At 63.0% G+C, this 115,343-nt stretch carries 102 protein-coding genes, 1 tRNA gene and 1 pseudogene (1 of these 104 cut by a window edge); 65 read left to right on the top strand and 39 right to left on the bottom strand.

Translation table 11 applies throughout. The features are described 5' to 3' along the window. Together JQ558_RS11285 and JQ558_RS11280 are read right to left on the bottom strand one after the other, a co-directional pair. On the bottom strand, positions 1–277 hold the start of the coding sequence (locus JQ558_RS11285; RefSeq protein WP_212293671.1) for an SDR family NAD(P)-dependent oxidoreductase. 560 nt of this gene lie to the left of the window's left edge; 277 of the gene's 837 nt are visible here — the first part of the coding sequence; the start codon lies at positions 275–277; its stop codon lies off the left edge, out of view. A 33-nt stretch (positions 278–310) separates the two neighbouring features. Further along, positions 311–1,567 (bottom strand): serine hydrolase, encoded by a 1,257-nt coding sequence (locus tag JQ558_RS11280; RefSeq protein ID WP_212293670.1) that lies wholly within the window; start codon positions 1,565–1,567, stop codon positions 311–313. A 182-nt stretch (positions 1,568–1,749) separates the two neighbouring features. Between JQ558_RS11280 and JQ558_RS11275 the strand changes: the two genes are divergently transcribed. From JQ558_RS11275 to JQ558_RS11260, 4 genes are all read left to right on the top strand, one after another. Further along, the gene (locus JQ558_RS11275) at positions 1,750–2,727 is read left to right on the top strand and encodes a sensor histidine kinase (protein WP_212207084.1); all 978 of its coding nucleotides are present in this window, start codon (positions 1,750–1,752) and stop codon (positions 2,725–2,727) included. A gap of 181 nt (positions 2,728–2,908) precedes the next feature. Further along, positions 2,909–4,738, top strand: a complete 1,830-nt coding sequence (locus JQ558_RS11270; RefSeq protein ID WP_212293669.1) for a bifunctional diguanylate cyclase/phosphodiesterase — start codon at positions 2,909–2,911, stop codon at positions 4,736–4,738. A gap of 199 nt (positions 4,739–4,937) precedes the next feature. Next, positions 4,938–8,045, top strand: coding sequence for an EAL domain-containing protein (locus JQ558_RS11265; RefSeq protein ID WP_212293668.1), 3,108 nt, complete (start codon positions 4,938–4,940; stop codon positions 8,043–8,045). Positions 8,046–8,049: 4 nt separating this feature from the next. Beyond that, positions 8,050–8,268, top strand: coding sequence for a hypothetical protein (locus JQ558_RS11260; protein WP_212293667.1), 219 nt, complete (start codon positions 8,050–8,052; stop codon positions 8,266–8,268). 63 nt (positions 8,269–8,331) lie between these two features. Here the strand turns inward: JQ558_RS11260 and JQ558_RS11255 are convergent, their stop codons facing one another. Then, complete coding sequence (locus JQ558_RS11255; protein ID WP_212293666.1) at positions 8,332–8,778, bottom strand: hypothetical protein; 447 nt, start codon at positions 8,776–8,778, stop codon at positions 8,332–8,334. 100 nt (positions 8,779–8,878) lie between these two features. Beyond that, positions 8,879–9,958 carry an LLM class flavin-dependent oxidoreductase gene (locus tag JQ558_RS11250; protein ID WP_212293665.1) on the bottom strand — a complete coding sequence of 360 codons (1,080 nt, stop codon included), beginning with the start codon at positions 9,956–9,958 and terminating at the stop codon, positions 8,879–8,881. Between the two features lie 232 nt (positions 9,959–10,190). Here JQ558_RS11250 and JQ558_RS11245 point away from each other — a divergent pair, with 232 nt between their 5' ends. Continuing rightward, the gene (locus JQ558_RS11245; RefSeq protein ID WP_212293664.1) at positions 10,191–10,595 is read left to right on the top strand and encodes a YccF domain-containing protein; all 405 of its coding nucleotides are present in this window, start codon (positions 10,191–10,193) and stop codon (positions 10,593–10,595) included. A gap of 39 nt (positions 10,596–10,634) precedes the next feature. Here the strand turns inward: JQ558_RS11245 and JQ558_RS11240 are convergent, their stop codons facing one another. The 3 genes from JQ558_RS11240 to JQ558_RS11230 all read right to left on the bottom strand — a co-directional run bounded on the left by JQ558_RS11240 (position 10,635) and on the right by JQ558_RS11230 (position 12,937). Further along, the gene (locus JQ558_RS11240; RefSeq protein WP_192736345.1) at positions 10,635–11,108 is read right to left on the bottom strand and encodes a universal stress protein; all 474 of its coding nucleotides are present in this window, start codon (positions 11,106–11,108) and stop codon (positions 10,635–10,637) included. Between the two features lie 336 nt (positions 11,109–11,444). Then, positions 11,445–12,212, bottom strand: a complete 768-nt coding sequence (locus tag JQ558_RS11235) for a hypothetical protein (protein ID WP_212207077.1) — start codon at positions 12,210–12,212, stop codon at positions 11,445–11,447. A 266-nt stretch (positions 12,213–12,478) separates the two neighbouring features. Then, positions 12,479–12,937, bottom strand: coding sequence for a hypothetical protein (locus JQ558_RS11230; protein ID WP_212293663.1), 459 nt, complete (start codon positions 12,935–12,937; stop codon positions 12,479–12,481). Between the two features lie 419 nt (positions 12,938–13,356). Between JQ558_RS11230 and JQ558_RS11225 the strand changes: the two genes are divergently transcribed. The 3 genes from JQ558_RS11225 (at position 13,357) to JQ558_RS11215 (ending at position 15,715) form a co-directional block, all read left to right on the top strand. Then, positions 13,357–14,985: a tetratricopeptide repeat protein gene (locus tag JQ558_RS11225; protein WP_212207076.1), complete on the top strand. Its 1,629-nt coding sequence runs from the start codon at positions 13,357–13,359 to the stop codon at positions 14,983–14,985. Between the two features lie 216 nt (positions 14,986–15,201). After that, positions 15,202–15,278, top strand: a tRNA-Arg gene (locus JQ558_RS11220). 62 nt (positions 15,279–15,340) lie between these two features. Next, on the top strand, positions 15,341–15,715 hold the full coding sequence (locus tag JQ558_RS11215) for a hypothetical protein (protein WP_212293662.1): 375 nt from the start codon (positions 15,341–15,343) through the stop codon (positions 15,713–15,715). A 6-nt stretch (positions 15,716–15,721) separates the two neighbouring features. On the opposite strand, the gene JQ558_RS11210 is transcribed toward JQ558_RS11215, so the two are convergent. Next, complete coding sequence (locus JQ558_RS11210; RefSeq protein WP_212207175.1) at positions 15,722–16,354, bottom strand: aspartate/glutamate racemase family protein; 633 nt, start codon at positions 16,352–16,354, stop codon at positions 15,722–15,724. On the opposite strand from JQ558_RS11210, the gene JQ558_RS11205 reads away from it, so the two are divergent. Beyond that, positions 16,347–16,487, top strand: a complete 141-nt coding sequence (locus JQ558_RS11205; RefSeq protein WP_212293661.1) for a hypothetical protein — start codon at positions 16,347–16,349, stop codon at positions 16,485–16,487. The two genes, JQ558_RS11210 and JQ558_RS11205, sit on opposite strands and share 8 nt — an antisense overlap. Before the next feature lie 36 nt (positions 16,488–16,523). Here JQ558_RS11205 and JQ558_RS11200 read toward each other — a convergent pair whose 3' ends face one another. From JQ558_RS11200 to JQ558_RS11150, 11 genes are all read right to left on the bottom strand, one after another. Beyond that, on the bottom strand, positions 16,524–16,958 hold the full coding sequence (locus JQ558_RS11200) for an aminoacyl-tRNA deacylase (protein ID WP_312014722.1): 435 nt from the start codon (positions 16,956–16,958) through the stop codon (positions 16,524–16,526). A 178-nt stretch (positions 16,959–17,136) separates the two neighbouring features. Next, on the bottom strand, positions 17,137–18,663 hold the full coding sequence (bchE, locus tag JQ558_RS11195; RefSeq protein ID WP_212293660.1) for a magnesium-protoporphyrin IX monomethyl ester anaerobic oxidative cyclase: 1,527 nt from the start codon (positions 18,661–18,663) through the stop codon (positions 17,137–17,139). A gap of 89 nt (positions 18,664–18,752) precedes the next feature. Further along, entirely contained in the window at positions 18,753–19,502 is a 750-nt protein-coding gene (locus JQ558_RS11190; protein WP_212293659.1) for a di-trans,poly-cis-decaprenylcistransferase, read from the bottom strand. Between the two features lie 34 nt (positions 19,503–19,536). Then, entirely contained in the window at positions 19,537–19,917 is a 381-nt protein-coding gene (locus tag JQ558_RS11185; RefSeq protein WP_212293658.1) for a transcriptional regulator, read from the bottom strand. Beyond that, entirely contained in the window at positions 19,904–20,521 is a 618-nt protein-coding gene (locus JQ558_RS11180) for a hypothetical protein (RefSeq protein ID WP_212293657.1), read from the bottom strand. The genes JQ558_RS11185 and JQ558_RS11180 overlap by 14 nt, the downstream gene beginning before the upstream one ends. A gap of 129 nt (positions 20,522–20,650) precedes the next feature. Further along, complete coding sequence (locus tag JQ558_RS11175; protein WP_212293656.1) at positions 20,651–21,010, bottom strand: DUF1428 domain-containing protein; 360 nt, start codon at positions 21,008–21,010, stop codon at positions 20,651–20,653. A 58-nt stretch (positions 21,011–21,068) separates the two neighbouring features. Continuing rightward, a complete protein-coding gene (locus tag JQ558_RS11170; RefSeq protein ID WP_212293655.1) occupies positions 21,069–21,806 on the bottom strand; it encodes a DUF899 domain-containing protein in 738 nt (245 codons plus the stop codon). A 22-nt stretch (positions 21,807–21,828) separates the two neighbouring features. Then, positions 21,829–22,206 carry an SRPBCC domain-containing protein gene (locus JQ558_RS11165; RefSeq protein WP_312014980.1) on the bottom strand — a complete coding sequence of 126 codons (378 nt, stop codon included), beginning with the start codon at positions 22,204–22,206 and terminating at the stop codon, positions 21,829–21,831. Beyond that, entirely contained in the window at positions 22,173–22,640 is a 468-nt protein-coding gene (locus JQ558_RS11160; protein ID WP_212293654.1) for a helix-turn-helix transcriptional regulator, read from the bottom strand. Before JQ558_RS11160 ends, JQ558_RS11165 begins: the two co-directional genes overlap by 34 nt. A gap of 58 nt (positions 22,641–22,698) precedes the next feature. After that, positions 22,699–22,956 (bottom strand): DUF3551 domain-containing protein, encoded by a 258-nt coding sequence (locus tag JQ558_RS11155; RefSeq protein ID WP_212293653.1) that lies wholly within the window; start codon positions 22,954–22,956, stop codon positions 22,699–22,701. A gap of 92 nt (positions 22,957–23,048) precedes the next feature. Next, entirely contained in the window at positions 23,049–24,026 is a 978-nt protein-coding gene (locus JQ558_RS11150) for a tripartite tricarboxylate transporter substrate binding protein (RefSeq protein ID WP_212293652.1), read from the bottom strand. Between the two features lie 134 nt (positions 24,027–24,160). Here JQ558_RS11150 and JQ558_RS11145 point away from each other — a divergent pair, with 134 nt between their 5' ends. Beyond that, positions 24,161–24,580: a VOC family protein gene (locus JQ558_RS11145; RefSeq protein ID WP_212293651.1), complete on the top strand. Its 420-nt coding sequence runs from the start codon at positions 24,161–24,163 to the stop codon at positions 24,578–24,580. 197 nt (positions 24,581–24,777) lie between these two features. Beyond that, positions 24,778–26,358, top strand: coding sequence for an AMP-binding protein (locus JQ558_RS11140; RefSeq protein ID WP_212293650.1), 1,581 nt, complete (start codon positions 24,778–24,780; stop codon positions 26,356–26,358). Positions 26,359–26,460: 102 nt separating this feature from the next. Here the strand turns inward: JQ558_RS11140 and JQ558_RS11135 are convergent, their stop codons facing one another. Then, positions 26,461–27,558 carry an HD-GYP domain-containing protein gene (locus tag JQ558_RS11135; RefSeq protein WP_212275757.1) on the bottom strand — a complete coding sequence of 366 codons (1,098 nt, stop codon included), beginning with the start codon at positions 27,556–27,558 and terminating at the stop codon, positions 26,461–26,463. A gap of 914 nt (positions 27,559–28,472) precedes the next feature. Here JQ558_RS11135 and JQ558_RS11130 point away from each other — a divergent pair. Both JQ558_RS11130 and JQ558_RS11125 read left to right on the top strand, forming a co-directional pair. Continuing rightward, positions 28,473–29,261: an MOSC domain-containing protein gene (locus JQ558_RS11130; protein WP_212293649.1), complete on the top strand. Its 789-nt coding sequence runs from the start codon at positions 28,473–28,475 to the stop codon at positions 29,259–29,261. Positions 29,262–29,408: 147 nt separating this feature from the next. Continuing rightward, complete coding sequence (locus JQ558_RS11125; RefSeq protein ID WP_212293648.1) at positions 29,409–29,960, top strand: alpha/beta fold hydrolase; 552 nt, start codon at positions 29,409–29,411, stop codon at positions 29,958–29,960. A gap of 242 nt (positions 29,961–30,202) precedes the next feature. On the opposite strand, the gene JQ558_RS11120 is transcribed toward JQ558_RS11125, so the two are convergent. The 4 genes from JQ558_RS11120 to JQ558_RS11105 all read right to left on the bottom strand — a co-directional run bounded on the left by JQ558_RS11120 (position 30,203) and on the right by JQ558_RS11105 (position 33,964). Continuing rightward, a complete protein-coding gene (locus tag JQ558_RS11120) occupies positions 30,203–30,736 on the bottom strand; it encodes an REP-associated tyrosine transposase (protein ID WP_212293647.1) in 534 nt (177 codons plus the stop codon). A gap of 193 nt (positions 30,737–30,929) precedes the next feature. Continuing rightward, complete coding sequence (locus JQ558_RS11115) at positions 30,930–33,236, bottom strand: molybdopterin cofactor-binding domain-containing protein (RefSeq protein WP_212293646.1); 2,307 nt, start codon at positions 33,234–33,236, stop codon at positions 30,930–30,932. After that, positions 33,233–33,724 (bottom strand): (2Fe-2S)-binding protein, encoded by a 492-nt coding sequence (locus tag JQ558_RS11110; RefSeq protein WP_212293645.1) that lies wholly within the window; start codon positions 33,722–33,724, stop codon positions 33,233–33,235. Before JQ558_RS11110 ends, JQ558_RS11115 begins: the two co-directional genes overlap by 4 nt. A gap of 81 nt (positions 33,725–33,805) precedes the next feature. Beyond that, positions 33,806–33,964 carry a hypothetical protein gene (locus tag JQ558_RS11105; RefSeq protein WP_212293644.1) on the bottom strand — a complete coding sequence of 53 codons (159 nt, stop codon included), beginning with the start codon at positions 33,962–33,964 and terminating at the stop codon, positions 33,806–33,808. Positions 33,965–34,037: 73 nt separating this feature from the next. Here JQ558_RS11105 and JQ558_RS11100 point away from each other — a divergent pair, with 73 nt between their 5' ends. The 3 genes from JQ558_RS11100 (at position 34,038) to JQ558_RS11090 (ending at position 35,911) form a co-directional block, all read left to right on the top strand. After that, positions 34,038–34,826 (top strand): alpha/beta fold hydrolase, encoded by a 789-nt coding sequence (locus JQ558_RS11100; RefSeq protein WP_212293643.1) that lies wholly within the window; start codon positions 34,038–34,040, stop codon positions 34,824–34,826. Next, complete coding sequence (locus JQ558_RS11095) at positions 34,823–35,167, top strand: hypothetical protein (RefSeq protein WP_212293642.1); 345 nt, start codon at positions 34,823–34,825, stop codon at positions 35,165–35,167. Before JQ558_RS11100 ends, JQ558_RS11095 begins: the two co-directional genes overlap by 4 nt. 72 nt (positions 35,168–35,239) lie before the next feature. Further along, entirely contained in the window at positions 35,240–35,911 is a 672-nt protein-coding gene (locus tag JQ558_RS11090; RefSeq protein ID WP_212293641.1) for a dienelactone hydrolase family protein, read from the top strand. 190 nt (positions 35,912–36,101) lie between these two features. Here the strand turns inward: JQ558_RS11090 and JQ558_RS11085 are convergent, their stop codons facing one another. The 4 genes from JQ558_RS11085 to JQ558_RS11070 form a co-directional block, all read right to left on the bottom strand. Further along, positions 36,102–37,109 (bottom strand): tripartite tricarboxylate transporter substrate binding protein, encoded by a 1,008-nt coding sequence (locus JQ558_RS11085; protein ID WP_212293640.1) that lies wholly within the window; start codon positions 37,107–37,109, stop codon positions 36,102–36,104. Between the two features lie 183 nt (positions 37,110–37,292). After that, positions 37,293–38,039, bottom strand: a complete 747-nt coding sequence (locus tag JQ558_RS11080) for a polysaccharide biosynthesis/export family protein (RefSeq protein WP_312014897.1) — start codon at positions 38,037–38,039, stop codon at positions 37,293–37,295. A gap of 185 nt (positions 38,040–38,224) precedes the next feature. Beyond that, positions 38,225–38,884: a peptide-methionine (S)-S-oxide reductase MsrA gene (gene msrA / locus JQ558_RS11075; protein ID WP_212293639.1), complete on the bottom strand. Its 660-nt coding sequence runs from the start codon at positions 38,882–38,884 to the stop codon at positions 38,225–38,227. 151 nt (positions 38,885–39,035) lie between these two features. Beyond that, positions 39,036–39,353, bottom strand: a complete 318-nt coding sequence (locus JQ558_RS11070) for a hypothetical protein (protein WP_212209919.1) — start codon at positions 39,351–39,353, stop codon at positions 39,036–39,038. Between the two features lie 346 nt (positions 39,354–39,699). Here JQ558_RS11070 and rpsT point away from each other — a divergent pair, with 346 nt between their 5' ends. The 12 genes from rpsT to JQ558_RS11010 all read left to right on the top strand — a co-directional run bounded on the left by rpsT (position 39,700) and on the right by JQ558_RS11010 (position 56,949). After that, positions 39,700–39,966 (top strand): 30S ribosomal protein S20, encoded by a 267-nt coding sequence (gene rpsT, locus JQ558_RS11065; protein WP_212209920.1) that lies wholly within the window; start codon positions 39,700–39,702, stop codon positions 39,964–39,966. Between the two features lie 1,242 nt (positions 39,967–41,208). Next, positions 41,209–42,639: a chromosomal replication initiator protein DnaA gene (gene dnaA, locus JQ558_RS11060; RefSeq protein WP_212275776.1), complete on the top strand. Its 1,431-nt coding sequence runs from the start codon at positions 41,209–41,211 to the stop codon at positions 42,637–42,639. A gap of 355 nt (positions 42,640–42,994) precedes the next feature. After that, positions 42,995–44,113, top strand: coding sequence for a DNA polymerase III subunit beta (gene dnaN / locus JQ558_RS11055; RefSeq protein WP_192736315.1), 1,119 nt, complete (start codon positions 42,995–42,997; stop codon positions 44,111–44,113). A gap of 51 nt (positions 44,114–44,164) precedes the next feature. Then, complete coding sequence (locus JQ558_RS11050) at positions 44,165–44,452, top strand: GIY-YIG nuclease family protein (RefSeq protein WP_212209923.1); 288 nt, start codon at positions 44,165–44,167, stop codon at positions 44,450–44,452. 46 nt (positions 44,453–44,498) lie between these two features. Beyond that, positions 44,499–45,638, top strand: coding sequence for a DNA replication/repair protein RecF (gene recF / locus JQ558_RS11045; protein ID WP_212275778.1), 1,140 nt, complete (start codon positions 44,499–44,501; stop codon positions 45,636–45,638). Between the two features lie 117 nt (positions 45,639–45,755). Beyond that, positions 45,756–47,963 (top strand): hypothetical protein, encoded by a 2,208-nt coding sequence (locus JQ558_RS11040; protein ID WP_212293638.1) that lies wholly within the window; start codon positions 45,756–45,758, stop codon positions 47,961–47,963. A 334-nt stretch (positions 47,964–48,297) separates the two neighbouring features. Further along, on the top strand, positions 48,298–50,733 hold the full coding sequence (gyrB, locus tag JQ558_RS11035; RefSeq protein WP_212275782.1) for a DNA topoisomerase (ATP-hydrolyzing) subunit B: 2,436 nt from the start codon (positions 48,298–48,300) through the stop codon (positions 50,731–50,733). A gap of 14 nt (positions 50,734–50,747) precedes the next feature. Beyond that, positions 50,748–52,046 (top strand): UDP-N-acetylglucosamine 1-carboxyvinyltransferase, encoded by a 1,299-nt coding sequence (gene murA, locus JQ558_RS11030; protein ID WP_212209933.1) that lies wholly within the window; start codon positions 50,748–50,750, stop codon positions 52,044–52,046. Positions 52,047–52,157: 111 nt separating this feature from the next. After that, complete coding sequence (locus tag JQ558_RS11025) at positions 52,158–53,561, top strand: MATE family efflux transporter (protein WP_212275785.1); 1,404 nt, start codon at positions 52,158–52,160, stop codon at positions 53,559–53,561. Beyond that, complete coding sequence (locus JQ558_RS11020; protein ID WP_212293637.1) at positions 53,558–54,025, top strand: DUF2867 domain-containing protein; 468 nt, start codon at positions 53,558–53,560, stop codon at positions 54,023–54,025. The genes JQ558_RS11025 and JQ558_RS11020 overlap by 4 nt, the downstream gene beginning before the upstream one ends. 170 nt (positions 54,026–54,195) lie before the next feature. Next, positions 54,196–55,524 carry an SMI1/KNR4 family protein gene (locus JQ558_RS11015; RefSeq protein ID WP_212293636.1) on the top strand — a complete coding sequence of 443 codons (1,329 nt, stop codon included), beginning with the start codon at positions 54,196–54,198 and terminating at the stop codon, positions 55,522–55,524. 99 nt (positions 55,525–55,623) lie between these two features. Further along, a complete protein-coding gene (locus tag JQ558_RS11010; protein ID WP_212293635.1) occupies positions 55,624–56,949 on the top strand; it encodes an SMI1/KNR4 family protein in 1,326 nt (441 codons plus the stop codon). A gap of 22 nt (positions 56,950–56,971) precedes the next feature. Here JQ558_RS11010 and JQ558_RS11005 read toward each other — a convergent pair. Continuing rightward, positions 56,972–58,128, bottom strand: a pseudogene (locus JQ558_RS11005) (FUSC family protein). A gap of 132 nt (positions 58,129–58,260) precedes the next feature. Between JQ558_RS11005 and JQ558_RS11000 the strand changes: the two are divergent. The 6 genes from JQ558_RS11000 (at position 58,261) to JQ558_RS10975 (ending at position 66,336) form a co-directional block, all read left to right on the top strand. Further along, positions 58,261–59,631, top strand: coding sequence for an MmgE/PrpD family protein (locus JQ558_RS11000; RefSeq protein ID WP_212209942.1), 1,371 nt, complete (start codon positions 58,261–58,263; stop codon positions 59,629–59,631). Between the two features lie 432 nt (positions 59,632–60,063). Beyond that, the gene (locus tag JQ558_RS10995) at positions 60,064–60,981 is read left to right on the top strand and encodes a pirin family protein (protein ID WP_212209943.1); all 918 of its coding nucleotides are present in this window, start codon (positions 60,064–60,066) and stop codon (positions 60,979–60,981) included. 72 nt (positions 60,982–61,053) lie between these two features. Next, complete coding sequence (locus JQ558_RS10990) at positions 61,054–61,968, top strand: phosphoribosylaminoimidazolesuccinocarboxamide synthase (protein WP_212293634.1); 915 nt, start codon at positions 61,054–61,056, stop codon at positions 61,966–61,968. A gap of 190 nt (positions 61,969–62,158) precedes the next feature. Next, positions 62,159–62,998: a crotonase/enoyl-CoA hydratase family protein gene (locus tag JQ558_RS10985; protein ID WP_212293633.1), complete on the top strand. Its 840-nt coding sequence runs from the start codon at positions 62,159–62,161 to the stop codon at positions 62,996–62,998. A gap of 59 nt (positions 62,999–63,057) precedes the next feature. Continuing rightward, positions 63,058–65,259 carry an SLC26A/SulP transporter family protein gene (locus JQ558_RS10980; RefSeq protein WP_212293632.1) on the top strand — a complete coding sequence of 734 codons (2,202 nt, stop codon included), beginning with the start codon at positions 63,058–63,060 and terminating at the stop codon, positions 65,257–65,259. A gap of 42 nt (positions 65,260–65,301) precedes the next feature. Beyond that, positions 65,302–66,336 (top strand): alpha/beta fold hydrolase, encoded by a 1,035-nt coding sequence (locus JQ558_RS10975; RefSeq protein ID WP_212293631.1) that lies wholly within the window; start codon positions 65,302–65,304, stop codon positions 66,334–66,336. Positions 66,337–66,516: 180 nt separating this feature from the next. Here the strand turns inward: JQ558_RS10975 and JQ558_RS10970 are convergent, their stop codons facing one another. Next, positions 66,517–68,010 (bottom strand): NAD-dependent succinate-semialdehyde dehydrogenase, encoded by a 1,494-nt coding sequence (locus JQ558_RS10970; protein ID WP_212293630.1) that lies wholly within the window; start codon positions 68,008–68,010, stop codon positions 66,517–66,519. A gap of 119 nt (positions 68,011–68,129) precedes the next feature. Then, positions 68,130–68,450: a hypothetical protein gene (locus JQ558_RS10965; RefSeq protein WP_212293629.1), complete on the bottom strand. Its 321-nt coding sequence runs from the start codon at positions 68,448–68,450 to the stop codon at positions 68,130–68,132. A gap of 327 nt (positions 68,451–68,777) precedes the next feature. Between JQ558_RS10965 and JQ558_RS10960 the strand changes: the two genes are divergently transcribed. After that, entirely contained in the window at positions 68,778–69,971 is a 1,194-nt protein-coding gene (locus JQ558_RS10960; protein WP_212275806.1) for a serine hydrolase, read from the top strand. Between the two features lie 186 nt (positions 69,972–70,157). Beyond that, on the top strand, positions 70,158–71,852 hold the full coding sequence (locus JQ558_RS10955) for an AMP-binding protein (protein ID WP_212293628.1): 1,695 nt from the start codon (positions 70,158–70,160) through the stop codon (positions 71,850–71,852). 194 nt (positions 71,853–72,046) lie between these two features. Here the strand turns inward: JQ558_RS10955 and JQ558_RS10950 are convergent, their stop codons facing one another. The 4 genes from JQ558_RS10950 to JQ558_RS10935 all read right to left on the bottom strand — a co-directional run bounded on the left by JQ558_RS10950 (position 72,047) and on the right by JQ558_RS10935 (position 78,118). Continuing rightward, entirely contained in the window at positions 72,047–74,143 is a 2,097-nt protein-coding gene (locus JQ558_RS10950) for a tetratricopeptide repeat protein (protein ID WP_212293627.1), read from the bottom strand. A 909-nt stretch (positions 74,144–75,052) separates the two neighbouring features. Further along, positions 75,053–76,054 (bottom strand): adenosine kinase, encoded by a 1,002-nt coding sequence (locus JQ558_RS10945; RefSeq protein WP_212293626.1) that lies wholly within the window; start codon positions 76,052–76,054, stop codon positions 75,053–75,055. Positions 76,055–76,217: 163 nt separating this feature from the next. Beyond that, positions 76,218–77,288, bottom strand: coding sequence for a HAMP domain-containing sensor histidine kinase (locus tag JQ558_RS10940; protein WP_212293725.1), 1,071 nt, complete (start codon positions 77,286–77,288; stop codon positions 76,218–76,220). A gap of 41 nt (positions 77,289–77,329) precedes the next feature. After that, positions 77,330–78,118, bottom strand: a complete 789-nt coding sequence (locus JQ558_RS10935) for an alpha/beta fold hydrolase (protein WP_212293625.1) — start codon at positions 78,116–78,118, stop codon at positions 77,330–77,332. Between the two features lie 342 nt (positions 78,119–78,460). Here JQ558_RS10935 and JQ558_RS10930 point away from each other — a divergent pair, with 342 nt between their 5' ends. From JQ558_RS10930 to JQ558_RS10850, 17 genes are all read left to right on the top strand, one after another. Beyond that, positions 78,461–80,296, top strand: coding sequence for a cation:proton antiporter (locus tag JQ558_RS10930; protein WP_212209969.1), 1,836 nt, complete (start codon positions 78,461–78,463; stop codon positions 80,294–80,296). 47 nt (positions 80,297–80,343) lie between these two features. Further along, entirely contained in the window at positions 80,344–81,903 is a 1,560-nt protein-coding gene (gene murJ / locus JQ558_RS10925) for a murein biosynthesis integral membrane protein MurJ (RefSeq protein WP_212293624.1), read from the top strand. Between the two features lie 53 nt (positions 81,904–81,956). Then, the gene (trpS, locus tag JQ558_RS10920) at positions 81,957–83,009 is read left to right on the top strand and encodes a tryptophan--tRNA ligase (protein WP_212293623.1); all 1,053 of its coding nucleotides are present in this window, start codon (positions 81,957–81,959) and stop codon (positions 83,007–83,009) included. A gap of 93 nt (positions 83,010–83,102) precedes the next feature. Then, complete coding sequence (locus JQ558_RS10915; protein ID WP_192736286.1) at positions 83,103–83,597, top strand: universal stress protein; 495 nt, start codon at positions 83,103–83,105, stop codon at positions 83,595–83,597. A 200-nt stretch (positions 83,598–83,797) separates the two neighbouring features. Further along, the gene (locus tag JQ558_RS10910) at positions 83,798–84,367 is read left to right on the top strand and encodes a NifU family protein (protein WP_212209975.1); all 570 of its coding nucleotides are present in this window, start codon (positions 83,798–83,800) and stop codon (positions 84,365–84,367) included. Positions 84,368–84,511: 144 nt separating this feature from the next. Further along, the gene (tsaB, locus tag JQ558_RS10905) at positions 84,512–85,207 is read left to right on the top strand and encodes a tRNA (adenosine(37)-N6)-threonylcarbamoyltransferase complex dimerization subunit type 1 TsaB (RefSeq protein WP_212293622.1); all 696 of its coding nucleotides are present in this window, start codon (positions 84,512–84,514) and stop codon (positions 85,205–85,207) included. Next, entirely contained in the window at positions 85,207–85,710 is a 504-nt protein-coding gene (gene rimI / locus JQ558_RS10900; protein WP_212293621.1) for a ribosomal protein S18-alanine N-acetyltransferase, read from the top strand. The genes tsaB and rimI overlap by 1 nt, the downstream gene beginning before the upstream one ends. Before the next feature lie 50 nt (positions 85,711–85,760). Next, complete coding sequence (locus JQ558_RS10895) at positions 85,761–86,210, top strand: Fur family transcriptional regulator (protein WP_212209981.1); 450 nt, start codon at positions 85,761–85,763, stop codon at positions 86,208–86,210. Between the two features lie 5 nt (positions 86,211–86,215). Continuing rightward, positions 86,216–86,884, top strand: coding sequence for an HAD family hydrolase (locus JQ558_RS10890; protein WP_212293620.1), 669 nt, complete (start codon positions 86,216–86,218; stop codon positions 86,882–86,884). Positions 86,885–87,061: 177 nt separating this feature from the next. Beyond that, positions 87,062–88,480 (top strand): tRNA (N6-isopentenyl adenosine(37)-C2)-methylthiotransferase MiaB, encoded by a 1,419-nt coding sequence (gene miaB, locus JQ558_RS10885; protein ID WP_249142426.1) that lies wholly within the window; start codon positions 87,062–87,064, stop codon positions 88,478–88,480. A gap of 4 nt (positions 88,481–88,484) precedes the next feature. Continuing rightward, entirely contained in the window at positions 88,485–89,540 is a 1,056-nt protein-coding gene (locus JQ558_RS10880; protein WP_212209984.1) for a PhoH family protein, read from the top strand. 83 nt (positions 89,541–89,623) lie between these two features. After that, the gene (ybeY, locus tag JQ558_RS10875; protein WP_249142425.1) at positions 89,624–90,148 is read left to right on the top strand and encodes an rRNA maturation RNase YbeY; all 525 of its coding nucleotides are present in this window, start codon (positions 89,624–89,626) and stop codon (positions 90,146–90,148) included. A 1-nt stretch (position 90,149) separates the two neighbouring features. Continuing rightward, a complete protein-coding gene (locus tag JQ558_RS10870; protein ID WP_249119655.1) occupies positions 90,150–91,265 on the top strand; it encodes a hemolysin family protein in 1,116 nt (371 codons plus the stop codon). After that, complete coding sequence (lnt, locus tag JQ558_RS10865; RefSeq protein WP_212293618.1) at positions 91,262–92,872, top strand: apolipoprotein N-acyltransferase; 1,611 nt, start codon at positions 91,262–91,264, stop codon at positions 92,870–92,872. The genes JQ558_RS10870 and lnt overlap by 4 nt, the downstream gene beginning before the upstream one ends. Before the next feature lie 246 nt (positions 92,873–93,118). Continuing rightward, positions 93,119–93,535: a helix-turn-helix domain-containing protein gene (locus JQ558_RS10860; protein ID WP_212209992.1), complete on the top strand. Its 417-nt coding sequence runs from the start codon at positions 93,119–93,121 to the stop codon at positions 93,533–93,535. A gap of 119 nt (positions 93,536–93,654) precedes the next feature. Then, the gene (locus tag JQ558_RS10855; protein WP_212293617.1) at positions 93,655–94,788 is read left to right on the top strand and encodes a M20 family metallopeptidase; all 1,134 of its coding nucleotides are present in this window, start codon (positions 93,655–93,657) and stop codon (positions 94,786–94,788) included. Next, positions 94,785–95,531, top strand: coding sequence for a tRNA (guanine(46)-N(7))-methyltransferase TrmB (locus tag JQ558_RS10850; RefSeq protein WP_212293616.1), 747 nt, complete (start codon positions 94,785–94,787; stop codon positions 95,529–95,531). The genes JQ558_RS10855 and JQ558_RS10850 overlap by 4 nt, the downstream gene beginning before the upstream one ends. Before the next feature lie 194 nt (positions 95,532–95,725). Here JQ558_RS10850 and JQ558_RS10845 read toward each other — a convergent pair whose 3' ends face one another. Next, the gene (locus tag JQ558_RS10845; RefSeq protein WP_212209995.1) at positions 95,726–96,808 is read right to left on the bottom strand and encodes a DUF2336 domain-containing protein; all 1,083 of its coding nucleotides are present in this window, start codon (positions 96,806–96,808) and stop codon (positions 95,726–95,728) included. Between the two features lie 336 nt (positions 96,809–97,144). Here JQ558_RS10845 and rimP point away from each other — a divergent pair, with 336 nt between their 5' ends. The 9 genes from rimP to JQ558_RS10800 all read left to right on the top strand — a co-directional run bounded on the left by rimP (position 97,145) and on the right by JQ558_RS10800 (position 108,382). Next, positions 97,145–97,921: a ribosome maturation factor RimP gene (rimP, locus tag JQ558_RS10840; protein ID WP_212209996.1), complete on the top strand. Its 777-nt coding sequence runs from the start codon at positions 97,145–97,147 to the stop codon at positions 97,919–97,921. Positions 97,922–97,924: 3 nt separating this feature from the next. After that, positions 97,925–99,538 carry a transcription termination factor NusA gene (nusA, locus tag JQ558_RS10835; protein ID WP_192736271.1) on the top strand — a complete coding sequence of 538 codons (1,614 nt, stop codon included), beginning with the start codon at positions 97,925–97,927 and terminating at the stop codon, positions 99,536–99,538. A gap of 15 nt (positions 99,539–99,553) precedes the next feature. After that, a complete protein-coding gene (locus JQ558_RS10830) occupies positions 99,554–100,234 on the top strand; it encodes an RNA-binding protein (RefSeq protein WP_212209997.1) in 681 nt (226 codons plus the stop codon). A gap of 63 nt (positions 100,235–100,297) precedes the next feature. Continuing rightward, a complete protein-coding gene (gene infB, locus JQ558_RS10825) occupies positions 100,298–102,943 on the top strand; it encodes a translation initiation factor IF-2 (protein WP_212209998.1) in 2,646 nt (881 codons plus the stop codon). Positions 102,944–103,127: 184 nt separating this feature from the next. Next, entirely contained in the window at positions 103,128–103,541 is a 414-nt protein-coding gene (gene rbfA, locus JQ558_RS10820) for a 30S ribosome-binding factor RbfA (RefSeq protein WP_211995415.1), read from the top strand. Then, positions 103,541–104,680, top strand: coding sequence for a tRNA pseudouridine(55) synthase TruB (gene truB / locus JQ558_RS10815; RefSeq protein WP_212210000.1), 1,140 nt, complete (start codon positions 103,541–103,543; stop codon positions 104,678–104,680). The genes rbfA and truB overlap by 1 nt, the downstream gene beginning before the upstream one ends. A gap of 2 nt (positions 104,681–104,682) precedes the next feature. Further along, entirely contained in the window at positions 104,683–104,952 is a 270-nt protein-coding gene (rpsO, locus tag JQ558_RS10810) for a 30S ribosomal protein S15 (RefSeq protein WP_074272228.1), read from the top strand. A 316-nt stretch (positions 104,953–105,268) separates the two neighbouring features. Next, positions 105,269–107,428 (top strand): polyribonucleotide nucleotidyltransferase, encoded by a 2,160-nt coding sequence (gene pnp, locus JQ558_RS10805; RefSeq protein ID WP_212276790.1) that lies wholly within the window; start codon positions 105,269–105,271, stop codon positions 107,426–107,428. Between the two features lie 201 nt (positions 107,429–107,629). Beyond that, the gene (locus tag JQ558_RS10800; protein WP_212276791.1) at positions 107,630–108,382 is read left to right on the top strand and encodes a superoxide dismutase; all 753 of its coding nucleotides are present in this window, start codon (positions 107,630–107,632) and stop codon (positions 108,380–108,382) included. A gap of 84 nt (positions 108,383–108,466) precedes the next feature. On the opposite strand, the gene katG is transcribed toward JQ558_RS10800, so the two are convergent. Continuing rightward, positions 108,467–110,608, bottom strand: coding sequence for a catalase/peroxidase HPI (gene katG / locus JQ558_RS10795; RefSeq protein WP_212210003.1), 2,142 nt, complete (start codon positions 110,606–110,608; stop codon positions 108,467–108,469). Positions 110,609–110,710: 102 nt separating this feature from the next. On the opposite strand from katG, the gene JQ558_RS10790 reads away from it, so the two are divergent. After that, a complete protein-coding gene (locus tag JQ558_RS10790) occupies positions 110,711–111,649 on the top strand; it encodes a LysR substrate-binding domain-containing protein (RefSeq protein ID WP_212293615.1) in 939 nt (312 codons plus the stop codon). A gap of 273 nt (positions 111,650–111,922) precedes the next feature. After that, positions 111,923–112,519, top strand: a complete 597-nt coding sequence (locus JQ558_RS10785) for a glutathione S-transferase family protein (RefSeq protein WP_212210005.1) — start codon at positions 111,923–111,925, stop codon at positions 112,517–112,519. Positions 112,520–112,630: 111 nt separating this feature from the next. On the opposite strand, the gene fabB is transcribed toward JQ558_RS10785, so the two are convergent. Further along, the gene (fabB, locus tag JQ558_RS10780; protein ID WP_212210006.1) at positions 112,631–113,854 is read right to left on the bottom strand and encodes a beta-ketoacyl-ACP synthase I; all 1,224 of its coding nucleotides are present in this window, start codon (positions 113,852–113,854) and stop codon (positions 112,631–112,633) included. A 79-nt stretch (positions 113,855–113,933) separates the two neighbouring features. Continuing rightward, positions 113,934–114,461 carry a 3-hydroxyacyl-[acyl-carrier-protein] dehydratase FabA gene (gene fabA, locus JQ558_RS10775; protein WP_192736260.1) on the bottom strand — a complete coding sequence of 176 codons (528 nt, stop codon included), beginning with the start codon at positions 114,459–114,461 and terminating at the stop codon, positions 113,934–113,936. 383 nt (positions 114,462–114,844) lie between these two features. Here fabA and irrA point away from each other — a divergent pair, with 383 nt between their 5' ends. Further along, entirely contained in the window at positions 114,845–115,300 is a 456-nt protein-coding gene (irrA, locus tag JQ558_RS10770; RefSeq protein WP_283813786.1) for an iron response transcriptional regulator IrrA, read from the top strand. Positions 115,301–115,343 lie beyond the last annotated feature (43 nt).

Genomic DNA, 115,343 nt, shown 5'->3' with positions numbered 1-115,343 from the left:
GGGCCGGGCCGCCGGCGTTGTTGAACAGGCAATCGATCCTGCCGAACTTTTCCACGCAAAGCGCGATCAGCGCCTTCATCTGCTCCTCGACCGTGACATCGGTCTGACGAAAGATGCAGGCAGCGCCGAGTTTTTTGGCCAGCGCCTCGCCCTCCGGCGCGCGGCGTCCGGCGATGACGATCTTCGCGCCTTCGGCGACGAAAATTTCCGCGGTATGCAGCCCGATGCCGCTGGTCGCGCCGGTGATCACCGCGACCTTGCCGTCCAGCCGTCCCATTTCACTTATCCCCTTTGCGAAACCTGAGAAATCCTAGTTGATGATCGCGGACTGGACCATGGTCCGGAACTGATTGCGCAGCATGATCCGCGCGCCGTCATCGACCTGCACCATGTAAATCGCGATCAACTGTTCCTTGGGATCGATCCAGAACAGCGTGCCGGCGTTGCCGGCCCAGCCATATTCCCCGAGCGAGCCCGGCAAGGCGGCGTCGCCTACGCTGGTGCGAACCTCGAAGCCAAGACCAAAACCCAGCCCCGGCGGCCGGCCCGGCCGCGCCAGGGTATGATCCGCCGTCATGAAATCGACGGTCTTGTTGCCGAGCAGGCGCTTGCCGGCGAATTCGCCGCTATCGGCGAGCATGATCGCAAAGCGCAGGTAGTCGTCCATCGTGCTGGTGAGGCCGGCGCCGCCGGACTCGAAACGGGGCTTTTGCGCCACGTCGAAGCGCGGCGTCATCGGCGGCGATTCGGGCATTTGCCAGGGCTGAGCGGCGCGATTGAGCTTGTCTGATGGCACAGAGAAGCCGGTGTCGGTCATGCCGAGCGGCGTCAGAATGCGCTCGTTCAGGAATTCGCCCAGTGTCTTTCCCGAGACGACTTCGACCACGCGCCCCAGCACGTCGGTCGACACCCCGTATTCCCAGCGCTCGCCGGGGGAGAACCGCAGCGGCAGCTTCGCTAGTTTCGCGACAAACTCTTCATTGCTGGCATCACGGCCGCCGATCCTGGCCTCGATATAGGCCGCGTTGATCAATGATTTGCCGCGCGCGCCGTAGATCAGCCCGGAGGTGTGCCGCAACAGGTCCTGCACCGTCATCTCGCGGGCGGGATCGGTCAATTGCAGCACCGCCTTGCCGTTCTCGGTGGTCTCATTGCCCACCTTCATGCGGCCGATTTCCGGAATGAATTTCGAGACGGGATCGCTGACCTGCATCTTTCCCTCCTCGACCAGCATCATGGCCGCGACCGAGACGATCGGCTTGGTCATGGAATAGATGCGGAAGATCGAGTCCGGCCGCATCGGGTCTTTCGCAGCGCGGTCGCGGAAACCCATGGTCTTGTGCCAGGCGATCTTGCCGCGCCGCGCCACCAGCATCACGGCGCCCGGCACCAGCCCGGTTTCGACGTGTTTCTGGGTCACCGCCTCGATGCGTGCCAGCTGGCTGGAGGACAAGCCGACGTCTTCGGGCGTCACGGCCATAGGGAGCACCGGGTCCGCCCAACCGTTCCCGCTAGCCGCAAGGACAAAGAGAGCCGATGCGCCGAACGCGCGAATGAGACGGTTCATCCATTCCTCCCGTTTTTGTTGATGCCAATATTCCCGCCCGCCGGGAACAACGCAAGCGAGCTTATCGCGCTGACATCGCCACGGCAGAAGCGCCTTATCGTTGCCGGCGGGCTCGAAATCCCCGGTTTCCGTCAGGGTCGGCCTTATTTTGGATTCGCTGATCACGTGAAGTGACAACACCGATGACGAAATTGATCGACGAGTTCAGGCACGGCTGGCAGGGAATTTCCCAGCCCTCACTGCTATTCAGCACCGGCTTTGCGGTCTGTTGCCTGGTTTTGGCGACCCTGGCGCGGTGGGGACTGGCCCAGATCCGTCCCGACGTATTCTTCACGCCGTATTTTCCGGCGGTGTTCTTTGCCACCGCCTTTGGCGGATTCCGGATCGGGATCGCAACGGCGCTCGCCGGCGGCGCGCTTGGCGTCGCCGTCAATTTCAGCGACGCCGTAACCGATTCCGCCCGCCTGGCGCTGCTGCTGATTTTCTGGGCGGTGTGCGGCATCACGATATGGGGTGTCGAGCACTACCGGACCATCGTCGCGCAACAGCGGCAGATCGCCAAGCGCCTGATCGAGGAAGAAGAATATCGCAAGCTGATCGTCGAAGAGCTGCAGCACCGGCTGAAGAACAAGACATCGACGATCCACGCCGTTCTGCACCAGGTCTTGCACGAAGAACCGCAGGCCTGGAGCAGCATCGATCACCGGATCCGCGCGCTGTCGGCAACCGACGATCTGATCGCACGGATCGATGGCAGCGGCTGTGATATCAAGGACTTGCTGCGCTCCGAACTCGGGCCTTACGGCCATGTCCGGTTCAACCTGAATGGCGATCCGCTATTCCTTCCGGCCAAGTTGGCGGTCAGCCTGGCGCTGATCTTCCACGAATTGGCCACCAATGCCGGGAAGTACGGCGCGTTTTCCGCTGCGAATGGCATGCTGCAGGTGTCGTGGACGGTGTCGGACGACAAACTCAATGTGGCATGGCTCAAGATCACCTGGGACGAAACCGAGGGGCCCGCGGTCGAAAAAATCGGAGCGCCGGGCTTCGGCACCAAGCTGTTGCAATCGGCACTGCGCTCGTTCGACGGCAAGACCGAAGTCAGTTTCCTGAAGACCGGCGTTCACTGCACGATGCAGTGTCGCATCCCCGCGAGCTGAACGCGGCTGCACAACCTAAAGGCACAATTCGCAATTACTGCAAGCAGCCGAAGCCCGAATTGAGATTCTGTTAATGACGATTGCGGCCGTAACGTCCGAAAGCGCCAACTTGTAGGAGTGTCGCGGTTTTTCACAGTTCCACTTAACCAAAATTAGAAGGGACTTTGCCAAGCTCCGCGGCATGCATAGTCCCTATAAACATGACCTTCAGGCGGCCGCGACCGAGGCCGGTAATGAAGGCGCTTTTGATACCGAATTGAGCATTCTGCGGGATATCCTCAGATTGCTTCCGACAGCCGTGACGGTTCAGGACGAGCAAGGCGAGTTCCTGCTGGTGAACGACGCCGCCGCGACGTTATTGCAGATGGCCGCGGCAGCGCCTGCGCCCTCGCAATTGAGCGATCGCCAGGAGACCTGCCTCGAGTTGCTCCGCAGCGGCCACGCGGCCACACTGGAAGAGGCCGTGACATCAGGTCCGGCCAAGCACGTATTTCTCACCTCACACCGGCCGATCCAGATCGCCGGACGTAATTTGCTTCTCTCGAATTCCGCCGATATCACCGATCAGAAGGCGTTCGAGGACGCGCTGTTCCGCTCGGCCTATTATGACGAACTAACGGGGTTGCCGACCCGGCGGGTGATCGAACACCGCGTCAACACGCTGCTCACGCGCGACAGCGCCCAAGGTCCCTTACAAGTTCATTTGCAACAAGGCCATTTTCAGCAAGATAATGTCCACGGCCACTTCGCGCTCGCGTTTCTCGACGTCGATAATTTCAAGCACATCAACGACTATTACGGTCACGCGATCGGCGACGCCTTGCTGGTCGAAATGGCCAAGCGGCTGGGCATGGATTTGCGCGAATCCGACATCCTGTCGCGGATCAGCGGCGACGAGTTCATGCTGCTGCTCAATCCGGTCCAGAGCGAGAGCGAAGTCGCTGAATACATCCATTTCATCCTGCAACGGCTGAAGGCGCCGTTCTTCATCGACGAATCGGAGATATTCGCCTCGACGTCGATCGGCGTCAGCCTTTATCCCGAGCACGGCAAGACCTACGACGCGCTGCGACAGAATGCCGATATCGCGATGTACCGCGTCAAGAACGGCAGCAAAGGCGGGGCAGCGTTCTTCGACTCCAGCATGGAGCGCGAGGCGCTGGCGCGGATGAAGGTCGAACAATCGCTGCGGCTGGCTATTCTGGAAAAGCGCTTTTGCTGCGCGTTCCAGACCAAGGTCGATATCCGCAGCAAGGCGGTCACGGGCATCGAGGCGCTGGTGCGGCTCAGGGACGATGAGGGCGTGATTCAGGCTCCCGGCACCTTCATCAACCTCGCCGTCGAACTGGGGTTGATCGACGAACTGACCCACCTGGTGCTGGCGGAGATCGTCAAGTCGATCGACCTGATCAACGAGACCTTCGGTCCCGATACCACGATCAGCATCAACGTCGCGGCCAAGCAGGCCGGCAATCCCGAATTCATGCGGCCGTTCGCGCAGGCGCTGGAGGCCACCGGATTTCCGAAGCGCTTCATGATCGAGGTGACCGAAGACGCTTTTGTCACCAAGACGCATTTCCAGGATGAAATCCTGCCGATCTTCCGCAAACTCGGCGTCGGCATCTCGATCGACGATTTCGGCATCGGCTATTCCTCGCTGTCGGCGCTGGCCGACATCACCGCCGACGAAATCAAGATCGATCGTTCCTTCATTACCGACATCCATCTGCGGCCGCGCAGCCAGGGCATTTTGCGGGCGATCGAATCGCTGAGCGAAGCGCTCGGCATGACCGTGATCGCCGAAGGCCTCGAAACCTTCGAAGAACTGGCCTATCTGCAGGCCGCGACCAAGATCCGCTATGCGCAGGGCTATTACTTCTCCAAGCCGATCTTCCTGGAAGACCTCAGGCCGGCGGCACCGCTCGCCAGCGAAACGCGCGCCAGCCTGTCGAGCCGCCCGGCTCAGGAAACCCGCCCGGCGTTTTCCCGCGCCAGCGGCTATCGCCGCTGAGCCAGCCTGCGCCAGTGTCCGCCCAACCCCGCTGGTTGCATCATAAGATAGACACCACCATGCGCTGCGTGCGGCCAGCCATGCGCGTAGCGCTGCCGTAAAACGGCATTCAGGGGCGCGATTAAACCTTAGGTAACCGGATTTCCTAACGGCTTATGACATGAGCGCATCGTATGAAGTTCCCCGGGGAGAAGGGGGAATGCGCGTTCTGTTTCGCGACCTGAATAGCATGGTGTCCCGAGCTGCGGCGGCCAGCCGGCGTCTCGGCACGACGATCCGTGGTCCGGTGCTGTGGCTGACCGTTTGCGGGGCGCTGCTGGTTACGGCGATTTTCGCCGGCACGATCATGATGGTCGCGGAATTTCGCGAGCGCGCGCTGGCCAACAGCGAACGCGAACTGCAAAACACCGTCCTGCTGCTCACCCGTCACTTCGACCAGCAATTCGAGGACTCCGACACCATCGCAGCCGACGTGATCGTCCGGCTGCGGATTCCCGGCATCGCTTCACCGCAGGCGTTCAGGGAATTGATTTCGAGTTCGGAATCCCACGAAATCCTCCGATCCAAAGCCGGTGTCCTGTCCTATCTTGGCGACATTTCGATCTATGACGCTGACGGCAACATCATCAATTGGTCGCGACCGTTACCGACGCCGGCCCTTAACATCTCCGAACGCGCCTACTTCCAGTCCTTTAAATTCAATCCGCAATCACCTTCGATCCAGACCGAGGGGCTTCGCAGCCTTATCAGCGGCAGTCTGAACACGGTCGTCGCCCATCGGCTGACCGGCGAAGATGGTGTCTTTCTCGGCGTGATGACGCGGCGCATCGATCCTTCCAACTACGTGAAGTTCTTTGCTTCCGTCGCGATCGGAGCGGACGCCGCCGTTTCGATGTTTCACACCGACGGCACCCTGCTGGCCCGACATCCGCGCGCCGAACACCTGGTCGGACAGAAATTCAGATCGGCGCCGCTGCTGCAGCGCGTCCTGACGCAGGGCGGTCAGCAGACGCTGCGCGTCAAAAGCCCGATCGACAACAGGGACCGGCTGGGGTCTGCGGCCCAGCTGAGCCGCTTCCCGATCATCGTCGTCGCAACCAATTCGATAACCGCCGCGCTTGCCGATTGGGAGGCCCAGACCAGGTTCCTGGTCAGCGCCGCCATACTGGCGGCATCGACGATCGCGTTGATCCTGTTCCTCATCATCCGGCAGATGACCCGGCAAAGCAGGGAGGCGCAGCAACGGCTGGAATCGGAACGGCACCGGCTCGACACAGCGCTCAACAACATGATCCAGGGCCTGGTGATGTACGACGCGTCCGCGCGCATCGTCACCGTCAACCAGCGCTACATCGACATGTTCAACGTGTCGCCGGACATCGTAAAGCCCGGCTGCCATTTCTCCGACCTGATCCAGCACCGCAAGGACAAGGAAGCGTTTAGCGGCGACGTCAAGGAATTCTGTTCCGGCGTTTTGCGCAATATTGCCCAGGGCCGGATCGATCAGAGCATGATGCTTTGCCCGGACGGGCGAAGCTTCCTGGCCGTCAGCCGGCCGCTGGCGCATGGCTGCTGGATCGCCACCATCGAAGACGTCACGGAGCGGCGCAAACTCGAGCAGGAACGCGACCGCAACCATGCTTTCCTGAGCCAGATCATCGATCACATCCCCTCGCAGATCACCGTGAAGGGCGCCAAGGATCGCCGCTACCTGCTGGCCAACCGCGTGGCCGAGACTCAATTCGGCATTTCCCGCGACAGCATCATCGGCAAAACCGCCTTCGACGTATTTCCGCAAGCGTCCGCCGAGATCGTCACGGCCGACGACGACAAGGCGCTGCGATCCGCCGACGGCCTGTTCAAGGACGAGCATCTCTGGGAAACCCAGGCGATGGGCCGTCGCTACATTACCTCCAGACGGCTCGGCATTCGCAATCAGGCCGGCGAGCCCAGCTACATCGTCCATGTCGTCGAGGATGTTACCGAGCGGCGTCGCGCCGATGAAAAGATCGCCCATCTTGCGCATTACGACGCGCTGACCGACCTGCCGAACCGGGTACTGTTCCGCGAACAGATCGAGCGCGAGTTGCAGAAGGCCGTCGGCGGCGAACAATTCGCACTGCTCTATATCGATATCGACGAATTCAAGGGCATCAACGACTCGCTTGGGCATCATGTCGGCGACGAACTGTTGAAGGCCGTCGCGTCCCGTATCAAGGAGTGCCTCAAGCCGACCGATCTGATTGCGCGGCTCGGCGGCGACGAATTCGCCGTGATCCAGACCGCGGTCGGCGACCGCGACGACGTCATCGAATTCGTGACGCGGATCCAGGAGGCGATCCGGCAGCCGCATCACTGCCTCGGCCATTACCTCTCGACCGACGCCAGCATCGGCATCGCGCGGGCGCCGCAGGACGGCACCGATCTCGACCAGCTGATCAAGAACGCCGATCTGGCGATGTACGGCGCCAAGGCCGGAGGCCGCCGCACCCATCGTTTCTTCGAACCGGTCATGGATGCCCGCGCCAAGGCGCGGCTGACCATGGAGCAGGACCTGCGGCAGGCAATGGTCGATGGCGGTTTCGAAATTCACTATCAGCCGCTGCTCGACCTCGGCAGCAACGACGTGGCGGGCTGCGAGGCGCTGCTGCGCTGGCGCCACCCCGAGCGCGGCATGGTTTCGCCGGCGGAATTCATCCCGCTGGCGGAAGATATCGGCCTGATCAACGAGCTCGGCGATTGGGTGCTGCAGACGGCGTGCATGGAGGCCGCAGGCTGGCCATCTCATGTGCGGCTGGCCGTCAACGTTTCGCCGGTCCAGTTGAGATCCCAGACGCTGGCGCTGCGGATCATGGGGGCGCTTGCTTCCTCCCGCCTGCCGCCGGACCGGCTGGAGATCGAAATCACCGAAGCCGTGTTGATCCATGACGATGAGGCCGCGCTGGCGATCCTGCATCAGCTCCGCGCCATCGGCGTGCGCATCGCGCTCGACGATTTCGGCACCGGCTTCTCCTCGCTGAGCTATCTGAAGCGCTTCCCGTTCGACAAGATCAAGATCGACCGCTGCTTCGTCAGCGACATCGAGGTCGACGGCTCGGAGACGATCGTGCAGGCGGTAGTGAACATTGCGACTTCGCGCAACATGATCACGACCGCCGAGGGCGTCGAAACCGAGCAGCAGAAGGCCTTGCTGAAACGGCTCGGCTGCACCCAGATGCAGGGCTATCTGTTCAGTGCCCCCAAGCCGGCTGCCGAGGTGCGGCGGTTGATTGGCGTTGGCAGCGAAGCCGCGCTCGCGTCGGCCTGACCCGATGTCTACCGGCGCGACCCTACGCGGCCAGGCAGCCCCGATTGTTCTCGGCGAGGATGGGGCGGATCATCCGGCCGAAACGCTCGGCCTCCTCGTCGTACAACTAGCCGGACAGGCAGAACGAATGGCAGCCAGCATCGATGAATTGCTGCAGCGTATCCGCGCATTGCGCGGGATTGCCGACGACGGCGATGCCGGGGGTATCGACAACAAGGCGTAGAGGGGCGCCGCCTACCTGCGATGTCACGATCGTTCCCTCATCGGATCGGTTTCGTAAACGGATTCATGCAATGCAAAAAATGCGCGGGCCGATCGGATCGCCATCCTTGTCGACCTCAAACAACCCCCATGAGAAATTCTGCAGCTCCTCCTCAGTAAACATCGGATCTTCCAACAGGTAACAAAGCTGGAATAGAAACTCCGATTGCACACCACGCACTATGTTGACGAGTTCTTTTGCCGAGACTCCTTTCTCAAGGCACGTCTTTAATGCGTGGGCGACAGGGGCATAAGACCCATCATGATCTCGCTCCGCGGCCTGTCTCCAGCGCTGTATCCACTCCTCATCGCCAGTGCGAACGACCTGGCTCCAGGCCTGTCTCAGAAACAGGAACCGTTGAAGCTGGGGAATTCCCTCATCAAGCTGGGACCTCGCCCAGGACTCTGGCGCCTTGGCGCCATATTTCGCAAATAGCGCTGTCAATTCTTTCAGATTGTCCGGGGTGTACATTTGTTTGCCTCGTTGGGCGCAAGTAGGGCTTGAGCTTCATCACGAGCCAAAATGCGTCTGACGCGCGATGATCTATTGGAAGAACCGCAGAACCTCACTATCACGCAGCCAGGCGGCCCCGATTGCTCTCGGCGAGGATGGGGCGGATCATCCGGCCGAAACGCTCGGCCTCCTCGTCGTGCAAATAGCCGGACAGGCAGAACGAATGGCAGCCAGCATCGATGAATTGCTGCAGCGTATCCGCGCATTGCGCGGGATTGCCGACGACGGCGATGCCGGCACCCGGGCGAACCTTGGTGATGCCGGTCCATAGATGCGGCAGCAACAGGTCGCCATGTTCGCGGGCAAGCTGCTGCACGCGCAGGTTCGCCTCTGACTTATTGTAGAGCGTCTTCATCTCCTGCTTCTGCCGTTCGGTGGCATGACGCACCAGTTGATCCGCGGCCTCCCAGGCGTCCGCTTCGTTTTCACGGCAGATCACCTGCAGCCGCATGCCGAAGCCGATGTCGTTCTCGCGGTCATGGGCGCGGGCCATCTGCCTGATCTCGGCGATATTGCCGGCGATCCGCTCCGGCAGATCGCCCCAGAACAGATGCACATCGGAATGTTTCGCCGACAATTCCCAGGCCTGGCGCGAGCCGCCGCCGAGATAGAATTTTGGAAATGGCTGCTGCAGCGGACGCGGCCTGATATGCGCGCCCGACAGTTTGTGGAACTTGCCTTCGAACGTCACCGGGCCGCGCGTGGTCCATAGCGCCTTGAGGATCGAGACCTCTTCCTCCATCAGCGCGTAGCGCTCCTCCTTGGCGTAACGCACGCCCTCGCCTTCGACCTCGCTCTCGTTCTGGCCCGCAATCAAATTGATGCAGATGCGCCCGCCCGACATCTGGTCGAAGGTCGAGATCATCTTGGCCAGCAGCACCGGATTGATGTAGCCGGGCCTTGCTGCAATCAGCGGCTTGATCGTCGATGAGCGCGCCGCCATGAACGCGCCCGTGATCCACGCCTCCCAGCACACCGAGCCCACCGGGATCAGCAGATACTCGAACCCGGCCGCTTCCGCCGCCTGCACCACGCGATCACAGAGTTCGGGGGAACCTGTGACCTGCGCCTCCATCAGCCCATAGGCCGTGGTGTCGCCATGCGTGGGCAGATACCAGCCGAATTCGAGCGGACGCATCGACGCTTCTCCCTGCAAACGCCGGTCTATCCGGCTCGTGTTGCGCAACAGTCTAGAGCATGATCCGGAAAAGTGGGCACCGGTTTTTCCGAAAAGATCATGCTCAAACAAAAAGATAGCTCCCAAGCGCATGCCGCAATCGGGTTCCGGACGACGTATCGTGACTTGAATCAATTCAGCTGATGGCTTTTTTGATACCCATGACATCAACGGCACGCTAAAGATGGCACCCATGTCACCGGTCTCACTCCTTCTGAATATTGTCTGGATCGTGCTTGGCGGCGCGTGGATGGCATTCGGCTGGCTGGTGGCCGCCGTGATCATGGCCATCACCATCATCGGCCTGCCCTGGGCACGGGCGGCGTTCAATATCGCGGCCTACACGCTGTTTCCGTTCGGGTTCAGGGCGGTGTCGCGCGACCTCTATACCGGGGAGGAGGATATCGGCACCGGACCGCTCGGCGTCGTCGGCAACATCATCTGGCTGGTGCTGGCGGGATGGTGGCTGGCGCTCGGGCATGTCATCACGGCGGTCGTGCTGGCCGTGACCATCATCGGCATTCCCTTCGCCTGGGCACACCTCAAACTGGCCGGCATCGCCCTATGGCCGATCGGCAAGATCATCGTTCCGGCGTAACGATCTCTCCGATCGATCCGGCGCGGTGCAAGCCTAATCCTAAGCCGCGGTCTCGGCCGGCGGCTTCAGCCGCTCGAATTCGTCGTCGCTGATCTCGGTCTGGGCGACCAGCACGCTGCAGCGCAGCCGCTTGACCAGATAGCTGCCGACGGAACCGAACCAGCGCGCCAGCGGCCCTTGCGGACGATGCCCGACGACCACGAGATGCGCGCCGATTTCCTCGGCTACTTCCGCGATCTTTTGCCCGGCATCTCCCACCTCCAGCCGCGAGGTCGGCGTAAAGCCCACCGCCTTCAGCCGCTCCGTGCCTTCGGCCAGGATCGCCTTGTAGTCTTCGGTTTGCAGCTCGATCGGAATGGTAAGCCCGGCCTCCGGCGTCATGATCGAGGAAACCTCGACAACCGCCAGCAGGAAGACCTCGGCACGGCACATTTGCGCGAGCTTGGCGCCCTCCCGCAGGGCGCGCCGGCCCTCAACGGACCCGTCATAGGCCAGCAGAACCTTCTTATACATCGGACGTCCCCATCGATGGTCGAGAAGATCAACAGGCCAAGACTAGCACCAATCCGGCGGAACGGATCAGGATTTTTGACGGGCGATGAGGCTCCGCCCCCTGCCACCTTAGTCTCAGCCGGTCTCCGCAAGGCGCCGACTCCCGTGCACCCGCAGCTCGGCTGGATAGAGGCTTGTCATCGAAGCTGGATCGGCGAGCCGGATACTCCCTCAGGAAACGGCGCCTGTTGCGGGGGCGGCACATCATTTCGGATCAGAAGAACACCCGGGGCAGGTTTGGCGGTACCCGCCGGCGGCCGGCTGGACAATCGGAAATTGGTAGCCTCTCCGGGGCAATCAATGTCCGACTACACCTTTCAATCCGGCATAGATTGATCCAATTGCAGTAGCAGCCGCACCGGCGAGAGGCCCGACGGTCCGCAATAAATCCTGCATGAGACGCGCTCTTCGACGAAGCTGCTCCTCCCCAACATGAGGCCCGAGAAGGCGAGCAAGCCTGAATGCGGCTGGGTTTGGACGGCCACCACGCGACAACGTGTTTGGCAGCACCTGGAACACCAAAACACTCAAGATGTTTCCGGTGACGAATGCCAGGCAGATGCTGGCCATATATTCCGCAACTTCACGCCACTCCACTTGCGAAGCTGGAAGAATGGGTACGCCGTCGTTGACACCCGTTATGACAAGCATAAGGACGACGCTGACCGCCGCAGCGAGTATTCCTAACGGGAATGCTCCACGTAGTCCCAGCCGACTTATCGTATAGGCGAGAAAACCAAAAGGAACAGGAATGATGACGGACGCCAGGCGCAAATAGATTGGTTGGATGTTGAATACGATCGTTACAAGGACATGAGAGACAACCAGCAAGAAGACCGGGGCAAGGATATATAGAACTGAATAGGTAACAAAGCAGCGAACAGGATGCTTGATTCGGTCGAGCTTGGCGCCCGTTCGATCAAGCTCTTGCTGCAACTTGTCAAACTCGAAGACGAGTTCCTGAATTTCCAGGAGTACCGGGCGAACGATGCGAAGATCTCGCGAGCAATGCCTGCAGGCGATCGCTTCGTGTTTGACGGTTTCGGCGCAGAAGGGACATTCCATCAGCTTCGGCTACGCTTCTTGGCACGCACAAGGGAGTCAATTTCTTCCCTCATCCTGAAAAGCTCGTCGCGCGCGCCATCTATTTTTCGTACGAGGTCATCTCGTTCCGCGATCAGCGACGCCGGCACGCCGACGTCACGAGAGCAGGAGCTGCAAACAAGAACGGCAGGCTCAATTTCGGACGCGCAATATGGACAATTCATTTTCATCCAATTCGAATGTTGAATTCAAATGTAGCCACGAAGCCGATACGTTCCCTGCGCCCGTCAGGGCATGACCTTGAGCTTGATGATTTTGGAGAACGCACGGCCCTCCGAGTCTTTGATCCCGAACCGTATAAAGTGCTCGCCCGGCGGCAGCTGTGCGTCAGGAATGTCTATGCCCGATTGTTGAGCGAAGGGCCTAATTCGAGGGGTCAGGTCAACTGTTGGATTCTTGATATACGTTGCCCGAAATGCATCCAGGTCAATGGTCGAACCGCCGAACGCTCTAAATTTCAACTTTAGATGCATGGGCTCGCGAAGCGCAGCCTTGTCTTCCATATCAAGCTCGATCTTCGGTCCGCGCGTAATGCCGCGGTCAGACGGAGGGGGCATTTCTTTCGGAGGGGGCAACTTCGCTTCTTCCTCCGTGACAATTACGGTCTTGGCGAAACTTGGCTGCCCCGTCATCGCCACAAGGCAACTTGCCATTGCGGCAGCGGCAAGCGCAGCTCGCAGGGTCATCTGACAAGGCATTTCCAAACCTTTCTCCGGTCGCTGATCGACTAGCGTCGAAGGAGCCGGTTCCCGAACGGCCCCCACGGGTATCATAACACTACCGCGGTAAGGATTGTCGCGCGCGCCTTTGAGAAGAAGCTGATAGCATTGGTCTTATATTTGCGGTTGTAAGAGGTGGACACACCATGTCGGCCAGCAATAATCGTTTGATAGAAGTTTTTTCTCGCGCAATCGCTTTTTCAATTCTTGCATTGGTAACAATGTTTGCCAATCCCGCTCTTTCACAATCGGGGAATCCAGCGCTCCAAAGGTGCCGAGAAACGGTTGGGAGACCAATCGTAATGCCGTGCATGAGAGCGGGTGGAAACCTTGAATCATGCCGAGCTCTCGCAACCCCAAAGGTCAGAGCATGCGTTCAAGCCGCTATGGGCAATGCGGCAGGACGACCACACGGCTCTCCTCCAGGACAAAAGCGCTCAGCAGCAGGGCCGGCTGTCGGTCGGGCGAGAGCGCTCATCGAACAAGGAAAGTTTGCGGCGGCAATCACCGAGCTTGATCAGGCGGTCAAACAGGATCCCCAATTTGCATTTGCGTTCGCCTGGCGCGGCACGGCCAAGAGCCGAATGGGACAGTTCAGCGAAGCCATGCCAGATCTGAACGAGGCGTTGCGGCTCGATCCTCGAAACGTGCTCGCGCTCGTCCAGCGCGGATACGCCTTTTTCTTGTTGAGGGATAATGGAAAGGCGCTGGCCGACCTGAACGCTGCCGGAGAAATTGATGCCGGCGCGCCTGGGCCTTACGCTTTTCGAGGCTTGGTCTACTCGGATATGGGAGAGCAGGAGAGAGCTCTTACAGAACTCAACAAAGCTTTGAAATTGAATCCGGACTTTGCAGTGGCCCACGGGGGAATCGGCGGCGTCTACAACAAGCAACAGGAATACGAGAAAGCCTTGTTGGCATTCAACAAGGCCCTCGCGCTCGCTCCGCGACACGTGCCGAGCCTTAGCGGAAGAGGCTTCAGCCATTTCAGCCTTGGCGAATATGATCGAGCAATTGCTGACTTGAATGAATCGATCAAACTCATTTCCAAGTTCTCGAGGCCCTACGTAAATCGCGGCCGATCCTACCTTGCCGTTGGCAATTTGCCGGCGGCGATAGCGGACTTTGATGAAGCGCTCAAATTAGAACCAAAAAACATGACGGCTTTGCTTCAACGCGCTTCCGCGTTCGAACGCTCGCGAGAGCTGGAGAAGGCGCGTACTGACCTTCAGGCTGCACTCAGCATCGCCCCATCGCATCCTGTAGCTGTGGCAGGCCTCGAGCGGATCGATACGAAGCTCGGTGCGACGCGTCCATCCAATGAGCGGGCGGGTGGCCGCATCGCTTTGGTAATCGGCAATTCCAAATACGAAAGTTTCGATTCGCTCGCGAATCCGAAACGGGACGCGGAACTCGTGGCGGATGCGCTTGGAAAATCAGGCTTCCAGAGCGTGAAGTTGTTGACCGACGCAAGCCGGGAGACGCTTTCGGCCGCGCTGCAGGCTTTTTCCAATGACAGCAAGAATGCCAACTGGGCCGTCATTTATTTTGCAGGACATGGGATTGAGCTCGATGGCAGCAATTATCTTGTTCCCGTTGATGCAAAGTTTGAAACGGACGCCGACATTCCAAAGGAAAGCGTGGCCCTCGATCAAATCCTCAACGCCGTCAGCTCGGCTGATAAAATGCGCCTTGTGGTCCTGGATGCATGCCGGGAAAATCCGTTTGCTGAAAAGAAGTCACTTTCCGTGGGGAGGGGTTTAGCGAGGATCGAGCCCGAAAGCGGAACACTCGTCGCATTCGCGACCAAGCACGGTCATCTCGCGACAGATGGCGCAGGGGAAAACAGCCCGTTTACGACTTCTCTCATTCGACGAATGGATGCTCCCGGACTGGAGATCGCCCAATTGTTTCGTATGGTCCATGATGACGTTTACACAAGCACGGGAAAGAAGCAGGAACCTTTTACGTATGGGCAATTGTCGGCGCAGGGCTTCTATTTCAAGGCGAGATAGATCCAAATCGCGCTGCAACGCACCGGCCATCCGCGCCCAATGAGCCACTGGAATATCCAAGAACCGGATAATTGACCCGCCACGGTCCCGGTCGGTTTGGCGCGCGCTCGCGGTCCCGGCACCATTCGATGAACGGTTGCCTTAGGGGCTTGCTTCCCGAAATAGCCCCAAAGGCCGTTGCCGTCACCAGACCAATCGGCTAAATGAAGCCCCACTGCACCCGTAGCTCAGCTGGATAGAGCGTTGCCCTCCGAAGGCAAAGGTCACACGTTCGAATCGTGTCGGGTGCGCCAATAAAGTGCACCCCAATATCCTGTCCCCCGGGGTCACGCAGCGGAGTGATGAGTGACCCGGAATGGCTGAAGCTGATCTAGACGCCGTAATCCGGCAACTCGCCAAAGCACAGAACAAGAGCCTGATGGCCGCCGCCAAAAAGCGGCAGGGCCTGTTTATGGCCAAGGCCGCCTCGGCCAAGGACAAGGAAGCCAAGGCGCGGTTCAAGCTGCTCGCCCAAAGCGCTATGCTGCATGGCACGGCGGCGGCGAAACGGCTGCAGAACTCCGCCGACAACGCCGCCGACAGCTACGCGCGGGCGGTTAAATACGCGGCGGAAGAAATCGCGGCGATGAAGCTCGCCAAGAAAACCGAGAAGCAGGCCGAGAAGAAGGTCGAGAAGCAGCCTGCGAAGGCCGCGAAGAAGGCCAAGAAAGCCGCCAAGAAAAAGGCCTGAGCGCGGCTAGCCGCGCAGCATTTCCTTCAGCTTCAGCACCGCGCTGTCGGGCGTTGTGACGACCGGCCGGCCCGAGGCTTTCGCGACCATCTCGGCGGCGGGCGCCATGCTGTATTGCGCCAGCGCGATCAGGTCGCAATCACGCAGGTCCCTGGACGCCTCCACCACCAGACGATCATGCGTGGCGCGATCGCCGCGGTCGAGGGCGGCCATGGCACCATCAGCCAGTTTCGGCACCAGCTCGATCGAAGCCGGAAATTCCCGCGGCATCGACACCAGCGTCGGCGGGAACGAGGACAGCAGGCCGATTTTGCGGCCCCTGGTGACAGCCTGCTCGATCATCGCCTCGTTCGGCTTGAGCACCGGCATCGGCGCATGCGCGCGTGCCACCGCTTCGATGCACGGACCGAAGGCGGAACAGGTAAACAGGATCGCATCCGAACCGGTGCCCGCCGCGTAGCGCCCAAGTTGCAGGAAGCGCCCGGTCATGGCCTCGGTGAGCCCGCCATCGCGCGCCAGATCGGCCGACAGGCTGTCGTCCAGCAAATTCATCAGCCGCGCGTCGGGCCAAAGTTTTGCAAACGAGGCCTCGATCGGCACGATCGAGTGTTTCAGGGCGTGGATGAGGGTAATGCGCATGCTGATCAATGTGGCGGCGGCGCGATCGGTGTCAACCCGGTGCGCCGCCATTGTCACCGCACCCGCCAGCACCAGGCGGGAGGCGATTCACGCCGATTCGACCTTGCCGGGAACCCCGGCGATCTGGCGCTGAACAACGGACTGACGGCGCCGGCACTTGCCGCCGCGGTCACACGCTTGAATCGTGGCGCGGGCGCCGGCGCTGATCGCGTTGTAGCCGGGCGGGATCGCGATCCCTGCGGATCCGGTTCTTGAAACGGTGACCGACGACGATGAGGGCATCTTGACGACGCCCGGCATCATCGGCTGCGGGCGATGCAGGCAAATCCGTTTCCGCCGGCTGGTTATCCTGACTCACGGCTTCGAGCGCCGCGAGAAAATCGCGGCCCGCTGTCGTGATCTGCCATCCTTCGTCGTCACGCAGCACATAGCCGGCGCCAAAGATGTCGATCGCCGGAACGCGTCGGGCCAGGCGTTTGATGCGCGCGTTCCAGTCCGGGCCGCTGGCGGAGAGAATGACGATGTCTCGCTTGAGTGAAGCAAGCGTGGCCCGGCCGCTGCCGTGACTGGCCAAGACCTTCAGAATAGCAACCTGTATGCTCACGCCAACGCCTCGGACCGCGACGGTTCTTTTTGTTCTGTGCGATCGGAGGCGACCGTATTTCCTCGTTGAGGCGCTCGTCCAGCAACCGCGACCAGTTATCCGCAGCCTTGAGAAGGGCTTACGCATGCTTTCGCAAGCCGCCGCCTCTGCAATTCCGCGGGGCGGCATGCGCGGGCGTTCACGCAGCCTTGCGCGCGCCGACGCGGCGTTCGGGCCGCGCTGCCGACATCGACTCTTCCTCACCGTCCTGCGCCGCGCCCCAGAACTCCGACACCGTTGGTCCATCCTTGAGCCTGATGTCGCGCAGGAATCCCCAGATCTCGTGCGGCCAGACCCGGCGCCCCATCTGCGTGTACCAGCGCATTGCGTGCCGCAGGCCGGCGTCGCGATGGAACAGGACGCGCAGGATCGCCTTCGGGCGGCATTGCAGCACCATCTCGGTGAATTTGAACCAGAGCAGCACGCGCCACGGCGCCATATGGCGCGTCGCCAGCACCTGGTGCTTGTAATCCCAGCGCCGGCGGTCGGTCTGGATCACACGGCGATCGGCCGCGAGCCGGAAATACGGCGTCCAGCGGTGCGGCGTGACGTAGAGCATCTGGATCTGGTCGGGATCGTACGACAACAGCTGCCGCAACCCGCGCCAATGATCGCGATCGGTCTCCTCCTCGAAGCCGACCACCCATGTCGCCATCGACAGGATGCCGTGCTGGCGCATCAGGCGAATCGCTTCGCGGTCGGTGGTGGTGGTCGCGCCCTTGCGGATCAGTTCGAGCGTCTTCTCGTCGGTGTTCTCCATGCCGAGCAGGAAGCGCTGCCAACCTGCCTTCTTGTAGAGGTGCAGGATGTCGGCGTCGCGAACGATGTCGTCGGCACGGGTTGAGCCGACCAGGATCAGATCGACATTCTCCGCGATCAGTGCCTCGAGAAAGGCGCGCCACGCCTTCTTCGATACCGTCGGATTCTCGTCGGCGAAGTTGATGACCTTGACGCCGTGCTCGCGATGCAGGCGCGCCAGCTCTTTCGCGAACCGGATCGGATCGCGGTGGCGCCAGCGGGTCCAGAAGCCGCGCTGGCCGCAGTAATTGCACAGATGCGGACAGCCGCGCGAAAACTGCACCACCACGGCGCGCAGGCCGCCCCAGTAGCTGTACCGCGCGTGATCGATCAGTTCCCAGCCGACCCGGTAGGCATCGAGATCGCGGATCACGGGCGCAGGCTGAGTGGCGCTGATATCGTTGCCGTCGCGGAAAGCGATGCCCGCGATAGTGCCGAGATCGTGGCCATATTCGAGCGCACGCATCAGTCGCCGTGCGGTCTCCTCGCCCTCGCCGCGCACGATCGCGGTGACATAGGGCTCGTCGCGCAACACCTCGCGCCAATGATAGGTCGGGAACACGCCGCCATAGACGATCAGAACATTGGGCAAGGCGCGCACGATTGCCTGCGCGATCTCGGCGATGACGGGATGACCCGAGGTCGAGCCGGAATGACCGAACAGCACGGCGTCCGGCGCGAATGCCAGCGCCTCGGCTTTGATTGATCGCACCGGCATGGGCCCGAACTCGCCATCCAGCAGGCGAACCTCGTGGCCGTCGTCGATCAGCGGGCCGCCGATCGACAGCAGGCCGAGCGGCGGCAAATGGTCATCGGGGATCTGGCTGCCGATCGAAGGATGCGGCACGTTGACGAGAAGAATACGCATGGGACGTCGCTCCGCTCTGTTGGCGTCATCGTTCGTCCCCGCATGTCGTGAAAGAGCCCGGCCCCCCGGGCCGGCGCCTGGTAAGGGAATTAGAGGCTCGGCACCTCTTCCGGTGCGATCGCCTGCAGGCCGCCGAAGCGGCGTTCGCGGCGATGGAACGCGCCGAGGGCTTCGGCAAGATCCTGCGCCTCGAATTCCGGCCACATCCGTTCGGTGAAGTGCAGTTCGGCGTAGGCGCCTTCCCAGAGCAGGAAGTCCGACAATCGCTTTTCTCCGCTGGTGCGGATGATGAGGTCGACGTCGCGAAGGTTTTTTTCACCGGTGATGAGTTCGGCGAGCCTCTCGCGGGTGAGATCGACAATGCCCGCCGCACGCGTTGCGGCGTTGAGGATGGCGTCGCGGGCCGAGTAATCGATCGCGATGCGCAGATGCAACGCATCGCCGGCGGCGGTGGCCGCTTCCGCGCGGGTGATGGCGTGGGCGATGCCTTCGGGAATGCGATCGCGGCGTCCGATCACGGTGAGACGGACGCCGTTGCGGACCAGCGCCTCGACCTCGTTGGCGAGATAGAATCGCAACAGCGCCATCAGCGCAGAGACTTCGGTCTTCGGCCGACGCCAATTGTCGCTGGAGAAAGCATACAGCGTCAGCGCACCGACGCCCTGCCCTGGCGCCGCCTCGACCACGCGCCGGATCGCTTCGACGCCGGCCTCGTGGCCACGCAACCGCGACATCCCGCGCCGCGTCGCCCATCGGCCATTGCCATCCATGATGATGCCGATATGCAGCCGCGCCGCGTCCTGTGTGGCTTCGAGTTTTGGGGAGAGATTACTTTGCATCACAAAGTCTCCGATCAAAAAAAGGGGATGGCGGTCAGACCGGCAGGATACCGAGCCGGGCGATGGCGGTGTCTTCCTTGCCGGCGGCCTTGGCGGCGTCGCGCACCAGACGCTCCAGCACGGCGAGATAGTCGAGGAAACGGCGGCGGCCGCTTTTGGTCAGGCGGCAGGTGGTGTGGGGACGGTTGCCTTCATAACCTTTGGTGACCTCGACCAGGCCTGCCTCCTGCAGAACCTGCAGATGCCGGCTGAGATTGCCGTCGGTGAGGCCGCAGAGTTGCTTGAGGTCGGCGAAGGCCAATCCCTTGGGATGAGCCATCAGCGAGGTCAAGAGCCCGAGCCGCGCCTTCTCGTGGATCACGCGATCGAGCCCGTCATAGGAGAACGGCGCGCTGTTGGGTTCAGTCTTCGGCATCATTCTCTCCGGACGCAAAATGCAGCAGTGCGGCCATCAGGAGCTGCCCGACCGCGAATGGCACGCCCATCATCCAGGGCGACAGCAGATGGTCTTGGCTGGCGAGCAGCAGGACCGTAAAGCCCGACAGGAAATACCAGGCACCACCGAAGGCGATGCTGCGCGGCAATGTGCGCACCGAGGCGAACACGCCAAGGCTGACCAGCACCTGGCACAGTCCCGGCAGCATCCACAGCGTTTCGGGCGCGAACTTCCACAGCATGATCCCCAGCAACAGGCCGGCGACACCGGGCGGGAGAAATTGCTCGAACGCCTGCTGGATCATGGCGTCGGCGAGGCCCGAATGATGCCGGCGCGAGCGCGCCAGCATCTCGAACCAGATCAGCGCGCCGGAGAACAGCGCGGCGGCCGCCCAACCGGCAAAGAACATGACCGGTTGCCCGGTCGGATCGTTGAGCCAGAGGAATTGCAGGATCGCGGTAAGCAGAGCGATGCCGCTGGTGGCAGCAACCGTCGCCGGACCATAGCCGCGAAACGCAGTGCCGGCCGCAATCTGGCTGCGGATCGCCAGGATATCAGCCAACGCCTTGTCGAGGTCGCGCATCGCTCACCCTTACTTTGTATCGCAAAGTATACCGGATTACAAAGTAATTGCAAGGGCGATGCGCGAAGCCGCGATTGCGCGGCTAACTCAACGGCTTATCCACTCGTAACGCCTTGGCGGCGGCTTCGCTCAGACTTTCACCAGGCTCTCGAACCCGCCATAGATCATCCGCTTGGGATCAAACGGCATCGACTTCATATCCCCCATCGAATTGAGCCGGGGATCCGCCATCACCTTGGCATTGATCTTGTCTCGTTGCGCGCGCGATTTGTAGGTGATCCAGGCGAACACCACGGTCTCGCCCGGCTTCTGCTTGACGCTGCGCGGAAACGAGGTGAGCTTGCCGACCTTGACGTCGTCCGCAACCCATTCGCGGTAATCCAGCGCGCCGTATTCGCGCCAGATCTTGCCGGCCTTGGTGGACATCTTGCGATAGGCCGCGATGTTCTTCTTTGGAACTGCGACGATGAATCCGTCGACATAGGCCATGGGTTTTGTTCCCTCTGCTTGTTCGCGTCACTGCAGGGAGCGCAAGCGACGACTTATGTTAGGAGTGACAGCAGGATGCCTGAACCGGCGCCGGTGTGTACTGGTCACGTAGCCGCACCCAGTCCATCGGATATGGCAGTTCCTCCTCATGACGACCGAGCGGCGTCAGGTCGAGATAATGATAGGCAGCGTTCATCATGTCGAGGCCGCGCGCGAAGCAGGAATAGGTATGGAAGATAGTCCCGGCTTCGTCGCGATAGAACACGCTGATCCCGGGCGCTTCCTCCATGCCGAAGCGCGTGGTGCCGAAATTATACCTGTTGTCGCCTGATTTGAGCGCCTCCGGCGTGAACGACACCTCGTAATCGTAGTTGAAATCGTTATTCCCCGACGACAGCCAGTCGAAGGCCCAGCCCATCCGCGCCTTGAACGCGGCAAGTTTTTCAGCCGGCGCGCGCGAAATCGCGACCAGCGTGGTGTCGCGCGCGGCGAGATGCGGAATCATGCGCTCAAATCCATCAGCCCAGAACGAGCAGTGCTTGCAACCTTCGTTCCAGTCCGGCGCAAACATGAAATGCTGCACCACGAGCTGGCGGCGCCCCCTGAACAGCTCGGCCAGCGTTACCTTGCCGCCGGGCCCGTCGAACGCATAGTCCTTGTCGACCTTGACCCAGGGCAACGCGCGACGTTCCTCGCTCAGGCGCTCGCGCGCCTGCGTCAGTTCCTTCTCATGCACGAGATGGGCTTTGCGCGCGGCGATCCAAGCTTCGCGCGAGACGACATTATGCGGCTGCATGGGCAGCTCCTGTGTTGAGCGTTCAGCTGACGAATTGTTCGAGCTTGCCGAGCAGTTCGGTCCAGCCCTTCTCATGGCCGTCGCGCGCGGCTTCGTTGAAGAACTGCTCGTGATGCAGCGTCAACAGCGTGCCGGCGCCGTCCGGCTTCAACATGATGGAGAGCTGCGATTCGCGCTCCGGCGTCGAGTGCCAGGCCCAGCTCATCACCAGCAGCTCGTTCGGCACGATTTCGCGATAAACGCCGCCAGCCTGAAAATACTCGCCGTCGGTGGCGTAGAAGCTGATGCGGTAGCGGCCGCCGACACGCAGATCGGTCTCCGCCTGCACCGAGCCTTCCCTGACCCTGGAGGGTCCGAACCACGCCGCTAGTTTTTCCGGGTCGGTCCACGCGGCGTAGATTTTCGCCGGCGCCGCATTGATACGACGCTTGAGGGTGAGGCTTGGGCTGGTTGCGATACCGGCGTCGCGGCGAGAATCTGGCTGGATGCTTGACTGGGTGGCCATGGGTCTTCCTCCACAAAAGCTGCAAGACGGTCGAGATTGTCGGACCAGAAGCGCTGGTAGCGGTTCAACCAGTCCATCGCCTGCTCCATAGGCTTGGCGGTCAACCGGCACGCCACGGTGCGGCCGGTCTTCTCGCGCGCGATCAGGCCGGCATCCGACAACACGTCGAGATGCTTCATGATCGCGGGCAGCGACATGGCAAAGGGCTGCGCCAGTTCGCTCACGGAAAGGCTTTCGCGGTCGCCGAGCCGCGCCACCAGTGCGCGCCTCGTCGGATCGGCGAGGGCTGCGAAGGTACGGTCCAGGACGTCTTCGTAATACTTAACCATATGGTTTAGTATAGACGCAAAAGATCAGGCGTCAAGCGCCCGCTGCTGATTTTCCTGATCAATAATCCCGATAGACCCGGCCGCGCCGCGGCTGCTGGTTCAATGCCGCGCGTGGATTGACGCTGCAATAAACGCCGCGCCCGGCGGCGGAGGCCATGCACTGCTGATAGGTCTGGTAAGAACAGTCGCCGGGAATGCCGACGCCCCGGCCCTGAACGCAATAGGGGTAATCGTAAGCGGCCGCTGGCGTCGGGCCAGCCATCGTGGCCGATCCCGCCGCCAGCAAAAACAACACTGCCAAGTTCGCGTTGCGCATGATCGGATCCTCCTACGCGGCAACCATACCGCGTCGCCGGGTCGCATCAGGTTCAAAACCTCGCGACCCGGAGCAGGTTCCAGCGCGGCGCCTTACTGCACTTTCTCGATATTGGCGCTGTCGATCACTTTCTTCCACTTCTCGGTTTCTTCCACGATCATCTTGCCGAACGCTTCGGGCGGGCCGATCAGCGGCTCGCCGCCGAGGTCGACCAGCTTCGCCTTGATCGCGGGCTCCGCCAGCACCGCGTTCACTTCCTTGTTCAGCTTCTCGATGATTTCCTTGGGCGTGTTCTTCGGAGCGCCCATGCCGAACAGCGCGCTCGCCTCGTAGCCGGGAATGGTATCGGCAAGCACCGGCACGTCAGGCAGCAGCCCGGACCGCACCGTCGAGGTCACCGCCAGCGCTCGCAGCGAACCGGCACGGATGTGCTGCAGGATCGAGGGCATGTTGTCGAAGATCACCTGAACCTGGCCGCCGAGCAGGTCGGTGATCGCCGGCGCTGCGCCGCGGTAGGGCACGTGCTGCATCTTGGCGCCTGACATCATCATGAACATTTCGCCGGACAGATGCACCGACGTGCCGTTGCCCGAGGACGCCAAATTCACCTTGCCCGGGTTGGCCTTCACATAGGCGACGAACTCGGCAACCGTCTTCGCCGGCACGTTATTGTTGACCGTCATCACGTTCGGCACGCGATTGAACGCCGCGACCGGCGCGATGTCGCGCACGACGTTGAATTTCAGGTTGGCGTACAGAGACGCGTTGATGTAGTTCGCCGGATTGACCAGCAGAAGCGTGTAGCCGTCCGGTTCGGCGTTGATCACCGATTCGGTGGCGATGTTGTTGCCGGCGCCGGGCTTGTTTTCGATCACGAATTGCTGGCCAAGCCGCTCCGACAGCCGCTGGCCGAGCAGGCGCGCAATGATGTCGGTGGCGCCGCCGGGCGGATATCCGACCACCCACTTGACCGGCCGCGTCGGATAATCCGCCGCCAAGGCAGTGCCGATCGAAGCGGTCATCGAAAGGCCGATTGCCGTCAGGCAGATCGCGGTACGGCGTGAAATCATGAGTTATTCTCCCTGGGGGCCCGGGTTCACCCGGGCCGTTTCTATTGAACTGAGCAAGGGCCGCGTTGTAACAAACAAACATCCATGCGACCAGTGCGACGCAACGCCCTCAAGGCGCGACCAAAGGATTAGGCATGTCCGTCAAAGTGAGTGCGCTCGATCATCTCGTCATCAATGTCTCCGACGTGGCGCGTTCCGCCGAGTGGTATCGGAACATCCTCGGCATGGAGATCAAGGTGTTCGATCCGGGTCCGGGCAAAACGCCGCGGACATCGCTGGTGTTCGGGAACCAGAAGATCAACGTGCGGCCGCGCGATGCCGACAAGGTCGAGTGGTTCACCGCCGATCATGAGACCGCCGGCAGCGACGATCTGTGCTTCCTGACCGCGAGCACGCCGGACCAGGTGGTCGCGCACCTTGAGGCCAACGGCGTCGCGATCGAGGAAGGCCCCGTCGCCAAACAGGGTGCGCGCGGCACGCTGCGCTCGGTCTATTGCAGGGATCCGGACGGGAGTTTGATCGAGATTTCGTCGTATGAGGATGGTGCGGCGTAAGGCGTTTTGCTTTTTCGTCATGGCCGGGCTTGACCCGGCCATCCACGTCTTTCTCTCCGCCATACCGTGAAGACGTGGATGCCCGGGACAAGCCCGGGCATGACGAGCTTCTACGATTTGCGCGCCGCGCCATCCGATGGCAGAACTACTCCCAAGCAATAACCAAGGCAGCGCTCGAAGCTGCACCGGGAGGACAGATGTCTATTTCACAGGCAGTGCCGGGCGTCGTCGGACCGTTCGCCGGCCTCGACGTGCCGTGGCTGCTGCGGATGCGGGCCGAGAGCCGCCGCGATCATCCGTTTCTGATCTGGGCGCCGTTCGAGGCTCCGGCGCGGAGCTGGTCCTACGGCGAATTTCACGAACGCGTCGGCGCGCTGGCGGCGGGCCTGGTCAAGCGCGGCATCAAGCCCGGCGACTATGTGCTTGTTCATCTCGACAATTGCATCGAGGCGATGCTGGCGTGGTTCGCCTGCGTCGAACTCGGCGCCATCGCCGTCACCACCAACACCCGTTCGGCCGCCGCCGAAATGGAATATTTCGCCGGCCATTGCGGCGCGGTCGCCGCGATCACCCAGCCGGCCTATGCTGAATTGATTTCGGCCCATTGCCGCGACCTGCGCTGGATCGCCGTGATCTCGCATGACGCCGGCGCCGCGCCCGCGCAAGCTGCGGCACGCGGCGATAGTTTCGAATCGTTGTTTGCCGACAGCGCCGACCGGCCGCGCCGCGCCACCGACCCGTCCGCGCCCTGCAGCGTGCAGTATACCTCCGGCACCACGTCGCGCCCGAAGGCAGTGCTGTGGACGCATGCCAACGCGCTGTGGGGCGGCAAGATCAACGCCGCCCATGAGGATTTGCATCAGGGCGACGTGCACCAGACCTATCTGCCGCTGTTTCACACCAACGCGCTGGCCTATTCGATGCTCGCAGCGCTGTGGGTCGGCGCGTCCTGCGTGATCCAGCCGCGGTTTTCCGCCAGCCGGTTCTGGAACGTCGCGCTGGAGCATGGCTGCACCTGGACCTCGACGATCCCGTTCTGCCTGAAAGCGCTGCTCGAGCACGAGATCCCGAAGCATCACAAATTCCGGCTCTGGGGCACCGCGGTGAACGATCCGCCGCCTTTCGCCGCCTTCGGCGTCAAGACCATCGGCTGGTGGGGCATGACCGAGACCATCACCCACGGCATCGTCGGCGAGGTCGACCAGCCCAACACGCCGATGTCGATCGGCCGCGCCGCGCCGGAATACGAGATCCGCATTACCGATGACGACGGTTCACCAACCCAAGTCGGCGACACCGGCAATCTCCTGATCAAGGGCATTCCCGGCCTGTCATTGTTTGCCGAGTATCTGCACAACGACAAGGCCACCCGCGAGAGCTTCGACGAGCACGGCTATTTCATCACCGGCGACCGCGTCACGCTGCTGGACAACGGCTTCATCAAGTTCGGCGATCGCGCCAAGGACATGCTGAAGGTCGGCGGCGAGAATGTCGCGGCGTCCGAGATCGAACAGGTGGTCGCGCTGGTGCCGGGCGTGCGCGAGGCCGCGGTGGTGGCGAAGAAGCATCCGATGCTGGACGAGGTGCCGGTCGTGTTCATCATTCCGCTGGCGGGCGTCGCGGCCGCGCCGGCCGAACTGCAGGACAAGGTGATGGCGGCCTGTCGCAATGCGCTGGCCGACTTCAAGGTGCCGCGCGAGATAATTTTTGTCGACGAGATGCCGCGCTCGACGCTGGAGAAGGTGGCGAAGGCGGAATTGCGGAAGTTGCTGGAGTGAGCGCGGCTGTCTTCTTCGTCATTGCGAGCGTAGCGAAGCAATCCATACTTCCGTTCACGCTGAGATGGATTGCTTCGCTGCGCTCGTAATGACGCGGAGAGCCTAGCCATACCCGAACGCGATCGGGCGGAAGGCCTGCAGCAAATGCTGGTCGAGCTTGTCGCCCATCTCTTCCATCACCCTGAACGCCTTGACGTGGGTGAATTGCAGCCGGTAGGCGCGCTTCTCGACCAGGGCGGCGTAGATGTCCACGATCGTCGTCAGGCGCACGATGTCGCTGATCTCCTTGCCGGAGAGGCCGTCGGGATAGCCGGTGCCGTCGAGGAATTCATGGTGGTGCAGCACCACGTCGAGCATTTCCGGCGGAAAACCGCCTTGCGCCGCCAACGCGTCATAGCCGCGGCGCGGATGCTGGCGCATCTCGTGCATTTCCTCCGGCGTCAGCGGATCCGGCTTGTCGAGGATCGCGACCGGGATGAACGCCTTGCCGACGTCGTGCAACAGCGCGGCGCGGGCGAGACGGCGCTGGTCGTCCTCGCGCATGCCAAGGTGCTGCGCGAAGGCGACCGCAAAGCCGGTGACGAACAGGCAGTGCCGATAGCTGTCGGTGTGGTGGCAGCCGACCGTCGTCAGCCATTCACGCAGCGAGGTGTGCTTGATGGCTTTCAGAATCTTGTTTTCGGCCTGCACGATGTCGCTGTATTTCAGCGGCTCGCCGGCCCGCATGCCGTTGAAAATCCTGACCATGACGCCGTGCGCGGCTTCGACACCGCGGTTCAGCGCCTTGCCGCGGTCGGTCTCGTTGTAGGAACTGTCGTCCGGGAACGCGGCCCGGATGCGCTGCAGGATGCCTTGCGCGTCGAACGGGCGCGCGATGGTGTCGGTGGCGCCGAGCGCCCAGGCCTGCATCGAGCCGTGATGCAGCGCATCCGCCAGCACGAACAGCCGCGGCATTTCGCGATAGGCCTCGGTGCGCAGCTTGTTGCGCACCATCTGCACGCTCTCGGCCGAGCGCAAATTGATATCGACCACGATGCCGGAGAGATCGCGCGCCGGCGCGTCGGGAATATCCGTGGTGGCGATCATGTCCACCTGGCCGACCGACTGCAGAATGCCGGCCAGTTCGCTGCTTTGATCGCTCCGATCCGACGCCAGCAGCAGCCGGCGCTTGGACGGAGTCTTGTTGGTTAATGCTGTCATAGGACCCCAGGGCCTTGCGGTGATGACCGTTCGCCAAGCTACCGGATAAGGAGTTCCCTGTGGCTTAAGACGTATCGTGAATGTTGATTGATCAGGATTGTTAGAATTTTAGGGATTCCATTCGCGGTTGTTGCCTGATCGCGGGCCGCCGCTCCACACAACTGTCGTCCTCCGCGAAAGCGGGGGACCCAGTACGCCGCGGCTTCTCGGCTCTATTATCAGCGCCTCTGGAATACTGGGTCGCCCGGTCAAGCCGGGCGATGACACTGAATATGTGGCTGCGATCTCGCGGCGCATGGCGCCCGAGCTTTGCCAGAAAATCCTTACCCCCAAAATCAGAGGGCGCAGGGAATGCCGGATGCGCGCTGCACCCGCGGTCTCATGTGCGATTGTGCATAAGAATGCTGCACATGAGCATACAGGGCAGCGGAGAGCGTCCGACATTCCCTGCGCAATGGCTTTACGGCTTATGACGCGCTCTCCCCGGTGAGACGGCCTCTATTGCCACCGTCACTGCGCAGGGCGTGAGCCATTGCGCAGCTTGACGCCGTTACGGGCGCCAGGACCACACGCTTTTGCCGTACGCATCAGCCGCGACCGTCAATCGCAACGTCAGCGTCCACCGCATCCCCGCCCCTCGTCATGACGACGGCCGACGCCCCTCTGAGTGGGACGGGATGGCGATAGATGCGCACTGATTTGGGTCGGGCGACAACAGAAACATTTTTGATTTACGGAAATTTTTGGCTTGACACGATTTCTGTAAATCGCAAGTGATTTGCCCGTCGGGTTGATTTGTCGCAGCCGAAACCGCAAGATTGCGCATGCGCGCAAGGCGACTCAATCGGGGTTTTGCAATTCATCCGGAAGGAAACTACGGTGGAAGATAATGCAATCAGCCGTGGTCGATTTGGATGAATGTTGTTGGTCGGATCGAAAGCGTTTGGCGCTATCCTGTGAAGAGCATGCGCGGCGAAATGCTGCCGGAAACCTATGTCAGCTTCTCCGGAGTTTTGGGCGACCGCCTCTACGCGGTCCACAACTCGGCCGCGCCCACGGCATTTCCGTATCTGACGGCACGGGCTCGCCCGGATATGCTGCTGTATCGTCCGTTTTTCCGCGAGCCGGCGCGTTCGGTGCTGCCGAGCAACCTTGCCGAGGCCGAGGCGCGCGGACCTGGCATCACCCCGCTTTTTCCGGGCCTTGAGGATCTGGCCGTCGATGTCGCGGCACCGTCGGGAGAAATTTTTGGGGTTGATGATGACAGATTGCTCGGCGCGCTGACCGACGAATCGTCGCCGGGCACTCTGACGATGCGACGGTCCGATCGCGCGATTACGGATTGCCGGCCGCTGTCGTTGCTTGCGACCCGGACGATCGACGGCATTGGCCGCGCAGTGGGCCTGAGGCTCGACAAGCGCCGCTTTCGCGAAAACCTCTATGTCGATCTCAACTCCGGCGAAAGCTTCGCCGAAGACGCCTTCGTCGGCCGGCGGCTGCGGATCGGTCCGAAACTGACGGTCCACATTCTGGAACGCGACATCCGTTGCCGCATGATCAACATCGATCCGGAGTCGCTCGAAGAGAACTCCGAGATTTTGCAATATGTCGCCAAGAACCATGACAACAGAGCCGGCGTCTACGCCGCTGTGCTGGTGGAGGGTCTGGTTCGACCGGGTGACGAGATCGTTGTTGAGGATTAATCACGGCGTAGTTCTCTTCAACCGCTGATCGATGCGAGATGGCGGATTAAAGGGAATCCGCCCAGTTCCAGCCAATAGGCACGTGGTCTTGATTTCGGCCAAAGAGATGCCGAAGTTTCGCAGGCATCAACGTCAGGAATGAATCATATGGCCACCTTTATCCTGATCCCCGGAGGCTGGCAGGGCGGCTGGGTCTACCAACAGGTGGCCGAGATACTTGCCGCGCACGGGCACAAAGCCTTGCCGATCACGCTTTCAGGGCTCGGCGATGCTCCCGCCCCGATGGCCAATCTTGAAACCCACATTGGTGAGGTCGTCAGTGCCGTGAAGTCGCAGCAGGGCGACGTGGTCCTTGTTGGGCAATCCTACGGCGGGATGGTCGTGAGCGGCGCGGCCGATGCTGCGCCATCGCAAATCCGGGCGCTGGTCTATGTGGACGCCTATGTGCCTGACACCGGCGACTCCGTCTGGTCGCTGACGACGCCGCGTTTTCGCGATCTCTTCGTCTCGGGCGCGAGGGCCGACGGACTAAACTGCGCGCCGCCTCCCACCCTTGACCCGCGATGCCGGCCGCATCCGATGGGGACGTTTCTGCAATCCATCAATCTCAGCGGACGCTGGCGCGAAGTGCCGCGCAAGACCTTCGTCGGGCGCATGGCTGGGAGGGCAGTCCGTTCCTCGACCTTTATCAACGCTTGAGCGGCGAGCCGGAGTGGTCGACCTTTGCCCTCGATTGCGGGCACAATGTAGCGCGGCTGCAGCCCGAGGCTTTGGCCGAGATATTGCTGGCTCAGGTTTGAACGAGCAGCGACTGCAATCCATCCAAAGCGGAAGCTTAGTCACTGCGTAGGGCGGGTTCTCTTTAACCCGCCATCTCGCAAATCGAGCGGCGGGTTAAAGAGAACCCGCCCTACGAAGGTCTACGGCCAACCGTGGTGCGATCACCGTCGTTCGCCGAAGTCCCCGCTCGTCTCGCCATCCCCAGCCCAATCCTCCGGAAACAATCCGGCGCCAACATCGCGATGAAACGAGGAATGCGGCCAATCGCGCACGCGCGTGACGAGGCCGTGCTTGAGCGGATTGATGTAACAATACTCGACGTGGCGCGCATAATCAGCTTCGTCGCGAATAAGGTGCTCCCAAAATCTGCGTTGCCAAATGCCACGTTCGTTGCGCGCGACTCGAACAGCGCTGAGCCGCTCCTGCTTCGGCAATGCCCGCGCGAAACGGCTCTTGATCAGACGCCAGCGGGTGGAGAAGTCATGATCACCGGGCGGCAGCGTCCAGACCGCATGCACATGATCGGGCAACACGACGAAGGCATCGATCGTGAACGGATGACCCATACGCGTTGCCGCAACGGCGTCGCGCAAGCTCTCGATATGCTCGACGAGCAGGGATTTCTGCCGCTCCACCAGGTTGACCGTAAAGAACCAGCAGCCGCCTGGAACGAACGCGCGACGATAATTTGGCATAGGGCAAAGGATAGCACATGTCGGAGTTGCGTTGCGGCCAAGGCGGCGGGATTACGTAGGGCGGGTTCTCTTTAACCCGCCGCCCGATTGCGAGATGCGGGTTAAAGAGAACCCGCCCTACGAAGGTCTCCCAAAAAAAATCCGCCGGAGAAATCTCCGGCGGATCGTTGATGCTGCGTAACCTTAGGCGCCCTTACGCCTTCATGTTCGCCTTTACCGCCTCCGCCGTGATCGGCAGCGCGCGGATGCGGGCGCCGCAGGCGTTGAAGATGGCGTTGCCCAATGCTGGTGCGATCACGGTCACCGCCGGCTCGCCGACGCCGGTCGGCTTTTCGCCGTTGGCGATGACGTTGACGGCGACTTCCGGCACCTGGCTCATCCGCAGCGGCGTGTAGCTATCGAAGTTGGTCTGCTCGATACCGCCATCCTTCAGCGTCGCCTTCTCATACATGGCGAGCGAAAGGCCCCACAGCGCCGCACCCTCGACCTGGGCGCGGATGTTGTCGGGGTGCACCTGCATGCCGACGTCGGTGGCCACGGTCAGTTTCTTGACCTTGACCTCGCCGCTTGGCGAGACCGCGACATGGGCCACACAGGCGGTCCAGCTGGCCGTCGCCCGTTCCTGCGACGACACGCAGGCCACGCCCATGCCTTCACCTTTCGGCAGTTTGACGGTGCCGTAGCCGGCCATGCCCATCGCCGCGAGCAGGGTGCTGCGCAGACGCTGCGCGCCACCATCGTTCTTGCCTTTGCCGTCGAGCAGGGAGATCCGGTACTCGGCGGGATCCTTGCCGGCGGCGTGGGCGAGTTCGTCGATCATGCTTTCGACCGCCCAGAAGGTCCAGCCCGGCGCGACCGACCGCAGCTGCCCCGACGGGGTGGCGTTGTGCGCCATCTCGTTCTTGATGGCGCGCACATTGTGATTGGGCACGGAATAGAAGAAATCCGCGCCGTTCACGGTGAACGCATCCAGCGGCCCCTTCTTGTCGACCGAGGGCGACAGGAAATCGGGGATGCCCCAGCGCTGGGTCGGCCACGCACTGACCACGTCGTGATTGAGCGCGATCAGCTTGCCGTCACCATCGAGGCCCGCCTTGACCTTCTGGAAGGTCAGGGGGCGCGAATAGTCCATGGTCATGTCGTTTTCGCGGGAGTAGATCACCTTGACCGGCTTGCCGACGGCTTTCGCCGCCTGCACCGCGGGCACCATCATGTCGGCGTCGAGACGCCGGCCGAAGCCGCCGCCCAGCCACATCTGGTGCATCACGACGAACTTTGGATCTATACCGGCGGCGCCCGCCGCGATCGCGCCGGAGCGCGTCGCGAACTGGTTGCCGGAATAGATATTCAGGATGTCGCCCTTGAACTCCGCGGTGGCGTTCATCGGCTCGAGCGGCGCATGGATGTTGATGCTGGTGGTGTATTCCGCCTCCAGCACTTTCGCCGCCGTCCCGAAGGCCGCCGCTGTATCGCCGTCCTTGACGAAGAACTGCCCGGAATCATCCAGCTTCTGCAGCCGCTTCGCCTCCTCGAGCAATGACTCGCTCGACAGCTTGGCGTTCGGACCATTGTCATAGGCGATCTTCAGCGCTCCTGCGGCTTTCTTCGCATTGGCATAGGTGTTGGCGACCGCCACCACCCAGCCCGTCGTGCTGCCGGTCTTGTCGTCGAGCGTCACCGCCTTGATGAAGCCCGGCACTTTCTTGGCTGCGGAATCATCAACCGATTTCACTGTGGCGCCAAAACGCACCGGCGGGGTCACGACAGCGCCGTAGACCATGCCCGGCAAATTGACGTCGATGCCGTATTTGGCCGTGCCGTTGCTCTTCGGCGGGATGTCGAGCTGCGGAACGGAAACGCCGACCATGGTGTATTGATCGGGGGTCTTGAGCTTGATCGCCTTGAGTTCGTCCGGCGTAAAGGTTTTTGTAATTTTGCCGCTCTTGACGATGTCGGCAAAACTCATCGACTTCTTCGACTTCGGATGCGACACGGTGGAATCGCGCACCACCAGTTCGCCGGCGGGAACGCCCATGATCGTGGCCGCTGCCTGCGTCAGCGCGATCCGCCCCGCGGCGCCCGCGCGGCTCATCGCATCGAAGTTCATCATGGTCGACCAGCTGCCGCCGGTGATCTGCGCGCCCAGAACGGGATCGTTGAACTTCGGATCGTTGGAGGCGAGCTGAACCCGCATGTCCTTCCAGGACGAGCCGAGCTCTTCGGCAACGATCTGCGCCATGGTGGAAGCGATGTGCTGGCCCATATCGGCCTTGCCGCACGTCACGGTGACCAGGCCATCGGGTCCGATCGAGTACCAGACGCTGGGATCGAATTTGGCGGGTGCCGCCAGCGCCTGATCGGCGCCGAGCAGGCCGGGGACAGCGGAGTAGCCGAGCGCAAGACCCGCGGCGGCGGTGCCGACGAGAAAGGAGCGGCGGCTGAGGTCGGCGGGTTCGCGGTCCAATTTTTCCTGTGCGATCTTTTTTACGTGCGTGTTCATGTGGGCCTCCGCTCGGTGCCGGCGTTGGACGCGGTGCGCATGTCGGCGGCGGCGCGCAGAATCGCCTTCTGGATGCGGGAATAGGTCATGCAGCGGCACAGATTGCCGTCCATATGCGCAACCACTTCTTCCTTGGTCGGATTGGAATTCTTGGACAGCAGCGAAGCCGCCTGCATGATCTGGCCGGACTGGCAGTAGCCGCATTGCGGAACCTGCTCGATGATCCAGGCCTTCTGCAGCGGATGATCGCTCTTGGGGCTGAGGCCTTCGATGGTGGTGATCTTCTTGCCGACGGCCTCGCTGACCGGAGTCTGGCAGGACCTGACGGCTTCGCCGTTGACGTGAATCGTGCAGGCGCCACAGAGGCCGGCGCCGCATCCGAATTTCGTACCGGTCATTTGCAATTGTTCGCGAATGACCCATAGCAGCGGCGTATCGTTCGCCGCCTCGACGGACATATTCCGCCCGTTGATATTCAGATTTGGCATTTGCGCTCCCCTTCCGGTGTTGGAAGCCGCTTACGGCGGCAACTCACTGTTGGGCATTTGCTGACACCCACCGGGTCGATGTCAGTCGGCGCGCAGAATGATACCGATCGGAATTAGAGGCAATGCAATTTGGAATCGTTCGAAGGGAATAAAATTATGAAAAATCTGGTTGTGCGCTGCGGCAAGGTCTTGCGCGTGCCATTGATTTGGAATGCCCGCGGCGTGGGCACGGTCCGCCATTTCCGCATTTCCCAACCGCTGACGGATCGCGCTAGGATGCCGAATTACGCATGATTGTTTTGGGAAAATCGCAATGCCGAAGATCAACCGTGGCGGCGTCGACATCTATTACGAGGTGCATGGCAGCGGCCCACCGCTGCTGTTGACCCACGGTTATTCCTCGACCTCCGGGATGTGGCAGGGCCAGATCGAGGCGCTGTCGAAACATCACAAACTCGTGTTGTGGGACATGCGCGGCCACGGCCAGTCGGATTATCCCGATGATCCCGCAGCCTACAGCGAAGCGCTGACGGTGGCCGACATGGCGGCATTGCTCGACGAAGTCGGCGCCGCCAAGGCCATCATCGGCGGGCTGTCGCTTGGCGGCTACATGTCGCTGGCGTTCTATCGCAACCACCCGGAGCGCGTGCGGGCGCTGCTGATCATCGACACCGGACCCGGCTTCAAGAAGGACGATGCGCGCGAGGTCTGGAACAGGCGCGCCCATGACACCGGCGACCGTTTCGAGCGCGATGGACTGGACGTTCTGAAAGCCGCCAGCCGCGAACGCTCCGGCGTCAGCCATCGCGACGCGTCGGGACTGGCGCGGGCCGCGCGCGGCATGCTGATCCAGCGCGACGCGCGCGTGATCGAATCGCTGCCCGACATCAAGGTGCCGTCGCTGGTCGTGGTCGGCGCCGACGACACGCCATTCCTGGCCGCGTCCGATTACATGGCGGCAAAAATTCCCGGCGCGAAGAAGGTGGTGGTTCCGGCCGCCGGCCACGCCGTGAACATCGATCAGCCGCAGGCTTTTATCGAGGCGGTGCTGCCGTTCCTTGGCGGTCTCGATACCAAGGCAAGCGCGAGGGCCGCGTCATGAAGGCGATTGCCGCCGCTTCGCTGCTTCTCATCGCCGGCGCCGCACCCGCGCTCGCGCAAAAGCTGCCGCCGTTCGGCGGTCCCTACCCGCCGCCGTTCACCGAAACCCTGTCGAACACCACGCCGCTGGCGTTCGGCATGGATGCGATGGAAGCCGAACGCGCGCTTGGCACCCCGCTCAATTACGTCAAGGGTCGGCCGGGCGATGAGGTGTTCCTCACGTTCCGCGATCTCGGCGGCAGCGGCTTGTTTCCCAGCAAGCACCGGCTCTATCTGCAATTCCGCAAAGGCCGGCTGGCGGGCTGGAAGGGCGACTGGGGTCACAACTGGATGTGGCAATAACCGCCGCCTTCCCTGCAACAGGCTTCGTGCAACCCTTCGACAAAAAGCAACTTCAACAAAAAGGATTGAAACGTGGGACAGGATATTACACTGACGGCTTCGGACGGTTTCAAACTCGGCGGCTATCGCGCCGATCCGGCGGGCGCGCCAAAGGCGGCCATCGTGGTGATCCAGGAGATCTTTGGCGTCAATCACCACATTCGTTCGGTGTGCGATCGCCTCGCAGGCGCCGGCTATGTCGCGATCGCGCCGTCGATCTTCGACCGCATCACACCCAATTTCCAGAGCGGCTATTCGCCGGACGAAGTCGCGAACGCGCGAAAGTTCGTTGCCAATCCGGATTGGGCGGCGATGCTGCTCGACAGCCAGGCCGCGATCGATGCGGTCAAGAGCGTGGGTCCGGTCGGCATCATCGGCTTCTGCCTCGGCGGCAGCATCGCCTTCGCCGCCGCGACCAAACTGACGGAGCTATCGGCCGCGGTCGGCTATTACGGCGGCGCCGTCGTCCGCTTCGCCGACGACAAACCGAAAGTGCCGACGCAATTGCATTTCGGTGAAAAGGACGCCGGCATTCCCTTGACCGACGTCGAGACCATCAGGACCAAGCGGCCCGACGTCGAAGTCTATGTCTATCCCGGCGCGCAGCACGGCTTTCACTGCGACGAGCGGGCCAGCTACGACAAGACCAGCGCCGACATCGCCTGGCCGCGCAGCCTCGATTTCTTTGCCAGGCATTTGAAGTGACGACGAAGTCATCATACTCCACTGTCGTCCCGGCCTTGAGCGCAGATGCGCAATTGCGCATCGGGGGACCCATACTCCGTGACTTTGCAGAAGGTCTCTAACGCCGGCGATCTCACCGATAGGCCGCGGCGTATGGGTCCCGGCTCAAGGCCGGGACGACGGATAAATTGTAGCCGCGCTCTCGCCCGCCTTACTCGCCCTTGACGCCGGTGGCTTTCACGACATCCGCCCAGCGCGCGGAGTCGCGGCGCAGGGTGGCTGCGAAGGTTTCCGCCGTACCGCCGACCGGCATCAGGCTGACCGTCTCGAGCCCCGCGGTGCCCTCGGGGGAAGCGATGATGCGCGCCAGTTCCGCGGACAGTTTCGTGACGATGTCCTTGGGCGTTGCAGCGGGCACGAAGACACCGACCCAGCCTTCGGTCTCAAAGCCGGGGAAACCGAGTTCGGCGAGCGTCGGCACGTTCGGCAGCTGGGTCCTGCGCTTTTCGCCGCCGACCGCCAGCGCCCGGACCTTGCCTGCCTGGATTTGCGGGCCGGCCGTGGTCAGGTCGACGAAGCCTGCGGTCACCGTGTTGTTGAGCAGATCGTTCACCAGCGGCGCCGCGCCACGATAGGGAACATGGGTCATGTCGATGCCCGCGTTCTTCTTCAGGAGTTCGCCGTAGAGATGTGACGTCGTCGCGTTGCCGAACGAGCCGTATGGCACCTTGCCGGGGTTCGCCTTGGCGTGATCGATCAGTTCCTTGACCGTCTTGATCGGCTGCGCCTCGGGGACCGTCAGCACGATCGTCGAGAGCCCGACCTGGGTCACCGGCGCGAGATCCTTGAAGACGTCGTAGGGCAGTTTCGCAACCAGGCTCGGCGCCTGGATGATCTGGGTGATGGCGACCAGCACGGTGTAGCCATCGGGCTGCGCCTTGGCGACGTAATCATTGCCGACCACACCGCCGCCGCCCGACTTGTTTTCGACGACGACAGGCTGCTTCCACGCTTCCGACAGTTTGTTGGCCAGGAGGCGCGCCGAAACGTCGGTGGCTCCGCCCGCGGGATACGGCACCACGAAGGTTATGCGCCGCTCCGGATAGGACTGCGCCGCCGCTTGATCGGCGGACACGCACACCGCCGTCATCGCAATGCCTGCGATCATGGCAGCTGAAATGGCGGTGCGCACGAGCTTGATTGGCAGCCGGATGCTCATCTTTTCTCCAAGTGATTGATAGGTTGATTTCGCTGGATTGCGTTGACGGCGGCATAGGCCGCCGGCCTGGGAGAGGCAAGTTCCGATCCGGCGCCTGACGCCGAATGCGCTGATTCACCACAGCCGGCCATGACAATGCCGCTGCACGGAATTTTCCGACCAGCACCGCCGTTAGATTTGCGGCTAGAACCAGCGCTCGCCGACCAGCACCGTATCGCCCGGGCTGATCGAGGTGCCGGGCGGCACGATGTAGCGCGCGGTTCCCGAAGCGTCGGTGTGCGTGACCGTGACCCGGTCGCGCCGCGCGCGGGGCGAGAAACCGCCGGCAATCGCCACCGCGCTCTCGACGGTCATGTTGGGCACGTAAGGATATTGTCCGGGCGCCGCCACTTCGCCGAGGATGAAGAACGGACGGTAGGCTTCGATCTCGACCGCAACGGAGGGATCACGGATGAAGCCGGCGCGCAGCTTGGCTGCGATCTCGGCCGCGAGACCGGCGGGCGTGCGGCCGCGCGCCGGCACCGAGCCGATCAGCGGAATCGTGATCGAGCCGCCGGCATCGATCGCGTAGGTATTGGTGAGGCCTTCCTGGCCGTAGACCACGACGCGCAGCCTGTCGCCGGCATCGAGATGATACGACGTGTCATAGCGGACCGGTTCGGCATAGGCGACGGGCGCTGCGACAACCACGGGCGCGGGCGCGTAAACCGGACGCGGCGTTCTGGCAAAGGACGCGCGCATCGCGCTGATGGCGCCGCCGCCGCTATTGTCCACGACGGCGACCGGCGCCGGCGCCGCGCCATAGGTCATGGCGTCGAGATCGGCTTGCGGCGCGACCGCGACGGGTCCGGCCGTGCGCATGCACCCCGACAGAGCGAGCGCGGCCATCATCGCAGCGATCGAAAATTGAAACGCGCGCGCAACTCGCACCGGAGCATCCCTCAAAGCGAGACAGCTCTAGTCTTGCACCGGTTATGGTTAACAAAACGTTTTTTTGGGTGGGGTCCTCAACGGAACACAGCGAGCAGACCACCGTCATTGCGAGCGCAGCGAAGCAATCCATCTCGCCGCAAAAAGAAAGAATGGATTGCTTCGCTTCGCTCGCAATGACGGGGCTAGGCGGCGCTCACATCAACACCGATCGGGCACGACACGCCGGTGCCGCCCAGCCCGCAATAGCCGGCCGGATTCTTGGCGAGATATTGCTGATGATAGTCTTCGGCAAAATAGAATTCGCCTGACGGCGCGATCTCGGTGGTGATGGCGCCAAGACCCTTGGCTGCCAGCGCCTTCTGGTACATCGCCTTCGACGCATCGGCGGCTTTGGCTTGCGCATCGCTGCGCGTGTAGATCGCGGAACGATATTGGGTGCCGACATCATTGCCCTGGCGCATGCCCTGCGTCGGGTTGTGATTTTCCCAGAACGTCTTCAGCAGCGCCTCAAAGGAGATCTTCTTCGGATCGAACACGACCAGCACCACTTCGGTGTGACCGGTGCGGCCCGAGCAAACTTCTTCGTAGGTCGGATTGGGCGTGTGGCCGCCGGCGTAACCGACGGCGGTCGCAAAGATGCCCTCGCCGAGTTGCCAGAACTTGCGCTCGGCGCCCCAGAAACAGCCGAGCGCGAACACCGCCTGCTCGAGACCGTCAGGATAAGGCGGCTGCAGCTTGCGGCCGTTGACGAAATGGGTTGACGCGGTCGGGATCGGCGTGGCGCGGCCCGGCAGCGCTTCGGCGGCACTCGGCAACGCGGTGGTCTTGCGCATGAACAACATGGATTGCCTCCAGGCGGAACATCGGCTGGCGCGCAAACGGCGGCAGCGGGCTCACTTCTATATAAGGCTTTACGCGGGTTGCCGCAGCCCTGTTACGCAAGCCTCCTTAGATTAAGCCTTGGCAACGCCGGCCTTGCCGAACCAAAGCCTGTCAGTCCCGCGAATAGCCGATCAGCGGCTTGCGGGGCCGGAACAGGATCATCAAGAGAATGCCGAACACGCCCAGCACCGCGAACACCGGCTGGTCCAGCAGGACCTTGATGACGCTGTTCCAGAGCCAGGGCGCGGCACTCTCAACCGAAGTGCGAAACGCCAGCTGGCTGGACTGGTGGATGTCGTTCCAGAACTGCCCAAACCGGGTGAAACGCAGAGTCTGGTCGGCGACATACCGTGCGCCGTCATAGACCATGAAGATGAATCCGCCGGCCAGGAGCAGCAGGCCAATTAGCCGGAAGAAACCGCGGATCATGCGTCACCTTATACCTGTCGGGCCCGGAGGGCCGTCAGCCCAATACCGGGCCCCCCAAATAAATTCAACCTCGTCAGCACCTTATGCGCCATTTCCGGCCGGATTTTCCGGTTTTGGGAGGGTCCGGAAAGCGTTGACGGTGCAGAACCAGCCCTCTATAAGACCCCCAATGGCGGCGGGCGCAATCCCGCCGCCGCTGTTCTTTGAGCCGCGCCGCGGTGGGAGCATTTTGGCTCCCGAGCATGGCGACCTCAAGGACACCTTGAAACACACCAGCGCAATTTGAACGGCCGGCGCGCTCAAGCCCGACCACCCGAGCGATGACAGCCGAAGGATAGTTGAGAACATGGCCAATACCACTTCCGCCAAAAAGGCGACCCGCAAGATTGCCCGCCGCACCATCATCAACAAGTCGCGCCGCACCCAGATGCGTGGTGCGGTTCGCACCGTCGAAGAAGCCATCGAGAGCGGCGACCGCGATGCAGCGTTGAAGGCGATGGCGCGCGCGGAACCGGAACTGATGCAAGCCGCGCAGCGCAACATCATTCACAAGAACAACGCGAGCCGGAAGGTGTCACGCCTGACGCACCAGATTGCCAAGCTTGCGAAATGAACTGACGGGAAAAAATATTCGTCAAAAAAGCCCGGCCCTGGCCGGGCTTTTTCTTTTTTCCAATTCGATTGTCCCGTTGCTGCACAGTCGAGCGCGTGTCATATTTCTTCGGCCCCGTAGTTTTACGCGGTGCAGTTTGTTGCAACGGCAATGCTGTGCGCAGACGCGAGATGCACAGCACGTTTTGCTGCGCGAGATTCAAGTTTTGTTGCGCGGGGTTCAAAAAGATTCCCGCGGTTTACCCGCAACAGCCGCGCGAGAGTTACCCTAAAAAAGAATCGCGAAAAACTTCGTCTCGCTAACCACTTATCCACATAGCGACTTCAAGCGGTTTGAAAACCGGTCCGCGCAAGCGCGATTGTAACGGTTTCTTAAAATTTTTCTCGAGTGCGTCGAAAATTGTCACGATGCGCAAGCGCGCGCGATTCTGTTCACGAATCCAAAAACTTGCTTTCGAGTGTCACAATTGCAGCGCGGCCACACAGCCGAAGACTCGGTCACGCACGTCGATTCACGGATTGTCAGAATTTCCGCTTGGTGTACATCTATGGTCGTTCGCGACGCCCACGGCTCTCCAGACCAGCGCGGTTTGAGACCCAAGGGTGGACGTGCAAATCGGCGGCGGTGTGCGCGTTAGCGACGCTTTCCAAGCGATGCTAAGTTGGTAACTCATAGCAATATGAGAATGGTTGTTCTGTGTCTAAATTTCTCAGGCGTGGCGTGCAGGTTTCGCGTGTCGATGACTAGGGAGATAAGGCAGGTGTTGGCAACCGCATCGTTGGGAACGCGTAGCGCGTGAACGTGTTGAAGACGACAGACTGAGGTTACGCGGCGGCGCAGCGCCGGGCATCGATGTTCGGTAGCGGCAGACTGACTTTGAAAAACACTTTCGACATGACAACTCGCCGCGCGCTTTCGCGGCGAGAGGGGGAGGCACTATGCTTTACGGAATCGCGGCATTAGACGGACGCATTTCACAACAGACCGTATTGGTTTCTCCAGCCTTCTTTTCCAACCATTCCTCGGTGCGAACTCCGGATGGACCGTCGAGTACGCGCTGACCTCACGGGAAACCTTCTTCTCCAACCGACAATCTGACCAGCGGCGGTTCGCGCCGAACGGTCGATCCATGTCCGGAGTTGAAGTCCCGTTTGAGGTCGCGCCTTGCAGCACACCTGTTGGCAGGAACCCTGCAAGGCGATTTAGCAACGAACATTACTCTTTCAGAGAAGTTATCAGGCAATGACGAATATCGAACAGGATCGCTGGTCACGGGTGAAGGGTCGGTTGCGGACGACGGTAGGCGAAGACGTCTATACGAGCTGGTTCGCGCGCATGGATCTGGAAGGCGTGCAGGACGAGAACGTCCATCTGTCGGTTCCGACCCGGTTCCTCAAGAGCTGGATCCAGGCGCATTACGCCGATCGCGTTCTCGCCTGCTGGCAGGCCGAGATGCCTGAGGTGCACCGGATCGACCTCACCGTGCGCACGGCGATGCGATGCGCCGCACCCGCGAAGGAGGCTCCTGCGCCGGCCGATCAGCGCCGCGTCGAGCATGCCAACGGCCGTCCTGCGCCCGAGCTGCGCGCCACCGCGACTGCGCCGGTGTCCGCGAGCCATGATGCGCTCGGCGGCTCGCCGCTCGACCCGCGCCTCACCTTTGCAAGTTTCGTGATCGGCCGCTCCAACACACTGGCGCATGCGGCGGCACGCCAGGTCGCTGAAGGGCGGCGCGGCGATGCCGTGATGTTCAATCCTCTCTATATTCACGCCGGCGTCGGTCTCGGCAAAACCCATCTGCTGCAGGCCGTCACATGGGCCGGCAATTCCGGCAACGAGCGCAAGGTACTCTATCTCACCGCCGAGAAGTTCATGTACGGCTTCGTCGCGGCGCTGAAAACGCAGACGGCGCTGGCGTTCAAGGAAGCGCTGCGCGGCATCGACGTGCTCGTGATCGACGATCTGCAATTCCTGCAGGGCAAATCGACCCAGGCCGAGTTCTGCCATACGCTCAACGCGCTGATCGATGCCGGCCGCCAGGTCGTGATCGCGGCCGACCGCCCGCCGTCCGATCTCGAAAGCCTCGACGATCGCGTGCGCTCGCGACTGGCCGGCGGCCTCGTCGTGGAAATGGGTTCGCTCGGCGAAGAGCTTCGGCTCGGCATCCTCAAATCGCGCGTCGCCGCGGCCCGTGCCCATCATGCGAGCTTCGACGTGCCGGAACCGGTGCTGGACTATCTGGCGCGCACCATCACCCATAACGGCCGGGATCTCGAAGGCGCCATCAACCGGTTGCTCGCGCACTCCAAGCTCAACGCCCAGCCGGTGACGCTGGAAATGGCCGAGCGCGAAGTCCGCGACCTGATCCGTCCGCAGGAACCGAAGCGGATCAAGATCGAGGACATCCAGCGCGTGGTGGCCCGGCAGTATAATGTCAGCCGTTCGGACCTGTTGTCCTCCCGGCGCACCGCCAATGTGGTTCGCCCGCGCCAGGTCGCGATGTACCTGGCCAAGACGCTGACGCTGCGGTCGCTGCCCGAGATCGGCCGCCGGTTCGGCGGACGCGACCACACCACGGTGCTGCACGCCGTGCGCAAGATCGAGGCACTGGTGTCCCGGGATACCGCGCTGTCGGAAGAGGTGGAATCGCTGAAGCGCCAATTGCAGGAATGAACGCAGCCGTTCCGGCCTAGTGCGCAATAGCGCACGGGGCGCCGGAACCCATACTCCGCGGCCGGGCGTTTGGGCACCCTGGCCGACGGCTTATGCAAGCCACACGCCTGTGGTTATGGGTCCCCCGATGCGCAATTGCGCATCTGAGCCTGCGCCGGGACGACGGTGAATTTGCCCGCAAACCTTGGGAAACGGCGTCGCTATCCCTTGCGCTTGGGCTCTATCCGCGCCACCTTGCGGTCCCCCCGAAGGTTTGATCAAGTCCCATCTTGATCCGGCTTTCGGGTTTCAATGGCCGCGGCGCGCCTTCAGGGCCGCCCGGCTTTTCCATCTTAGGGATCAGGCGGGTATTGCAATGAAGGTCACCGTCGAACGCGCGCAACTCCTGAAATCGCTGGGCCACGTCCATCGCGTGGTCGAGCGCCGCAACACCATCCCGATCCTCGGCAACGTGCTGATCCGTGCCGAAAACGCCAAGCTGTCGCTGAAGGCCACCGACCTCGACCTCGAGGTGACGGAAACCCTGGCGGCGGAAACCGGAACCGCCGGCTCGACCACCGTGCCGGCGCATATGTTCTACGACATCGTCCGCAAGCTGCCCGATGGCGCGCAGATCGTACTGGAGGCCGACGGCGACCGTTCGGTGCTGGCGATCCGTGCCGGCCGTTCGCGCTTCACGCTGCAGACCCTCCCCGAAAGCGATTTTCCCGATCTGGCAGCCGGCGACATGACGCATTCATTCTCGCTGGCCGCCGCCGACGTCAAGCGCCTGATCGACCGCACCCAATTTGCGATCTCGACCGAAGAGACCCGCTATTACCTCAACGGCATCTACCTGCACTCGGCCGGCAGCGCCAAGGCTGCGACCCTGCGCGGGGTGGCGACCGACGGACACCGGCTGGCGCAGATCGATCTGGTTCTCCCGAAGGGCGCTGTCGGCATGCCCGGCGTGATCGTGCCGCGCAAGACCGTCGGCGAGGTGCAGCGGCTGATCGAGGACAATGAAGCCGAAGTCTCGATCGAATTGTCGCAGGGCAAGATCCGCTTCACCCTCGGCAATGTGGTGCTGACCTCGAAACTGATCGACGGCACCTTCCCGGATTACGGCCGCGTCATTCCGCAGAACAACGACAAGGAACTGATCGTCGACAAGAAGGATTTCGAGGCTGCGGTCGACCGCGTCTCGACCATTTCGAGCGAACGCGGCCGCGCGGTGAAACTGGCATTGTCGGCCGGCAAGCTGGTGCTATCGGTGACCAACCCGGATTCCGGCAGCGCCACCGAAGAACTCGAAGTCGAATACGCCTCCGACGCGCTCGATATCGGATTCAACTCACGCTATCTGCTTGATATCGCCGCCCAGATCGAAGGCGAAGTCGCGGTGCTGCGGCTGGCCGATCCCGGCTCCCCGACCCTGGTGCAGGACAAGGACAACAAAGGCGCGCTCTACGTGCTGATGCCGATGCGGGTGTGAGGAATTAGCTGTCATTGCCGGGCTTGACCCGGCAATCCATCACCTTCGAAAATGACCTATTGGGTATACATTCTCGCAAGTAAGCCCGGTGGAACGCTATATGTTGGCGTGACAAACAATCTGGTGCGGCGCGTCTACGAGCATCGAGAGGGTTTGGCAGACGGCTTCACCAAGAAGTACGGCATCAAGACATTGGTATATTTTGAGCCGCACGAAGCAATCGCCACGGCACTTCAACGCGAGAAGAACATCAAACATTGGTCGCGCGAGTGGAAAATCGACCTGATTATCGCGAGCAATCCCGACTGGCGAGATTTGTACGAAGAGATTGTCCGCTAGCGCGGACGATGGATTGCCGGGTCAAGCCCGGCAATGACAACCTGATATGACCCCTTCCCGCATCCACAAGCTGACGCTGACGCATTTTCGCAATTATCGGGCGGGGAGCGTGCAGACGCGCGGAGACGTCGTGGTGCTGGTGGGACCGAACGGCGCCGGCAAGACCAATTGCCTCGAGGCGATCTCGTTTCTGTCGCCGGGACGGGGCTTGCGGCGCGCGACGCTGGAAGATGTCGCGGACAATCAGGGCGACGGTTCCTGGGCCGTCTCCGCCGAAGTCGAGGGCGCGCTGGGGCTTGCGACGCTGGGCACCGGTATCGATGCGCCGGCAAATGAAAACAGTTCCACTGGCCGGCGCTGCCGGATCGATCGCGAGCCGGTGAGTTCGGCAACGGCGTTCGGCGATCATTTGCGCATGGTGTGGCTGACACCGGCGATGGACGGGCTGTTTCTTGGCGCCGCCTCGGAACGGCGGCGCTTCTTCGACCGGCTGGTGCTGGCGATCGACAGCGAGCATTCCAGCCGCGTGTCGGCGCTGGAGCGTTCGCTGCGCTCGCGCAACCGGCTGCTCGAAGTGCGCAATTACGATGACCATTGGTGCGACGCGATCGAGCGCGAAACCGCCGAGCTTGCGGTCGCGGTTGCCGCCACCCGCGGCCAGACCGTGACAAAACTCGCAGCGATGCTGCGCGAGCGCGGTGCGGCTTCCGCGTTTCCGTCGGCGCAGATCATGCTCGACGGCTGGATGGAGAATGCGCTGGTGAGCGAACCTGCGACGGCCGTGGAGGATCGTTACCGCGAGATCCTGCGCGCTAGCCGGCCACGCGACGCCGCGGCCGGCCGTACGCTGGACGGTCCGCATTTGACCGACCTGCAGGTGGTCTACGCGCCGAAGAACATGCCGGCGCGCGATGCCTCCACCGGCGAACAGAAGGCGCTGCTGATCGGGCTGGTGCTTGCCCATGCCACGCTGGTCGCCGAGATGACCGGCATCGTGCCGCTGTTGCTGCTCGACGAGGTCATCGCACATCTCGATCCGGGCCGGCGGAAAGCACTGTTCAATGAGCTGGCAAAACTCGGCGCGCAGGTCTGGATGACCGGCGCCGATCCGGCGGCATTCGCCGATATCGGCGCATCCGGCGAGGTTTTCGACGTCGATTCCGGCCAAGTCGCCCGTCGCCCCTGAGCAACAGGCGCCCGGTTGAACCTCAACGCCCACCCGCGCGACTAGACTCCAGTAATCGCGCCATCGATGCGCGGCCATCGCTGCTGCGCCAGGCATCGGCAATATCCGGAGATACCCATGTTTGGAACGACGCGCGGGACGCTGGTCCCGGCACGAAAACACCTGTTTGCTCTCACCCTCGCGGTGATCGCCAGCGTGCCGGTTGCCGCCAGCGCCGATTACACCGCTGACACCATGGTCGATGTCCGCACCCTGCCGCAGCCCGAAGGCGCCGTGGAAAAAACGGCCGAGACCAAAACCCATCACGGCAAAACCTATCGATTGACCTACGACATTCCGGCTTCCGTCGCGGCCACGGCCGCGGCGACGAAGAAATCGCTGGCCGCCGACGGCTGGGTGGAATATGTGCGCCCGCTCGAAAACACCTCCTCGTCGGCTTTCAAGAGAGGACGGCAAGGACTGAATATGAGCGTCTGGCTGGGCAAGCAATCCACCCTGTCCTATAATAGCTACATCCCAATTTATGCGAACGTGCCGTTCCCGCCAGGTGCCGCCGACATCCTCTACGACGAGCGGCGGCCCTATCTTGGCTGCATCGCCCCGACCGGGTTCGACGCAACGCTCGACTTCTTCCGCAAGGAGATGGAAGCGATCGGCTGGAGGCCGCTCGAAGCCGCGGAGGCGGCCGCGCGCTGGCCGAACGCGCAGCTCAGCGAGACGATCGAGAACGGCGTGCGCGCCTATTACAGCCATGATGCCAAGAATGGCCCTCATCAGCAGCGGCCGGTGATGCTGACGCTGCAGCGCCGCGACGACGGACGGACCGGCGTGGAGATCCGGGTTGCGCCATTTGCGATGCCGGAAAAGCTCGAAGCCGCTGACGACGTGTCCGGCCTGCCGATACCGAAGACAACCCAGAGCCTGCGCGGTTCCGGTGATTCCAATTCGGTCGACCGCAGCCTGGACATCGGCGTCGTTGCCGAGCTTCCCGCAACGCTGGCGTTTTATCGCCGCGAGTTTGCGGCGCGGAGCTGGACGGAAGAGACGCGCGGCGCCGTCGTCACCCCGGACAACGTCACGCTGAATTTTTCCTCGGCCGAGCAAACCGCCACGCTGAAGCTCAGCCGCCGATATGACATGACGATGGTCAATGTCGCGACTCACATGAAGGAAGCCGCCCTCGCCGCGCGCGCCAAGGCCAAGAAGGAAGCCGACGCGAAGTTTCTCAGCGATGCGGCGGCCATGGCAAAGGAGATCATCGCAGCCGACGAAGTGCGGCGGGTGGCCCAGGCCGCCAAGCTGTCGGACGCGCCGCTGCGCGCCCTTGCCGACAATTCGAAACCCGTACCGCTGCCCGAGAACGCCGAAGAGGTGAAGTTCGAAGCCGCCGATGGCCGCCTCGATTTCTATTCCCCCTCGACCGTGAGAGCGGTCGCGGCGTTCTATAGCGGCGCGCTGAAGGCTCAGGGCTGGAAAGAGAAGCCCTCGCCCATCAACCATGCCGCCATGGCCGTGATGGAGTTCTCCAAAGGCGGCAAGGCGATGTCGCTCACGATCATGCAGATGGGCCCGAGGGCGAAGATCAGCGGCTACGGATCGGCGCTGGTGGTGGCCGATGCGAAGATGGCCGCCAAGCCCGGTGCAGCAGACGCCACTCAGGCGTCCAGCGGCGCCAAAGCGGCGGTGCAGGTTCTCGAAGCCGACCCCGAAACCGATGCCGACGCGCCGTTTCCGATGCCCAAGCAGCGTGGTTCGACTGTCTCCCGCGGAAGTGGAAAGCTGCCTGGCAGCAACGCTCCGTTCCGCCGGGAACTCGAAATCAGCGTTCCTGCGGATCTCGCTTCCGTGCTCGCCTTCTATCGCACCGAGCTTGGCAAACGCGGCTGGAAGGAATCCGCGGAGCGCGCCGTCGTGCAGGCAGACCGCATGCAACTGGCATTTGCGTCGCCCGATGGGCCCGCACAGCTAAAACTCGGCCGCGCCAAGGACGAGACCACCGTCAGCCTCGCACAGAAATATACCGAGGTCGCCGCAAAGGCCGGCGTGATCCCGAAGCCGGGTCAGGCCAGGCTGGTGTTCGGCAACATGGGCGGCGGTGAAGCCGCGGTCACGATCAACAAGCAGACGATCAAGCTCGCTGCCGGTGCCGGCGGGCCGCAATCGGCGAAGCCTCCGATGCTCGACCTGCCGCCGGGCAAATACGCCTATTCCGTGAAGGTCGCGGGCCGTCCGGCACGAAACGATACGGTCGAAGTGACCGCTGACGACGCCTGGGGCCTGATCATTGCGCCGAGCGGAGATGCGTTGTCGCTGCAGATGTATTGAGGGGCCTGGCGCGGCGTGCTCGCGGGCGCTTGCGTCCCGGGCACGCGGGGTGGTTGCACCGTTCTCCGGCAGCTCCGTTGCGGCCTGCCATTTTCTGCCGCAACGGCATCTGAAAAACAGGCACTTGAAGGCCCGGAATCATCCCTCGAATCGTCCTTTTCAGAGGCCGCCGAATCGCCCTTTGAGCGCCTTGAAAGAGCGCCAAAAAACACTATTTATTCAATAGCTTGAAGACGGAGACTTTGCGCTAGGCGCATGGCCTCTTTCATGGCACAAATAGATCAATCAGCGCCTCATATTGCGCAGCTGATTCGGGACACCTCGAAGGCCTTACATGACAGAACCTGCCCGGCAGACACCTGCCGACACTGAGCATCCCATTCCGATTGAATATGGCGCGGAATCGATCCGGGTGTTGAAGGGCCTCGACGCCGTGCGCAAGCGGCCGGGCATGTATATCGGCGACACCGATGACGGATCCGGCCTGCACCACATGGTGTACGAGGTCGTCGACAATGCGATCGACGAAGCGCTTGCCGGTCACGCCAGCGCGGTCGAAGTCGTGCTCAATGCCGACGGCTCGGTGACGGTGCGCGACGATGGCCGCGGCATTCCGGTCGACATCCACAAGGGCGAAGGCATTTCCGCGGCCGAAGTCATCATGACCCAGCTGCACGCCGGCGGAAAATTCGACCAGAACTCCTACAAGGTCTCCGGCGGCCTGCACGGCGTCGGCGTCTCCGTCGTCAACGCGCTGTCGAGCAAGCTGCAGCTTCGAGTCTGGCGCGACGGCAAGGAGCATTACATCGAGTTCGCCCACGGCGATTCCGTTGCCCCGCTCAAGGTGGTGGGTGAAGCCAATGGCAAGCGCGGCACCGAGGTGACGTTCTTTGCGTCGTCCGAAACCTTCACCAATGTCGAGTATGATTTCGCGACGCTGGAGCATCGCCTGCGCGAGCTCGCGTTCCTGAATTCCGGCGTCAATATCGTGCTATCCGACATGCGCCATGCGGTCGAAAAGCGCGAGGTGATGCAATACGCCGGCGGCGTCGAGGAATTCGTCAAATATCTCGACCGCAACAAGAAGGCGATCGTGCCCGCCGCGATCATGGTGCGGGCGGAATTGAACGACATCGGCGTCGAGGCCGCGCTGTGGTGGAACGACAGCTACCACGAGAACGTGCTGTGCTTCACCAACAACATCCCGCAGCGTGACGGCGGCACCCATCTGGCCGGCTTCCGCGGCGCGCTGACGCGCCAGGTCAACGGCTATGCCGAGGCCAACGCGAAAAAGGAAAAGATCGCGCTGACCGGCGACGATTGCCGCGAAGGCCTCACCGCGGTGCTTTCGGTAAAAGTGCCGGACCCGAAATTCTCGTCGCAGACCAAGGACAAGCTGGTCTCCTCGGAAGTGCGCCCGGTGGTCGAAAACGTGCTCAACGAAGCGCTGGCGGCATGGTTCGAGGAACACCCGTCAGAAGCCAAGGTCATCGTCGGCAAGGTGATCCAGGCCGCCGCCGCGCGCGAAGCCGCCCGCAAGGCGCGCGAACTGACCCGGAAGAGTCCGCTTGGTAGCTCCTCGCTGCCCGGCAAGCTCTCGGATTGCCAGGAAAAAGACCCCGCCAAATCCGAACTGTTCATCGTCGAGGGTGACTCCGCAGGCGGCAGCGCCAAGATGGGCCGCAACCGCGAATTCCAGGCGGTCTTACCGCTGCGCGGAAAGATCCTCAACGTCGAGCGCGTTCGCATGGACAAGATGTTGTCCAGCGAGCAGATCGGGATACTGATCGCAGCGCTCGGCACCGGCATCAGCGACGATTTCAGCGCGGACAAGCTGCGCTACCACAAGATCATCCTGATGACGGACGCCGACGTCGACGGCTCGCATATCCGCACGCTGCTGCTGACCTTCTTCTATCGGCAGATGCGCGAATTGATCGACCGCGGCCATCTCTTCATCGCCCAGCCGCCGCTCTACAAGGTGACACGCGGCAAGTCCGAGCAGTACCTGAAGGACGAGCGCGCGCTGGAGGATTACCTGATCGCAGCCGGCCTCGACGATTGCGTGTTCAAGCCGGCCACGGGCTCGGAGCGTGGCGGCCGTGACCTGCTGTCACTGGTGGAGGACGCCCGCGTCATCCGCGGCATCCTGCATAATCTGCACAGCCGCTATAACCGCATGGTGGTCGAGCAGGCTGCGATCGCCGGCGTTTTGAGCCCGAAGATCACAAGCGATATCAGCAACGCCAATGCCGCCGCCGATTACATCGCCAAGCGGCTCGATGCCCTGGCCGACGAAGTCGAGCGCGGCTGGAGCGGGCGCTTCACGGAGGGTGAAGGCTTCCTGTTCGAACGCACCGTCCGCGGCGTCAAGGATGCCGCCATCATCGACGACGCGCTGCTCGGCTCCGCCGACGCCCGCAAGCTCGACGATTACGCGGCGAAGCTGCAGGAGGCCTATCCGAAGCCGGGCCTGTTGCGCCGCAAGGATGCCGAGATCGCGATTCACGGGCCGGTTAGCCTGTTCGAAGCGGTGACCGACGCCGGCCGCAAGGGCGTGGCGCTGCAGCGCTACAAAGGTCTCGGCGAGATGAATCCGGAGCAGCTCTGGGAAACCACGCTCGACACCAACGAGCGCTCGCTGCTGCAGGTGAAGATCAAGGAGGTCGACGAGGCCGACGACATCTTCACCAAGCTGATGGGTGACGTGGTCGAGCCGCGCCGCGAATTCATCCAGGATAACTCGCTCAGCGCCAATGTCGACGTGTGATGCACGGAGTTCCAGTGGCGCCCATCCAGTACATCGTTGAAGGCGGCCACCGGCTTGCGGGCACCATCGAGCCGTCGGGCAACAAGAACGCGGCGCTGCCGATCATCGCGGCGGCGCTGCTGACCGACCATCCGGTCACGCTCGAAAACGTTCCGCGGATTCGCGATACCGAGACGCTGGTCGAACTGATCCGCTCGGTCGGCGCCGCGGCCGAGTGGGAGCAGCGCAACACGCTGAAAATCCACGCCAAGGAAATTCGCGCCGCCGATCTCGATCCCGAACTCTGCGCGCGCATCCGCGCCTCGATCCTGCTGGCGGGGCCGCTGCTGGCCCGCTGCGGCGAGGTGGCGCTACCGCCGCCCGGCGGCGATGTCATCGGCCGCCGCCGCCTCGATACGCATTTTCTGGCCTTCGAACAGCTTGGCGCCACCGTCACGGCGACGCATCGGCTGGAGTTCCGCGCCTCGCGACTGAAGGGCGCCGACGTTTTCCTCGACGAGCCCAGCGTCACCGCCACCGAAAACGCGCTGGTCGCCGCGGTCGCCGCCCACGGCACGACGTATCTGCGCAACGCCGCCTCCGAGCCGCATGTGCAGGACCTCGCCAACTTCCTCGTCGCGCTCGGCGCCAAGATCGAGGGCATCGGCACCAACACCATCGTCATCCACGGGCCGGCGACGCTGGGTGGGACCAGCTACGCGATCCAGCCCGACCATATCGAGGTCGGCTCGCTGATCGGGCTCGCCGCGGTGACGCGCTCGCCGCTGCGCATCGCGCGCGCCGGCGTCGAGCATCTGCGCTCGGTCCGGATGGGCTTTGAGCGGCTCGGCATCGTCTGCGGCGTCGAAGGCGACGATCTCGTGGTGCCGTCCGGCCAGACCATGAAGATCCAGGACGATTTCGGCGGCCATGTGCCGAAGCTCGAAGACCAGCCCTGGCCGGCCTTTCCCGCCGACCTGATGTCGATCGCCATCGTCACCGCAACGCAATGCGACGGCGTCATCCTGATGTTCGAGAAGATGTTCGAATCGCGGATGTTCTTCGTCGACAAGCTGATCTCGATGGGCGCCCGCATCGTGCTGTGCGACCCGCACCGGGCCATCGTGGCGGGCCCGAGCCGGCTGCGCGGGGCATTGATGACGTCGCCCGATATCCGCGCCGGCATGGCGATGCTGCTGGCGGCGGTGGCCGCGGAAGGCACTTCCACCATCAACAATGCCGACCAGATCGAACGCGGCTATGAGCGGATCGAGGAACGGCTCAATGCACTCGGCGCCAGGATTACGCGGGTGCCGGCGCGCGACGGCGGATAGAGCGTTTTCAAGCGAAGTGGACGCCGGTTCGCGTGAAGAAGACGCGTCCAAACCAAAATCTACCGCAGCCACCGTCACTTTTTCGGCCCGTCGCCGTGTTAGTCCTGATCCATGACCTCGCTCGACAAAATCGACGCAACCTCGCTCGCGCCTGTCCCGGCGGCGCGGACGCGCGGCCATCTGGCTGAGGAGTTCGCCGAAACGCTGAAGCTCGCGGTGCCGCTGGCGCTGACCCAGCTCGGGCAGATCGCGATGATGACGACCGATCTGGCGTTCATCGGCCGGCTCGGCGGCGAAGCGGTTGCCGCGGCAGCCCTCGCGCATACGGTCTTCTTCGTGATCTTCACGTTCGGCCTCGGCCTGGTGTCTGCCGTGGCGCCGCTGGCGGCACAGGCTTTCGGCGCGCGCGATCCGCGCATGGTGCGGCGCGCGCTGCGCGTCGGCCTGTGGGCGGCGGTGTTGATCTCGGCGCCGCTGATGATCCTGCCGTTCCGCGGCGAGGCGATCCTGATCGCGCTCGGCCAGGCGCCGGCTGCCGCAAAGCTTGCGCAACAATATCTGTTCGGCCTCGCCTGGGGCATCCTGCCGGCGCTGTGGTTTATCGCGATACGCGGCTTCATGAGCGCCGTGAACCGGCCCGAGCCGGTGCTGTGGATCACGCTGGCCGCGATCCCGGCCAATGCGCTGCTGGTCTATCCGCTGCTCTACGGCAAATGGGGCCTGCCTGAGCTTGGGCTGTTCGGCGCGGGCCTTGCGACCAGCATCGTCAATCTCGGAACGTTCCTCGCCGGGCTGTGGTTCACCGCGCGCCGCCGGCCGTTCCGCAAATATCACGTGCTCGGCCGCATCTGGCGGATCGACTGGCCGTTGATGGGCAAGCTCGTCGTCATCGGCGCGCCGATCTCGATGGCGTTTATGCTCGAATACGGATTGTTCGGCGCGGCCGGCCTGCTGATGGGCCTGATCTCAACCACCGCGCTCGCCGCGCACCAGATCGCCCTGCAGATCGCGGCCATCCTCTACATGGTGCCGTTCGGGATCAGCATGGCGGCCACCGTCAGGGTCGGACATGCGGTCGGGCGCCGCGACCGCGACGCCGTCAGGCGCGCTGGCTATGTCGCGATCCTGCTCGGGACGGTGTTCATGGCGACGATGACGCTTGCCGTGATCCTGGGACGGTTCACGATCGCCGAACTGTTCCTCGGCGAAGCCGTCGACGCCACGGCGACGCTGACGGCAACGCTGCTGCTGGTCGGAACCACCTTTTTCATCACCGACGGGATTCAGACCGTCGCCAACGGCGCGCTGCGCGGCATGAACGACACGCGCATCCCCCTGTTGTTCGCCACCTTCAGCTACTGGCTGGTCGGCTTTACCTGCGCCTGGGCGCTCGGATTTCGGACATCGCTTGGCGCCGGTGGCGTCTGGGTCGGGTTGTCTGTCGGCACCGTCGTGTTTGCTATTCTGCTGATCTTGCGCTTCCGCCTGCTGTCGAACAGACTGGCGTTGCAATGACCGTTCGTGAAGTCACACCCGCCATCGACCCGAACACACTGCCCGGCGCGCAGTTTGCCGACGCTTTCCGTATCGAAATCGGCGATCGCGCCCTCAATGCGCGGCAGGCAGCCGAGCGCATGATGGCGCGGCAGCCGCGATGGGCCGAAGCGCTGCTGACCCTGCGCAACATTCTGGTGACGCCGTTTGGCCTCAAGACGTCAGGCGCCGGTTCTAAACCCAGAGAGATGGTCGGGATATTCCCGATCGTGAGCGAGCAGCCAGACCGGCTGGTCGCCGGCTTCAATGACAAGCATCTGGATTTTCGCATCGTCGTCGACGTCGCGACATCAGGCGCCGCCCGGGAGGTCACGGCAACCACGCTGGTGCTGACGCACAACTGGCTGGGGCGGACCTATCTGGCCGTCATCATGCCGTTTCACCGGCTGATCGTCCGCAGCCTGCTGCGTCAGGTCGCGGTCTGAATCGGCACATAAGCCGATCTCCATCGACCCATTGCCCGGCGTGAACCTGTTGTTCCGAACCTGCGACTGAAACCGGGAGACCGTGGCTGACGGCCGTGGTCGCACGACCTTTTTTTGCGTCGGCGGCAGCTTCTGCCTGCAGCCTTGCGCCCCCGCGTTCGGAGACCCTCATGCGTCTGGTAAAGTTCTTCCACCGCCCACCGGGCGATGATGATCGCGGTCTGCTGTTCATGCCCGGCGACGAGCCGACAGTCATCGGCAAGTATATGAACGAGGCGCCGGGTGCGCGGAAAAAAGACGAGTTCCTGCGCAAGGCATATTCCAAACCCAAGACCGCCGTCGCCACGTTCCGCCGGCAAGCCGCCGAACTCACCGCAGCCGGCTATGTCGAAACCACGCACACGGATTACATGCTGCGCAATCTGCTGCCGGATCCAGAGCCCAAGCCCGACTGGCAAAAAGGCCTCGACGATCTGATGCTGGCAGCGCTGGGCGAACCGCTTGACGTGCAGGCCAAATATCTTGCCGCGCTTCGGGATACGCCCGCGGCAAGCCAGCCGCTCTATCTCTGGCTCGCCGCCCATCACGGCTATGCCGACGATCAGGACAACGACCAGATCATTGCGCTTGCCGAACGCGGGCGCGACACCATCACCGCCCACCGCGCCGCCAAGACGCCGCACTATTTCTGGTCGATGGAGGATCGCGACCTCGAGGCCCGAATATTGGAGGTTCTGAGCTGGGCGCATCTGCGCGTTGATAATCCAAAGGCCGCGCTGGAGGCGATCGAAGAGGCCTGTCGGGTCGACCCAGGCCAGGACCGCGGCGTGCAGCGCGCGACAATTCTGGTCGAGCACTTTCCGGAGCGGCAGGAAGAGGCTTTCGATGACGCCTACAAATATCACCAGTTTGGCGGCTACGAAGACATCATCGCGCTGCCGGCCTATGCCGACTATGTCAAACGGAGAAAACGCAAATCGAAATCCGACAAGGGCTGGCGTTGGCACACCAAGAAGCCGGCAAGCGAAAGCGACGTGCTGCAGGCCGAGCAAGCGCTCGGCGCCACACTGCCGAAAGATTATCGGGAATTCCTCACGACATACGGCTCGACCGAATTGCAGGTCCGGCTGCCGGAAGATTCGGCCGAACTGTGCTTCTACCGGCCGACCGAACTGGCGACCCAGCGCAACAATCTGTTCGACTACATCACGCGCTTCGAGAAGGATCCGGAAAAGGTCGACGCTTACTTCCGCGAGCAGTACGGCGTGGCCGCGCGCGACCTGCTGCCGGTCGCCGCGCCCTCGCAGCACAGCCGCTGCCTAGTGATCAACCTTGGGCAGGGCGAACGCTTTGGCTGGTGTTTTGAGTGGGACCATGACGGCAGCTGGGAACTCACACAGGCCGCGCCCAGCTTCGACGCCGCGCTGAAGGCGCTGACCTCCGGCATCGAGAAGCGCGATGCCGCCATGCTCGGTTTTCTCGGCATATATCTCGACTGACCATAGCGTTTTCGAGCGAAGTGCATCCCGGTTCGCGTGAAGAAAACGCGTCAAGTATGAACCATCAGCGGCGTTGCGCCCGCGCGTTCGGAGATTCCCATGTATCTGGCAAAATTCTTTCACCGCCCACCGGGGGACGATGACAGGGAATTGCTGTTAATTACCGACGGCGATCCGATCATTCTGGGCATCCTCATGCGTGAGGACCTGGAACCGGGCGAAGACCAGTATTTGCGCGACGAATTTTCCGACATGGAAACCGCCGTCGCGGCGTTCCGCCGGCATGCCGCCGAACTCGTCGCGGACGGCTACATGGAAACCACCCACACGGATTATACGCTGCGCAATCTGCTGCCGGACCCAGAGCCCAAACCAGACTGGCAAAAGGGGCTCGACAACCTGATGCTGGCGGCGCTGGGCGAATCCCTCGAAGCGCAGGCAAAACATCTTGCCGCGCTTCGGGACACGCCGGCGGCAAGTGAACCGCTTTATCTCCTGCTCGCAGCCAATCACGGTTATTTCGACGATCAGGACGATGAGGGAATCATCGAGCTTGCCCAACGCGGACGCGACACCATCGTAGCCCGCCGTGCGGCCAAGAGGCCGTATTACGCCTGGTCCATCAGGGAAAGCGACCTCGAGGCCCGCATGCTGGAAGTCCTGAGCTGGGCGCATCTGAGCGCCGATGATCCGAAGGTCGCGCTGGAGGCAATCGAAGAGGCCTGCAGGGTCGACGCAAGCGTGGACCGCGGCGCGCAGCGCGCGATGATTCTGATTGACCACTTTCCGGAACGGCAGGAAGAAGCTTTCGATTACGCCTATAAGTATCGCGAGTTTGGCGGCTACGAAGAGATCATCGAGCTGCCGGCCTATGCCGACTATGTCGCGCGGCGGAAAGGCATATCGGAATCCGACAAGGGCTGGCGCTGGCACACCAAGAAGGCCGTGAGCGAAAGCGACCTGCTACAGGCCGAGGAGGAACTCGGCGCCAGGCTGCCGAAAGATTACCGCGAATTCCTCGCACAGCATGGCGAGGGCGAATTGCAGGTCCGGCTGCCGGACGATTCGGCCGAACTGTGCTTCTACCGGCCGACGGAACTGGCGACCCAGCGCAGCAATCTGTTCAACTTCATCGCGCTCACCGAGGACGATCCGGAGAATATCGACGCCTACTTCCGCGAGCAATATGGCGTGGCGGCGCGCGATCTGCTGCCGGTCGCCGAACCCGCCCATCACAGCCGCTGCCTGGTGATCAATCTCGGGCAGGGCGAGCGCTTCGGCTGGTGCTTCCTGTGGGACCATGACGGCGCCTTCGAACTGGAGCAGGCCGCGCCCAGCTTCGACGCCGCATTGAAAGCCCTCACCGACGGCATCGCGAAACGCGATGCCACCGCACTCAGCTTTCTGGGCGTTTATCTGGACTAGATTCTTATTCTAACGCGTTTTCTTAACGCGAACCGGAGTCCACCCCGGATCGGGTCCGGGGCAGGCTTTCGCTGGAAAACGCTTTAGCCGGCGGCTTTGTAGACCACTCCGCGACGCAGCGATCGAGATCGCCGATGTTTTGGCGCATCTGTTCCAGCGAAAATCCGAGCGCGAAGAAGCGCTCGGCGACGTCGCCCGACAGGCCACGGATCAGACCATCGCGGCGGACCGAGGCGACTTCCTCCGCGTAGCCCTGCAGCGCAAATTGCACGGGGTCGATCACCGGCGGACTGGCGCCGTTGCGCAATGCGGCCGCCGACGCGCGCAGATGGGCGTCAATCGCCTCGCGCACGCCGGACAAGGGCGTATCCAGCCGCGCCTGCACGTTCGCAGGCAATGCCACCAGACACTCCCGCCCGATCATCACGACGTCATGACGCAGCCGAAGGATGGTCCGCAGCAGCGGGCCAGTGTCCGGCCCTGATGACAGACGCGCCGCGCGTTCGCGCTCGGCTTCCTGCCCCATCGCATGCAAGGCCGTCACCTCGGCACCGATGCCCTCCTGGATCGGTGCGGGGCCTCGCTGTCGAGGCCATGCGTCAGGCCAATGAGCAGTTCAGAGAATGCTCCCGCGATCAGTTCGATCACGCGCGCCGCATTGGCGCGGATCTGGCGATGCGCCCGCGACGGCAGCACGAGAAAGGAAGCCGCAAGCCCGGTGGACGCGCCGACGGTGACCTCGATCAGGCGATCGATGACGGAATCGAGCGGACTGGTGTGGTGCATCTCCGGGATCAACAAGACGATGACACCTGTCACCGTGGCCGCGGTCAAACTGGGGTTGAGCGATCCGAGATAGGCCAGCGGCGCTACCGTGAGCACCAGCAACGCCAGCAGCGCCGCTTCGCTCGAATGCGGAATCAGCACCGCAAGCGCTCCGCCGTAGATCGCGCCGCCGATCGTCCCCAGCATGTAGTCGGTGGTCGCCTTCAGCGACCGCCCGACGCTCATCTGGGTGACGATGAGGGAGGTCAGAACAGCCCATAGCGGCAGCGTCAGATGCAAGGCGTTCGCGATGGTGTAGGCCACAACCGCCGCCACCGTCACCCGAATAGCCAGCGCCAGTTGCGTTCGCCGCGACCGCACACGGTTTGCCACACGCTTCAGGAAGCCAGCCATGCGCCCCATTCCGCAATCTGCAGGCGATCCCGCCGGTAAATGAGCTTTAGCATAGCTGGTGCCCGCGACCCGGAGACGGCTTGAAAGGTGGATTCAGCCCGCCTACCCTGCGGGCCAAAACGAGGAAACACGATGGCCAACGAAACCGCAACGCTCGCCTCCTATGTCGCCAATCTGAAATTCGAGGACATTCCCCCGGAGGTATTGGCGCGCGCCAAGGTGCTGACGCTGGATTTCCTCGGCAGCACGATCCGGGCGCGGCGCGATGCGGAATCCACCGCCTCGCTGCTGAAGATGCTGGAAGCCTTGGCGCTGGACGGCAAGGGCGAATCCACCGTGTTCGGCGATGCCAAGACCTGGACGCCTGCGGTCGCCGCCTTGCTCAACGGCGCGCTCGGCCATTCGCTTGACTTCGACGACACGCATGCCGATTCCTCGCTGCATCCGAGCGCGCCCGTGGTGCCGGCGGCGTTCGCGGTCGGCGAGATGGTCGGCGCCTCGGGCCGCGACGTGCTCACCGCCATCGTCGCGGGCTATGAAGTGTGCTGCCGGCTCGGCAACGCGCTCGATCCCACCTCGCATTATGCGCGCGGCTTCCACCCCACAGCGACCGCAGGAACCTATGGCGCGGCCGCCGCCGCCGGAAAGCTGTTCGGCCTGTCGCAAGACCAGATTGTCTCGGCGTTCGGCGTTTCCGGCAGCCAGGCCGCCGGCTCGCTGCAATTTTTGGTCAATGGCGCCTGGAACAAGCGCTATCAGGTCGGCGCCGCCGCGATGAACGGCGTGATCGCGGCGACCCTGGCGCGCAACGACTTTGTCGGTTCGAGCGAATCGGTCGAAGGCAAGCACGGCTTGCTGGTCGGCTACAGCGACAACGCGCATCCGGACAAGGCGACCGCCGGTCTCGGCAAGACCTATGAGACGCTTCGAATTGGCGTAAAGCCCTATCCGAGCTGCCGCTACACCCACGCGGCGCTCGATGCGCTGATCGCGATGCGCCGGGAGCACAATCTGACGCCGGACCAGATCAAGAAGGTCGAGATCGGCCTGCACCGCAACGGCATCACGCTGACCGGCGATGCCGCCACCAAGCGTCATCCGACCTCGATCGTCGGCGGGCAATTCTCGATGTTCTTCACCGGCGCGCTGGCGCTCGACCAGGGCCGCTTCGGCTGGGACGATTACGAGCGGCTCGGCGACGCCGCCGTGAACGCGCTGGCCGACAAGTTCGACGTGGTGCAGGACGATCGCCTCGAGATCGGCCGCACCCATCCCTTTGGCGCACGCGTCTCCATCACGACAGATGATGCCGTGCATGAGCGACTCTATGCCGACCCTTCCGGCGAGCCGGATTCATTTCCGGACGCGCAGGCGATGCAGCAGAAGTTCCTCACCCTCGCCCGCCCGGTGCTGAACGGCCGCGCGGACCAGCTTGCGGACGCGATCCTCTCGCTCGAGCGATTCGATCGCGTCGCGAAGGCCACGCAGTTGGGACGGCAGTAGAGGCAGAGCTATCGCCAGATCGGCGGTATTCCCCTCTCCCCTTGTGGGAGAGGGTGGCTTCGCGAAGCGAAGACGGGTAAGGGGTTGTCTCCTCACGGCACAGCTCGCGTTGCGGATAGAACCCCTCATCCGGCGCTTCGCGCCACCTTCTCCCACAAGGGGAGAAGGAAGGGTCTCCGGATCGCATTCAATTCGTGCCCGCTACCTTCGCCTTGTCGCCCACCGCCGCTCGGTCAGCCGCGCGCAGTGAACTTAATGCAGATTCAATTTTGGCTCGCCCAGGATTTGCAGTGCGTTGTCCGAGGAGCCCAAACGGCGAAGCGATCCAGACCTGGTTGCCGCTCGATGGATTGCTTCGCTTCGCTCGCAATGACGTGAGGCGCAATCCCGTCATTGTTGCTATAGTCAGCGCAAAATCCAAAGGAGTTTCTCATGAGCTGGCAACCTTCCAACGACCCCGTGCTCGGCGATCCCAAGACCTGCGACGCACTTGACCTCATCATCGTGCCGCGCACCCGCGATCTCGGCGATGGATTCGTGGTGCGGCGCGCGCTGCCGCATGGCAAGCGGCAGATGGTCGGTCCCTTCATCTTCTTCGATCATTTCGGGCCGATGCAGTTCATCGCCGGCAACGGCATGGACGTGCGCCCGCATCCGCATATCGGGCTTGCCACCGTCACCTATCTGTTTGACGGCAGCATCATGCACCGCGACAGCGAGGGCAACATTCAGGAGATCCAGCCCGGCGCGATGAATCTGATGACCGCCGGCCGCGGCATCGCGCATTCCGAACGCACGCCCGACGTGCAGCGCCGCGATGGCCAGAAGATGCTGGGCCTGCAAAGCTGGATTGCGCTGCCGGCAGGCTCGGAGGAAATCGCGCCATCGTTCCAGCACTACGCCGCCGACAGCCTGCCGACCGTCAAGGACGGCGGCTTCACCGCGCGCATCATCGCGGGCAGCGGCTTTGGCGTGAAGTCGCCGGTCACGATGGTATCGCCGTGGTTCTATACCGAGGTGACGGCCACCGCCGGCACCAGCGTGCCGCTCGATCCTGACCACGAGGAGCGCGCGATCTATCTGGTCGACGGAGAAGTCGAGATTGCGAACGAGCGCTACGAGGCGCCGCGCTTGCTAATCTTCCGGCCCGGCGACCGCATCACGGTGAAGGCGATCCAGCCGACGCGGATGATGTTCCTCGGCGGCGACGCGCTTGAGGGCCCGCGCCATATCTGGTGGAATTTTGTCTCCTCCAGCAAGGAGCGGATCGAACAGGCCAAACAGGACTGGAAAACCGGCCGTTTTGCCCATGTTCCCCAGGAACACGAGTTCATTCCGCTGCCGGAGTGAGCTATCCCTCGGCAACCAAAGCTCCGCTGCCCGCGCTTCACCCGCGGGCGCGCTTCTTGAAAGCATGACACCATGAACGCGATGCTCGCCAGCGATTTGCCCCTGCCACGGATCGGGCGCGGCAAGGTCCGCGATATCTATGCCGTCGGCGACGACCGCGTGCTGCTGCTGACCACCGACCGCATCAGCGCGTTCGATGTCGTGATGGCCGAAACCATCCCGATGAAGGGCGCGGTGCTGACCCAGATCAGCGCCTGGTGGTTCCGCCAGCTCGCAGACGTCGTGCCGCATCATATGATCAGCGCCGATGCCGACGAGATCATCGCGCAGGTGCCCGTGCTGAAGGCGCACCGCGCCGACATCGCAGGGCGCGCGATGCTGTGCCGGCGCACCACCGTCTTCCCGGTTGAGTGCGTGATCCGCGGCTACATCTCGGGATCGGCCTGGAAGGAATATGCCGCATCGGGCACGCTGGCCGGCGAGAAGCTCAAAGCGGGTCTGGTCGAGAGCGAGAAGCTGGAGCCTTCGATCTTCAGCCCGGCGACCAAGGCCGAGACCGGCCATGACGAGAACATCACGGTGTCGCGCGTGCGCGAGCTCCTTGGCGACGAGGTCGCCGCCACGCTGGAGCGTATGGCACGCACCATCTACGAATACGGCGAGAACACCGCCCGCAAGCAAGGCATCATCATCGCCGACACCAAATTCGAATTCGGCCGCGACGGTGACGGTCGCATCATCCTGATCGACGAGGTGATGACACCAGACTCTTCACGGTTCTGGGCGGTCGACGTCTACAAGCCCGGCCAGGGACAGCCGAGCTTCGACAAGCAGCCGCTGCGCGACTATCTCGACAGCGAGCGCCGTGCCGGCCGCTGGAACGGTGACGCCCCGCCCCCGCCGCTCCCGGCCAGTGTGGTGGATGCCACCAGCAAGCGCTATCTGGAAGCGTATCGCCGGGTGACGGGGACTGAGCTGAAGATTTGAGGCCGCCGCACGGTGAGATTGCCACAGCACCGCGCCTCTCAAACGGTGTCGTCCCGGCGAAGGCTCAGATGCGCAATTGCGCATCTGAGATCGCGCTCGCTTTGCTCGCTTGTCCGGGACGACAGTGGTGATGGCGGTGCTCACCGCCTCACGCTAGGCTCCTTCCAAAATCGACAATTGGGAGGCAAGCATGTCCGAAGAAAATTCCGTGCTGGTCGAGCGCGATGGCCCCGTGACCATCGTTTCCATCAACCGTCCGCATTGCCGCAACGCTGTCGACGGCGCGACTGCGCGCAAGCTCTACGATGCGTTTCTGGCGTTCGACGCCGATGAAGCAGCATCCGTCGCAGTGTTCACCGGCACCGGCGGCTATTTCTGCGCCGGCGCCGACCTCAAGGCGGTGGCCGCGGGCGATCCCAACAAGAAGCGCGAGATCGGCGGCCATGACTCGATTGCGCCGATGGGGCCGAGCCGGCTGCGGCTGTCAAAACCCGTGATCGCCGCGGTCGAGGGCTTTGCTGTCGCCGGCGGCATGGAACTCGCGCTCTGGGCGGACATGCGGGTCGTCGCCGAGGACGCCACCTTCGGCATCTTCTGCCGCAGGTTTGGCGTGCCGCTGATCGATCTCGGCACCATCCGCCTGCCGCGGCTGATCGGCCATTCCCAGGCCATCGACCTGATCCTGACCGGGCGCCCGGTCGGCGGGCCGGAGGCGTTGCGCATGGGCCTGGCCAATCGCCTGGTGCGAAGAGGCGAAGCCGTTGCACAGGCCATTGCGCTGGCCAGGGAAATCGCGGCCTTCCCGCAGACCTGCATGCGCGCCGACCGGCTCTCGGCGCTGCGGCAATGGGACCTCGCGGAGGAAGACGCCATCGCCAACGAAATGCGCGGCGGGCTGAAGGTGATCGCCTCGGGCGAGACACTCTCAGGCGCTGCACGATTCGCCTCCGGCGTCGGCCGCCATGGCGCGTTCGGCGGAGACGCAGGAACGACTGACGGCGCCGTCACACGTCCCCTGTCACAAGAATAACGTTGTGATCTGTGTCTGCGGTCTCTACCACTGGCAGGGGTGCCGGGGGCAAGTGGGGCGTGGTCAGTCGATCTCTTAAAGGCGAGCCGGAGTTCATTCGGAAGACCTTCAATGACATTCTCGGCGGCAGCGCCGCCAGTGTCCTGACGATTACATTTGGCCTGTCCTACGCGCTTCTGATTTTTACCGGCCCGCTGACGCCATATCTCTCCTACGGACTGGCCGCGACCTTCATCTCCTCGGCCATTCTCGCCGCGGTCATCGCCTGGGGAAGCTCCTTCCCGTTCGCGATTGCGGCGCCCGAGAGTTCCACGGCGGCGATGACCGGAATTCTGGCTGCGTCGCTGGTCGAGCACGTCATCGCAAGCGATCCCTCGGCATCGCCGCTGGCCCCGGCACTGATGACGCTTGGCCTTTCCGCCATCGTCACCGGCATCGTGCTGTGCGGCTTCGGAGTGACGCGGATGGGCCGCGCGATCCGCTACGTGCCCTATCCCGTCGTGGGCGGGTTCCTCGGCGCCACCGCCTGCCTGATCATTTTGGGAGCGATCCGCGTCATCACCGGCCATCGTCTCCAATTCTCGACGCTCGATCAATTCGCCAACATCCTGACCCTGTCCGAGTTGGCGGCCGCCTGCGCGATGGCGCTGGCACTCTATCTGACCTGGCATCGCACCCGCACCTCGTTTGGCCTGCCGGCCATGCTGGTCGGAGGCGTGGTCGTTGGACATATCGCTTTTTGGTTGGCGGGCTTCACCTCGGCAGAAGCGCAGGCCTCGGGATGGACGTTTCAACCGCCGCCCAGCGTCAGCATCATGCTGCCGTGGAGCACGGCCGAGATGGCCCGCTATCCCTGGCATGCCGTGCCGGATCTGCTCGGCAATCTGGTCGCCGTCATTTTCGTCACGGCGTCGAGCACGCTGTTCAACACCGCGGGCATCGAAGTTGCGGCGCACCGTGAAGCCAACCTCGAGCGGGAATTGAACGTCACCGGCCTTGCCAACATCCTGTCGGGCGCGCTTGGCGGCTATACCGGCTGCATCTCGGTCAGCCGCACCATCCTCAACTTCAGCAGCGGCGGGACCGGCCGGCTCGCCGGCCTGACGGTGGCCGCGATCTCGGTGCTGATGCTGGCGGTTGCTCCTGTTCTGCTCGGCTATATGCCGAAATTCGTGCTCGGGGGTCTGCTGATCTATCTGGGCGCCGATCAGCTGCACAAATGGATCATCGAATCGCGGCGGCGCCTGACCAAGACCGAATATGTCTCCCTGCTGGCGATCATCGTCATCATCCTGCAGTGGGGCTTTGTCGCCGGCGTGCTGATCGGCGTTGTGATCGGCTGCGCGACATTCGCGTTCACGGCCGCACGGATCGACCCGATCAAATTCAGCTTTGACGGCTCGGAATATCGCAGTTCGCTGGATCGTTCGCGCGACGACCAGACGGTTCTGACGGCCCATGGCGGACAAATCCAGGGCCTTAATCTGCAAAGCTATCTGTTCTTCGGTTCCGCCAACCGGCTCTACCAGCACGTCAAGGCGCTGCTCGCGCAGCGTCCGGAATGTCGCTATCTGGTGTTCGACTTCAAGCTGGTTACCGGGTTCGATTCATCGGCGGCCTACAGTTTTGCCCAGATCAAGCGCAGCGCCGACGAGCGACACATCGAACTGGTGCTGGTTCACCTGCCCAAGCTCGCAGAGAAGGCGCTGCGGTCCAGCGGTTTCATCGCCGGCCGGGTTCGTATCGTGCCTGAGCTCGATCATGCGCTGGAGCAATGCGAGAACGAGATCATTGCGAAGCATAAAGGCCACGAGCAGGAGGAGGCCAATCTGCGTGACTGGTTCACGCAGATTCTTGGAACCCCGCGCGACGCGGTGGCGCTGATGCATCGCTGCGAGCGTGTCGAGATCGACGCTGGAGAGATCATTGTCAGTGCCGGCGACGCCGCCGATTCCATGCATTTCATCCTGGACGGCCGCGTTGGCATCATGGTGCCGGCTGCGGAAGGCCGCACCACGCGGGTGCGAAGCCTCGGCCGCTACACGACGATCGGCGAGATGGGCCTGGTGTCGCAGGCGCAACGCAGCGCGACGATTCAAGCCGAGGTCGCGAGTATCCTTTACGTCCTGAGTGCGCATCAGTTTGAAGCGCTCAAGATCGATGACCCCTCGCTCAGCCAGAAGCTGCTGACCTATTTCGTATCTGTTATGGCCGAACGACTTACTTTTGCCAATCGCACCATCGCAGTGTTACGGCGGTAGGACGTTGCATTTTCCAGCCATCCTTCTCCGGGGTTAGAGCATATGACCGCACAGGCTGACACCAGGACCTTTTCCACCACCAACTATCGCCTGCAAAGCGGCGTCGTGATGCCCAAAGTGACGATCGCCTTTGCGACGCTCGGCACGCTGGCGCCCGATCGCAGCAATGCTGTGCTGGTCACGCATGGCAACACCAGCGGCCCGCAGATCATCGATCCCGGTGGCACGACGGGCGAAGGCAGCTGGAGTGAGATCGTCGGCCCCGGCAAGGCCGTCGACACCAATCGCTATTTTGCGATCTGCCCGAACATGCTGGGCTCCTCCTACGGATCGACCAATGCCCGGAGTATCGACCCCGCAACCGGCAAGCCCTACGGGCCGCGATTCCCCGACATCAATGTCAGCGACATCGTCGGCACGCAGCGGCTGCTGCTCGATCATCTCGGCATCGACAAACTGGTTGCGATCGTCGGCCCGTCCTATGGCGGATTCCAGGCGTTGCAATGGGCCGTCAACTATCCCGACGCGATGAAGGGGATCGCCGTCGTCGTCACCTCGCCGCTGGTGCCGCGCGAACGATCCGAGGGCAATGTCGCGCGCCTGCTCGGAGCGCTCTCGAAGGACCCGAACTGGAATGGCGGCGATTATTACGATCGCGGCGGGGTCGTGGAGACCATGACCGGGATCCGCATGGCGACGCTGAAGACCTACGGCATCGAGACCCGCCTGAAAGCGACGATGTCCGATCCTGCGGAGATCGAAGCCGCGATCCGCGACGAGGCGGCGCGGTGGGCAGAGGGATTCGATGCCAATTCGCTGATCATTCTTGCCAAAGCGCTGCGCGGCTTCGACGTGACCGGGCAATTCGGCCAGATCAAATCGAAGGTCCTGTTTGTGCTGTCGCGGACGGACAAATTGTTTCCGCCTGACATCGCGCCCGGCGTGATGCAGGGATTGAAGGCCGCCGGCGTCGATGCCGATTATTTCCTGCTCGACAGCGAACTCGGCCACTCCGCCTCCGGCCTCGACGCCCACAAATGGGCGCCGCGGCTGAAGGAGTTTATGGAAGGGCTCTGAACGTCACGTATCTAACCACCGTCGTCCCGGCCTTGAGCTCAGATGTGCAATTGCACATCGGGGGACCCATACGCCGTGCCGTCAATGGCCACGGGAAGTGCAAGTGGCCTCGTTGAAGCATGCCGCTCCTGTAACAGACGACCGGGGTTATGGGCCCCGGCGTTCGCCGGGGCGACGCGATCAAATCCCCGCCATCATCACGTATTTGATCTCGACATATTCTTCCATGCCGTGATGCGAGCCTTCGCGGCCGAGGCCAGACTCCTTGACGCCGCCGAAGGGTGCGACTTCGGTGGTGATCAGCCCGGTGTTGACGCCGACCATGCCGGACTCCAGCGCTTCGGCGACCCGCCAGACCCGGCCGAGATCGCGCGAGTAGAAGTAGGACGCGAGGCCGAACGGCGAGGCGTTGCACATCGCGATCACGTCGGCCTCGTCCTTGAAGCGGAACACCGGCGCCAGCGGCCCGAAGGTCTCTTCGTGCGCGACCAACGCGTCCGGCTTGACGTTCGACAACACCGTCGGCTCGAAAAAGCTGCCGCCGAGCGCATGGCGCTTGCCGCCGGTGACGATTTTCGCACCGCCCTTAACCGCATCCGCGATGTGCTTCTCGACCTTGTCGACCGCTTCCATGTTGATCAGCGGGCCCTGCACCACGCCGGCTTCCGTGCCGTCGCCGATCTTCATCGCCGCGACCTTGGCCGAGAGCTTTTCGACAAACTGGTCGTAGATCTTGTCCTGGGCGTAGATGCGGTTGGCGCAGACGCAGGTCTGGCCCATGTTGCGATACTTGGAAACGATGGCGCCTTCGACGGCGGCATCGATATCGGCGTCGTCGAACACCACGAACGGTGCGTTGCCGCCGAGTTCGAGGCCGAGCTTCTTCACGCCGACGGCGGCCTGCTGGTACAGGATCTTGCCGACTTCGGTCGAGCCGGTGAAGCCGACGAAGCGCACCGCCGGGTGCTCGCACAGCACCTTGCCGATCTCCGAGGAATTGCCGGTCAGGATGTTGAACACGCCCTTCGGCACGCCGGCCTTTTCGGCGAGCGCCACCAGCGCCAGCGCGGTCAGCGGCGTTTCATTGGCGGGCTTGAGCACGACCGTGCAACCCGCGGCCAGCGCGGGCGAGACTTTGCGGGTGATCATCGAGCAGGGAAAATTCCACGGCGTGATCGCGCCGCAGACGCCTATCGGCTGCTTGATGGCGAGCAACCGCGCATCGGCGCGCTGGGTCGGAATGGTTTCGCCATAGACACGGCGGGCTTCCTCGGCAAAAAATTCGACATAGGCGCCGCCGATATCGACTTCGCCGAGCGCCTCCGTCAGCGGCTTGCCCTGTTCGGAGGTCAGGATCAGCGCGATGTCTTCGCGGTTGGCGATGATCAGGTCGAACCATTTGCGCAGGATGTTGGAACGGGCCTTGGCGGTCAGTTTGGCCCAGGCCGGGAACGCGCGCTCGGCGGCTTCGACCGCTTGCGTCGTCTCCGCGGTGCTCATGACCGGAATTTTTGCCAGCTCGACGCCATTGACCGGATTGGTCACCGGCTTTGACGCCTTCCCGGTCCAGGCGCCGTCGATGTAGCACTGCTCACGCAGCAGCGAGGGATCCTTCAGGCGGTCGCGCAGGGAGGGGGCGGATTGCGAAGCGCGTGCGGCGACGGGCGGGTTCATGGCGTAACTCCTCGGAGTTTTCTTGGGATTTTTTGGGGTATTGATCCGAGTATAGGCCTATTCAGCCGGCAATGCATCGGCCGCAAACGCGCGGCTGATTCAAGCTATCTTGAGGGCTCTCACGCCGCGCCGCCCATATAGGTTTCGCGGCGGCCGATCATGCGTTCGGCGGCGGCCTTGGCGTCGGCCCGCGAGGAGGTCGCACAGGTGCGGTATTCCAGATCGGGCAGCTTTGCCGTTGCGCGGCGCGAGAACCAGGATTTGGAACCGACTTGCAATTGCGCCAGCGCCACGGCGACATTGTCGACCGCCTCGAACGAGTGCAGCGCGCCGGTGCCGGCAACACGGACCTCGTAGAGGCCCGGAGAGATCGGCGCCTCGATGTTCTCACTGCGTCCGGGGCGGGGGTATCGTTTCCACTCACTCCAGGTCGAGATCATCGCGGCATCCTCGCAACGGATAAAGTTACAACCATTTTCATCAAATCATTCAGTTCGGCGGCAGCGTTTCTGCTGGAATCTGAATGTCTTACTGCAAAGAATCAGCACCGGAAATCGTTATGGAATCAACTTATCGTTTGTGCCCGAAGCGGTCACCGATATTGCAGTTCGTCCACCGCGAATTGTGGCGGAGTGTTGCAGTTTTGTGTCGCCCGCCTGCCCATCACGAGATCGCGACGTCAGCGGCAAGGCGCCGCGAGCGCTTGCGGGATTGTGATGCCGGAGGGAAGATCGCGGCACTCCATAACAACAAACGGGAGGTGACCCATGCAAAGCAAAGCTCAGATCGATCAGGTTCTGCGTCAGAAATGCGAGGCCAAGGAGATTCCCGGCGTGGTCGCCGTCGCGGCAACCGGCAGCGAGGTGATCTACCAGGGCGCGTTCGGCAAACGCGACCTCTCCAAGGACGATCCGATGACCGCCGACAGCGTGTTCTGGATCGCCTCGATGACCAAGGCGATCACGTGCGCCGCCGGCATGCAGCTCGTCGAGCAAGGCAAGCTCTCGCTGGACGAGCCGATCGGCAAGCTGCTGCCTGATCTGGCCTCCCCGCAGGTGCTGGAAGGTTTTGACCCCAAGGGCGAGCCAAAACTGCGCCCGGCGAAGAATCCGATCACGCTGCGCCATCTCATGACCCACACCGCCGGCTACTGCTACGACGTGTGGAACGCCGACATGGGGAAATACCAGGATAAGACCGGGACCCCGAACATCTTCTCCTGCCTGAACGCCGCGCTGAAGGGGCCGATCATGTCCGATCCCGGCACGCGCTGGGAATATGGCATCAACATCGATTTCGTCGGCAAGGCGGTGGAAGCTGCGAGCGGCCAGCGTCTCGACGCTTACCTGCGCGATTATATGTTCGCACCGCTCGGCATGAACGACACCGGCTTCAAGATCACGGATTCCCAGCGCCAGCGCCTGGTCGGCATGCATGCGCGCGGCGAGGATGGCTCGCTGGCGTCGATCCCGTTCGAGCTCGAACAGAATCCGGAATTTCATATGGGCGGCGGCGGCCTCTACAGCACGGCCGCTGACTACATCAAGTTCACCCAGATGATCCTCAATAAAGGCAAGGGCAACGGCAACCAGCTGCTGAAGCCGGAGACCGTGGCGTTGATGGGCCAGAACCACATCGGCGATCTCACCATAGGCAAGATGCCCACCATGGCGCCGATGTACACCAACGATGTCGATCTCTATCCGGACATGGTGAAAAAATGGGGGCTGAGCTTCCTGATCAACACCGCCAAGACGCCGGAGGGCCGCAGCCCGGGCAGCCTCGCCTGGGCTGGCCTCGCCAACACCTATTTCTGGATCGATCCGGCGCGTAACGTCGCCGGCGTGATCCTGATGCAGTTGTTGCCGTTCGTGGACGCGAAATGCCTGGAGGCCTTTGCGGGCTTCGAGCGTGGCATCTATGCCGGGCTCGACGCAGGGAGTGGCCAGAGGGCGGCTTGAACGCGAACTGTCGAGACGCGGTCCGACCCCGCCCCACCCACAAATCGTCATCCCCCGCCTTGTGCGCAATTGCGCACTGGAGCGGGGGAGCCAGTACGCCGCGGCCTCTCGGTGCTATAATTGACGCCACTGGGATGATACTGGATCCCCTGCATGCGCGGGGATGACAACCTTGGGTGTGGCACGATGACCGAACCAACCGTGAGCTACGTGTGCGGCACAGCCGATGCACCTCTGCTGGGCGACACCATCGGGCAAAGCCTCGATCACGCGGTGCGGCGCTGGGGCGACCGCGAGGCGCTGGTTTCGCCGAGCCACAATGTCCGCTGGACCTGGAAGGAATTTTGCGAACGCGTCGATGCGCTGGCGGCCGGCTTTCTGGCGCTCGGGCTGGAACGCGGCGCGCGGATCGGCGTCTGGTCGCTCAACCGGCCGGAATGGACGCTGACGCAGTTTGCCGCCGCCAAGGCGGGAATCATCCTCGTCACCATCAATCCGGCCTATCGCCTCAGCGAACTCGAATTCGCCCTGGCAAAGGTCGGCTGCGCCGCGATCGTGACCGCGACGGCGTTCAAGACTTCGAATTACATGGAGATGCTGAACACGCTGCTGCCCGAGCTGGCCAAATCGACGCCCGGCGAGTTGCAGGCGGCGCGGCTGCCGAAGCTGCGCGCGGTGATCCAGATCGGTGGGCCGGCATCGCCCGGCACCATCGCATTCGAAGACGTGACGCAGATGGGCAGCGCGCAGCACCGCGAGACGCTGGCGGAGCTGGCCAAAACGCTGCAGTTCGACGATCCCGTCAATATCCAGTTCACCAGCGGCACCACAGGCTCGCCGAAGGGCGTCACGCTGACGCACCACAATATTCTCAACAACGGCTATTTCGTCGGGCGCGCCATGCGCCTGACCGAACAGGACCGCATCTGCATTCCGGTGCCGCTCTATCACTGCTTCGGCATGGTGATGGGCAATCTTGCCGCGGTGACGCTCGGCGCCACCATGGTTTATCCCGGCGAGGGTTTTGATCCGCTGGCGACGTTGCAGACCATCGAGAAGGAACGATGCACCGCGCTCTATGGCGTGCCGACGATGTTCATCGCCGAACTCGATCACCCCGAATTTGCGCGCTTCGACCTGAAATCGCTGCGCACCGGCATCATGGCCGGCGCGCCCTGCCCGGTCGAGGTGATGAAGCGCGTCAACAACGAGATGAACATGGGCGAAGTCACGATCGCCTACGGCATGACCGAAACCAGCCCTGTCAGTTTCCAGAGTTCGACGGACGAGCCGCTGGAACGCCGCGTCTCCACGGTGGGGCGGATTCATCCGCATGTCGAGGTCAAGGTGGTCGATCTCGAAGGCCGCATCGTGCCGCGCGGGATGCGCGGCGAACTCTGCACCCGCGGCTACAGCATCATGCTGGGTTACTGGGACGAGGCCGAGAAGACTTCCGACGTGCTCGACGCCAATGGCTGGATGCACACCGGCGACATCGCGATCATCGACGCCGAGGGCTATTGCAACATCGTCGGCCGCATCAAGGACATGGTGATCCGCGGCGGCGAGAATCTCTATCCGCGCGAGATCGAGGAATTCCTCTATCGCCACCCCAAGATCCAGGACGTGCAGATCTTCGGCGTCGCCGACGAGCGCTACGGCGAGGAGCTGTGCGCCTGGGTTCGCGTCAGACCCGGCGAGACGCTGACCGCTGACGAGGTCCGCGCCTTCTGCCAAGGGCAGATCGCGCACAACAAGATTCCGCGCTATGTCGAGTTCGTCGAGGAATTTCCGATGACGGTGACGGGGAAGATTCAAAAATTCCTGATGCGCGATGCGGTCGAGGCGCGGCTGGGGTTGAAGGCGGCGAAGACGGCGTGAGTTTGACTGCCGGCAATGTATTTGCCGAACGCGTTGCCACGCCACACTCAACTGTCGTCACCCGCGCAGGCGGGTGATCCAGTACGCCGCGGCTTCTCGGTTCGATCATTGACGCCTCTGGAATACTGGTTCGCCCGGTCAAGCCGGGCGATGACAGTTGGGGTGTGGCGATCATTGCCGGAGGCCCCCGCAAATCACAAACACGTCCCGCTGCCGGCCATGTCGCCGCAGGGGACGCGCTTGGAAAGCTGCTGCGCTTTTTTCTTCGCATTGGCCTGCGCGTTGGTTTCGAACACGCTCCGCGGCACGAGCTCGGTGGCACGGCGATAATCGGCGGCGGCTTTTTCGGAATCGTTCTGCGCCTCGTAAACCTGCGCCCGCGCAACGTAGCTCTCGATGGTTTCGCGGCGTTCGACCGCCTCGTTGAGGTCCTTCAGGGCCTTCGGATAGTCGCGCAGCGCCGAGAAGACGCTGCCGCGCAGCGTCAGCGCCGACGCATCCGAAGGCCGCGCCTTGAGGACGAGATCAAGGTCCGCCAGCGCGCTGCGCGTCTCGCCCTTGCCGAGATAGGCGCGGGCGCGAAGCGTGCGCGCCATGCTGTCATCCGCCGCCTTTCCCACCACGGTATCGAGGGCGACGATCGCGCGATCGAACTGGCCCGAATTGACCAGGGCAAGTCCGCGGCCGAAGACGGCGGTCTGGTTGGAAGGATTTCGCTCGAGCACGGCGTTGATATCGGCCAGCCCTTCGGCCGAGTTGCCCTTCATGAGCAGCACCACGCCGCGGGCGGCCTTGGCCAGATCGTACACCCGCGCCAGGGCCAGCGCCTGGTCGAAATCGGTCAAGGCCTTGTCGAGCTGATTGAGCGACATCTGGGTGATGCCGCGCTCATAGAAGGCGGGGCTCATCCTGGGGTCGATCGCGATCGCGCGATCGAAATCGGCAAGCGCAGCCGGGGCTTTCCCCAACTGCCGTTGCACGACGCCGCGGCTGTAATGGGCTTGCGCGCTGTTGGGGTTGATCTTCAGCGCTGCTTCGACGTCGACCAGACCCTGGTCGGGCTGTCGCATGGCAGCCGACGTCACCCCGCGCAGCGCCAGCGCCGTCGCGTCATTCGGCCGGAGCTTGATCAGTTCATCGAGGTCGGCGCGGGCCTCGGCGAGTTGTCCGAGCCTGGTGCGCGCGCTGGAGCGGAGCTGCAGCGCGGCCTCATCGCGCGGATCGGCTGTCAGCACCTGGTTCAGGAGCCCGACCGCATCGGCGTACTTGGCCTGGACGATGAGCTGCCGCGCCCGGTCGAGCAACGGCTTGCCGGCAGCATTGCCTGATGGCGCGGCTTGCGGCAGTGGAGCGATCTGGCCGGCCATCTCGGATGTCGACGGCGATGCCGGCAGCGCCTTCGGCTTGTCGTTGCCCTTGTCGCCGCCTTGAGCCTTCGCCAGTTCCGTCTGCATCGCGAGCGTCGACTGGCGCAGTTGCTTGGCCGCTGCACTGTCGGGCGCCACCGCCAGGACCGCGTCGAGATCGGCCAGCGCGCGGGTGTAATCGCCCTTGGAACTGTAGAGCTGGGCGCGCGCGTAATAGGGCGCCATGTCGTTTTTCGGGCCCTGCGCGATGGCGCGCGAAAAATCCTCGATGGCGCGATCGATATCGCCCTTGCGGCGGAAGGTCTGCCCGCGCCAGTAGAACGCCGCCGGCACATTGACGTTGATCGCAATGGCGGCGTTCAGGTCGCTGAGCGCCTTGTCGAGCTGACCACTCTCGGAATAGGCGCGGCCGCGGCTGACATAGGCCGGCGCGAAATCCTGACGCGCGGCGATGGCCGCGTCGAAATCGCCGATCGCTTCCGGCCAATTCCGCTGCTGCGAACGAAGATTGCCGCGCGACAGCAGCGCGAGCGCATTCGTCGGTTCGATCTCCAGCGCGCGATCGAAATCGGCCTTCGCCAGATCCAGTTTGTTGCTCCGCTGATAAGCGATGCCCCGTTGCAGCAGCGCCTGAACCGAATTGGAATCCAGCGTCAGCGCCGCTTCGGCATCCGCCAGGGCCAGATCGATCTTCGCCGAATTGAGATAGAGCCGCGACCGGCCGAGATAGGCCTTGATGCGGTCGTCCGTCGGGCGCGCCGTATCATTGATGATGGAAGCACACGCCGCTTCCACTTTCGCCGGCGGCCCGCTGTTGCAATCCGCCAGATCATCCGCAACTGCCGGGGCCAGTGGCTGGCACAGCGCGGCGGCCGCGATGGCCGCGATGGCCGCGAGAAACCAGATGCGGGAAGCGACTTGCATTTGTTTGGGAGGAACCAGAGCCGACCTCCGTGCCGCAATACCGGCCAATGGGCGAACAAAATATCGAGATGGAGGTGGAAAGGCAATTCAGCGTTGCAGTCTATCCGAGCACACAATTGTCATGAATGGCCTCCGCTGGGTCTTCCGTCATTGCGAGTGAAGCGAAGCAATCCATCGGGCGGCATAACGGATAGATGGATTGCTTCGCTACGCTCGCAATGACGCGGATATAGCGTCACGTTCCCGCGGCGCGATGCGCCCGAGTTGTACCTTTAGTTTCACGCCCTGGAAAACAGAGGGCGCGGGGAATGCCGGATGCGCGCTGCACCCGTGGTCTCGTGTGCGAATAGTGCAAAAAAGCTGCACACGAGCATACAGGGCAGCGGAGAGCATCCGACATTCCCTGCGCAGTGGCTTTACGACTTATGACGCGCTCTCCCCGGTGAGACGGCCTCTATTGCCACCGTCACCCCTCGGAAGCGTTAGCTTCTTCGGAGCTTGACGCCGTTACGGGCGCCAGGACCACACGCTTTCGCCGTACGCCTTTGCCGCGACCGTCAATCGCAACATCAGCGTCCACCGCACCCCGCCCCTCGTTGTGACGATGGCCAACGCCCCTCAGAGTGGGACGGGATGCGGCGGATGTAACCGGTGATTTGGGGGTGGCGTCAAGAGGTATTTCCGAAAATCGGAATGCAGTATCGGCAGCAGCGCGTAGGATGGGTGGAGCCAACGGGTCGCGCGAATGCGCGCCCGATGACAGGCTCCGCGATACCCATCAATCGCTTCGGATGCTGAAAGACGATGGATTTCGCTGCGCTCTACCCATCCTACGCACCCCAAAGACGTGGATGCCCGGGTCAAGCCCGGGCATGACGAGGTGAGAGGTCGTGCCCTCTCGCAGTCCGCCTAAACCGGCAGCCCGTTCTTCTGCGCCAACTCCTTCAGCGACAGCTGCGGCCTCGCCCCAATGTGCTGGATCACTTCGGCCGCGGCCAGCGCGCCGAGGCGGCCGGAATTTTCGTGGCCGGCGTTGCGGACGAGGCCGAACAGGAAACCGGCGGCGAACAGATCGCCGGCGCCTGTCGTGTCGACGAGTTTCGTGATCGGGAAGGCCGGCACCGCGACGACGCCGTCCCTGGACGCCACGACGCAGCCCTTCTCGCTGCGGGTGACGATGCCGAGTTTGGTGTCGGCGCGCAGCTGTTTTAGCGCGGCATCGAAATCCGAAGTTTCGTACAGGGATTGCAGTTCGGCCTCGTTGGCGAACACCAGGTCGACGGTGCCCTTGCGCATCAGGTCGAGAAATTCGTCGCGGTAACGGCCGACGCAGAACGAATCCGACAGGGTCAGCGCGACCTGACGGCCGGCGCCATGGGCGATGGTCGCCGCCTTGACGAAGGCTTCCTTGGCGTTTTTGGGATCCCAGAGATAGCCTTCGAGATAGATGATGCTGGAGGCCGCAATCTGCGCCGCGTCGATATCGTCGGGCATCAATTCCTGCGCCGCACCGAGATAGGTGTTCATGGTGCGCTCGCCGTCCGGCGTCACCAGGATGTAGGAGCAGCCGGTGGCGGGGCCGCCGCTTGCCGCTTTGGTTTCGAACGCGACGCCGGCGGCGCGGATGTCATGGGTGTAGAGGCCGCCGATCTGATCGTCGCGCACCTTGCCGACATAGGCGGCGCGCGCGCCGAGATTGGCGATGCCGACGATGGTGTTGGCGGCGGAGCCTCCGGACATTTCGGTGGCCGGGCCCATATCGGCGTAGATCGCCGTGGCACGCGCCTCGTCGATCAGCGCCATGCCGCCCTTGGTCATGCCATGGCGGCCGAGAAAGGCCTCGTCGGTCTGCGCCAGCACGTCAAAAATCGCATTGCCGATCCCGAGAACGTCATATTTTGCGTCGGCCATCTCACCGTCCTGTTGAAGCCATCATGAAGGGCGGGGCCTATCACGGCCGGCGCAGGGCGTGAACCCATAAATGGCGTGAATTGATTCGGATTGGCGGCCGATGTCCGCTTTGCACCAAAAATGGGCTGCATTCGCCGGGAAATCAGGCCGCCAACGAAGCGCGCTATCGCAGCGGCATGACAAAGGTGAAGCGGGTTTCCTCAGCCGTCGACGTCACGTTGAGCGACCCCTCATGCGCCTTTGCGATCTGCGACGCGATGTGCAGGCCGAGGCCAAGGCCCTGCCGGCTGGCGCGAACCTCGCCGCGGAAGAACGGCTCAAACAGCTTCTCCATTGCGGCCTCGGGTATCGGCTCGCCGCCGTTGGCGACCGACAATTTGAACAGCCCGTCCTCCGTCACCGCGCGGACGCGCACCGGCTCGTTGGTCGCGCCGTGGCTGAGCGCGTTGCCGACCAGATTGGAAACCAGCTGTCCAATCCGGATTCGATCGCAATTGACGGGAGCCTCGATGGCATAGACGGCTTCGATCTGGCGCCCCGGCGACGACAGCCGCAATTCGTCGATCACCTGATGCAGCATCTGTTCCACGGGTGCGTTGGCATTGCGGGCCAGGACAATGCCGCCGCCGAGCCGCCCTCGCGCAAAATCGAGCACGTTGTCGATCAGCCCGGCCATCCGCATCACGGTGGTCTCCAGCATCGCCAGGATCTGGTGCTGCTTTTCCGTGGTCGCGTCCCGTCCCAGAATGCGCGCGCCGGCGCTGATCGATGCCAGCGGGTTGCGCAGGTCATGCCCCAGCACCGCGATGAACTGCTCGCGCAATTCGGAATTCTCACGCTCGCGCGCAAGGCCCGTGGCGGCCATGTCGCGCGCTTCCAGAAGCCCCCGCTCATATAGTCTTCGATCGACGGCCTTGATCAGGGCAATGCGCGTGAACAGGGTCTTTCCGCCGGCATCCCGGCCATCGGTGGCGCTCGCAATCATCTGCAGATGCTCGCCGCTTGCTGTCACCATGTCGATGGCGAAGCCGTCGAAGAAGCCCTGCATCCTGAGCAGCGGCGCGATGTGGGTTTCGTAGTAGATGCGGCCCGCGATGTTGAGGAAGCCGGAGAGCGGCTTGCCGATCATTTGATCTGATGTGTGGCCCGTCCAGCCAAGCAGCGTCCGGTTCACACGCGCGATACGGCCGTTGGTCAGCAGCGTGACATAGCCGCAAGGGGCATTGTCGAACATGTCCTCGAAATCATCGATGCGGGGACTGTCCACCGCGCCACTCAGACGAACGTCTTCATGGCGGCGATCACTTCATCGGGAGCGCTCAAATTGGGGCAATGCCCGGTAGCCTCCAATATGATGAATTCGCTGCCCGGAATGCCGCGGTGAACAAACTCTCCAACCTCCTTTGCGGCGATGATGTCCTCGCTGCATTGTAATATCAGCGTTGGAATATCGACCTTGGCCAGGTCGGCGCGATTGTCCGATTTGAAGGTGACGCGGGCGAACGCCTTGGCGATTTCGGGATCGGTTCGGCAAAAGCCGTTGGTCAGTTCTTCGCCGAGTTCAGGGCGATCCGGATTGCCCATGATTGCCGGCGCCATCTGCGCCGACCATCCCATGTGGTTGGAATCGAGAAACTGCAGCAGTTCCTCGATCTGCTGTTCGCTGAATCCGCCGACGTAATCGCCATCGTCGATGTACCGGGCCGACGGCCCGACCATGACAAGCTTGCCGAACATGCCGGGCGCCTTCTGGACCGCCAGCGCGCCGATCATGCTGCTGACGGAATGCCCGACAAAAACAGCGTCCTTCAGGCCGAGTTCGCGGCCGATCTCGACGACGTCATCGGCATAACCGGCCAGCGTCGAATATTTCGATTTGTCGTAGGCCTTGAGGTCGGAGCCGCCGGCGCCGACGTGATCGAACAGCACGGTCTTGAAATCCTCGGCGAAGGCCGGCTCCACGAACCGCCACATGTTCTGGTCGCAGCCAAAGCCGTGGGCGAAGACCATCGCCTTCTCACCCGTCCCGCGGACGCGGACGTTATTTCGTGCGGCGACGCTCATATCCTGTACCGGTCTGAGCCATTTCGCCGCGAGGCTATCACCATTGCTTCCGCACGCGCCACTCGCTCCGTCGGCACAGCAAGCCCGTGAGTTGGTGCCGGATTGCATGGAACCCAAGACATGTGTGCAGTCGGCCACCGGTGTCCGGATCGCCCATCAGGTCAAACGCAAGGTCACCACAACTTCCGATCGGCCGGCAGGTATTCGCCTTGAAGCGCCGAGCTGACTCGATGCCGCACCGGCGCCATCGCCGCCGGTTGTCTCACCCAGCCCTGACTTGCACATGCACACCCCATTTGATCCAGTACGGCGAGCGCATCGGACCAGCGCAGGGAGCAATGAGTGGCCGCGCAGTTCAACATCGATGCCTATAGCGACGCGCTCGTCCTGCTGGGGACGGCCGGCATTGTCGTTCCCATGGTGCGCCGCTTTGGGTTTAGCCCCGTGCTCGGCTTTCTGGCCGCGGGCGCGCTGCTCGGCCCGCTCGGACTGGGCTCGCTGATCCACGCGTTCCCGTTCTTGTACTGGCTTACCGTCGTGGATGCCAAGAACGTGGCCGGGATCGCCGAACTCGGCGTCGTCTTCCTGCTGTTTCTCATTGGCCTCGAGCTGTCCTACGAACGCCTGAAGGCGCTGCGCCGCCTGGTGTTCGGCCTCGGCAGCCTGCAGTTCATCCTGACGACGGCCGTGATCGCCGGCATCGCGGCCCTGTTCGGCAACCCCTCCGCCGTATCGATCATCCTCGGCGCCTGCCTTGCGTTATCCTCGACCGCGATCGTCATCGAGGTGCTTTCCAACCAGGGCCGGCTTGGCACCACGGCAGGCCGAACCAGCTTCGCCATTCTGCTGGCGCAGGATCTGGCGGTCATTCCGGTCCTGGTCTTCATCTCCATCCTGGGCAAAGGCTCGGGCAGTTCGGTCGTGACCAGCCTCGCGCTCGCGCTGGTCAATGCCACCGTCGCCGTTGTCGCGATGGTCATCCTCGGACGTCTGTTGCTGCGGCCGCTGTTTCGGCTGGTCGCCGCCACCGGCGCCAGCGAATTGTTTGTCGCCGCCACCCTGTTCGTCATTATCGGCACCGGCGTCGCCGCCGCCATGGCGGGCCTTTCCATGGCGCTGGGCGCCTTCATCGCCGGGTTGCTGCTCGCCGAGACGGAATTCCGCAAGGCCATCGAAACAACCATCGGCCCTTTCAAGGGACTGCTGCTCGGCTTCTTTTTCTTTACCGTCGGCATGAACATCGACGTGCGCGAAATCGCACGCGAACCATTCTGGCTTGTTGCCTCCGTCATCGGCCTGATCGCCATCAAGGCCGTCCTGCTCACCGGCCTCGCCCGGACCTTTCGACTGCCCTGGCATGCGGCGATCGAAACCGGTCTGCTGCTGGGCCCCGGCGGCGAGTTCGCGTTCGTCGGCATCGGCCTTGCCACCTCGCTCGGCCTGATCAGCGCCAATGTGTCGAGCTTCACGCTCGCGGTGACATCGATCACGATGGCGCTGATTCCGGTGCTGGCCCTGGTCGCACGGCGGCTGGCGCCGAAGTTTCGCGAGCCCAAGGCGCTGGATCCCGAGCTCAGCGTTGCCCCGAGTGGAGGCGCCGGACACGCCATCGTCATCGGGCACGGCCGGGTCGGTGAGGTCGTCTGCTCCCTGCTCGGCCGGCACAGCTGTACCTATCTCGCCGTCGACAACGACGCCGATGCGGTCCCGGCCCAGCGCAGGAGTGGGCGCGAGGTCTATTACGGCGACGCGACAGACCCGGAATTTCTCAAGAGCTGCGGCGTGATGAAGGCAAAGGCCGTCATCGTAACGGTGGCCGCCAAGGACGCGATCGACGAAATCGTTCGTCAGGTACGCGCGCTGAGGGCGGATATCGTCATCGTCTCGCGCGCCCGCGATGCCGACCATGCACGCCACCTTTACGCGATCGGCGTTACCGACGCCGTGCCCGAAACCATCGAAGCCAGCCTGCAGCTGTCGGAAGCGGCGCTGATCGGACTGGAGCAGGCGATCGGACCGGTGATCGCCTCCATCCACGAGAAGCGCGATGAATTCCGGCGCGAGCTGCAGCAGGCGGCGGCAAAGAGCCCTGCCGAAACCACCCGTGCGATCCGCCCGAAAAGCTTTCGATCGCCCAGGACAAGGCAAGACCATCGCGGGCAAGCGCAGCCTGATTGAGGGCAGGCGGTAGCGCCAGCACGCCCAACCGCTGCTATAGAGACGCGATGATCCGCTCCTTCCTCACGGTATCGACGGGAACGCTGGCCTCGCGCCTGCTCGGATTCGCGCGCGATTCGCTGGTCGCAGCGCTGCTCGGCGCCGGCGCTGTCGCGGATGCGTTCCTGGCAGCCTTTCAACTGGTCAATGTGATCAGGCGCCTGCTTTCCGAAGGCGGGCTGAACGCGGCGCTGGTGCCGGCGTGGCTGCGCGTGCGCGAGACCAGTGGCGCGGTCGCCGCCGCCGCTTATGCGGGCCGCGTGCTCGGCACCGTCACGGCGGCGCTCTTCGTCGCCACCCTGCTGCTCGGATTGCTGATGCCATGCGTGATCATGGCGCTGGCGCCGGGATTTTCCGGCCATCAGACGCTGCAGCTTGCCGTCGACAATGCCCGCCTGATGCTGCCCTACCTCGCCTTTGCTGGGCCGGTGACGGTGATGATGGCGCTATTGAACGCGCAAGGCCGTTTTGCGCTCACCGCGTTCTCGCCGCTGCTATTCAATATCGCGTTGATCGCGGTCATGGCCGTGCTGCTGGCATCGCGGCCGGGCGCGGTGCTCGCCGCACAGATCCTCGCCGCCACCGTCGGTGTCGCCGGCCTGCTGCAATTGTCCATTCTGGTGCTGCGGCGTGGGGGAAACATCGCAACGCCGCTGCGGGTCTCGTTCGATGCGGAAATCCGCGGCTTTCTCGGCAAGGCGATCCCCGGCATGATCGCGAGCAGCACGCCGCAATTACTGATGGTCGCTGGCGCGATCGTCGCCTCGTCATCACCCTCGGCGGTGTCGTGGCTCTATTTCGCCAACCGCCTGGTCGAGCTGCCGCTCGGCATCGTTGGCGTCGCCATGGGCACGGTGCTGATTCCGGAAATGACGCGCGCCTTGCGCGGCAAGGATCAGGCCGCGGTCGCGCATGCGCAATCGCGCGGCCTCGAACTTGCGGTCGGACTGGCGCTGCCGGCGATGCTGGGGCTGATCGTGCTGAGCGAGCCTGTCGTGCGCATGCTGTTCGAACACGGCGCCTTCACCGCGGATGACACCGCCGCGACGGCGCGCGCGCTGATGTGGCTGGCGCTTGGGCTGCCCGCCAATGTGCTGGTGAAAGCACTGTCGCCGGCGTTCTTTGCGCGCGAGGACACGCTGACGCCGCTGCTCGCGACGCTTGCGGGCATCGTCCTTGCGATCGCGCTTTCCGTGCTGCTCGGCCATTGGTTCGGCGCCAGCGGCATCGCCGCCAGTCTCGCGATCGGGGCATGGAGCACGGCCTTCGGCCTGACCCGCCGGGGCGGCGAAACGTTCGGGTTTTCGATCGACGCCGCCGCGCGGCGGCGGCTGCCCGGCATTCTTGCGGCCGCGCTGGCGATGGGCGCGGCCCTGTGGCTGGCGGCACGGTTTACGCCGGCGCTTGCGCCTGGTGCCCACGGCCTGGTGCAGGCGATCATCCTGCTCATGCTGATTGGCGCCGGGATTGCGGTTTACGGCCTGTTTCTGCGGCTTTTCGGCATCACCGGATGGCGCGAGACGGTTAACGCGATCCGGCAAACCAAGCCCGCCGACTTGCGCGACTAAGCCTTAAATGGCAAACGAGCGCGCCAAACCGACAATTCGCAGGAAGCATTACCATGGCCATGGTTGAACGGGTTTTTTCAGGCGTCCAGCCGACGGGCAATCTGCATCTCGGCAATTACCTCGGCGCGTTCGTCAACTTCGTGAAGCTGCAGGAAACGCATAACTGCATCTATTGCGTCGTCGACATGCACGCGATCACGCAAGGGGTCGACGTCTGGGGCGGCCCGGCCGAACTGACGCGCTGTACCCGCGAGGTGACCGCGGCCTTTATCGCCAGCGGCATCGATCCGAAAAAGCATATCGTATTCAACCAGAGCCAGGTCACCGGTCATGCCGAGCTGGCGTGGATCTTCAATTGCGTGGCGCGGATGGGCTGGCTCAACCGCATGACGCAGTTCAAGGACAAGGCCGGCAAGGATCGCGAGGCGGCCTCGGTCGGGCTTTACGATTATCCGGTGCTGATGGCCGCCGACATTCTGGTCTATCGCGCCACCCACGTGCCGGTCGGCGAGGACCAGAAGCAGCACCTCGAACTCTCCCGCGACATCGCGCAGAAGTTCAACAACGACTTCGGCGACTCGATCCGCGGCCATGGCTTTGGCGACGGATTGTTCTTTCCGCTGCCCGAGCCCGTGATCACCGGGCCCGCGACGCGGGTGATGAGCCTGCGCGACGGCACCAAGAAAATGTCGAAGTCGGACTCATCGGACAATTCGCGGATCAACCTGACCGACGACGCCGAGACCATCGCGGCGAAGATCCGCAAGGCCAAGACCGATCCGGAACCGTTGCCATCGGAGGAAAAGGGGCTGGAAGGCCGGCCGGAGGCCGACAATCTCGTCGGCATCTATGCGGGGCTGTCCGGCCTCAGCAAAGCCCAGGTGCTGGCCGAGTTCGGCGGCGGGCAGTTCTCCAACTTCAAGAACGCGCTGGTGGAACTTTGCGTCACCAAACTCGCGCCGATCGCCTCGGAAATGAAACGGCTGGTCGCCAACCCTGACCATGTCGATTCGATCCTGATCGACGGCGCCGAGCGCGCCGAGGCGATCGCCGCCGAAACCATGAAAGCCGCCAAGGACATCGTCGGCTTCATCCGCAAGCGGTAGTATCTGGCGTGATCACAGGATTTGCGACGGCGCTTGTCTGACACGGCTGCGCCGTGGCAGCATGCGTCGGTTTGGCGCAGCACCGGGACATGCATGACCACCCAGCGACGAAGCTACGAGACGGGTCACAAGCCAAAATGTCTTGTCATCGTTGACGACACCGCGGAGTGGGACCGCGCGGTCTACTATGCCAGCCGCTGGGCGATCCGGGTCGGCGGCGGCGTGGTGATGCTGCGCATCATCGAGATCGAGGACCAGAACCAGCAATGGCTGGGGGTCGCCGACATCATGCGCGCCGAAGCCGAGGATGCCGCCAATGAGGCGCTCGACCGCGCCTCCGGCCGGGCCAACGGCATTGCCGCGATCACGCCGGAGCGGGTGATTCGCGAGGGCAATCCGACCGAGCAGATCCTCGACGTGATCGACAAGGACGTCGATATCTCGATGCTGGTGCTGGCGGCCAATCCGGGCGCCGAAGGCCCCGGCCCGCTGATCGCCATGATCGCACAGGCCGCCGGCTCGTTCCCGATCCCGGTCACCATCGTTTCCGGAGACCTCAAGGACGCCGAAATCGACGCGCTTTCCTGAGCGAAATGAGGGAATTGCGCCAGGAAGGGCTGGTCTGCGCCCCTTGACCGTGCGCCGGCCGATGCCATCTGCTAGAGCGAGGCTCTAGCTTTTTGTTTTTGACGCGTTTTCTTCACGCGAACCGATACCCACTTCGCTCGAAAACGCTTTAGAGTAACCCCCACGCGCCGGCCTTGAACCGGCGACGCCGGAGAAATCAGATGTTTATCCAGACCGAAGCGACCCCTAACCCCGCCACCCTGAAATTCATTCCGGGCCGAACCGTGCTCGACACCGGCACGATGGAATTCGCCAACCGCGAAGCCGCCTCCCGCTCGCCGCTGGCCGAACGGCTGTTCGACGTGCAGGGCGTCAAGAGCGTGTTCTACGGTGCCGATTTCGTCACCGTGACCAAGGACGACAGCGACTGGCAGCATCTCAAGCCGGCCATCCTCGGCGCCATCATGGAACATTATATGTCCGGCGAGCCGCTGCTGGCCGACGGCACCGCCGGCAATGACGAGGCGCTCGACGAGGAAGACGAGTTCTTCAACGAGGCCGACGCCGACACGGTGGCGACCATCAAGGATTTGATCGAGACGCGGGTGCGCCCCGCGGTCGCCAATGACGGCGGCGACATTACGTTCCGCGGCTTCAAGGACGGCGTCGTCTATCTCAACATGAAGGGCTCCTGCGCCGGCTGCCCGTCCTCGACGGCAACCCTGCAGCACGGCATCCAGAACCTGCTCAAGCACTTCGTGCCCGACGTGGTCGAAGTCCGGCCGATGTGAGCTGGCTGCGTAGGGTGGGCAAAGCGCAAGCGTGCCCACCACTTCTGATCGCGGTAAAGTACCGGTTGCCAGCAGCAGGATAAGAGGTGGGCACGGCGCGAAGTGCGCCTTTGCCCACCCTACGAAGCTGCTATAAACCTCTTCATGTTAATCCTCGCCATCGATACCGCGCTTGATGCCTGCGCTGCGGCCGTGCTCGATACCGACACGACGAAGATCATCGCGCAGGAATCGCAGGCGATGAAGCGCGGCCACGCCGAAGCCCTGATGCCGCTGATCGCGCGGGTGATGAAAGCGTCCGGCATCGCGTTCACGTCACTCGACCGTGTCGCCGTAACCAAGGGGCCCGGCAGCTTTACCGGATTGCGTGTCGGCCTCTCGGCCGCCCGCGGCATTGCGCTGGCGGCCGGAAAGCCGGTGGTGGGATTGACGACGCTGACCGCTTACGCGGCGCCGTTCGTCGGCGAGAACAGCGAGCATCCGATCATTTCCGCGATCGATGCGCGCCACGATCATGTGTATTTCCAGGTGGTCAGCGGCGACGGCGGTTCACTGGTCAAGCCGAAAGTGGCGCCGATTTCAGAAGCACTCGAGGCCTCCCGCTTCGGCACGCCGCACCTGGTCGGCAACGCCGCGAAAATCCTCGCCGATCGCTGGCCATCAGATGCGCCGCCGCCGTTCAGGGTCGACGCGCAGCCGGCGCCCGATATCACCTGGGTGGCGTGGCTGGGCGCCGCGGTCAGCCCGGAAATGTCGCCGGCCAGTCCGTATTATCTGCGCGCGCCCGATGCCAAGCCGCCCAAGGACCCGCTGCCGCAAGCCTCGCAGCCGGCATCCTGATGGCCGTAACAATAGCCTTGCGATCCCTGTTTTCAAAATGGTGGCGCGGCGGCACCGCCGTGGTCGAACCGGCCAGCCAGCGCGACGCGGCACGGCTGGCGCAGCTGCACGGCGCCTCGTTTCACCGTGGCTGGGGTGAAGGCGAGTTCGAGGCGATGCTGACCGAACGCAACACGCTGGTTCATCGCCTCCGGCAAGGGCGCAAGGTGATCGGGTTTGCGGTCTCGCGCATGGCCGCGGACGAAGCCGAAATATTGTCGATCGCGATCGATGCCGGCGAGCGCGGCCGCGGCCTGTCGCGCAATTTGCTGCTGACCCATCTTGGCCATCTCGCCGGCCGCGGCGTGCGTTCCATCTTCCTGGAAGTGGAAGAAAACAATCAGCCGGCGCGGCGGCTGTATGAATGGGCCGGATTCGGCGTCGTTGGGCGCCGCGAACGCTATTATCAGCAGCCCGGCGGGGAGCAATTGAACGCACTTCTGATGCGGCGCGACTTGTCGTAAACTGCGCGGGGTGGCAAAACACCCTGCCCTGCTCTCTAAGGCAAGACCATATGCCCGTCCTGAAATCCCCGCCCGCGCACAAGAATACCGGTATCGAGGCACGCTGCGCCGCCACCGGCATGCGCATGACCGAGCAGCGCCGCGTCATCGCGCGGGTGCTGGCGGATTCGGTGGATCATCCCGACGTCGAGGAACTCTACCGGCGCTGCGTCGAGGTCGACGACAAGATCTCGATCTCAACCGTGTACCGCACCGTAAAGCTGTTCGAGGACGCCGGCATCATCGAGCGGCATGATTTTCGCGAGGGCCGGGCGCGCTATGAGCAGATGCCCGACAGCCATCACGATCACCTGATCAACCTGCGCGACGGCAAGGTGATCGAATTCACCTCCGAAGAAATCGAGAAGCTGCAGGCCGAGATCGCCCGCCAGCTCGGCTACAAACTGGTCGATCACCGGCTCGAACTGTATTGCGTGCCGCTGGACGAAGATAAGTCCTGAAGCACTTGCCTCCTCAGCTCATCATTTTCGATTGCGACGGCGTGCTGGTCGACAGCGAAGTCATTTCATGCCGCGCGCATGCGGAGACGCTGACGCGCCACGGCTATCCGATCACGGCGGATCAGGTGCTGCAGCGGTTCCTCGGCGTTTCCGACCGTGAAGCGCGGTTGACGATCGAGAACGAGACGGGCCGCCAACTGCCCGATGATTTCGAAGCGCAGGTCAAGACGGCCACGTTGAAATTCTATGAGGGCGATCTGCAGGCAATTCCGCATATCGGCGAAGCGATATCAGCGATCACGCTTTCCAAATGTGTGGCGTCGAGCGGAACGCCGGAAAAAATCCGCCACGGTCTCACCTGCGCCGGGCTCTACGATCTTCTGCTGCCGCATATTTTTTCCGCCACGCAGGTCAATCGCGGCAAGCCTGCGCCCGATCTGTTTCTGTTCGCTGCCGAACAGATGAATATCCGGCCGCCTCAATGCCTGGTCATCGAGGACAGCGTGGCGGGCGTCACCGGCGGCCGGGCCGCCGGGATGACCGTGCTCGGCTTTCACGGCGGCAGCCATTGCGGCACAGGTCACGCCGAATTGCTGCGTGACGCAGGCGCTGCGGTCACTTTCGGCGATATGCGGCAATTGCCCGATCTAATTGCCCGGATTGGGGTCGATTAGGGATGGTCATTCCGGGGCGCGCGAAGCACGAACCCGGAATCTCGAGATTCCGGGCTCAATGCTGTCGCATCGCCCCGGAATGACGGCTCTAAACCGCTGGATTTTCGGCCATTTAAGCTATATTTGACCCCAGACCGGGCGCCGCATGGGCGCCGACCAACCCCGCATTCAGGTTCCATGAAGCCGCCGCGCAAGCTGCACATCAAGTCGTATGGCTGCCAGATGAACGTCTACGATGCGCAGCGCATGGTGGACACGCTGGCTGGCGAAGGCTTTGTCGAGACCGACAGCGCCGAGGATGCGGATCTCGTCATCCTCAACACCTGCCATATCCGCGAGAAGGCTTCCGAAAAGGTCTACTCCGAACTCGGGCGCTTGCGTGTCGCCAAGGATGAAGCCGCGCGAAACGGCCGCGAGATGCGCATCGCGGTCGCCGGTTGCGTTGCGCAGGCCGAGGGCGAGGAGATCATCCGCCGCGCGCCGACCGTCGACGTCGTGGTCGGCCCGCAGAGCTATCATCACCTGCCGCAGCTGCTCGCCCGCGCCAAAAGCCATGGCCGCGCGCTGGAGACCGAATTCCCGGTCGAGGACAAGTTCGGCTTTCTGCCGCCGCCGAAGCCCGCGGCGATCCGCGCGCGCGGCATCTCGTCGTTCGTCACCGTGCAGGAAGGCTGCGACAAGTTCTGCACCTTCTGCGTGGTGCCTTACACGCGTGGTGCGGAAGTCTCCCGGCCAGTTGCAAAAATCATCGACGACGTGATGCGGCTCGCCGACAATGGCGTGCGCGAGATCACGCTGATCGGGCAGAACGTCAACGCCTATCACGGCGAAGGCCCGGACGGACGAGCCTGGCCGCTTGGGAGGCTGCTCACTCGTCTGGCCGAAATCCCCGGCATCGCGCGCCTGCGCTATTCGACCAGCCATCCCCGAGACGTCGATGATTCGCTTCTGGAAGCGCATCGCGACCTGTCCGAACTGATGCCGTTTGTGCATCTGCCGGTACAATCGGGCTCCGACCGCATTCTGGCTGCCATGAACCGGAAGCATACCGCCGATGATTACCGCCGCGTCATCGACCGATTTCGCGCCAGCCGCCAAGATATTGCATTTTCATCGGATTTTATCGTCGGCTTCCCCGGCGAAACCGAGGGAGAATTTGCCGCCACCCTCGCGCTTGTCACGCAAATCGGGTACGCTGGGGCTTATTCGTTCAAATATTCGCCGCGGCCCGGCACGCCGGCGGCGGACATGCGGGAGACGGTGTCAGCGGCAGAAATGGACGAGCGATTGGGGCGGCTTCAGGAATTGATCGACAGCCAGCAATCGGCCTTCAACAAGGCCATGATTGGCAAGACTGTCGATGTGCTGTTCGAACGCGCGGCCCGCAACCCCGGCCAGATCGTCGGCCGCACCGCCTATCTGCAGCCCGCGCATGTGATAGCATCACCGGATATCATCGGAAAAGTGCTGCCGGTCGCCATCGACAGCCTGGAGCGCTACAGCCTGCTCGGCGAACTCGCTGGCGCCTCCGCGCGTCCCACTTTATCGACGCTTTCACCCATGACCGATTCTTCTCAAGTAAACGCGGGAGCCTGAACCCTTGCCAAAAAGCGCATCGGATTCACCTTCGCTTGCTCCCAGCCGCAAATTTGATCGCGACATGCAAATACCGCCCGAAACCCAAGTCGTCATCGACTTCGACGACAACCGCGCCGCTTCCGCGCTGGTCGGCCCTTACGGGCAGAATCTCGCGCTGATCGAACGCCGGCTTGGCGTCGTCGTGGATTCGCGCGGCAATCACATCACCATCGCCGGGTCGCGCGACGGCTGCGACGCTGCACGGCGCGTCCTCGAGACGCTCTACGCCCAGGCGGTGCTGGGACAGGATCTGGCGCAGGGCGACGTCGAAGGCGCCATCCGCGCCGTGATCGCGCAGGGGTCGCTGTTTGAATTCGACCCCAAGGCCGCCAAGAACGCCTTCGAGACCATCAATCTGCGCAAGCGCCCGGTGCGGGCGCGCACCGCCGCGCAGGATTCCTACATCCGCGCGCTGAAACGCAGCGAGATGGTGTTCGGCGTCGGCCCGGCCGGCACCGGCAAGACCTGGCTTGCGGTGGCGCATGCCGCGCAATTGTTCGAGCGCAAGGAAGTCGATCGCATCATCCTGACGCGGCCCGCGGTCGAAGCCGGCGAACGGCTCGGCTTCCTGCCCGGCGACCTCCGCGAAAAAGTCGATCCCTATCTGCGGCCGATCTACGACGCGCTGTATGATCTGATGGATGCGCGCGTCGTCGAGCGCGCGCTGCAGGGCGGCGAAATCGAGATCGCGCCGCTCGCCTTTATGCGCGGCCGCACGCTGACCAACGCCGTCATCATCCTGGACGAGGCGCAGAACACCACCTCGATGCAGATGAAGATGTTCCTGACCCGGCTTGGCGAGAACAGCCGCATGATCATCACCGGCGACCCCTCGCAGGTCGACCTGCCGAATGGCCAGACCTCGGGACTTGCCGAGGCCGTCAAGCTGCTCGACGGCGTCGAGGGGATCGCGCAGGTGAAGTTCACCGCCGAAGACGTCATCCGCCATGAACTGGTGGCGCGGATCGTCGCCGCCTATGAGGGCTTGCCGCAAAAACCGGCGACCGGCAGATCCTGATGGCCAGACCTTTGGCTTTGGGCCCGCAGCAGGCGGGCCCGGGCCGCAACCTAAATGCTGGACTGCAAAACCCTGGAACGAAATTGTCTTCCGTCCACCCCGTAACCGAAGTCCTCGTGGTCGCCGATTGCTGGCAGACCGAGCCCGACGCCGAGGCGGTGATCCATCGCGCCATCAACGCCGCCGCTGAAATCGCCGATGCCGATGTCGGCGAAGCGGAACTGGCAGTCATGCTGACCGACGATTCCGGGATTCGAACCCTGAACAGCAATTGGCGCAGCATCGACAAGCCGACCAATGTGCTATCGTTTCCGGCGTTGCAGCCGACCGGTGCGGGAACGCCCGACGATGCACCGCGCATGCTCGGCGATATCGCCATCGCCTATGAGACGACGCGCAAAGAGGCCGACGACGAACAAAAACCGTTCGATCACCATCTCAGCCATCTTGCGGTGCACGGGTTCCTGCATCTGATCGGCTACGATCACGAAAAAGACGACGACGCCGAAGCCATGGAGAGTCTCGAGCAGGAGATCCTCGCGCAGCTCGGCATTCCGGATCCGTATGCGGATCGCGATCCCCATGCGGACCGGGAGCGGATGGACTGACATGCCGGACTCCGACCCTACCCACGACAATCCGCGCAACATGCCTAACCTTCCGGCCGTGGTGCAGGAAGGCGAGGTGCTGCGCCCGACAGCGGAGAACTGGCTGACGCGCGCGATCCGCACGCTGTTCGGCTGGAAGCCGGGATCGGTCCGCGCCGATCTGCAGGTCGTGCTCGATGCCTCGACGCCGGACGAGGTGGGCTTTTCCGCCATCGAGCGCACCATGCTGCGCAATATCCTCGGGCTGCACGAACGGCGCATCGCCGACGTGATGGTGCATCGCGCCGACATCGTCGCGGTCAAGCGCGACATCCCGCTCGGCGAATTGATGAGCCTGTTCGAAAGCGCGGCGCATTCACGCCTCGTCGTCTACAACGAAACCCTCGACGACCCCGAGGGCATCGTGCACATCCGCGACCTCCTGGCGTTCATGACCGCGAAGGCGCGCATCGGCGACACCACCAAGGCCAAGCGCAAGAAACCGTTCCCCGCGGGCCTCGATATGCGCGCGGTCGATCTGGCGCAGCCGCTGGCGGACGCCAACATCATCCGCAAGCTGCTCTTCGTGCCGCCGTCGATGCGGGCGATCGACCTTCTGGCGCAGATGCAGGCCTCGCGCATCCATCTGGCGCTGGTGGTCGACGAATATGGCGGCACCGACGGGCTGGTGTCGATCGAGGACATCGTCGAACAGATCGTCGGCGAAATCGACGACGAACATGACAGCGACGAGCCGCCGGCGATCGTGCGGCAGGCGGACAATTCATTCATCGCCGATGCCCGCGCCAGCCTCGAGGACGCCCGCTCGGTGATCAGCGAGGATTTCATCGCCGGCGAGGACGAAGAGGTCGCAACCCTTGGCGGCTATCTGGTGTCACAGGTCGGCCGCCTGCCGCTACGCGGCGAGATCATTTCAGGCCCCGGCAATTACGAAATCGAAGTGCTCGACGCCGATCCACGGCGGGTCAAGCGGCTGCGCATTGCCGTCCGCAAGGAACGGCCCGCCCCCCGCACGCAGCGCGAAAGCCGCCGCCGCGAAGCTGCGCCCGACCCCAATGCGCCGCAGGCCAATGACAACGCGCCGCCATCGTCCAGCGATGGAGCCGGCTCGCAGTGATTCCCGCCAGCAAACTTCGCACCGCCGGTCTTGCGATCATCCTGGCGTGGGGATGGAAGCGCGCGGCCCTTGCGCTGGTGGCCGGCGCATTGTCGGCGCTGGCGATGGCGCCGTTCAATGCATGGCCGGTGCTGTTCCTGACCTTTCCGGTCGCGGTCTGGCTGATCGACGGCGCCGGTGCGGGGCGATGGCGCGGCGTGCCGGCGGCCGCGATGTCGGGCTTCTGGTTCGGGCTCGGCTATTTCGTCGTCGGACTTTACTGGATCGGTTACGCCTTCCTGGTCGATGCGCCAACGTTCGCCTGGCTGATGCCGTTCGCGGTGCTGGGCCTGCCGGCCTATCTCGCGCTGTTCACCGCGGCAGCCTTTGCGCTGGCGCGCCTGCTCTGGACCCGCGACGCTTCGCGCCTGCTCGCGCTCGCGATCAGCCTGACGATAACGGAGTGGCTGCGCGGCCATCTGCTGTCGGGATTTCCCTGGAATTCGTTCGGCTACGCGCTGTCGGAGCCGCTGGCGCTGGCCCAGACGGCATCGCTGATCGGGCTGTGGGGGATGACGTTCCTCACGGTGGCGATCTTCGCAAGCCCGGCGGTCCTGATCGATGGCACCTCGCGGGGGCGAAAACCCTGGCTCGCGCCGGCGGCGGCGCTCGGCCTGCTCGCTGTCATGGCCGTGTTCGGCGCCATCAGGCTGTCGCTGCAGCCGACCGTGCTGACAAAGGTCAAGCTGCGCATCATGCAGCCCAATCTGCAGCAGGACGTCAAATTCAATTACGCCGCCAAGGCGGAGGTGATGCAGAAGTATCTGACACTGTCCGATCGGGCTTCGGGGCCCCAATCGACCGGCGTCAGCGACGCAAACATTTTGATCTGGCCGGAATCGGCGTTCCCGTTCTTTTTGACCCGCGAAGCCGATGCGATGGCGCAGATCGCCGACCTGCTGCCTAGGGGGACGGTGCTGATCACCGGCTCGGTGCGTGCGCCCGACCTCCCGCCGGGCGTGCGAGTGACGCGCGCCTACAACTCGATATATACGATCGACCATGACGGCAGCGTGCTGTCGGTCTACGACAAGCTGCATCTGGTGCCGTTCGGCGAATATCTGCCGTTCCAGAGCCTGATGGAAAAGCTCGGCTTCGTGCAGTTGACGAGGGTCCAGGGCGGGTTCATCCCGGGCACCCGCCGCCGCGCCATGGAAATACCGAACGCGCCGCGCGCGCTGCCCCTGATTTGCTATGAGGCGGTATTCCCCGGAGATATAACGACAGGGGACGAGCGCCCGGGCTGGATCATCAACGTCACCAATGACGGCTGGTTTGGAATTTCGACCGGTCCCTATCAGCATCTGCAGCAGGCGCGCCTGCGCGCCATCGAAGAAGGCCTGCCCGTTGTTCGTGCAGCCAACACCGGCATTTCAGCCGTGATCGATCCGTCGGGGCGCATTGTCGCACGGCTCGGCCTTGGTATTGAAGGCGTGCTGGACGCCAACCTGCCAACGGCTTTGTCGCCGACGATTTACGCGCGGCTTAGAGACATTCCAGCGGGCATGATGGTGGCTGTTGCGTTGCTGCTGGTCACCCGGCGCCGCTTTGCGAGGCGAAAAGCCTAAAGTTTTGCATACTGCCGGTGTTGCGGTCGCCCAAAAAACGCAACCTGCGCCAATCCACTAACTAGTTGACAGACCGACCGCGTAATTCGCATTCTGGGTTCCGCAACCAAAAACAAGAACCAGTCAGTTCATTGCTCAAATTGTCCGCAGTTCAACCCGATCCTCCGAGCAGGATTTGACGGTACCGGCGCCTGAGGCATACTCCGCTATGCCTCATTCCCCGGCGCAATCCCAGGAGTGTTGGAGATGTCCACCAAAGCGCCAGATCCTGTTGACAAATATGTCGGCAGCCGCGTTCGCATGCGACGCATCATGCTGGGCATGAGCCAGGAAAAACTCGGCGAGGCATTGGGCCTCACCTTCCAGCAGGTTCAGAAATACGAAAAGGGCACCAACCGGGTCGGCGCCAGCCGCCTGCAGCGGATCTCGGAAATCTTGCAGGTGCCGGTTTCGTTTTTGTTCGACGGCGGGCCGAGCGGTGCTGTCAATGCCGATGGCTTCAGCGAATCCGGTTCGCCCGCCTACGTTGCCGACTTTCTCGCCACTTCCGAAGGCCTGTCGCTGACGCGGGCGTTTACGCGCATCACCGACGCCAAAATGCGCCGCAGTATCGTCGAACTGGTCGAACAGATCGCCGCGCGCGAAGGCCCCGACCAGCGCTGATTCAGCTGCCATCACCGGATGTTCCGATTGACGCGCCCGCCGGCGCGAGCGCATGACATTGGCTGAAATTGCTTGGACCGAAAATCCTTGGCCCGAAATTCCTTGAAGGCAAAGCGCTGATGACCGCAACCACCGCCAATCCGTTTGATTCCAGTTCGATCCTCGACGGCATCCGCCGCTGGGTCGAAATCGAGACGCCGACCGAGGTGCCCGCACAGGTCAACAAGCTCGCCGACCTCGTCACTGACGGCTACCACGACCTGCCCGCGACCGTTGAGCGGATCGCAGGAAAGGACGGATGCGGCGATCATGTGGTCGCGCGTTCGTCATGGGGGCAGGACGCGCCGGGCATCCTGGTGCTGAGCCATCTCGATACCGTGCATCCCTTGGGATTCATCGAGCGGCTGCCGTTCACGATCGAGGGCGACAGCGTCTTCGGTCCCGGCATTTATGACATGAAGGGCGGCGCCTATCTCGCCTACCATGCCTTTCGCCAGATTTGTGCGGACGGCGCGCGATCGCCGCTCGGCATCACCCAGATGTTCGTCTCCGATGAAGAAATCGGCAGCCCGACGTCGCGTGCCCTGATCGAGACGGAGGGGCGCAAGGCCAAGTATGTGCTGGTGACCGAGCCTGCCCGCGACGGCGGCAAAATCGTCACCGGACGCAAGGGCGTCGCGCGCTTCGAAGTCTTCATCAAGGGCGTGCCGTCGCATGCCGGCACGCGGCCCGAGGACGGCCGCAGCGCCATCCGCGAACTCGGCAACGTCATTCAGACGCTGGAGGCGATGAACGACCTCAAGCGTGGCGTGTCCGTCAATGTCGGCGTCGTCAGGGGCGGCACCAAGCCAAACGTGATCGCAGAGGAGGCCTATGCCGAAGTCGACATGCGCGTGCCCGGCATTGCCGAATCCGACGAGCTGGTGCCCAGGATCCTCGGCCTGAAATCACGCACCGAGGGCGTCAGCGTCACCGTCACCGGCGAACTGAATCGCCCGCCTTACGAAAAGAGCAACTCCGGTGCGGCGCTTTATGAGCACGCCAAGACGCTCGCGGCCGAAATCGGTTTCGATCTCGTCGACACCTTCACCGGCGGTGGCAGCGACGGCAATTTCACCGCGCCCCACACGGCGACGCTCGACGGCCTCGGGGTCGACGGCAAGGGCGCGCATACCCATTACGAGCAGATGTACATCTCCTCGATCGAGCCGAGGGCGCGGCTGCTGCACCGGCTGTACCAGACGCTGCGATGACGGTCTCACCCCGCGACATCGGCGATCGCGACGCGCCGCCGGATGACGGCGCCGCCGCGCATGCGCACGGCTCGTTCTTCGGCCGCCGCAAGGGCCACAAGCTGCGCATCCATCAGGCCGACCTGATCGACAATCTGCTGCCGCATCTGGCGCTGGATATCGGAAGCCCCGCGCCCGATGATCTCACCGACATCTTCGAGTCGAAGCCCGATGCTGTCAGGCTGGAAATCGGATTCGGCGGCGGCGAACATCTGATTGCCGAAGCGCAGGCGTTTCCCGATATCGGGTTCATCGGCTGCGAGCCCTATGTCAACGGCATGGCGAAAATCCTGACGCAGATCGAAGCCCACAACATCGGCAATATCAGGCTTTACGCCGGCGACGCCGCCGAATTGCTGGCATGGGCGCCGCCGCGATCTCTGGCGCGGATCGATCTGATCCATCCCGATCCCTGGCCGAAGCGCCGGCACTGGAAGCGGCGCTTCGTGCAGGACGCCACGGTGGCCGCGATGGCCCGCATCCTCAGGCCCGGGGCCGAATTTCGCTTCGTCAGCGACATCGACGATTACTGCGCATGGACGCTGGCGCATCTGCTGCGTTCGCCGGATTTTTCCTGGATGGCGGAACGTGCCGCCGATTGGCGCGAGCCGTGGGCCGGTTACACGATGACGCGCTATGGACGGAAGGCAGAGCGCGAGGGACGTGTTGCGGCGTATTTGAGGTTTCGGCGGGTGGGTTCCTGACAAACTCAAGTTTCGTCATGGCCGGGCATAGCCGTCTGAAGGACGGCGTCGCTTGCGCTCGCCTATGTCCCGGCCATCCACGTCTTGCCCATATAAGGAAGACGTGGATGCCCGGCAGTGCAGACAAGTGTACGTAGTCTGCACAAGGCAGACTACTATGGCCGGGCATGACGGCTAGGTAGTTGCAGGAAAACTCAAACCGTCGAGCGGGTTTTCCAGAAGCCGACGACACGCTCGGCGGTCGTGGGCATCAGGCGCGCGAAATTCATGCGCGCGCTTTCGATATCGGCCGATGACGCCGTCCGGTTCGGGCCCAGCCGGAGCAGGATCAGTGCGCGCACGGTGGCCCATTCGAGGCCGACCGCCTTGCCGGCGATCAGGATCGGATCGTAGCGGTCGCCGGCAATCAGCCGGTCGAGGGTCGTGATCTTCACGCCGGTCATCGCCGCCAGCGCGGCGACGGATTCCTCGTATTTGTTTGCCTTGGCGAAGTTGAGCAGCGCACTTTCGACCAGTTGGCCGTCGCGGTGCAGCGCGAGGATCGTGCGCTGCGCCGCCTCGAAGTCGCGGCCGCTGTCTGTTCGTTCGACAGCGCCGGAGATTTCGTTGATCGCCCGCTTGATCGCCACCTGCCGCGCCGGCTTGACGACTGTGAACAGGCGGCGGCGAACCACATCGATCGTTCCGGCTAAAAGGTCTTTCAGTTGTTCGGCGGAGAGATCGTCGCGCTGGCCGATCTTGAGCGTCAGCACGCCGTCCTGGCCGGCGCGCTTGATCAAGGTCGAATAGCCGTCCGACGAGAACGCCGCACCGGCATTGCCCGCCGTGCGCCTGACGACATCGCGGTCGCCGCGCCGCACGATGACATCGGTAAGATCGGGAGAGAGCGTCGGCCGATCCGACATCGCCAGCAGATGGCCCTGACCCTTCACGCTGGCGATTTCGACCAGGATGTTTTCGTCGATGACAGGCGAGCGCCGCAGCAGCGGGCCCGCAATGGCAATTTCGTCCTCATGGGCGAGCTGCCCGACCAGCCCGCGCGGCGCGTTGACAAGCAGCGACAGCCGCTCGGCGAGCTCGGCTCGCGCGGCAAGGTCGGCATGGGGGACCAGGCTGCTCAATACGCCGTCGAACAGATCGACGTGATCGGCGCCGAAATTGGCAGCACCCTGCAGGAATAATTCACTGATCCGGCGCGCGGCATCGGCGCGGCGCTTGGGATCGCCGCCCCTGACGATGTCGTCCAGTCCTGGGATCAGCGTTGTCGCTGGCGTCATAAACCTATCCAAACCGGCCGAATTGGCTGGTTTTCGGCAATCTAGGTACCGTTCGTGAATGAAGGGTTAGGCTTTGGCCCGCTCGGTCAGGACTCAAAATCTCCCTTAACGGGGCGTGCAAGGCCTTGCCGGATTGCGGAAAAACCGCTATATCCGCCGCAACTTATGGTTCTCATACGATCGCGTATTGAGAGTGGGCCCTTCGGGACCCGCTCTTTTTTATTACCTGAACAAGCCCAGCCCAGAAGGGCCTCACGGCGCGGTTCAGGGAACCGGCCGGATCCGGGTTAGACCCGGCCTAACCTCATGTAAGTAAAGACGCTTTTGACCCTGGACATGACCGAGCCAACTGCTGTTTCAGAGGATCTTGACCTGCTCGCCGAGCCGCGGCTCGTGGTCGAGCCGGGCGTCGCCGCGCGGGTTTCCGCCGTGGCAGGACCGGTATTGCAGGGCATGGGCTACCGGCTGGTGCGGATCAAGATTTCCGGCGAGGCCGGCTGCACGGTCCAGATCATGGCCGAGCGGCCCGACGGCACCATGCAGATCGAGGATTGCGAGGCGATTTCGCGTGCGCTGTCGCCGGTGCTGGACGTCGCCGATCCGATCGAGCGCGCTTATCGGCTGGAAATCTCATCGCCCGGCATCGATCGTCCGCTGGTGCGCCGTTCGGACTTCGAACGCTATGTCGGTCATCTCGTGAAGATCGAGATGGCGCTCGCCCATCAGGGCCGCAAGCGCTTTCGTGGTACGCTGCAGGGCGTCGAAGGCGATGCGGTGCGGCTTCATCGCGATGACATCCGCGCGGACGAAGATGCCGACGTGCTGCTGGTGATGGAAGACATCGCCGACGCCCGCCTGGTTCTCACCGACGAGTTGATCGCGGAATCGATGCGGCGCGGCAAGGCCGCCGAGCGCGAGCTGCGGCAGAATCTCGGGCTCGAGCCGCCGCCCCCGCCGCACGCCAAAAAAAGCGATCCGGCCAAGAGCAACAAGCCGAAGCCCAAGACACTGAGCAAGCCGCTGAAGAAGCCGTTACCGAAGAATACCAAGAAACATCGCCTCGCCGCGCAAGGTTTGCCCGGCGGCGAATTCGATCCCACCGAAGGAGACTGAGCCATGGCAGCTGTCAGCGCCAATAAACTCGAACTGCTGCAGATCGCAGACGCGGTTGCCCGCGAAAAGTCGATCGACCGCGGCATCGTGATCGCGGCGATGGAAGACGCCATCGCCAAAGCGGCCCGCGCCCGCTACGGCAGCGAGACCGACGTTCACGCCGAGATCGACGCCAAGAAGGGCGAGCTGCGGCTGTCGCGCCACATGCTGGTCGTCGACGTGGTGGAGAATTCGTCGAACCAGATTTCGCTGGCCGATGCGCAGCGCGCCAATCCGGGCGCCCAGGTCGGCGACACCATCGCCGACACCCTGCCGCCGCTGGAATATGGCCGCATCGCCGCCCAGTCCGCCAAGCAGGTGATCGTGCAGAAGGTGCGCGAGGCCGAGCGCGACCGGCAGTACCAGGAATTCAAGGACCGCATCGGCGACATCGTCAACGGCATCGTCAAGCGCGTCGAATATGGCAGCGTGATCGTCGATCTCGGCCGCGGCGAAGCCATCGTGCGCCGTGACGAGATGCTGCCGCGCGAAGTGTTCCGCAACGGCGACCGCGTCCGCGCCTATATCTTCGACGTACGCCGCGAAACCCGCGGGCCGCAGATCTTCCTGTCCCGCACCCATCCGCAGTTCATGGCAAAGCTGTTCGCGCAGGAAGTGCCGGAAATCTATGACGGCATCGTCGAGATCAAGGCGGTGGCCCGCGATCCCGGCTCGCGCGCCAAAATCGGCGTTATTTCGCGGGATTCCTCGGTCGATCCGGTCGGCGCCTGCGTCGGTATGCGCGGTTCGCGCGTGCAGGCGGTGGTGAACGAACTGCAGGGCGAGAAGATCGACATCATTCCGTGGTCGCCCGATATTGCGACCTTCGTCGTCAACGCGCTGGCGCCCGCCGAAGTCGCCAAGGTCGTGATCGACGAAGACCGCGAGCGCATCGAGGTCGTGGTGCCCGACACCAACAACCAGCTGTCGCTGGCGATCGGCCGCCGCGGACAGAACGTGCGGCTCGCTTCGCAGCTGACCGGCTGGGACATCGACATCCTCACCGAGCAGGAAGAATCCGAGCGCCGTCAGGCCGATTTCGAGAATTCGACGCGGGTGTTCATGGAAGCGCTGAATGTCGACGAAGTGGTCGGCCAGCTGCTGGCGTCGGAAGGTTTCACCTCGGTCGAGGAACTCGCGCTGGTCGACGTCAAGGAACTCGCCGGCATCGAGGGCTTCGACGAGGAGACCGCCAACGAACTGCAGAGCCGTGCAAAAGAATACCTGGAGCAGCTCGAGACCGAGCTGGAAAACAAACGCAAGGAACTCGGTGTGGATGACGCTTTGAAGACAGTACCCGGCGTGACCTCGAAGATGCTGGTCAAGTTCGGCGAGAACGACATCAAGTCGGTCGAGGATCTGGCCGGTTGCGCCACCGACGATCTGGTTGGCTGGACCGAGCGCAAGGAAGGCGCCGAGCCGACCAAGTTCCCCGGCATTCTCGACGCCAACGAAATCTCGCGCGACGATGCCGAGCGCATGATCATGCAGGCCCGCGTCATCGCCGGCTGGATCACCGAGGCCGATCTTGCCAAGCAGTCCGAGGCGGCGGAAGCCACCGAAGACCAGACGGCGTAAGGAGATGCCCCGCGCATGCTCGCCATGGTTGACCCCGATCTCGACAACGGACCGCGGACCGACAGGTCCGCGACGATGCGGATGTGCGCGGTCACCCGTGAGGTGCGCCCGATCGACGAACTGATCCGGTTCGTGGTCTCGCCCCAGGGCGAGGTCGTTCCGGATCTGAAGCGCAAGCTTCCCGGCCGCGGCCTGTGGGTCTTGGCATCGCGCCGGACCGTTGCGGAAGCGGTGCGGCGTAACCAATTTAGCAGGGGTTTCAAGCGCGACATCCGGGCCGCCGCGACCCTCCCCGCCGACACCGAGGCTTTGCTGGTTCGAAGCTGCACCGAGGCGCTGGCGATGGTCGCCAAGGCCGGCCAGGTCGTCTCCGGTTTCAGCAAGGTCGAGGGCGCGCTCCGGGGCGGGGAGGCCCAGGCCCTGATCCACGCTTCCGACGGGGCGGTCGACGGAATCCGCAAATTGGACGCGATCGCGCGGCAAAAGCGCGGAAATGCGGATGAATCGGCGGAATTTCCGATCGTCAATGTTCTGACGTCGGCAGAATTGGATTTGGCACTGGGGCGGTCAAATGTGATACATGCTGCCCTGCTCGCGGGCCCGGCGAGCAAGACGTTCCTGTCGCGCTGCCAGATCCTGGTCCGATACCGGATGGCCGATGACGACAAGACCGAAGGAAGCGGCCAGAAATTCTGACTAACAAGACTTGCTTTAACGACTGTGCGAATGCGCACAACGCAACAAGATTAGGACTGCTGAATGGTTGATACCAAAACGCCTGGCGACAAGACTTTGAGTGTCCCGACCAAGACCTTGACGCTCAAGCCACGCGTCGAGACGGGCACCGTACGCCAGAGCTTCAGCCATGGCCGGACCAAGCAGGTCGTGGTCGAGAAGCGCGGCAAGCGCCGCCTCGGCGGCGACGCGCCCGCCGGCGAAACCCATGCGCCCGAACCGGTCGTCGCCAAGCCGGCGCCGGTCGTCGCCAAGGCGCCAAGCCGTCCCTCCGCGCCAGCCGCGCCCCGCGCCGGCTCCGGCGTGGTGCTGCGCACGCTGACCGAGGATGAACGCTCCGCGCGCGCGAGCGCCTTGGCCGATGCCAAGGTCCGTGACATCGAGGAACGTCGTCTCGCCGAAGAAGAAGCCAAGCGCCGCGCAAGCCGCGAGGGCATCGAGCAGGCCGAGCGCGAAGCCGCCGAAGCGCGCCGCAAGGCCGAGGAAGAACGTCACCGCATCGAAGAGGAAGCCAAGCGCAAGGCGGAAAGCGAAGCCAAGAAGCGATTTGGCGAAGCCGAAGCCAAGACCGCAACGACGACCGCACCCGGCACCACCACCACCGCGCGTCCCGCGGCCCGGCCGACGGCTTCGGCCGTGCCGCCCGCGCGCGCGCCGGGCGTCGCCGCCGACGCTTCCGATGAGGATGAAGGTCCGCGCCAGATCCGCCGTGGTCCCGGCGGCGCCATGCGCCCCGCCGTGCCGCCGAAGACGACCCACAAGCCCGGACCGCAAAAGGAACGCGGCCGCCTGACGCTGGTCACTGCCCTGGACGCCGACAATGTGCGCGAGCGTTCGATCGCCTCGTTCCGACGCCGCACCCAGCGCCTGAAGGGGCATGCCTCGAACGAGCCGAAGGAAAAGATCATCCGCGAAGTGGTGATCCCGGAAGCCATCAACATCCAGGAGCTCGCCAACCGCATGTCGGAACGCGCGGTCGACGTCATCCGTCTGCTGATGAAGCAGGGCGCGATGCACAAGATCACCGACGTGATCGACGCCGACACCGCGCAGCTGATCGCCGAGGAATTGGGCCATACCGTCAAGCGCGTGGCCGCGTCCGACGTCGAAGAGGGTCTGTTCGACATCGTCGACGATTCCACCGACACCGAACCGCGTTCGCCGGTCGTGACCGTGATGGGCCATGTCGACCACGGCAAGACCTCGCTGCTCGACGCGCTCCGCCATGCCAACGTGGTTTCGGGCGAAGCCGGCGGCATCACCCAGCATATCGGCGCCTATCAGGTGACCTCGCCGGAAAGCGGCAAGAAGATCACCTTCATCGATACGCCCGGCCACGCCGCGTTCACCGCGATGCGTGCGCGCGGCGCCAAGGTCACCGATATCGTGATCCTGGTGGTGGCGGCCGATGACGGCGTCATGCCGCAGACCATCGAGGCGATCAACCACGCCAAGGCGGCGAAGGTTCCGATGATCATCGCGATCAACAAGATCGACAAGCCCGACGCCAAGCCGGAGCGCGTGCGCACCGAGCTGTTGCAGCACGAGGTTCAGGTCGAGTCGTTCGGCGGTGAAGTCGTCGACGTCGAGGTGTCAGCCAAGAACAAGACCAATCTCGACAAGCTGCTGGAAATGATCGCGCTGCAGGCCGAACTGCTCGACCTCAAGACCAACGCGGAACGTCCCGCCGAAGGCACCGTGATCGAAGCCCGGCTCGACCGCGGCCGGGGTCCGGTTGCGACCGTGCTGGTGCAGCGCGGAACCCTGCGCATCGGCGACATCATCGTGGCCGGCGCCGAAATGGGCCGCGTCCGCGCCCTTATCAACGATCAGGGCGTGAACATCGATGAGGCCGGACCTTCGGTGCCGGTCGAGGTGCTCGGCTTCAACGGCCCGCCGGAAGCCGGCGACCGCCTCGCGGTGGTCGAGAACGAAGCCCGCGCCCGCCAGGTCACGAGCTATCGCGCCCACCAGAAGCGCGAAAACGCGGCGGCCTCGATTTCCGGCATGCGCGGTTCGCTCGAACAGATGATGTCGCAGCTCAAGACGTCGGGCCGCAAGGAATTCCCGCTGATCATCAAGGCCGACGTGCAAGGTTCGCTCGAAGCCATCCTGGGATCGCTGGAAAAGCTCGGCACCGACGAAGTTGCCGCTCGGATCCTGCATGCCGGCGTCGGCGGCATCTCCGAATCCGACGTAACGCTGGCGGAAGGTTTCAACGCCGCCATCATCGGCTTCTCGGTTCGCGCCAACAAGGAAGCGGCGGCTGCGGCCAAGCGCAACGGCATCGAGATCCGCTATTACAACATCATCTACGATCTGGTCGACGACATCAAAAAGGCGATGTCCGGCCTGCTCGCGCCGACGCTGCGCGAAACCATGCTGGGCAACGCGCAGATCCTGGAAGTGTTCAACATTTCCAAGGTCGGCAAGGTCGCCGGCTGCCGTGTCACCGACGGCACCGTGGAACGCGGCGCCAATGTGCGCCTCATTCGCGACAACGTCGTTGTGCATGAAGGCAAGCTCTCGACGCTGAAGCGCTTCAAGGATGAAGTGAAGGAAGTGCAATCCGGTCAGGAATGCGGCATGGCGTTCGAGAATTACGGCGACATGCGTGTCGGCGATGTTATCGAGTGTTATCGCGTGGAGACGATCCAGCGGAGCCTGTAAGTCTGAACCTTACGGCTTCGTCGGAAGACACTGTACTAGTTCGACGGCATGCCCGGTCAAAAGCGCGAAGCTAAGTCTTCGCATTTATGTTCCGGGCATCCACGTCCCTGAGAATTCAGCAGCAAGAAAGACGTCGATGGCCGGGAACAGCCCGGCCATCACCAATTATTTTCGAGAGACGGCCATGCCCCGCCACCACAGCAAGAGTTCCGCCCCCGGCGGCTCGCAACGCCAATTGCGCGTCGGCGAAACCGTGCGCCATGCGGTCGCCGATATTCTGTCGCAAGGTAGCGTGCATGACCCCGATCTTGAGGGTCACATCATCACGGTTCCGGAGGTGCGCATGTCACCGGACCTGAAGCTTGCAACCGTCTATGTGATGCCGCTCGGCGGACGCGACACCGATGTCGTGCTCGCAGCGCTCGCGCGCAACAAGAAATTCCTGCGCGGCGAGATCGCGCACCGCGTTAACTTAAAGTTTGCGCCTGATCTTCGCTTTCGCGTCGACGAACGATTCGATGAGGCGGAACGGATCGAGAAATTACTGAGAACACCTGCGGTGCAGAGAGACCTCGCACCCGATTCGGACGACAAGTGATGATTGTGACCACCGCCAACAGCGTGATCGATTCGCAAAATGCCGAATCGCATGACGCCGAAAAAAATATTTTTACCGAAGCCCGCAACGACGGCAACAGCCGCGTTGGCGAAGAGGCACGTCGCGGCAATAACGATCCGCGTCAGAAGCATCAGGGCAAGCAACGCCAGAACAATCAGCCGCGCCGCGACAAGCGCGACGTCCATGGCTGGGTGATCCTCGACAAGCCGATCGGCATGACCTCGACACACGCGGTGGCGGTGCTCAAGCGCCTGTTCCAGGCCAAGCGTGCCGGCCATGCCGGTACCCTCGACCCGCTGGCCTCCGGCGGCTTGCCGATCGCGCTCGGCGAAGCCACCAAGACGGTCCCGTTCGTGATGGACGGCCGCAAGCGCTACCGCTTCACCGTGAGCTGGGGCGAGGAACGCGACACCGACGACACCGAGGGCCGGGCGACCAGGACCAGCGATCTCAGGCCTTCTGCCGATTCCATCCGGGCGCTGCTGCCTCAATTCACCGGCCTGATCGAGCAGATCCCGCCGCAATATTCCGCGATCAAGGTCCAGGGCGAGCGGGCCTATGATCTGGCCAGAGACGGCGAAACCGTCGAACTGAAGCCGCGGCCGGTCGAGATTCACGAATTAACCCTTGTAGAACATGGAGATAACGGCCAATCCGTGTTCGAGGCCGAGTGCGGCAAGGGAACCTATGTCCGGGCGCTGGCCCGCGATATCGGCCGGATTCTAGGCTGTTTCGGCCATATCAGCGCCTTGCGGCGGACCCTGGTCGGTCCATTCCGCGAAGCGGACATGATTCCGCTGGAACAGTTGGAGGCTTTGTGTAATAGAGCCGCGTCGGGCGAGGGCAGCCTCGCCGACGCGCTTTTGCCCGTTGAGACCGCGCTGGACGACATCCCGGCACTGGCCGTCACACGGGCTGATGCGGCAAGGCTCCACCGGGGCCAGGCCGTTTTGTTGCGCGGACGGGATGCGCCCAATTGTAGCGGCACAGTCTATGTCACGGTGGCAGGCCGGCTTCTGGCCCTCGCCGAAATTGGCAATGGCGAACTCATCCCCAAGCGTGTGTTCAACCTGACCGGACTGACTGCCAGTTCCGGTCGTAACGATGAGAAAGTTTGACGATGTCGATTACCGCCGAACGCAAAGCGGAAGTCATCAAGACGAATGCCAACAAGGCCGGCGACACCGGCTCGCCGGAGGTTCAGGTTGCGATCCTGTCGGAACGCATCAACAACCTCACCGGGCACTTCAAATCCCACGTGAAGGACAATCATTCGCGCCGGGGTCTTTTGAAGATGGTCGCCACGCGCCGTTCCCTGCTTGATTATATCAAGCGGAAGGACGAGGCGCGCTACAAGGCGCTGCTCGAAAAGCACAACATTCGTCGTTGATATCGAGAGTACGCGCGCGCCTGTTGCGCGCGTTTTCGTATGGTCTTCCGGAAGAAACCCGGACTCCGGATTTTCGGAGACGATCATGCGCAAGGGCATGATGAAACGCATGTCCAATAGACGTCCAGCAGCAATCCGGCCGCTGGGCAGGGCAAGGTGCCCAGACTACCGAGAGGATGGACGCCATCCGAAATATAGAGACCATGGCAGGATCGCCGGATGCTGATCAATTGTTGCGATCAGTGTCTCGCAATCTTGCGCATGGTCTTTGTGTTTCAGGCGTCCCTGCTTTCGCGAAACCATGAAAGAAATCGAAATGTTCAATACGCATTCAGTCGAGATCGACTGGGGTGGACGTCCCCTCAAGCTTGAAACCGGAAAGATCGCCCGTCAGGCCGACGGCGCCGTGCTCGCGACTTATGGCGAGACCGTCGTGCTCGCCACCGTGGTTGCCGCCAAGGCGCCGCGCGAAGGCGTCGACTTCCTGCCGCTGACCGTCGACTACCAGGAAAAGACCTACGCCGCGGGCCGCATTCCCGGCGGCTACTTCAAGCGCGAGGGCCGGCCGACCGAAAAGGAGACGCTGGTCTCCCGCCTGATCGACCGTCCGATCCGTCCGCTGTTCGTCGACGGCTGGCGCAACGAAACCCAGGTCATCGTCACCGTGCTGTCGCATGACATGGAGAATGATCCCGACATTCTGGCGTTGGTAGCAGCCTCCGCGGCGCTGACGATCTCGGGCGCGCCGTTCAAGGGCCCGATCGGTGCGGCCCGCGTCGGCTTTGCCAACGACGAATATGTGCTCAACCCGACGCTCGACGAAATGCTCGAGACCCAGCTCGATCTGGTTGTCGCCGGCACCGCCGACGCCGTGCTGATGGTGGAATCGGAAGCCAAGGAACTCAACGAAGACATCATGCTCGGTGCGGTGATGTTCGGACACCGGCACTTCCAGCCGGTGATCAAGGCGATCATCGAACTCGCCGAGAAGGCCGCCAAGGAGCCGCGCGAAGTCAAGATCGTCGACGAGAGCGCGCTCGAAAAGGAAATGCTCGGCCTGATCGAGCAGGAGCTGCGCTCGGCCTATGCGATTCCGATCAAGCAGGACCGCTACGCCGCCGTCGGCAAGGCCAAGGAAAAGGTGATGGCTCACTACTTCCCGGAAGGGCAGGAGCCGCAATACGACAAGCTGCGCATCGCCGGCGTGTTCAAGGAACTCGAATCCAAGATCGTTCGCTGGAACATCCTCGACACCGGCAAGCGCATCGACGGCCGCGATTCCAAGACCGTCCGCAGCATCATCGCCGAAGTCGGCGTGCTGCCGCGCGCCCACGGTTCGGCGCTGTTCACCCGCGGTGAAACCCAGGCGATGGTGGTGACCACGCTCGGCACCGGCGAGGACGAGCAGTACATCGACTCGCTGTCAGGAACCTACAAGGAGCAGTTCCTGCTGCACTACAACTTCCCTCCCTACTCGGTCGGTGAAACCGGTCGCCTCGGCGGCACCAAGCGCCGCGAAATCGGCCACGGCAAGCTCGCCTGGCGCGCGATCCATCCGGTCCTGCCGCCGCACCACGAATTCCCCTACACGGTGCGCGTGGTTTCCGAGATCACCGAATCCAACGGATCGTCGTCGATGGCGTCGGTCTGCGGCGCTTCGCTGGCGCTGATGGATGCGGGCGTTCCCCTGAAGCGGCCGACCGCGGGTATCGCGATGGGCCTGATCCTGGAAGGTTCGCGCTTTGCCGTTCTGTCCGACATTCTCGGTGACGAGGATCATCTCGGCGACATGGACTTCAAGGTGGCCGGCACCGACCAGGGCATCACCTCGCTGCAGATGGACATCAAGATCGAGGGCATCACCGAGGAGATCATGAAGGTCGCACTCGGCCAGGCCAAGGATGGGCGTATCCACATCCTCGGCGAAATGTCGAAGGCGCTCACCAATGCCCGCGCCGAGCTCGGCGAATACGCGCCGCGCATCGAGACCTTCAAGATCCCGACCGACAAGATCCGTGAAGTGATCGGCACCGGCGGCAAGGTGATCCGCGAGATCGTCGAGAAGACCGGCGCCAAGGTCAACATCGAGGACGACGGCACCGTGAAGGTCGCTTCCAACGACGGCGAAGCCATGAAGGCCGCGATCAAGTGGATCAAGTCGATCGCCTCCGATCCGGAGATCGGCCAGATCTACGAAGGCACCGTGGTCAAGGTGATGGAGTTCGGCGCGTTCGTGAACTTCTTCGGCGCCAAGGACGGCCTCGTCCACATCAGCCAGCTCGCTTCGGCGCGGGTGCAGAAGACCTCCGACGTCGTCAAGGAAGGCGACAAGGTCAAGGTCAAGCTGCTCGGCTTCGACGATCGCGGCAAGACGCGGCTGTCGATGAAGGTGGTCGATCAGGCGACCGGCGAGGACCTCGAAGCCAAGCAGAAGGCGGCGGAAGCCTCGGCGCCTCGCGAAGCGGCCGGCGAGTAAGCGCTTCGCCATCGAAAATCAGGAAGGGCGGCTGCAAAGCCGCCCTTTTTATTTGCCGCAGATGTGATCGTGCGCTCTTACGCCGCAGCGCCGAACCCATTTAAAATGGAAACCGGAATGGGGCTGACTTCGCAGCTGGAAGCTGGACCCGTTACAATCGTCCGAATCGAGCAAGCAGGCTCGTCACGCAGGGAGAGACTTATGTCCGCACTTTCGCGCCGTCATTTTTTCAGCGCCGCCGCCGGCCTCGTAGCCGTCGCGGCGGCACCGCGTGTCGTCTTTGCCCAGGCCGCCGCACCGGCACCTGCGGCTGCCCCGGCCGCGGCAGGTCCGTTCACGCTGCCGCCGCTCCCTTACGCCTTCAACGCGCTTGAGCCGCATATCGATGCCAAGACCATGGAAATCCACCATGGCCGGCACCATGCCGCTTACGTCAACAACCTGAACACCCTCGCCAAGACCAATGCGCAGCTCGGCACCAGCAAGGTGACGGATATTCTCGGCAATTTGAACGCCCTGAACGACGACATCAAATTCGGCGTGCGCAACAATCTCGGCGGCCATGCCAACCACACCATGTTCTGGGAAATCATGGCGCCGGGCGGCGGCAAGCCGGAAGGCGAGGTGCTGGCCGCGATCGACAAGGACCTCGGCGGCATGGAAAAATTCCAGAACGACTTCAACGCCGCCGGCGGACGCCAGTTCGGCTCCGGCTGGGTGTTCGTGACCGTTGCCAAGGACGGCAAGCTTGCGATCGAAACCCGCCCGAACCAGGACAGTCCGATCATGGACGGCAAGCGCGCGCTGCTCGGCAACGACGTCTGGGAGCACGCCTATTATCTCAACTACCAGAACCGTCGCGCCGATTATCTCAAGGCGTGGTGGAACACGGTGAACTGGGCCAAGATCGCCGAGCGCTATGCCGCGGCGAAGGCCGGTACCCTCGGCGTTTGATCGCGCGCTTCGTTCCGAAAGCGAAAGGGCGGCTCTTGAGCCGCCCTTTTTTGTCAGTGCTGCGTTCGTGCAGTGCTCGGATGATCAGAACCGATCGAGGTTCATCACCTTGGTCCAGGCAGCCGCAAAGTCCTTGGCGAACTTCTCCTTGGAGTCCGCGCACGCATAGACCTCGGCGAAGGCCCGAAGCTGCGAATGCGAACCGAAGATCAGGTCGACGCGGGTGGCGGTCCACTTGACCGCCTTGGTCTTGCGGTCGCGGCCCTCGTACAGATTTTCGCTCGACGGCTGCCACTCCGTGCTCATGCTGAGCAGATTGACGAAGAAATCGTTCGTCAATGTCCCCACCTTGCTGGTGAAAACGCCATGCTTGGAGCCCCCGGCATTCGCGCCGAGGACGCGCAGGCCGCCGACCAGCGCCGTCATCTCGGGCCCCGTCAGCCGCAGCAATTGCGCACGGTCAATCAGCGCTTCCTCGAACTCCATGAACTGATGCCGCTTGGTGTTGACATAATTGCGGAAGCCGTCGGCACGCGGTTCGAGCGGAGCAAAGGAAGCGACGTCGGTTTGATCCTGCGACGCGTCCATGCGCCCCGGCGTGAAAGGCACCGTGACGTCGACGCCGGCGTCCTTGGCGGCTTTTTCAACCGCAGCCGAGCCGCCGAGAACGATCAGGTCGGCAAGCGAAACCTTCTTGCCGAATTCCTTCTGGATCGCCTCCAGCTTCTGCAGCACCGTGTTCAGCTCGGCCGGCTGGTTGACCTCCCAGTCCTTCTGGGGGCTGAGACGAATGCGCGCGCCATTGGCGCCGCCGCGCTTGTCGGAGCCGCGGAACGTCGATGCCGACGCCCATGCGGTCGAAACCAGCTGCGACACCGACAGGCCCGAGCTGAGAATCTTGGTCTTCAGCGTGGCGATATCAGCATCGCCGATCAGCGGATGATCCACCGCCGGGATCGGGTCCTGCCAGATCAGCGTTTCCTTCGGCACCAGCGGGCCGAGATAGCGCGCGACCGGGCCCATGTCACGGTGCGTGAGCTTGAACCAGGCACGCGCGAACGCATCCGCGAACTGGTCCGGGTTTTCGTGGAAGCGCCGTGAGATCTTCTCGTAAGCCGGGTCGAAGCGCAGCGACAGGTCGGTGGTCAGCATGGTCGGCACATGCTTCTTCGATGCGTCGTAGGCGTCCGGAATCGTGGCTTCGGCGCCTTTCGCCTTCCACTGCTTGGCGCCGGCCGGGCTCTTGGTCAGTTCCCATTCGTTCTCGAACAGGTTCTTGAAGAAGAGATTGCTCCACTTCGTCGGCGTCTGCGTCCAGGTGACTTCCGGACCGCCGGTGATGGTGTCGGCGCCGATGCCGGTGCCGTGCTTGCTCTTCCACCCCAAACCCTGATCCTCGAGCGCGCCGCTTTCCGGGTCGGAGCCCACCAGCGACGGATCGCCGGCGCCGTGGGTCTTGCCGAAGGAGTGGCCGCCGGCAATCAGGGCTACGGTTTCTTCGTCGTTCATGGCCATGCGGAAGAAGGTTTCGCGGATATCTTTCGCCGCCGCGAGCGGATCCGGGTTGCCGTTAGGGCCTTCCGGATTGACGTAGATGAGACCCATCTGCACGGCGCCGAGCGGCTCGGAGAGTTCGCGTTCGCCGCTGTAGCGTTCGTCGCCCAGCCAGGTGCCCTCAGGGCCCCAGAACAGCTCCTCCGGCTCCCAGACATCGGCGCGGCCGCCTGCGAAGCCGAACGTCTTGAAGCCCATCGATTCGAGCGCGACGTTGCCGGCGAGAACCATCAGGTCGGCCCACGAGATCTTGCGGCCGTATTTCTGCTTGATCGGCCACAGCAGCCGGCGCGCCTTGTCGAGGTTGGCGTTGTCAGGCCAGCTGTTCAGCGGCGCGAAGCGCTGCTGACCGGCCCCGGCGCCGCCGCGGCCGTCCGTGATGCGGTAGGTGCCGGCGCTGTGCCACGCCAGGCGGATCATCAGACCGCCATAGTGACCGAAATCGGCCGGCCACCATTCCTGCGATTCCGTCATCAAAGCGGTCAGGTCCTTGACCACGGCATTGAGGTCGAGGGTCTTGAATTCCTTGGCGTAATCGAACGCCTCGCCCATCGGATCGGACAGAGCCGAATTGCGGTGGAGCAACGAAACGTCCAGCGCGTCCGGCCACCAATCGCGGTTCGAGTGTCCGCGTTTTCCGCCCGAGAACGGGCATTTTGTTTTGTCGTCCATGATTGCCTCCTAAGGGCCGCTTCCTGAAGATTGGAAGCACTCTAAGAGCCGCTTTCCATCAGTGGAAGTTGATTTTAATGATCGAACCGATAAGATATTCTGATGATCCAGATGACGCTGAGGCAGCTTCGTTATTTTGATGCGCTGGCCCGTCACGGCCATTTCGGGCGCGCGGCGGAAGCCTGTTCGATCTCGCAACCGGCGCTGTCGATGCAAATCAAGGAAATGGAGCAAGCGCTCGGCGGCGCGCTGCTGGAACGAAGCGCGCGACAGATCACGCTGACGAAATTCGGCGAGGAGATCGTCCAGCGTGTCCGCGAAATCCTGCGCTCGGTCGATGAACTCGGCGATTTCGCGCGCGCGGCACAGGACCGGCTTGCCGGCCGGCTGCGCATCGGCATGATCCCAACCATCGCGCCCTATCTGTTGCCGAAAGTGATCGAGAACCTCGCGCGCATGCATCCGGAACTCGACATCCACGTGCGCGAGACGCTGACGCCGAAGCTGATCAAGGAAGTGACCGAAGGCCGGCTCGATACGGCGATCGTGGCATTGCCGGTATCGGAGCCGTCGCTGACCGAGGTCGCCTGCTTTTCCGAGAACTTCCTCTTGGTGCGGCCGGGCGAGGACGAGGGCACGCCGGTGCCGAGCCACGAGACGCTGCGGGAGATGCGGCTGTTGCTGCTCGAAGAGGGACATTGTTTCCGCGACCAGGCGCTGTCGTTCTGCAACATGCAGTCGCCGCCGCGCGAGGTGCTGGATGCAAGCTCGCTGTCCACGCTCGTGCAGATGGTCGGCGCCGGCATCGGCGTCACCCTGATTCCGGAAATGGCGGTCACGGTGGAAACCCGCTCGGCACAGGTCTCGGTCGCGCGGTTCTCTAATCCGCAACCGTCGCGGACCATCGGCATGGTGTGGCGCAAGACAAGCCCGCTGGCCGCACAGCTCCAGCAAATCTCGGAAGTGGTGTGCCTCGCCGCCGACGCCCTGCGCGAACAGCGCAAGGCGAAACCCCGGCCGCGAACATCGCGGGCGCGATAACGAAGGCCTCACAGCCGCGCCTTATTTCTTGCTAGCCAAATATTTGCCAGCCATGCCTCCTGGTGCCCAACTACCCCAAAGACAATTGAGCAGGGTGGCAGCTGGCTCTCCGCGATTCGCTCGGGATCGCCGGCCAGTCGACCGCACGAAATAAAGTTGACCAATATATCGCTTGACGTTGAACCGTTCGTCCTAGGCGTAGTGCGTTGCCAATTCGCGTCAGACGCGCAATGAAGGTGGCATTGTCCGCCTCCGCCGATGAAAGGTTCCGCCATGATGCAGCTTTATTGGTCGCCCCGCTCGCGTTCGTTTTCCTCGCTGTGGCTGTTCGAAGAAACCGGGCAACCCTATGAACGCGTGCTGACGGACATCTCGACCGGCGCACAGCGTAAGCTCGAATACCTGGCGATCAATCCGATGGGCAAGGTGCCGGCGCTCCGGGATGGCGAGGCCACGCTTGCCGAAGCCGCCGCGATCGCGGCCTATGTCGCCGAGCGCTATCCGGAAGCGAAGCTGGCGCCGCCGCTCGGAGATCCGCTGCGCGCAAAGTATCTCTACTGGCTGTTCTTCAGCCCCGGTTGTATCGAACCTGCGATCGTGCAGCTCGCGACCAAGATCGAAATGAATCCGGTCGCGGCCGGCTGGGGCGATTCGCAACGCGTGATCGACGTGCTCGACAATGCGCTGGAGAAAGGTCCATGGATCCTCGGCGACAATTTTTCCGCAGCCGACATCATCATTGGCTCCGGGCTGAATTTCGCCGTGCGGCTGTTCAAGATGGTGCCGTCACGGCCGTCGTTCGACGCCTATATCGATCGATGCGCGGCCCGCCCGGCATTTCAGCGCGCAGAGAAAATCGCGGCTGGATAGGCCCAACTGTCGTCACCCGCGAAAGCGGGCGACCCAGTATTCCAGAGATATCAGTAATTGAATCGAGAAGCCGCGGCGTACTGGATGACCCGCTTTCGCGGGGCATGACAATCACGCATCCATGCGCTTGAACACCAGCGTGGCGTTGGTGCCGCCGAAACCGAACGAGTTCGACAGCACGGTGCCGAGCTTGGCGTTGTCGATGCGCTTGCGCACGATCGGCATGTCGGCAAACACCGGGTCGAGCTCGGTGATGTTGGCGCTCTCGCAGACAAAACCGTTGTTCATCATCAGCAGCGAATAGATCGCTTCCTGAACGCCGGTGGCGCCGAGCGAATGGCCGGTCAGCGCCTTGGTCGCCGAGATCGGCGGGCATTTTTCGCCGGTGCCGAACACCTTGCGGATCGCCTCGATCTCGGGCGGATCGCCGGCGGGCGTCGAGGTGGCGTGCGGATTGATATAGTCGATCGGCGTCTTCACGGTCTCCATCGCCATCCGCATGCAGCGCTCGGCGCCTTCGCCCGAGGGCGCCACCATGTCGTAGCCGTCAGACGTCGCGCCATAGCCAACCACTTCGGCGTAGATGCGCGCGCCGCGCGCCTTGGCGTGTTCGAGCTCTTCCAGCACCACCACGCCGGCGCCGCCCGCAATGACGAAGCCGTCGCGGCTGACGTCATAGGGACGCGACGCGGTGGCGGGCGTGGCGTTGTATTTCGAGGACATCGCGCCCATGGCGTCGAACAGCACCGACAGCGACCAGTCGAGTTCCTCGCAGCCGCCGGCGAAGATCACATCCTGCTTGCCGATCTGGATCGTCTCATAGGCATTGCCGATGCAATGGTTGGAGGTCGCGCAGGCCGACGAGATCGAATAGTTCACGCCCTTGATCTTGAACCAGGTCGCCAGCGTGGCTGAGGCGGTCGACGACATCGCCTTCGGCACCGCGAACGGCCCCACGCGTTTGGGCCCTTTGGTCCGGGTGATATCGGCCGCTTCGACGATGGTGCGCGCGGACGGGCCGCCGGAGCCCATGATGATGCCGGTACGGACGTCGGAAACTTCGGTCGGGCTGAGACCGGCATCCTGGATCGCCTGCTCCATCGCGATGTGATTCCACGCCGCGCCCTCGCCGAGGAAGCGCATCGCGCGCCGGTCGATGACATCGGCGGGATTGAGGGACGGAGCGCCCTGCACCTGCGATCGGAAGCCGAGCTCGGCGTATTTTTCCGAGCGCGTGATCCCGGATTTCGCCTCATGAAGGCTCGCAAGCACTTCCTGGGTGTTATTTCCGATGGATGAGACGATGCCCATCCCCGTGATGACAACCCGCCTCATGATCGCCTCGTCCTGTCGTTTGCGTTTTGTGTGATAGCCGCCATCAAACCGAATGCCGCCTCATTGGAGAGCGGGTAACTTACGCTCCCGGCAATGCGGCACCCTGCTTTAACAGCCCCACCCTCAGATCCTTCGCGCGATAGATAATCTCGCCGTCGGCCGAAAGCCAGCCGTCGGCGATACCCAGCCAGAGCTTTAAACGCATCACACGCTTGATATCGACGTTGTACACAATCTTGCGGACGTTCGGCATCACTTGACCGGAGAACTTCAGTTCGCCGAGGCCCAACGCCCGGCCGCGGCCCTCGCCGCCAGTCCAGCCGAGATAAAAGCCGACCATCTGCCACAGCGCGTCGAGGCCGAGACAGCCCGGCATCACCGGATCGCCTTTGAAATGGCAGCCGAAGAACCAGAGATCCGGGTTCACGTCGAGTTCGGCGCGAACGATGCCCTTGCCGTATTCCCCGCCGGTTTCGGAAATTTCGGTGATGCGATCGAACATCAGCATCGGCGGCAGCGGCAATTGCGCATTTCCCGGGCCGAATAGTTCGCCACGGCCGCACGCCAGCAAATCCTCGTATTCGTAACCGCCGCGGCGATCCAGCATCGTTTCAGCCTCTCTCAGATGTCCCGATGAGCGCTTTCGAGCGAACCGGACCGGTTTCCCGCGGAAGACTGTCTGTTCCCGCAAATTGGCGCTACTTAGGGTGCCACCGGCAAATGTCCCTGCCGAATATGCATATGTGGTCCGCGCGCTCTGTAACATAGGCATTGGCGGGCGGCAAAGCACTGGATACGGGCTAAAAACACCATATCCCATCGTGGGTTCCGCCTTAACCTTGGGATCGTTCTAGTTGCGAAAAACTTGCATCTAAAGGATTTCCTTTTATATTGGGCAAGAATATTGCCCAAGTTTGTCAGCGTGGTACCGAAGTGGAAATGAACGACCAGGTCTCGACTGTGAACGACGACGCCGCTGACTTAGCTGCGATGGATCCGGCCGCCCGTGCCGCCGGACATCAACCGGCGTTGACCGGCTGTCCCTGGCATGACGTCAATGAAATGCTGCAAGCTGCCGGCCTGCGGCCGACCCGCCAGCGCATGGCGCTCGGCTGGCTGCTGTTCGGCAAGGGCGCGCGGCATCTGACCGCTGAAATGCTGTACGAGGAAGCGACGCTGGCCAAGGTGCCGGTCTCGCTCGCCACCGTCTACAACACGCTCAACCAGCTCACCGATGCCGGCCTGCTGCGCCAGGTCAGCGTTGACGGCACCAAGACCTATTTCGACACCAACGTGACGGCGCATCACCACTTCTATCTCGAGAACAATCACGAGCTGGTCGACATTCCCGATCCGCATCTGGTGCTGTCGCGGATGCCCGACGTGCCCGAAGGCTACGAGATCGCCCGCGTCGACATGGTCGTGCGGCTGCGCAAGAAGCGCTAACTGTCGTCCCGGCGAAGGCCGGGACCCATAACCACAAATGTTT

Origin of the sequence: Bradyrhizobium sp. AUGA SZCCT0160, assembly GCF_018130105.1 — a bacterium.
Lineage (GTDB): Bacteria > Pseudomonadota > Alphaproteobacteria > Rhizobiales > Xanthobacteraceae > Bradyrhizobium.
The sequence above is the reverse complement of the archived record's forward strand: the minus strand, read 5'-3'. Positions and strand labels throughout refer to the sequence as shown.

What these genes read in the sequence shown, in the direction of transcription:
- katG (WP_212210003.1), bottom strand. Translation starts at nt 110,608, where the DNA reads ATGGACGACAAAACAAAATGCCCGTTCTCGGGCGGAAAACGCGGACAC.
- JQ558_RS10800 (WP_212276791.1), top strand. Translation starts at nt 107,630, where the DNA reads ATGTCCGCACTTTCGCGCCGTCATTTTTTCAGCGCCGCCGCCGGCCTC.
- JQ558_RS11120 (WP_212293647.1), bottom strand. Translation starts at nt 30,736, where the DNA reads ATGCCAAATTATCGTCGCGCGTTCGTTCCAGGCGGCTGCTGGTTCTTT.
- JQ558_RS10910 (WP_212209975.1), top strand. Translation starts at nt 83,798, where the DNA reads ATGTTTATCCAGACCGAAGCGACCCCTAACCCCGCCACCCTGAAATTC.
- JQ558_RS11225 (WP_212207076.1), top strand. Translation starts at nt 13,357, where the DNA reads ATGGGCAATGCGGCAGGACGACCACACGGCTCTCCTCCAGGACAAAAG.
- JQ558_RS11020 (WP_212293637.1), top strand. Translation starts at nt 53,558, where the DNA reads ATGACCGTTCGTGAAGTCACACCCGCCATCGACCCGAACACACTGCCC.
- pnp (WP_212276790.1), top strand. Translation starts at nt 105,269, where the DNA reads ATGTTCAATACGCATTCAGTCGAGATCGACTGGGGTGGACGTCCCCTC.
- JQ558_RS10950 (WP_212293627.1), bottom strand. Translation starts at nt 74,143, where the DNA reads ATGCAAGTCGCTTCCCGCATCTGGTTTCTCGCGGCCATCGCGGCCATC.
- JQ558_RS10990 (WP_212293634.1), top strand. Translation starts at nt 61,054, where the DNA reads ATGAACGCGATGCTCGCCAGCGATTTGCCCCTGCCACGGATCGGGCGC.
- irrA (WP_283813786.1), top strand. Translation starts at nt 114,845, where the DNA reads ATGGATCCGGCCGCCCGTGCCGCCGGACATCAACCGGCGTTGACCGGC.
- JQ558_RS10850 (WP_212293616.1), top strand. Translation starts at nt 94,785, where the DNA reads ATGACGGTCTCACCCCGCGACATCGGCGATCGCGACGCGCCGCCGGAT.
- fabB (WP_212210006.1), bottom strand. Translation starts at nt 113,854, where the DNA reads ATGAGGCGGGTTGTCATCACGGGGATGGGCATCGTCTCATCCATCGGA.
- gyrB (WP_212275782.1), top strand. Translation starts at nt 48,298, where the DNA reads ATGACAGAACCTGCCCGGCAGACACCTGCCGACACTGAGCATCCCATT.
- dnaA (WP_212275776.1), top strand. Translation starts at nt 41,209, where the DNA reads ATGACGAATATCGAACAGGATCGCTGGTCACGGGTGAAGGGTCGGTTG.
- JQ558_RS11185 (WP_212293658.1), bottom strand. Translation starts at nt 19,917, where the DNA reads ATGCCGAAGACTGAACCCAACAGCGCGCCGTTCTCCTATGACGGGCTC.
- JQ558_RS11270 (WP_212293669.1), top strand. Translation starts at nt 2,909, where the DNA reads ATGCATAGTCCCTATAAACATGACCTTCAGGCGGCCGCGACCGAGGCC.
- JQ558_RS11040 (WP_212293638.1), top strand. Translation starts at nt 45,756, where the DNA reads ATGTTTGGAACGACGCGCGGGACGCTGGTCCCGGCACGAAAACACCTG.
- JQ558_RS11085 (WP_212293640.1), bottom strand. Translation starts at nt 37,109, where the DNA reads ATGAGCATCCGGCTGCCAATCAAGCTCGTGCGCACCGCCATTTCAGCT.
- rpsT (WP_212209920.1), top strand. Translation starts at nt 39,700, where the DNA reads ATGGCCAATACCACTTCCGCCAAAAAGGCGACCCGCAAGATTGCCCGC.
- JQ558_RS10965 (WP_212293629.1), bottom strand. Translation starts at nt 68,450, where the DNA reads ATGATCTCGACCTGGAGTGAGTGGAAACGATACCCCCGCCCCGGACGC.
- JQ558_RS10960 (WP_212275806.1), top strand. Translation starts at nt 68,778, where the DNA reads ATGCAAAGCAAAGCTCAGATCGATCAGGTTCTGCGTCAGAAATGCGAG.
- JQ558_RS11095 (WP_212293642.1), top strand. Translation starts at nt 34,823, where the DNA reads ATGAAGGCGATTGCCGCCGCTTCGCTGCTTCTCATCGCCGGCGCCGCA.
- JQ558_RS10870 (WP_249119655.1), top strand. Translation starts at nt 90,150, where the DNA reads ATGCCGGACTCCGACCCTACCCACGACAATCCGCGCAACATGCCTAAC.
- JQ558_RS11130 (WP_212293649.1), top strand. Translation starts at nt 28,473, where the DNA reads ATGAATGTTGTTGGTCGGATCGAAAGCGTTTGGCGCTATCCTGTGAAG.
- JQ558_RS11255 (WP_212293666.1), bottom strand. Translation starts at nt 8,778, where the DNA reads ATGTACACCCCGGACAATCTGAAAGAATTGACAGCGCTATTTGCGAAA.
- JQ558_RS10975 (WP_212293631.1), top strand. Translation starts at nt 65,302, where the DNA reads ATGACCGCACAGGCTGACACCAGGACCTTTTCCACCACCAACTATCGC.
- JQ558_RS11250 (WP_212293665.1), bottom strand. Translation starts at nt 9,958, where the DNA reads ATGCGTCCGCTCGAATTCGGCTGGTATCTGCCCACGCATGGCGACACC.
- miaB (WP_249142426.1), top strand. Translation starts at nt 87,062, where the DNA reads ATGAAGCCGCCGCGCAAGCTGCACATCAAGTCGTATGGCTGCCAGATG.
- JQ558_RS11180 (WP_212293657.1), bottom strand. Translation starts at nt 20,521, where the DNA reads ATGCGCGACCTCGACAAGGCGTTGGCTGATATCCTGGCGATCCGCAGC.
- JQ558_RS11160 (WP_212293654.1), bottom strand. Translation starts at nt 22,640, where the DNA reads ATGGTTAAGTATTACGAAGACGTCCTGGACCGTACCTTCGCAGCCCTC.
- JQ558_RS11260 (WP_212293667.1), top strand. Translation starts at nt 8,050, where the DNA reads ATGTCTACCGGCGCGACCCTACGCGGCCAGGCAGCCCCGATTGTTCTC.
- JQ558_RS11265 (WP_212293668.1), top strand. Translation starts at nt 4,938, where the DNA reads ATGCGCGTTCTGTTTCGCGACCTGAATAGCATGGTGTCCCGAGCTGCG.
- JQ558_RS11135 (WP_212275757.1), bottom strand. Translation starts at nt 27,558, where the DNA reads ATGACAGCATTAACCAACAAGACTCCGTCCAAGCGCCGGCTGCTGCTG.
- JQ558_RS11010 (WP_212293635.1), top strand. Translation starts at nt 55,624, where the DNA reads ATGTATCTGGCAAAATTCTTTCACCGCCCACCGGGGGACGATGACAGG.
- JQ558_RS11110 (WP_212293645.1), bottom strand. Translation starts at nt 33,724, where the DNA reads ATGCCAAATCTGAATATCAACGGGCGGAATATGTCCGTCGAGGCGGCG.
- rimI (WP_212293621.1), top strand. Translation starts at nt 85,207, where the DNA reads ATGGCCGTAACAATAGCCTTGCGATCCCTGTTTTCAAAATGGTGGCGC.
- rbfA (WP_211995415.1), top strand. Translation starts at nt 103,128, where the DNA reads ATGCCCCGCCACCACAGCAAGAGTTCCGCCCCCGGCGGCTCGCAACGC.
- murJ (WP_212293624.1), top strand. Translation starts at nt 80,344, where the DNA reads ATGATCCGCTCCTTCCTCACGGTATCGACGGGAACGCTGGCCTCGCGC.
- JQ558_RS11115 (WP_212293646.1), bottom strand. Translation starts at nt 33,236, where the DNA reads ATGAACACGCACGTAAAAAAGATCGCACAGGAAAAATTGGACCGCGAA.
- nusA (WP_192736271.1), top strand. Translation starts at nt 97,925, where the DNA reads ATGGCAGCTGTCAGCGCCAATAAACTCGAACTGCTGCAGATCGCAGAC.
- JQ558_RS11125 (WP_212293648.1), top strand. Translation starts at nt 29,409, where the DNA reads ATGGCCACCTTTATCCTGATCCCCGGAGGCTGGCAGGGCGGCTGGGTC.
- JQ558_RS11050 (WP_212209923.1), top strand. Translation starts at nt 44,165, where the DNA reads ATGACCTATTGGGTATACATTCTCGCAAGTAAGCCCGGTGGAACGCTA.
- trpS (WP_212293623.1), top strand. Translation starts at nt 81,957, where the DNA reads ATGGCCATGGTTGAACGGGTTTTTTCAGGCGTCCAGCCGACGGGCAAT.
- tsaB (WP_212293622.1), top strand. Translation starts at nt 84,512, where the DNA reads ATGTTAATCCTCGCCATCGATACCGCGCTTGATGCCTGCGCTGCGGCC.
- rpsO (WP_074272228.1), top strand. Translation starts at nt 104,683, where the DNA reads ATGTCGATTACCGCCGAACGCAAAGCGGAAGTCATCAAGACGAATGCC.
- truB (WP_212210000.1), top strand. Translation starts at nt 103,541, where the DNA reads ATGATTGTGACCACCGCCAACAGCGTGATCGATTCGCAAAATGCCGAA.
- JQ558_RS11140 (WP_212293650.1), top strand. Translation starts at nt 24,778, where the DNA reads ATGTCTATTTCACAGGCAGTGCCGGGCGTCGTCGGACCGTTCGCCGGC.
- JQ558_RS11245 (WP_212293664.1), top strand. Translation starts at nt 10,191, where the DNA reads ATGTCACCGGTCTCACTCCTTCTGAATATTGTCTGGATCGTGCTTGGC.
- JQ558_RS11025 (WP_212275785.1), top strand. Translation starts at nt 52,158, where the DNA reads ATGACCTCGCTCGACAAAATCGACGCAACCTCGCTCGCGCCTGTCCCG.
- JQ558_RS11000 (WP_212209942.1), top strand. Translation starts at nt 58,261, where the DNA reads ATGGCCAACGAAACCGCAACGCTCGCCTCCTATGTCGCCAATCTGAAA.
- JQ558_RS11100 (WP_212293643.1), top strand. Translation starts at nt 34,038, where the DNA reads ATGCCGAAGATCAACCGTGGCGGCGTCGACATCTATTACGAGGTGCAT.
- recF (WP_212275778.1), top strand. Translation starts at nt 44,499, where the DNA reads ATGACCCCTTCCCGCATCCACAAGCTGACGCTGACGCATTTTCGCAAT.
- JQ558_RS10845 (WP_212209995.1), bottom strand. Translation starts at nt 96,808, where the DNA reads ATGACGCCAGCGACAACGCTGATCCCAGGACTGGACGACATCGTCAGG.
- infB (WP_212209998.1), top strand. Translation starts at nt 100,298, where the DNA reads ATGGTTGATACCAAAACGCCTGGCGACAAGACTTTGAGTGTCCCGACC.
- JQ558_RS10895 (WP_212209981.1), top strand. Translation starts at nt 85,761, where the DNA reads ATGCCCGTCCTGAAATCCCCGCCCGCGCACAAGAATACCGGTATCGAG.
- JQ558_RS11145 (WP_212293651.1), top strand. Translation starts at nt 24,161, where the DNA reads ATGTCCGTCAAAGTGAGTGCGCTCGATCATCTCGTCATCAATGTCTCC.
- JQ558_RS11190 (WP_212293659.1), bottom strand. Translation starts at nt 19,502, where the DNA reads ATGCAAAGTAATCTCTCCCCAAAACTCGAAGCCACACAGGACGCGGCG.
- JQ558_RS11280 (WP_212293670.1), bottom strand. Translation starts at nt 1,567, where the DNA reads ATGAACCGTCTCATTCGCGCGTTCGGCGCATCGGCTCTCTTTGTCCTT.
- JQ558_RS11070 (WP_212209919.1), bottom strand. Translation starts at nt 39,353, where the DNA reads ATGATCCGCGGTTTCTTCCGGCTAATTGGCCTGCTGCTCCTGGCCGGC.
- JQ558_RS11240 (WP_192736345.1), bottom strand. Translation starts at nt 11,108, where the DNA reads ATGTATAAGAAGGTTCTGCTGGCCTATGACGGGTCCGTTGAGGGCCGG.
- JQ558_RS11215 (WP_212293662.1), top strand. Translation starts at nt 15,341, where the DNA reads ATGGCTGAAGCTGATCTAGACGCCGTAATCCGGCAACTCGCCAAAGCA.
- JQ558_RS10970 (WP_212293630.1), bottom strand. Translation starts at nt 68,010, where the DNA reads ATGAACCCGCCCGTCGCCGCACGCGCTTCGCAATCCGCCCCCTCCCTG.
- JQ558_RS11205 (WP_212293661.1), top strand. Translation starts at nt 16,347, where the DNA reads ATGCGCATGCTGATCAATGTGGCGGCGGCGCGATCGGTGTCAACCCGG.
- JQ558_RS10985 (WP_212293633.1), top strand. Translation starts at nt 62,159, where the DNA reads ATGTCCGAAGAAAATTCCGTGCTGGTCGAGCGCGATGGCCCCGTGACC.
- JQ558_RS10955 (WP_212293628.1), top strand. Translation starts at nt 70,158, where the DNA reads ATGACCGAACCAACCGTGAGCTACGTGTGCGGCACAGCCGATGCACCT.
- rimP (WP_212209996.1), top strand. Translation starts at nt 97,145, where the DNA reads ATGACCGAGCCAACTGCTGTTTCAGAGGATCTTGACCTGCTCGCCGAG.
- JQ558_RS11175 (WP_212293656.1), bottom strand. Translation starts at nt 21,010, where the DNA reads ATGGCCTATGTCGACGGATTCATCGTCGCAGTTCCAAAGAAGAACATC.
- fabA (WP_192736260.1), bottom strand. Translation starts at nt 114,461, where the DNA reads ATGCTGGATCGCCGCGGCGGTTACGAATACGAGGATTTGCTGGCGTGC.
- JQ558_RS10995 (WP_212209943.1), top strand. Translation starts at nt 60,064, where the DNA reads ATGAGCTGGCAACCTTCCAACGACCCCGTGCTCGGCGATCCCAAGACC.
- JQ558_RS11170 (WP_212293655.1), bottom strand. Translation starts at nt 21,806, where the DNA reads ATGCAGCCGCATAATGTCGTCTCGCGCGAAGCTTGGATCGCCGCGCGC.
- JQ558_RS11015 (WP_212293636.1), top strand. Translation starts at nt 54,196, where the DNA reads ATGCGTCTGGTAAAGTTCTTCCACCGCCCACCGGGCGATGATGATCGC.
- JQ558_RS10855 (WP_212293617.1), top strand. Translation starts at nt 93,655, where the DNA reads ATGACCGCAACCACCGCCAATCCGTTTGATTCCAGTTCGATCCTCGAC.
- msrA (WP_212293639.1), bottom strand. Translation starts at nt 38,884, where the DNA reads ATGTTGTTCATGCGCAAGACCACCGCGTTGCCGAGTGCCGCCGAAGCG.
- JQ558_RS11155 (WP_212293653.1), bottom strand. Translation starts at nt 22,956, where the DNA reads ATGCGCAACGCGAACTTGGCAGTGTTGTTTTTGCTGGCGGCGGGATCG.
- JQ558_RS11105 (WP_212293644.1), bottom strand. Translation starts at nt 33,964, where the DNA reads ATGGCGGACCGTGCCCACGCCGCGGGCATTCCAAATCAATGGCACGCG.
- JQ558_RS11235 (WP_212207077.1), bottom strand. Translation starts at nt 12,212, where the DNA reads ATGGAATGTCCCTTCTGCGCCGAAACCGTCAAACACGAAGCGATCGCC.
- JQ558_RS11230 (WP_212293663.1), bottom strand. Translation starts at nt 12,937, where the DNA reads ATGACCCTGCGAGCTGCGCTTGCCGCTGCCGCAATGGCAAGTTGCCTT.
- JQ558_RS10790 (WP_212293615.1), top strand. Translation starts at nt 110,711, where the DNA reads ATGATCCAGATGACGCTGAGGCAGCTTCGTTATTTTGATGCGCTGGCC.
- JQ558_RS10935 (WP_212293625.1), bottom strand. Translation starts at nt 78,118, where the DNA reads ATGAGCGTCGCCGCACGAAATAACGTCCGCGTCCGCGGGACGGGTGAG.
- JQ558_RS10945 (WP_212293626.1), bottom strand. Translation starts at nt 76,054, where the DNA reads ATGGCCGACGCAAAATATGACGTTCTCGGGATCGGCAATGCGATTTTT.
- JQ558_RS10940 (WP_212293725.1), bottom strand. Translation starts at nt 77,288, where the DNA reads ATGTTCGACAATGCCCCTTGCGGCTATGTCACGCTGCTGACCAACGGC.
- JQ558_RS11275 (WP_212207084.1), top strand. Translation starts at nt 1,750, where the DNA reads ATGACGAAATTGATCGACGAGTTCAGGCACGGCTGGCAGGGAATTTCC.
- JQ558_RS10785 (WP_212210005.1), top strand. Translation starts at nt 111,923, where the DNA reads ATGATGCAGCTTTATTGGTCGCCCCGCTCGCGTTCGTTTTCCTCGCTG.
- JQ558_RS10830 (WP_212209997.1), top strand. Translation starts at nt 99,554, where the DNA reads ATGCTCGCCATGGTTGACCCCGATCTCGACAACGGACCGCGGACCGAC.
- JQ558_RS10860 (WP_212209992.1), top strand. Translation starts at nt 93,119, where the DNA reads ATGTCCACCAAAGCGCCAGATCCTGTTGACAAATATGTCGGCAGCCGC.
- JQ558_RS11210 (WP_212207175.1), bottom strand. Translation starts at nt 16,354, where the DNA reads ATGCGCATTACCCTCATCCACGCCCTGAAACACTCGATCGTGCCGATC.
- JQ558_RS11150 (WP_212293652.1), bottom strand. Translation starts at nt 24,026, where the DNA reads ATGATTTCACGCCGTACCGCGATCTGCCTGACGGCAATCGGCCTTTCG.
- bchE (WP_212293660.1), bottom strand. Translation starts at nt 18,663, where the DNA reads ATGCGTATTCTTCTCGTCAACGTGCCGCATCCTTCGATCGGCAGCCAG.
- dnaN (WP_192736315.1), top strand. Translation starts at nt 42,995, where the DNA reads ATGAAGGTCACCGTCGAACGCGCGCAACTCCTGAAATCGCTGGGCCAC.
- JQ558_RS10915 (WP_192736286.1), top strand. Translation starts at nt 83,103, where the DNA reads ATGACCACCCAGCGACGAAGCTACGAGACGGGTCACAAGCCAAAATGT.